This is a genomic window from Parabacteroides caeci (assembly GCF_023656795.1).
GTDB classification, from domain to species: domain Bacteria; phylum Bacteroidota; class Bacteroidia; order Bacteroidales; family Tannerellaceae; genus Parabacteroides; species Parabacteroides segnis.
In genome coordinates this window covers 1-115343 of record NZ_JAMOKT010000008.1, presented here as the reverse complement: position 1 = coordinate 115343, position 115343 = coordinate 1, and the positions used below count along the sequence as shown (strand labels likewise).

The 115343-nt window shown below is 44.2% G+C and carries 84 protein-coding genes and 4 riboswitches (1 of these 88 running past the window's edge); of the genes, 30 read left to right on the top strand and 54 right to left on the bottom strand.

What is annotated here, in order from left to right; all coding sequences use genetic code 11:
* A protein-coding gene (locus NBH15_RS06130) for an OadG family protein (RefSeq protein WP_010801500.1) crosses the window boundary here: on the bottom strand, positions 1–158 show its 5' portion. Its footprint begins 118 nt before the window's first position; only the first 158 of its 276 coding nucleotides appear in the window; the start codon lies at positions 156–158; its stop codon lies off the left edge, out of view.
* A 1349-nt stretch (positions 159–1507) separates the two neighbouring features.
* On the opposite strand from NBH15_RS06130, the gene NBH15_RS06125 reads away from it, so the two are divergent.
* The 6 genes from NBH15_RS06125 to NBH15_RS06100 all read left to right on the top strand — a co-directional run bounded on the left by NBH15_RS06125 (position 1508) and on the right by NBH15_RS06100 (position 6810).
* Positions 1508–2470, top strand: a complete 963-nt coding sequence (locus NBH15_RS06125) for a tetratricopeptide repeat protein (RefSeq protein WP_128134554.1) — start codon at positions 1508–1510, stop codon at positions 2468–2470.
* Between the two features lie 176 nt (positions 2471–2646).
* Positions 2647–2799, top strand: a complete 153-nt coding sequence (gene rpmH, locus NBH15_RS06120; protein ID WP_005633099.1) for a 50S ribosomal protein L34 — start codon at positions 2647–2649, stop codon at positions 2797–2799.
* 117 nt (positions 2800–2916) lie between these two features.
* On the top strand, positions 2917–3552 hold the full coding sequence (locus NBH15_RS06115) for a PASTA domain-containing protein (protein ID WP_128134555.1): 636 nt from the start codon (positions 2917–2919) through the stop codon (positions 3550–3552).
* A 2-nt stretch (positions 3553–3554) separates the two neighbouring features.
* Positions 3555–4628, top strand: a complete 1074-nt coding sequence (locus NBH15_RS06110; RefSeq protein WP_128134556.1) for an RluA family pseudouridine synthase — start codon at positions 3555–3557, stop codon at positions 4626–4628.
* Between the two features lie 2 nt (positions 4629–4630).
* The gene (locus NBH15_RS06105; RefSeq protein ID WP_128134557.1) at positions 4631–5638 is read left to right on the top strand and encodes a D-alanine--D-alanine ligase; all 1008 of its coding nucleotides are present in this window, start codon (positions 4631–4633) and stop codon (positions 5636–5638) included.
* Between the two features lie 11 nt (positions 5639–5649).
* The gene (locus NBH15_RS06100) at positions 5650–6810 is read left to right on the top strand and encodes a 1-acyl-sn-glycerol-3-phosphate acyltransferase (protein ID WP_128134558.1); all 1161 of its coding nucleotides are present in this window, start codon (positions 5650–5652) and stop codon (positions 6808–6810) included.
* A gap of 399 nt (positions 6811–7209) precedes the next feature.
* Here the strand turns inward: NBH15_RS06100 and tnpA are convergent, their stop codons facing one another.
* Together tnpA and NBH15_RS06095 are read right to left on the bottom strand one after the other, a co-directional pair.
* Positions 7210–7635 (bottom strand): IS200/IS605 family transposase, encoded by a 426-nt coding sequence (tnpA, locus tag NBH15_RS29345; protein WP_128134559.1) that lies wholly within the window; start codon positions 7633–7635, stop codon positions 7210–7212.
* Between the two features lie 306 nt (positions 7636–7941).
* Entirely contained in the window at positions 7942–11901 is a 3960-nt protein-coding gene (locus NBH15_RS06095; RefSeq protein ID WP_244050343.1) for a hybrid sensor histidine kinase/response regulator, read from the bottom strand.
* Between the two features lie 225 nt (positions 11902–12126).
* Here NBH15_RS06095 and NBH15_RS06090 point away from each other — a divergent pair, with 225 nt between their 5' ends.
* The 5 genes from NBH15_RS06090 to rocF all read left to right on the top strand — a co-directional run bounded on the left by NBH15_RS06090 (position 12127) and on the right by rocF (position 22211).
* Complete coding sequence (locus tag NBH15_RS06090; protein ID WP_128134560.1) at positions 12127–13362, top strand: MFS transporter; 1236 nt, start codon at positions 12127–12129, stop codon at positions 13360–13362.
* A gap of 351 nt (positions 13363–13713) precedes the next feature.
* Positions 13714–16686, top strand: a complete 2973-nt coding sequence (locus tag NBH15_RS29490; RefSeq protein WP_250822211.1) for a GLUG motif-containing protein — start codon at positions 13714–13716, stop codon at positions 16684–16686.
* Positions 16687–16710: 24 nt separating this feature from the next.
* Complete coding sequence (locus tag NBH15_RS06080) at positions 16711–19530, top strand: GLUG motif-containing protein (RefSeq protein WP_128134563.1); 2820 nt, start codon at positions 16711–16713, stop codon at positions 19528–19530.
* A gap of 184 nt (positions 19531–19714) precedes the next feature.
* Positions 19715–20923 carry an ornithine--oxo-acid transaminase gene (gene rocD / locus NBH15_RS06075; RefSeq protein ID WP_250822210.1) on the top strand — a complete coding sequence of 403 codons (1209 nt, stop codon included), beginning with the start codon at positions 19715–19717 and terminating at the stop codon, positions 20921–20923.
* 391 nt (positions 20924–21314) lie between these two features.
* Positions 21315–22211 (top strand): arginase, encoded by an 897-nt coding sequence (rocF, locus tag NBH15_RS06070; RefSeq protein WP_250822209.1) that lies wholly within the window; start codon positions 21315–21317, stop codon positions 22209–22211.
* 146 nt (positions 22212–22357) lie between these two features.
* On the opposite strand, the gene NBH15_RS06065 is transcribed toward rocF, so the two are convergent.
* The 4 genes from NBH15_RS06065 to dinD form a co-directional block, all read right to left on the bottom strand.
* Entirely contained in the window at positions 22358–23728 is a 1371-nt protein-coding gene (locus tag NBH15_RS06065) for a TolC family protein (RefSeq protein ID WP_250822208.1), read from the bottom strand.
* Between the two features lie 4 nt (positions 23729–23732).
* Complete coding sequence (locus NBH15_RS06060; protein ID WP_250822207.1) at positions 23733–26945, bottom strand: efflux RND transporter permease subunit; 3213 nt, start codon at positions 26943–26945, stop codon at positions 23733–23735.
* Between the two features lie 14 nt (positions 26946–26959).
* Complete coding sequence (locus NBH15_RS06055; protein WP_122328001.1) at positions 26960–28075, bottom strand: efflux RND transporter periplasmic adaptor subunit; 1116 nt, start codon at positions 28073–28075, stop codon at positions 26960–26962.
* Positions 28076–28344: 269 nt separating this feature from the next.
* A complete protein-coding gene (gene dinD, locus NBH15_RS06050) occupies positions 28345–29181 on the bottom strand; it encodes a DNA damage-inducible protein D (RefSeq protein ID WP_250822206.1) in 837 nt (278 codons plus the stop codon).
* A gap of 198 nt (positions 29182–29379) precedes the next feature.
* On the opposite strand from dinD, the gene NBH15_RS06045 reads away from it, so the two are divergent.
* Complete coding sequence (locus NBH15_RS06045) at positions 29380–30291, top strand: helix-turn-helix domain-containing protein (RefSeq protein ID WP_233567057.1); 912 nt, start codon at positions 29380–29382, stop codon at positions 30289–30291.
* Between the two features lie 8 nt (positions 30292–30299).
* On the opposite strand, the gene NBH15_RS06040 is transcribed toward NBH15_RS06045, so the two are convergent.
* The 11 genes from NBH15_RS06040 to NBH15_RS05990 form a co-directional block, all read right to left on the bottom strand.
* Entirely contained in the window at positions 30300–30629 is a 330-nt protein-coding gene (locus NBH15_RS06040) for a DUF2149 domain-containing protein (protein ID WP_186958405.1), read from the bottom strand.
* Positions 30613–31212, bottom strand: a complete 600-nt coding sequence (locus tag NBH15_RS06035) for a MotA/TolQ/ExbB proton channel family protein (protein WP_128133865.1) — start codon at positions 31210–31212, stop codon at positions 30613–30615. Before NBH15_RS06035 ends, NBH15_RS06040 begins: the two co-directional genes overlap by 17 nt.
* A gap of 28 nt (positions 31213–31240) precedes the next feature.
* The gene (locus tag NBH15_RS06030; RefSeq protein WP_128133866.1) at positions 31241–31795 is read right to left on the bottom strand and encodes a hypothetical protein; all 555 of its coding nucleotides are present in this window, start codon (positions 31793–31795) and stop codon (positions 31241–31243) included.
* Positions 31796–31798: 3 nt separating this feature from the next.
* The gene (locus tag NBH15_RS06025) at positions 31799–36055 is read right to left on the bottom strand and encodes a cobaltochelatase subunit CobN (RefSeq protein ID WP_250822205.1); all 4257 of its coding nucleotides are present in this window, start codon (positions 36053–36055) and stop codon (positions 31799–31801) included.
* 93 nt (positions 36056–36148) lie between these two features.
* Positions 36149–36799 carry an HmuY family protein gene (locus NBH15_RS06020; protein WP_158579649.1) on the bottom strand — a complete coding sequence of 217 codons (651 nt, stop codon included), beginning with the start codon at positions 36797–36799 and terminating at the stop codon, positions 36149–36151.
* Between the two features lie 36 nt (positions 36800–36835).
* A complete protein-coding gene (locus NBH15_RS06015) occupies positions 36836–39064 on the bottom strand; it encodes a TonB-dependent receptor (protein ID WP_250822204.1) in 2229 nt (742 codons plus the stop codon).
* Positions 39065–39139: 75 nt separating this feature from the next.
* A riboswitch (cobalamin riboswitch) is annotated at positions 39140–39344 on the bottom strand.
* Between the two features lie 646 nt (positions 39345–39990).
* The gene (gene nrdG, locus NBH15_RS06010; protein ID WP_128133869.1) at positions 39991–40491 is read right to left on the bottom strand and encodes an anaerobic ribonucleoside-triphosphate reductase activating protein; all 501 of its coding nucleotides are present in this window, start codon (positions 40489–40491) and stop codon (positions 39991–39993) included.
* A gap of 9 nt (positions 40492–40500) precedes the next feature.
* Positions 40501–42708 (bottom strand): anaerobic ribonucleoside triphosphate reductase, encoded by a 2208-nt coding sequence (locus NBH15_RS06005; protein ID WP_250822203.1) that lies wholly within the window; start codon positions 42706–42708, stop codon positions 40501–40503.
* A gap of 318 nt (positions 42709–43026) precedes the next feature.
* Positions 43027–43755 carry a DUF6064 family protein gene (locus tag NBH15_RS06000; RefSeq protein WP_250822202.1) on the bottom strand — a complete coding sequence of 243 codons (729 nt, stop codon included), beginning with the start codon at positions 43753–43755 and terminating at the stop codon, positions 43027–43029.
* 24 nt (positions 43756–43779) lie between these two features.
* Entirely contained in the window at positions 43780–44268 is a 489-nt protein-coding gene (locus tag NBH15_RS05995; RefSeq protein WP_007655663.1) for a threonine/serine exporter family protein, read from the bottom strand.
* A complete protein-coding gene (locus NBH15_RS05990; protein ID WP_244050337.1) occupies positions 44265–45032 on the bottom strand; it encodes a threonine/serine exporter family protein in 768 nt (255 codons plus the stop codon). The genes NBH15_RS05995 and NBH15_RS05990 overlap by 4 nt, the downstream gene beginning before the upstream one ends.
* Before the next feature lie 136 nt (positions 45033–45168).
* A riboswitch (cobalamin riboswitch) is annotated at positions 45169–45366 on the top strand.
* Between the two features lie 59 nt (positions 45367–45425).
* Here NBH15_RS05990 and NBH15_RS05985 point away from each other — a divergent pair.
* From NBH15_RS05985 to NBH15_RS05965, 5 genes are all read left to right on the top strand, one after another.
* Positions 45426–45641 (top strand): cysteine-rich CWC family protein, encoded by a 216-nt coding sequence (locus tag NBH15_RS05985; RefSeq protein ID WP_128133871.1) that lies wholly within the window; start codon positions 45426–45428, stop codon positions 45639–45641.
* 1 nt (position 45642) lies between these two features.
* On the top strand, positions 45643–47157 hold the full coding sequence (accC, locus tag NBH15_RS05980; protein ID WP_250822201.1) for an acetyl-CoA carboxylase biotin carboxylase subunit: 1515 nt from the start codon (positions 45643–45645) through the stop codon (positions 47155–47157).
* A gap of 37 nt (positions 47158–47194) precedes the next feature.
* Positions 47195–47716, top strand: coding sequence for an acyl-CoA carboxylase biotin carboxyl carrier protein subunit (locus NBH15_RS05975; protein WP_128133873.1), 522 nt, complete (start codon positions 47195–47197; stop codon positions 47714–47716).
* Position 47717: 1 nt separating this feature from the next.
* Positions 47718–49250 (top strand): acyl-CoA carboxylase subunit beta, encoded by a 1533-nt coding sequence (locus NBH15_RS05970; protein WP_186958398.1) that lies wholly within the window; start codon positions 47718–47720, stop codon positions 49248–49250.
* A gap of 155 nt (positions 49251–49405) precedes the next feature.
* Positions 49406–49602, top strand: a riboswitch (cobalamin riboswitch).
* A gap of 122 nt (positions 49603–49724) precedes the next feature.
* Positions 49725–51401, top strand: a complete 1677-nt coding sequence (locus NBH15_RS05965; protein ID WP_250822200.1) for a putative transporter — start codon at positions 49725–49727, stop codon at positions 51399–51401.
* 112 nt (positions 51402–51513) lie between these two features.
* On the opposite strand, the gene NBH15_RS05960 is transcribed toward NBH15_RS05965, so the two are convergent.
* The 9 genes from NBH15_RS05960 to atpD are packed head-to-tail and all read right to left on the bottom strand — an operon-like array spanning position 51514 to position 58596.
* A complete protein-coding gene (locus NBH15_RS05960) occupies positions 51514–52371 on the bottom strand; it encodes a F0F1 ATP synthase subunit gamma (RefSeq protein WP_250822199.1) in 858 nt (285 codons plus the stop codon).
* Positions 52372–52387: 16 nt separating this feature from the next.
* On the bottom strand, positions 52388–53977 hold the full coding sequence (gene atpA / locus NBH15_RS05955; protein ID WP_128133876.1) for a F0F1 ATP synthase subunit alpha: 1590 nt from the start codon (positions 53975–53977) through the stop codon (positions 52388–52390).
* A 13-nt stretch (positions 53978–53990) separates the two neighbouring features.
* Positions 53991–54533: a F0F1 ATP synthase subunit delta gene (locus NBH15_RS05950; RefSeq protein WP_250822198.1), complete on the bottom strand. Its 543-nt coding sequence runs from the start codon at positions 54531–54533 to the stop codon at positions 53991–53993.
* A 3-nt stretch (positions 54534–54536) separates the two neighbouring features.
* Entirely contained in the window at positions 54537–55037 is a 501-nt protein-coding gene (atpF, locus tag NBH15_RS05945; RefSeq protein ID WP_007655658.1) for a F0F1 ATP synthase subunit B, read from the bottom strand.
* Between the two features lie 13 nt (positions 55038–55050).
* Positions 55051–55305, bottom strand: coding sequence for an ATP synthase F0 subunit C (gene atpE / locus NBH15_RS05940; protein WP_007655657.1), 255 nt, complete (start codon positions 55303–55305; stop codon positions 55051–55053).
* Between the two features lie 50 nt (positions 55306–55355).
* Complete coding sequence (atpB, locus tag NBH15_RS05935; RefSeq protein WP_250822197.1) at positions 55356–56414, bottom strand: F0F1 ATP synthase subunit A; 1059 nt, start codon at positions 56412–56414, stop codon at positions 55356–55358.
* On the bottom strand, positions 56395–56823 hold the full coding sequence (locus tag NBH15_RS05930; RefSeq protein WP_128133879.1) for a hypothetical protein: 429 nt from the start codon (positions 56821–56823) through the stop codon (positions 56395–56397). The genes atpB and NBH15_RS05930 overlap by 20 nt, the downstream gene beginning before the upstream one ends.
* Before the next feature lie 12 nt (positions 56824–56835).
* Positions 56836–57072 carry a F0F1 ATP synthase subunit delta/epsilon gene (locus NBH15_RS05925; protein WP_250822196.1) on the bottom strand — a complete coding sequence of 79 codons (237 nt, stop codon included), beginning with the start codon at positions 57070–57072 and terminating at the stop codon, positions 56836–56838.
* A 6-nt stretch (positions 57073–57078) separates the two neighbouring features.
* Positions 57079–58596 (bottom strand): F0F1 ATP synthase subunit beta, encoded by a 1518-nt coding sequence (atpD, locus tag NBH15_RS05920; RefSeq protein ID WP_244050329.1) that lies wholly within the window; start codon positions 58594–58596, stop codon positions 57079–57081.
* Between the two features lie 318 nt (positions 58597–58914).
* Positions 58915–59120: riboswitch (cobalamin riboswitch) on the top strand.
* Positions 59121–59153: 33 nt separating this feature from the next.
* Between atpD and NBH15_RS05915 the strand changes: the two genes are divergently transcribed.
* Genes NBH15_RS05915 through NBH15_RS05905 form a run of 3 tightly spaced genes read left to right on the top strand, consistent with a single transcriptional unit; the run spans position 59154 to position 63398 of the window.
* Positions 59154–61154 carry a TonB-dependent receptor plug domain-containing protein gene (locus NBH15_RS05915; protein WP_250822195.1) on the top strand — a complete coding sequence of 667 codons (2001 nt, stop codon included), beginning with the start codon at positions 59154–59156 and terminating at the stop codon, positions 61152–61154.
* Positions 61155–61171: 17 nt separating this feature from the next.
* Positions 61172–62272, top strand: coding sequence for a YncE family protein (locus NBH15_RS05910; protein WP_244050327.1), 1101 nt, complete (start codon positions 61172–61174; stop codon positions 62270–62272).
* Position 62273: 1 nt separating this feature from the next.
* Positions 62274–63398, top strand: coding sequence for an ABC transporter substrate-binding protein (locus NBH15_RS05905; RefSeq protein ID WP_250822194.1), 1125 nt, complete (start codon positions 62274–62276; stop codon positions 63396–63398).
* A gap of 327 nt (positions 63399–63725) precedes the next feature.
* Here NBH15_RS05905 and NBH15_RS05900 read toward each other — a convergent pair whose 3' ends face one another.
* The 19 genes from NBH15_RS05900 to NBH15_RS05810 form a co-directional block, all read right to left on the bottom strand.
* Entirely contained in the window at positions 63726–65102 is a 1377-nt protein-coding gene (locus NBH15_RS05900) for an NAD(P)/FAD-dependent oxidoreductase (RefSeq protein WP_007655629.1), read from the bottom strand.
* Between the two features lie 203 nt (positions 65103–65305).
* Complete coding sequence (locus NBH15_RS05895; RefSeq protein ID WP_128133883.1) at positions 65306–67375, bottom strand: ligand-binding sensor domain-containing protein; 2070 nt, start codon at positions 67373–67375, stop codon at positions 65306–65308.
* An 86-nt stretch (positions 67376–67461) separates the two neighbouring features.
* Complete coding sequence (gene carB, locus NBH15_RS05890) at positions 67462–70680, bottom strand: carbamoyl-phosphate synthase (glutamine-hydrolyzing) large subunit (protein WP_250822193.1); 3219 nt, start codon at positions 70678–70680, stop codon at positions 67462–67464.
* Between the two features lie 288 nt (positions 70681–70968).
* Positions 70969–72798 (bottom strand): O-antigen ligase family protein, encoded by a 1830-nt coding sequence (locus NBH15_RS05885; protein ID WP_250822192.1) that lies wholly within the window; start codon positions 72796–72798, stop codon positions 70969–70971.
* A gap of 170 nt (positions 72799–72968) precedes the next feature.
* Positions 72969–76202, bottom strand: a complete 3234-nt coding sequence (locus NBH15_RS05880) for an efflux RND transporter permease subunit (protein WP_250822191.1) — start codon at positions 76200–76202, stop codon at positions 72969–72971.
* 12 nt (positions 76203–76214) lie between these two features.
* Complete coding sequence (locus NBH15_RS05875) at positions 76215–77693, bottom strand: TolC family protein (RefSeq protein ID WP_250822190.1); 1479 nt, start codon at positions 77691–77693, stop codon at positions 76215–76217.
* 21 nt (positions 77694–77714) lie between these two features.
* Positions 77715–80795: an efflux RND transporter permease subunit gene (locus tag NBH15_RS05870; RefSeq protein ID WP_250822189.1), complete on the bottom strand. Its 3081-nt coding sequence runs from the start codon at positions 80793–80795 to the stop codon at positions 77715–77717.
* 9 nt (positions 80796–80804) lie between these two features.
* Positions 80805–81890 carry an efflux RND transporter periplasmic adaptor subunit gene (locus NBH15_RS05865; RefSeq protein ID WP_044246119.1) on the bottom strand — a complete coding sequence of 362 codons (1086 nt, stop codon included), beginning with the start codon at positions 81888–81890 and terminating at the stop codon, positions 80805–80807.
* Positions 81891–81975: 85 nt separating this feature from the next.
* Positions 81976–83799 (bottom strand): O-antigen ligase family protein, encoded by a 1824-nt coding sequence (locus NBH15_RS05860; RefSeq protein ID WP_250822188.1) that lies wholly within the window; start codon positions 83797–83799, stop codon positions 81976–81978.
* Positions 83800–83810: 11 nt separating this feature from the next.
* The gene (lepB, locus tag NBH15_RS05855; RefSeq protein WP_250822187.1) at positions 83811–84680 is read right to left on the bottom strand and encodes a signal peptidase I; all 870 of its coding nucleotides are present in this window, start codon (positions 84678–84680) and stop codon (positions 83811–83813) included.
* 2 nt (positions 84681–84682) lie between these two features.
* Positions 84683–86689 carry a hypothetical protein gene (locus NBH15_RS05850; RefSeq protein ID WP_250822186.1) on the bottom strand — a complete coding sequence of 669 codons (2007 nt, stop codon included), beginning with the start codon at positions 86687–86689 and terminating at the stop codon, positions 84683–84685.
* Positions 86690–86814: 125 nt separating this feature from the next.
* Positions 86815–87888 (bottom strand): BF3164 family lipoprotein, encoded by a 1074-nt coding sequence (locus NBH15_RS05845; protein ID WP_244050320.1) that lies wholly within the window; start codon positions 87886–87888, stop codon positions 86815–86817.
* A 440-nt stretch (positions 87889–88328) separates the two neighbouring features.
* On the bottom strand, positions 88329–88574 hold the full coding sequence (locus NBH15_RS05840) for an NVEALA domain-containing protein (protein WP_128135824.1): 246 nt from the start codon (positions 88572–88574) through the stop codon (positions 88329–88331).
* A 367-nt stretch (positions 88575–88941) separates the two neighbouring features.
* A complete protein-coding gene (locus NBH15_RS05835; protein ID WP_250822185.1) occupies positions 88942–89700 on the bottom strand; it encodes a DNA-binding domain-containing protein in 759 nt (252 codons plus the stop codon).
* Positions 89701–89747: 47 nt separating this feature from the next.
* Complete coding sequence (locus NBH15_RS05830) at positions 89748–90878, bottom strand: DUF4934 domain-containing protein (RefSeq protein WP_250822184.1); 1131 nt, start codon at positions 90876–90878, stop codon at positions 89748–89750.
* A 68-nt stretch (positions 90879–90946) separates the two neighbouring features.
* Positions 90947–91207, bottom strand: coding sequence for an NVEALA domain-containing protein (locus NBH15_RS05825; protein WP_250822183.1), 261 nt, complete (start codon positions 91205–91207; stop codon positions 90947–90949).
* A gap of 184 nt (positions 91208–91391) precedes the next feature.
* Complete coding sequence (locus NBH15_RS05820) at positions 91392–92273, bottom strand: DUF1573 domain-containing protein (protein ID WP_250822182.1); 882 nt, start codon at positions 92271–92273, stop codon at positions 91392–91394.
* An 8-nt stretch (positions 92274–92281) separates the two neighbouring features.
* The gene (locus tag NBH15_RS05815) at positions 92282–93337 is read right to left on the bottom strand and encodes a BF3164 family lipoprotein (protein ID WP_250822181.1); all 1056 of its coding nucleotides are present in this window, start codon (positions 93335–93337) and stop codon (positions 92282–92284) included.
* A gap of 3 nt (positions 93338–93340) precedes the next feature.
* Positions 93341–93562, bottom strand: a complete 222-nt coding sequence (locus NBH15_RS05810) for an NVEALA domain-containing protein (RefSeq protein WP_250822180.1) — start codon at positions 93560–93562, stop codon at positions 93341–93343.
* 172 nt (positions 93563–93734) lie between these two features.
* Between NBH15_RS05810 and NBH15_RS05805 the strand changes: the two genes are divergently transcribed.
* Positions 93735–94880: a helix-turn-helix domain-containing protein gene (locus NBH15_RS05805; RefSeq protein ID WP_250822179.1), complete on the top strand. Its 1146-nt coding sequence runs from the start codon at positions 93735–93737 to the stop codon at positions 94878–94880.
* 1207 nt (positions 94881–96087) lie between these two features.
* Here NBH15_RS05805 and NBH15_RS05800 read toward each other — a convergent pair.
* On the bottom strand, positions 96088–97110 hold the full coding sequence (locus NBH15_RS05800; protein WP_233567576.1) for a BF3164 family lipoprotein: 1023 nt from the start codon (positions 97108–97110) through the stop codon (positions 96088–96090).
* 28 nt (positions 97111–97138) lie between these two features.
* Between NBH15_RS05800 and NBH15_RS05795 the strand changes: the two genes are divergently transcribed.
* The gene (locus NBH15_RS05795; RefSeq protein WP_250822178.1) at positions 97139–97522 is read left to right on the top strand and encodes a winged helix-turn-helix transcriptional regulator; all 384 of its coding nucleotides are present in this window, start codon (positions 97139–97141) and stop codon (positions 97520–97522) included.
* A 580-nt stretch (positions 97523–98102) separates the two neighbouring features.
* On the opposite strand, the gene NBH15_RS05790 is transcribed toward NBH15_RS05795, so the two are convergent.
* The 3 genes from NBH15_RS05790 to NBH15_RS05780 all read right to left on the bottom strand — a co-directional run bounded on the left by NBH15_RS05790 (position 98103) and on the right by NBH15_RS05780 (position 101225).
* On the bottom strand, positions 98103–99332 hold the full coding sequence (locus NBH15_RS05790; protein ID WP_128135631.1) for an ATP-binding protein: 1230 nt from the start codon (positions 99330–99332) through the stop codon (positions 98103–98105).
* A 126-nt stretch (positions 99333–99458) separates the two neighbouring features.
* On the bottom strand, positions 99459–100490 hold the full coding sequence (locus tag NBH15_RS05785; protein WP_250822177.1) for a 6-bladed beta-propeller: 1032 nt from the start codon (positions 100488–100490) through the stop codon (positions 99459–99461).
* A 90-nt stretch (positions 100491–100580) separates the two neighbouring features.
* Positions 100581–101225 carry a 6-bladed beta-propeller gene (locus NBH15_RS05780; protein ID WP_128135633.1) on the bottom strand — a complete coding sequence of 215 codons (645 nt, stop codon included), beginning with the start codon at positions 101223–101225 and terminating at the stop codon, positions 100581–100583.
* Positions 101226–101786: 561 nt separating this feature from the next.
* Between NBH15_RS05780 and NBH15_RS05775 the strand changes: the two genes are divergently transcribed.
* Positions 101787–102626 (top strand): Rpn family recombination-promoting nuclease/putative transposase, encoded by an 840-nt coding sequence (locus tag NBH15_RS05775; protein ID WP_250822176.1) that lies wholly within the window; start codon positions 101787–101789, stop codon positions 102624–102626.
* Between the two features lie 82 nt (positions 102627–102708).
* On the opposite strand, the gene NBH15_RS05770 is transcribed toward NBH15_RS05775, so the two are convergent.
* Positions 102709–103059 (bottom strand): DUF4377 domain-containing protein, encoded by a 351-nt coding sequence (locus NBH15_RS05770; RefSeq protein WP_250822175.1) that lies wholly within the window; start codon positions 103057–103059, stop codon positions 102709–102711.
* 153 nt (positions 103060–103212) lie between these two features.
* On the opposite strand from NBH15_RS05770, the gene NBH15_RS05765 reads away from it, so the two are divergent.
* Positions 103213–104115: an EamA family transporter gene (locus tag NBH15_RS05765; RefSeq protein ID WP_284706457.1), complete on the top strand. Its 903-nt coding sequence runs from the start codon at positions 103213–103215 to the stop codon at positions 104113–104115.
* Here the strand turns inward: NBH15_RS05765 and NBH15_RS05760 are convergent.
* Complete coding sequence (locus tag NBH15_RS05760) at positions 104109–105800, bottom strand: right-handed parallel beta-helix repeat-containing protein (RefSeq protein ID WP_250822174.1); 1692 nt, start codon at positions 105798–105800, stop codon at positions 104109–104111. The genes NBH15_RS05765 and NBH15_RS05760 overlap by 7 nt on opposite strands.
* 95 nt (positions 105801–105895) lie before the next feature.
* Positions 105896–106993, bottom strand: a complete 1098-nt coding sequence (locus NBH15_RS05755; protein ID WP_250822173.1) for a DUF4934 domain-containing protein — start codon at positions 106991–106993, stop codon at positions 105896–105898.
* Between the two features lie 107 nt (positions 106994–107100).
* Between NBH15_RS05755 and NBH15_RS05750 the strand changes: the two genes are divergently transcribed.
* Positions 107101–107979: an ion transporter gene (locus tag NBH15_RS05750; protein WP_128135088.1), complete on the top strand. Its 879-nt coding sequence runs from the start codon at positions 107101–107103 to the stop codon at positions 107977–107979.
* A gap of 38 nt (positions 107980–108017) precedes the next feature.
* Positions 108018–108260 carry a hypothetical protein gene (locus NBH15_RS05745; RefSeq protein WP_250822172.1) on the top strand — a complete coding sequence of 81 codons (243 nt, stop codon included), beginning with the start codon at positions 108018–108020 and terminating at the stop codon, positions 108258–108260.
* Here NBH15_RS05745 and NBH15_RS29210 read toward each other — a convergent pair.
* Complete coding sequence (locus NBH15_RS29210) at positions 108249–108377, bottom strand: hypothetical protein (RefSeq protein ID WP_255419985.1); 129 nt, start codon at positions 108375–108377, stop codon at positions 108249–108251. The genes NBH15_RS05745 and NBH15_RS29210 overlap by 12 nt on opposite strands.
* A 165-nt stretch (positions 108378–108542) precedes the next feature.
* Between NBH15_RS29210 and NBH15_RS05740 the strand changes: the two genes are divergently transcribed.
* The 4 genes from NBH15_RS05740 (at position 108543) to NBH15_RS05725 (ending at position 115217) form a co-directional block, all read left to right on the top strand.
* Positions 108543–109103, top strand: a complete 561-nt coding sequence (locus NBH15_RS05740; protein WP_244050317.1) for an RNA polymerase sigma-70 factor — start codon at positions 108543–108545, stop codon at positions 109101–109103.
* A gap of 66 nt (positions 109104–109169) precedes the next feature.
* Complete coding sequence (locus tag NBH15_RS05735) at positions 109170–110162, top strand: FecR family protein (protein ID WP_128135085.1); 993 nt, start codon at positions 109170–109172, stop codon at positions 110160–110162.
* A gap of 156 nt (positions 110163–110318) precedes the next feature.
* Positions 110319–113663: a TonB-dependent receptor gene (locus tag NBH15_RS05730; protein ID WP_250822171.1), complete on the top strand. Its 3345-nt coding sequence runs from the start codon at positions 110319–110321 to the stop codon at positions 113661–113663.
* Positions 113664–113675: 12 nt separating this feature from the next.
* Positions 113676–115217 carry a RagB/SusD family nutrient uptake outer membrane protein gene (locus NBH15_RS05725; RefSeq protein ID WP_122328087.1) on the top strand — a complete coding sequence of 514 codons (1542 nt, stop codon included), beginning with the start codon at positions 113676–113678 and terminating at the stop codon, positions 115215–115217.
* Positions 115218–115343 lie beyond the last annotated feature (126 nt).

Below are 115343 nucleotides of genomic sequence, written 5' to 3'. Positions count from 1 at the left end.
TGTGTTGTTACTTGTTTTTTTACGATGACTTCTTCCGGTGCGTACTTGTTAACCAATGTGATTAATCCTTTTCCTAAATAGATTACGATTAAAAGAATTGCAAATACCGTGGTCATTCCGACTACCATTAACAAAAGTCCAGTTTCTATGTTTTCCATATCTATATTTATGATAATAAGTGTTGTGGGAAGCGATCAAAACAATCTCCGCCAAGTTATAAATTGCATGCAAAAATAACAAAATCCCGCAATTTCCTTTGCTGGAAGACTATAAAAAAAGTAAAAGAATAGAATATTTATTCTTTTGAATGTTTTGTTCCGTAGTATTAATGCGGGTTTTTGTGATAAATGGTTATTTTCGAGTTTGTTGTTAAAATTGTTGAGAATGGTTCAGAATTTATCAAATTTGAATGTAGCGTCGTTGGTAGGGGCGGTTCGCGAACCGCTCTTACGGTGTCAATGTAAGCCTGTAAGGCTTTAACAAACCAGCCCAGGGTTCTAACCCTGGGTTTATGAAAACTCGCTCCTGCCTTTCCGCCCTGTAAGGGCGGGACAAGCTAAATATCAACTCTTTTCGTCTTGTCGCACCCCTACAGGGTGCCTCAGAAAGAGAAGGATTCAAGGGAACCCGGGGTTAGAACCCCGGGCTAGTTTGTTACAGGCCTACAGCCTGAAGACACCGTCGCTAACTGGCTCATCCTATAATTAGCAGATAGCTCAATTTTTTTCTAAAGTCGAATTATTCCGGGATATTACGGAATAATGCTGTGAGGAAAGAATCAGAGCGTATGAGGCAAAGAAAAGATAACATGTACACTTTTATGTGCAATTGTTTGAAATGATGGGTTTGACAAAATGAATCAATATGGAGTTATCCTTGAACAAAAAGATTCTATCAGTCGGATTTTTGTGGCGCGTATATTCTTTCAAACCGATGCTCTGGAATGTTTTCGGATACAATATTTAACAGTATGGTCTACGAATACATCTTTTATGATTCGTTTAAAAGAAATTACCTACTCGTTTAAAACGAATTTTTTCTCATTTTAAATGAGTAGGTAATTCGTTTAAACCGAGATTTGTGTTAATAAGTGTTGAGTTGGCTTCTTTTTGAAGTTTTTTTCTCCCCAAAAAGCATGTTGAAAAACATTTTTATTTTCTGTAACAAGGGAAATAATGGTTGTGGATGAAAAGATATATTGATAGTGCGTTTGAATAATCTGTGACTCGTTGCGTGGTTTAGTTCTTTATAGATTTCATAATGTTGTATTTGTGAGTCCAGGTATGGCTCGGTGTTATTGGCTGAATCGCTGACAAGTAAATGAACAACAACAGGTCTTGATTGATGGCTGTACAGCTTCTCTAAAAGTAGGTTGAAATGACATTCTGATATGTGTAGATTGTTGTTTTAAAATAAATCTGTTTTTATATGGTTTATGATATCTTGTTACATATGGCAAATTCAAAATAATCGGTATATTTGCCCCCTCGAACATAAACATATAACCATGGGGAATTTCTTTACATCTTTGTTTTCTTCTTCCAAAAGTGAGGATACGGCAGAAGGAAAAGCTAAAAACGATCAGAAAAACTTCGACATATTAAAATATGACGGTATCCGTGCGCAAAAAATCGGCCAGGTGGCCTATGCTATCAAATGCTTTACGGAAGCCTTGAATATACAGGAAGATTTTGAAACAATGAACCATCTGGTATCGGCCTATTCAATGGCAAACCAGACGGAAAAGGCTTTGGAAACATTGAACCGTATGGTGGAAATGGAGCCGGAGCATATCCAGACGTTGTTGACAAGGGTCAGCGTGCTCTTTATGCTGGATAAGGAAGCCGAGGTCATTGCCGACTGCCTGCGAGTGATCGAACTGGATGAGTCGAACCATCTAGCCTGGTTCCTGATGGCAAAAGCCAAAAGAACAACCGGCGACCAGTTGGGAGCCATTGCCGACCTGACGAAAGCCATTGCCCTGAAAGATGATTTCACGGATGCTTATCTGCTTCGTGCAGAGGTGCTGCTTGCCATGAAACAGGGACAGGAGGCTTTGCCCGATATCGAGAAAGCGATCTCATTGGCTCCGGAAGAAGAAACAACATATCTGGTAAGAGGTAAAATACACGAATCGCTGGGTGATTTGGATGCTGCCACCGATGATTACCAGCAGGCGCTCGACCTGAACCCGTTCAATGAAGATGCCTGTATACTGAAAGGTTCGCTGCTGATCACTAAAAACTTGTTAGACGAAGCTATTGTCTTTTTCGATGAGGCCATTGAAATAAAGCCTGACTTTGCCAAGGCTTATGCCGAACGCGGACGCGCCAAAAACCAGAAAGGCGATAAAGAAGGTGCTTTCGAAGACCTGAAAAAATCAATCGAACTGAATCCGGAAGGAGAGGAAGCCAAGAAGTTTGAAGGACAACATAATTTTGATAATATGTACAAAGGAGGGATTTTTTAATATCTACATATCAGTTTATTAATTGATTATTGAGCAGTGGATGATTTGTTTTTCTTTTGCAAAAATAGTCAAATCAATTTGAAAAAAACAGCTAACTCTTTGTTTATTAAAAAAAAGCCTCTATCTTTGCAGCCCGAATTGATATGTAAGATAATAATAAATAAATATATAGAAAGATGAAAAGAACATTCCAACCTTCCAACAGAAAAAGAAAGAACAAGCATGGCTTCCGTTCTAGAATGGCTACTGCTAATGGCCGCAGAGTATTAGCATCTCGTCGTGCTAAAGGAAGAGCTAAATTAACTGTATCTGACGAATATAACGGATAATCTCCGTTAGAAGAAATTATTATAAGAAAGTAGAGGTTTTTGCTAAAAAGCCTTTACTTTCTTTGTTTTAACGGCTTTGTTTTCTATTTTTGATCTCGCCTACAAAAACAAACAGAGATGAATAACTTTTTTGTTAAACTGATAAAGAATCCGTACGTCTTGAACCTGCTGCTGGCAGTGGTCGTGACCAGTGGTCTGATCTATGGCGCTTTGAAATGGCTGGATCATTATACACGGCATAATGAGGCCGTTGTAGTTCCGGATGTGAAGGGACTGAAGATAGAAGAAGCCGCTGAATTCTTCAAAAATAACAATCTGCGTTATAATGTGATCGACTCGGTATTTTCTAAAGACGTGGAACCGGGAGCAATCGTCGAACTGTCTCCATTGGCCGGCTCGAAGGTGAAAGAAGGACGTATCGTTTTTATCACCGTGAATGCTTTGACCTCGCAGATGGCAACAATCCCGGAAGTGGAAGACTTGTCATTCCGTCAGGCGTATGCGCTTTTAAAAGCCCGCGGGTTTGAAAATGTGGAGATCGAGTATGTTCCGGGTGACTTCAAGGATCTGGCAGTTTCTGTCGATCTGCGTGGACGGGCGTTGGCAAAAGGTGAGCATGTTCCGCTTACGGCACCGCTGGTGCTGAAGGTGAGCAGCGGTGAAGCCGAGATGCTTCCCGACTCTTTGTCGATCGACTCCCTGTCGACAATGCCCATCGAATCATTGGATAGTGAAGAAGAAAACTGGTTTTAGCTATGGATGAATTTTTCGACGAAATGGATGATGAACAGGTTGATGACCTGTTAGAACAGAACGAGGAGGGTACTCCCCAACTGTATGAACATTTCCGCTTCGTTGCCGATCGCGGGCAATCCTTGTTGCGGGTAGATAAATTCCTGGTAGACCGGATGATGGGTGCCACCCGTAACCGGATACAGTTGGCTGCCGATGCCGGTTGTATCCTGGCAAACGGCAAGCCGGTAAAAAGTAATTACCGGGTGAAACCGGAGGATGTCGTGACAATCGTTATGACACGTCCCCGTCGGGAACTGGAAATCATTCCCGAGAATATTCCTATTAAAATAGTATACGAAGACGACGATCTGATGGTGGTGGACAAACCGGCAGGCCTGGTTGTGCATCCGGGACACGGCAATTACACCGGTACGCTGGTGAATGCCTTGGCATGGTATCTGAAAGATGATCCGACCTACGACCCGAATGACCCGGCACTGGGACTCGTCCATCGTATCGATAAAGATACTTCCGGCTTGTTGCTTATAGCCAAGAAACCGGAGGCAAAGGCGCATCTCAGTATGCAGTTTTTCAATAAGACGACTAAACGCGAATACCGTGCCCTGGTATGGGGCATCGTGAAAGACGATGAAGGCCGTATCGAAGGTAATATCGGACGCGACCCGCGCGACCGGATGCAGATGACGGTATTTCCTGAAGGAGATCAGGGAAAGACAGCTGTTACCCATTACTCCGTGTTGGAACGCCTGGGATATGTGACATTGGTGAAATGCCGCCTGGAGACGGGACGTACGCATCAGATCCGTGTGCATATGAAATATATCGGGCATACGCTTTTCAACGATGAACGTTATGGTGGAAATGAAATACTGAAAGGAACGACTTTTACAAGATATAAACAGTTCGTACAGAACTGCTTTGCTATCTGTCCCCGGCAGGCACTCCATGCCAAGACGTTGGGGTTTGTGCATCCTACTACCGGCGAGGAAATGTTTTTTGATTCCGAAATTCCGGCCGATATGACACAATTGATAGAAAAGTGGCGGGTATATGCAAATACTAAAGAGATATAAAAATGAAAAAGAACATTGCTATTGTAGCCGGAGGAGACTCCTCTGAAATTGTTGTTTCATTAAAAAGTGCAGAAGGAATCTACTCTTTTATTGATAAAGACAAATATAATTTATATATTGCCATCGTTAAGAAGGGCGAATGGACGGTAAAACTTCCTGGAGGGGAACATACACCAATAGACAAAAATGATTTTAGTTTCCGTGAGAATGGCGAAGTAAAGCATTTCGACTTTGCTTACATCACTATTCATGGTACTCCGGGTGAAGACGGACGGTTGCAGGGATATTTCGATTTGATAGGCATGCCTTATTCTTCATGCAGTCAGTTGGTGAGCGCTCTGACCTTTAATAAGTTTGTTTGTAATAATTATTTGCGTAGCTTTGGCATCAGAGTCTCTGATTCCATCCGTTTGTTCAGAGGACAGACAGTTACGGACGAAGAGGCTGTGAGCCGTTTGGGATTGCCGATATTTGTGAAACCCAACGACGGGGGAAGCAGCTTCGGTGTTACAAAGGTGAAGGATGCTTCACAATTACAACCGGCTATAGCTAAGGCTTTTGCCGAAGGAAATGAGGTCATGCTGGAGAGTTTTATTTCCGGGACAGAAGTGACCTGCGGTTGTTATAAGGTAGGTTGTGGCTCGGGAACAGCGCGGAAAGAAGTAGTTTTTCCGCTTACCGAAGTAGTTACAAAGAATGAGTTCTTTGATTTTAACGCCAAGTACAACGGGGAGTCTGACGAGATCACTCCGGCCCGTATTTCTCCCGAACTGACGGAGAAGGTACAACGCGAAGCATCAAAGATTTACGATATACTGGGCGCCAAAGGGCTTATCCGGGTGGATTTTATTATTGAGGCAGACGGTGAACCGAAAATGCTCGAAGTAAATACAACACCGGGTATGACAGCTACCAGCTTTATTCCGCAGCAGGTTCGGGCTGCCGGATTGGATATCAAAGATGTCATGACTGACATTATTGAGAACGAACTGCAAAAGGTAGGTAAATAAAATTAAACGATATGGATACAGAAGTTTCCTATAATTTTGACGACATTCGTCCGCTGAACAACGACGAGGTGAAGGATGCAATCGAGGCATTGGTAACCAACGAAGATTTCGAGCGGGCCTTCCGGTACATCAAACCGGATGTAAACTGGAAAGAGTTTTCCGAAACAATGCGTTCTTTCAAGACGAAAGAAGATTTTAAATCGAAGCTGGCTTATGAGGCAGTGATGATGGTGGCTAACAAGACAACTTTCTCGCTGACGATCTCCGGACGAAGCCGTCTGCCGAAGGATAAAAAGCCTTGTACGTTTATTTCCAATCATCGGGATATTGTATTGGATGCTTCCTTCCTGAATGTCATGTTGTATGATGTAGGTTATGGTATGACACAGGTGGCCATCGGTGATAATCTGATGATCCGTCCCTGGATAGAAACTTTAGTTCGTCTGAACAACAGTTTTATCGTGAAACGTGGTGTTTCCGTACGTCAGATGCTGGATGTAAGCCGTACATTGTCTGCTTATATCCGTCATACGATCAACGAAACGAAAGAATCGATCTGGATTGCACAGCGTGAAGGCCGTGCCAAGGATTCGAACGACCGTACACAGGGTAGTGTGTTGAAAATGCTGAACATGAGCGGTGACAAGGATGTCGTATCGAATATCATGGACCTGAATATCTTTCCGGTAGCTATTTCTTATGAGTATGATCCGTGTGATTTCTTGAAAGCGAAAGAGTTCCAGATGAAACGCGATGATCCTAATTATGTGAAAAGTCAGCGTGACGACCTGTTGAGTATGGAAACAGGTATCCTGAACAATAAGGGCCGCGTTCATTTTACATTGACACAGCCTATCAATGATCAGCTAGCAGCTTTGGATAAGGATATGGAAAAGAATGAACTGATCGCTGCTATTGCAAACATCATAGACAAGGAAATCTATAAACATTACCGTTTCTATCCTTGTAATTACGTAGCATACGATATGTTGACAGGTACAAAGCGTTTCAGTAGTAACTACGGTTTAATAGACAAAAAACACTTTGAAGAATATTTGCAGGGACAGTTGGATAAAATTGTATTGGCAAACAAGGATGAAGCCTTCCTGCGTACAAAGATTCTGGAAATGTATACCAACCCGTTGAAGAATCACCTGGCAAATCAGGAATAAGATAGAAAGAAATCCATATAAAAATATGAATAGCAAAAGGTGTCCCGGAAAGGATGCCTTTTGTTGTTTATAAGCGAGTTTTGTTTAGGGAGTCATACCCTGTTTTTCTCTATAGGGTATGGTTGAATACCCTATATTCCGCCCCTCGCTACCCTATACCCTATTGCATGGTAGGCTATAGAGTAAATAGCTGTAAATCAGCCAATATAAAAAGAAAAGGACAGAAAAGGACAAAAAGGACACCCCCACATTTTCAGAAAGTGAAGTTTCAAAAAGCGTTGTCCATGCCGCAGGCTCTCTTTTGCCGTCTGCTTCAGCTGACGGTTTTTAAAACTAAAGGCAAAGCCTTTTCCTCTGTGGGTTTCAACCCCTTTTATTTCTTATTCAATATAAAAATAATTACAAGTTGTTTTTATGAAGCATACTCACGAAAGATTCATATTCTTCCTCAAAACTATACTTCTTGTGATGTTCTTCTTGTTTTCTGATATATTGTCGGACAGTGTTCAGTCTATCCGGACTTACCGAAACTGCAAAATAATCATCTTGCCATTGTAATGGTCCATATTTCATCTGAGAATACCAGTGAGATGATTCACCTTTTATCAACCTCTCTATCTCTCCGACAGATTGATTTGATTTCAGAAAAAGTAGAAGATGCATATGGTCGGTGAAACCTCCAATATGATCGATTAGAATGCCTTTTGATTTTGAATATTTGCGGATATGAGAGTATAATTCATACCGGTAATGTGAATTTTTTAATAAAGGAGCTCTATTTTTAGTGCTCCAAACGCAATGAATGATAAGTGATAAATAGGACATAGTTAAGTGTATTTTAGTGAATCGTAAATATAAGGAATAATCTTTAATTGAATAGGATAATAGATACTTTTTATCTTTTAAAGGGGTTAAAAACCCACAGAGGAAAAGGCTTTGCCTTTAGTTTTAAAAACCGTCAGCTGAAGCAGACGGCAAAAGAGAGCCTGCGGCATGGGCAACGCTTTGTGAAGGCTTGCTTTCTGAAAATGTGGCGGTGTCCTTTTTGTCCTTTTGTGTCCTATTTGCCTGGTATACGTTGATTGTCAATGATCTTATTTTCTTTTACCGTGCAACAGGGTGTATGTATTTTTACCTGTTTTCTTTTGCATATTTTGACGGACTAACTCCAAACTGTTTGATAAATGCAGACCAGAAATAAGATTGTGAACTGAACCCTACTGCATCCGATATCTCATATATCTTCATATTTCCCTGTAGCAATAGTTCGGCTGCTTTCTTTAAACGGCTGATTTTAATCAGTTCATTGGGGGTAAGATCTGATATGGCACGAATTTTACGGTACAGTGTCGGGCGGCTCAGGTGCATCAGGTCGGCGATCATGTTTACATCCAGGTCCGGATTACCAATATGTTCGTTGATGATCTCGTTCAACTTTTCAAGGAAACCTTCGTCTGCTTTAGTGTAAGCCATTGATTTCATGTTGGCGATCGGTGAGTTGAAATAGAACTTACGGATATTGTCCCGGTTTGATAACAGATTTGAAATTTGTGCCATCAGCAAGCTGGTGGAAAACGGTTTGTCTATATAAGCATCTGCTCCGAGTTCCAACCCTTCCAGGCGTGACTGCATGGTATTCTTTGCTGTCAATAAAATGATCGGGATATGGCTGAATTCAATATCCGCTTTTACGTGTTGGAGGAGGGCGAAGCCATCCATTACCGGCATCATGACATCGCTTATAATAAGTTGTACACTTTGTTTTTTCAACCAGTCCAATGCCTCGGAGCCATTACCGGCCACCAATACATTATAGTTCTCATTGACCTCGTCTGCGATGAAAGCACTCATTTCCTTATTGTCTTCAACGATCAGGACGGTCGGACGCCCCTCTTCGCAGGTATAAGTTATTTTAGGAAGGGAAGTCTGTGGCTGAGATTCCTCTTCTGTAGTCTTTACTGCTCCGGTTTGTTTTACCGGCAGGGTGATACGGAACATTGTCTGGTTGTTCTGGAAGTCCACCAATTCAAGTATTCCATGATGCATTTCGGCTAGCGAGCGAGCTAATGGTAATCCCAGACCGGTCCCTGGCTTGTCTTCATTTCCTTTGATACGGTAGAAAGGTTCGAATATTTTATCCCTCATATCGATAGGAACGGGAATCCCGTCGTTGATAAAGTCGATCATGAATGATTCGTAATCGGAAGATAGATGCAAGCGCACCACGATGCTCTTGGCTGCATACTTAACGGCATTCGAAAACAGGTTGCTCATTATCTTGGTGAGAGCTTCGCGGTCAACAAAAACATATAGTTCCTGTACAGACAGATCCAGATTTAACAGGAGATTATTCTCCGTGGCTATATCCTGAAAGCGTTTGGCGGTCTCGGAAAGGAGTGAAACGACTTCCGTGCGGACGAAGTTTAGACGATAACCTTCGATCTCTGTTTTCCGGAAATCCAGCAACTGGTTGACGAGTGATAACAGGCGGGATACATTTTTATCCATCAGTATCAGTGAGTTATTTTCTTTTTCTCCGATCTTGTCCGATTTCAGCAGACGCTCCAGCGGATTCTTGATCAGCGTGAGCGGCGTGCGGATCTCATGTGCGATGTTGATAAAGAAGTCGATCTTTGCCTGGTAAAGTTCTTTCTCTTTTTTGCTTTCAAATATCTGCATGTTGTATGCCATATTCCTTCTTTCTTTCTTTTGCCAGGAGAAGATCAGGTAAACAATCATTACCAGGAAGAAGAAAGCATAAATTACATAGGCTGTAGTGGATGTCCACCAGGGAGGGAGTACCGTGATATGCAGTCGGGTAATATCATCCCCCCAGCTGTTGGCAAGATTGGCTGCTTTTACTTCAAATGTATAGCTGCCCGGATGCAGGTCGGTGAAGTAAACGATGTTACGTTCTCCGAGTGAAATCCAATCCCTGTCGAGGTTAACCATCCGGTAAGCATATTGTACCGAACCGGGAGCAATGAAGTTGAGTGCAGAGAAATTGATATTGAAAGACGATTCTTTATGATTCAGTGTAATGCTTTTGACCTCCGATACGGCTGAACTGTTGATAACTTTCCTTCCGCCCGCTCCGTTCTGTATATCCAGGGAACTGATATGGACATCCATCTTTTCGCCTGCCGGACGTACATCTGCCGGTCTAAAGTGTATAAACCCTTTCACTGTACCAAAATAAAGGGTGCCGTCTTCATCTTTGAAAGCTGAATTATAATTGAACTGCCGGGTAACGAGGCCGTGTGCTTCCGTGTAGGTCGTGATTTCTTCGGTCTGTGTATTAAGGCGAACCAGCCCGTTTGCGGTACTGATCCAAATATAATTATTATCATCGGGGAGAATACGGAAAGCAACGTTACTCGGCATGCCGTTTTTCACCGTATAATGTAATGATTCGCCGGTTTGAAAGTCATACTTGATCACTCCTTCCACCGTGGCAAACCACATATTGCCGGATTTGTCTTCACAAGCATCGTTTACTGAATTGTGGCGCTGGGTGTTCAGTTTATCATATTGGAGATACATACCGCTATTGCTGATCGTATTGAAATAATAGCTGCGGTTGAACATGCCGAGCCATATCTTTCCGACCCGGTCCTCATACAGGCAGTTGACGGCGAATGGCGGGAATTGGGTAGCATAAACAAAGCGGTCGTTCAGGTAGTCATAGCGAAAAATGCCGTCTTCCGTTCCGACCAGTACTTCTCCCTCACGCAGGACCTTGATACATTTGACGGTACTGTTCTTTACCGTTTGTGCATCTTTCAGCAGGTCGTAGTGTTTGATTACTTTCCGGGTCCGTATATCCATCAGGTCGATGCCATGTATCACATGGCCTACCCACAGGTTATCCCCGGAGGCCGCCAACCCCCGGATATTGGTGTGTGAAAGACTTTTCATGCCGGGGACAGGCTGGTAGTTGGTGAAAGTCCCGGTTTTCTTTTCCAGGCAATTGATGCCGGCGTCTTCTGTCCCTACCCAGATATTCCCGTAGATGTCTGTACAAATGTCGCGTATTACTTCTCCTTTCAGCGAATGTGTTTCGTTCCAGGGATAATATACATTGAAAGGACGGAAGGGAGAGTAGTAGTTCACTCCGTTTTGGTGGAAGCATATCCAGACTCCGTCTTCGCGATCTTTAAACAAGGCTGAGACAAAATGGCTGGATAGTGCATAGGGGTCTAACGGGTCCTGCCTGATACGTTTGCAGGTTCCGAGGTCCAGGTCATAGATGAACAGGCCCGAGTCGGTTCCGATCCAGAGTTCTTTCTGGTTTTTTTCAAGGAAACAGTTGATCAGGATAGTCAATTGATTTTTTTCCTGGATATTCAGGTCCTGATAGGTTTTTGAAAGAACATTGAATATTTTCACGTCATCATGCTCAAATGCCACATAAATGTTGGCAGAAGAAGGGGAGGGGGATAACATGGATAACTTCCGGGAGGTAGTGGCTGGTGAATGGGCAAACAGGTTGTGCGATTCCAGACTGCCGTCTTCCGGATTCAACAGGGAGATAAAGCCTTCCGAATCACCCAGCCAGAGGGAATTGTCTGCCATGATACAAAAGGAAGTATAGGTTTGTCCGTTATTACCGGCAAAGATATGAAACTGTCCATCGGATACATTATATTGTATCAGTGTTCCGTCCATGAGCAACCACAGCTGATTGTTTTTATCAAACCGGAATAGGTCGATCCCTTTGTTTTTTGTGAAAGGAACATGCAGAAATGATTCTTTGGTCTCATTGTACTGGTATAGCCCGGAAAGGGTACCCACCCATAAATTACCGTCACGGTCGCAGTCCAGATGTGTGATCCAGTTGTTGCCGAGCGATTCCGGGACGTCCGGGTCATTCCGGAATACTTTAAATGTATAGCCGTCGAAACGGTTCAGACCGTCACGGGTCCCGATCCATATATAGCCGCTTTTATCCTGTACGCAACAGGTCACCATATTATCGCTTAACCCGTTTTCCACCTGGTAATGCCGGAAAAGGTAATTGCTTTCTTCTGCAAAAAGCCAGCAGGAACAAGACAGGAAAAGTATAGATAAGATCAACTTCAGATAGCTCATATATAAGTTTGTTGTTTGACACTGCAAGATATGCAAAATTGTATTACCAGTTTTCATTTATTGTATCACGGATTTCAAAAATCGTATCATACCGGGTAAGAATAGCACAGAATGAGATAAATAGAGGAATTAATGCAACCGGAACAAACAGACTTTTCTTTTGATAGGGAGTACTTTTGAGCAACGATTGGAAAACACAACAAGAAACCTTTTTATATTACTATCATGAGTACACTACATTTTAATACAGGAATAGGAACAAAGATTCAGCTTTGTCTGATGATGTTTTTGCAGTACATGCTGAGTGCTGTCTGGTGGGTGCCGCTGGCGGCTTATTTGTCTCACACGCTCAAGCTGGAAGTGTATCAGGTTTCTTTAGTATTAAGTGCAATGGCTATCGGTGCAATGGCCTCTTCGTTTATCGGAGCAATTGCCGACCGCTATTTTGCCGCAGAGAAGATTTTGGCAGTTTTGAATATTTTAACGGGAGTTTTCCTGCTGCTGGCTGCTCAGCAGCAGGATTTTCCTCCTCTCATGTTCTTTGTTGTAATGGCAATGCTTTGTCACATGCCGACACAGAGTCTGACAAGTACGATTGCGATGAGCCACGCTCCTTCCGAGCAGTTCCCGCGTATACGTATGTTCGGTTCGGTCGGATGGGTAGCTTCGGGGATTTTCAGCCTGGTAGCTATTCATCTGTTGGGGATGGAAGCGTTCGATGATACGAACCTGCCGATGTATTGCGGAGCGGGTGTCTGTTTCATTGCTGCTTTTGCCAACCTGACACTTCCGCATACTCCTCCGTCGGTGGCAAAGAGTACAAAGATATCGGTGAAGGATATTACAGGATTCTCCGCTTTTTCTTTGATGAAAGATAAGAATTACCGTGTGTTTATGATTCTTACATTCTTGTCGATCATTCCGTTTACGCTTTACCATGTATACGGTTCCATGATTCTGGCGGACGAACAGGTACGAAATATCACAGTGACGATGAACTTCGGGCAATTGGCAGAGATGTTTTTCCTGATAATTACCACGACTATTCTGGTAAAATCGGGTATTAAGAATACATTGATATTTGGTATGGCTGCTATGCTGGTTCGTTACGGGGCCTTTTTCTTTGGGGCGGAAACAGGGCAGCAATGGTTCTATTATATCGGTATCATTGTGCACGGTTTGATTTTCGGATTATTCTATGTCGGCGGACAGGTCTATACCGATAATGTGGCACCGAAGGAGATGAAGGCACAGGCGCAGGGATTACTTTTCTTCCTGGTATGGGGGATCGGCTTCCTGATAGGAACTTTGTGGAACGGATGGTTGATCGGTCAGTTCCGTGACGGCGACAAATGTGACTGGCCGGTTTTGTTCCTGATTTCTTCGGCTTGCACGGCGGTATTGCTGTTTTTATTCATGTTCTTGTTTAAGCCGGTAAGCCTTAAAACTGTCGATAAATAATACGCATTTAATTCTCAAGACTATATATATTTTTTACGCCAAACATGAAAAAAGGGATGACCTTTGTCATCCCTTTTTTGTGTAATATGCTACAATTCATGTAAGGAGTCTTTTTTTCATCCTTTGTTTATCCGCCTCTCCCTTTTGTCTTATGCAATTGTCTATTCTTTTGTCTATCGGTGTTTCGAGGATTATCCTACTTCTTTACATACTTTTACTCATCTGAAGATAAGGTTTGAACACTTCGTTCTGCGAGATATGGTGAACGGTGATTTCTTTGTATGCCTATCAATTTGTTCGTTAAAATGCGATTATGAAATATATCAGTTAAACTTAATAATGTGAATGCTTATGAACACTTTCAAACCAATTTTTGCAGCTTTGGTGTTATTCCTTTTTCAGGCTATCTTCCTGGCTTGCAGTGACGATAAAGAAGAAATAGCTGTTCCTCCGGAGAATAGTATTCCCGGGCAGGAGTTTGGAATACGCCAACTTTCTGTAAAATTGCCCCGTCTGGGACGGCTTGAAGTACTATTTTCTAAAATCAATTGCCGTATTCATATGAAAGGGGTAGACGACCGGATCACTTATCCTGTCAACACGTTCCTTTCTGCGACGGCAGACTCGTTAATCATTGATGCGGAAGACCCGATATTGAGTGAACTGCCCCATCAGATGTACCATTTGAATTATATTACTTTCCCAAAGAAAGACCTGGCTGTGAAAGCGGGTGAGGTAGATTCGGATGCAGCCGTACAGGATACGGTTTACCTGGGGGCCCGCCTGTCGGTTGAAAATCCGGACAACATCGCTTTCCGTTCGAGCTTCAACCTGGAGACCGACCGTATAGGGGCGGGAAGTGCGGCAGACCCTGTCGCCATTGCCTGCGGAAAGAATTTTTATGATATTATATGTAACGGATTGACTATCGGCAATGATTTGAGCGGGCAATATTTCGAACTGACAGCGAATATCAATTTTCAAATGCCCGAAATTACCACCGACAAAGGCTGGGAACCTGCCGGAAGACATAATATCAACGGAGGTCCCACTTCCTTTAACGGCATACTGGACGGTAATGGCAATGCAATAGACTTACTCTCCAGCAGTTCAACGGAAGATTATGCCGGACTATTTTATAAACTTGGCGCTCAGGCTTATTTGCATGATCTCAAATTTACCTCCGTCGCGCTGATAGGAAAAGATTATATCGGAGCGGTAGCCTGTTATTCGGAAGCGGGAGCCCGGTTAGAAAATATCAGTTTGGCAGGCTTTGTAAACGGAACTTCAAATATAGGCGGATTGATAGGAGCAGGCGATGCCTCGATTGCCAATTGTGTTTCCAGCCTTACCGTAAGTGTGAAATCCGATAAATCCGCTGAATACGTAGGTGGATTGATTGGCAAAACCACTTCTTCCGACATAAAGAACTGTGTCCTGACCGGAATGGTTACAGCCGCCAAAGGCAGTAAGGTGGGAGGTATTACCGGAGCCGGAGGCTCGTTTACCAACTGTTACGTAGGCGGTTCCATACAAGGGTATAATTATACGGGAGGAATCACAGGAGAGGCCAGTGGCTCCTTTACCGGTTGTCAGGTCGGAGCTACGCTTAGCTACAATTCGTATGCTTTTCCCTGGGAAATCTTTTTAGAACAACCGAGGGTAAGCCCGTTCTCTATCAGTATCACAGGTACTAATTATGTTGGTGGATTTGCCGGTACCGGTTCCCTTACCCTGTCGGGAGAGAATATGTTCCTGCGAGAGTCGGGTACAACTGCTACCCTGACGGGAAACGACTATGTAGGTGGATTGGTCGGGTTGAGTAAATCTCTGGAAGCCAGGGTGTCGGCTTCTTTCATCTCTTACGCTCATCTCAATGCTAATAACTATGTTGGCGGAGTAGCCGGTCAGCTGGAAAATATGAATGCGGATGCCATTTTCACCAACCGTGGACCTATCAATTCGAAAGGAGGCGAATGCGGCGGAATTGTGGGCAGGGGAGTCGCTCTCACCTGTAAAGGCACCTGGACTAACGAGGCTACTATCGTTGGCGCCACGAAAGTAGGAGGTGTTATCGGTTATGTGGATAAAATGGATAGCCAATGTGAAATCAACATGATCAATGACGGATCGATAAAAGCTACAGGTTTTTACCTCGGCGGTCTGGTCGGACGTAGTAGCAGTCCGCTTCGCTTTGGTACGGACAGTCGTGTCAGCCAGGAAGGAGGATCTATGAAAATAGAAGGTGATTCTTATATAGGCGGTATAGTAGGAAGGATTGAAGCGGATCTCGGTTCTACATCATACGTTATAAACAAACAACCTGCTGTTTATGCAAACATATATGCCAAACCAGGTTTAAGTGGTGAACGTGGCTTTGTCGGTGGTATATGTGGCTATATATATATGCGTAATACAGCCGGGGTAACCCAGGTTATCAACGGCACGAATATATGTAAAATAGTAATTACCTCCTCATGCCCTACCAGTACAGGCGGAGCGATCGGTTATCTACGTGCGGAAACCAATAAGGACGATGTCGGTCAAATCAAACTCAGCGGAATAACTCAGTTGACCGGTAGTATTTCCGCTACTGGTGGAGCTGTCGGCGGCATTGTCGGACGGGTGGAAAACAAGAATAACAAGAGTATCCTGATCGAGAACTGTAAAAATTTTGTCAGCCTCACCTCTACGGCAACCAGCAATGTGGACGGCTTCGGCGGTATCGTCGGACTGCGTAGCGAACCAGGGTATGAGATCCGGATCGCCAATTGTGCCAATTACGCCAATATATCCGGACGAAACGTCTCCGCGGCAGGCGGTATTTTGGGACAGCAGGAAGAAAACGTCTATATCGACCAATGTTTCAATGCCGGTAAGATCGATGCCAACAGTGCAGTAGGCGGTATCCTCGGGCGTGTATTCGAACATGCAGCCGTAGAGAACTGCTTTAACATGGGCGAAGTGCCTTGGGTATCGGGCAAGACCCTCCTGGCCGGTATTGTCGGACAGAAAGAGAACAAAAGCAAAAAAGACCTCCGGATCAAAAATTGCTATAACGTAGGATCTACTGGTTGGGGGATTATCGGCGGTGAAGACGATAAGAACGTGGAGTGCCAGAACTGCTATTACCTCGATACCGCCTCCGACGGCGATATGAAAAAGAGCGGATCAGAATCGAAAAATGCCACCCAGATGCGCCAAAAGGCTACCTATTCCGCTTTCCCGTCCGACATCTGGGCTTTCGGAACCGATGGGGAGTCTGCTCCAACTTTGAAGAATAATAAGATAGCTTCCGGTTATCCCAATCCATTATCCCGATAAATACATTTAATATACATAGACAATATGAAGATACATAAAATACATACTCTCCGTTTCAGCCGCCTTTTCCTGGCTTTGCTGGTAACATCCTTCCTGATGTTGGCCGGTTGTAAAGACGACGATAATAAGACACCCGTACCTGGAGGTGACGACGATTACGGGCAGGAGCAGCGCGTCGAACTGGCTGCCGACCTTAGCAGCGAAATACCCACAGGTGAAATAAGCTGCCGCTTTATCTATAACAGGAATACCCCGTTGGCAGTCAAAGCTACCCATTCGGTCGAGAACGGCAAATCGGTGTTCTACCTCGACTCACAACTTCGGATAGGCCGCTACATTTTGGCTTCTATTATCCACAAAACCAGTGAGGAAGTTTTCAGTGAAGCCAATGTCGGTTGTGCGCTCGATGTCTCCACCCGAACCAATGCCGTTTCACCTTCTACTTTCGACAAGCTGGCTGGCTATTTCGGTACCGGTACAGTCGACGATCCTTATCGTATCGCTTCATCGACAGGCTTTGACGTTATGCGTAAACTGCTTGAAGACGGCACAAATTCGTTTGAAGGCAAATACTTTTTGCAAACCGCCGATATCAATATGGTCGGCTCCTATAACAAAGGTTTCCGTCCTATTGCTCACCAGCAGGCCTTTCCTTTCAAAGGTTGTTACGACGGGGGAGGACACACGATATCCTATTGTGCCATCCGCACCCTCGACTCGAAAGACCAGCAGGTCGGAAGCGAGGTACGTGCTACGGGACTGTTCGGCTATGCCTGCGGTGCCACGTTTCGCAACGTCACGATGGTAGACCCTGTGTCGATAGGCGCCAACTCGACTGGAACTCTGATCGGTGCCGTGTTGGGCATTTCCGGGGAAATAGAAACTCCGACTTATCTGGATAATTGCCGCGTACGGAGAATATCCGCTACTGCGAGCGAAGTATACGGTATTAATTTTGTCGGTGGTCTGGTCGGTGGTGTCGATGCGCAAGCCGTCCTGGTCATGCACCGTTGTGTGAATGAAGGGTTGCCGGTGGGTAACCGTTCCGACGGATCGTTTATAGGTGGTCTGGTCGGTGGCGGAACCGTCAATGCCACTGCCATTATGGACAGTTGTGTCAACCTGACCTTGGTCAGTGCAGCCGGTAGCCGTTGTGCAGGTGGTCTGATCGGTGGTATTGAAACTGCAAATATCAGTAACTGTATGAATAAAGGTGATGTCAGCGCGACCCATCCGGCGGCTCTCGGAACCGGCGGCATTGCAGGCGGCCTGGGTACTTCTACGCTTGCTGTTGTGCAGAATGAAGGCCGCATAAGCGGTTATGAAGGTACGGGCGGTATTGTAGGCAGCACCGTAATCAGTAAAAGTGACGGGAGTTATAACGACCTTATCATTACTTCTGCCCACAATTACGGAGCTGTTTATGGAACTGACAACTCCGGTGGTATCGCCGGCGAAGCACAAATGATGATGACCGATTGCTATAACCGGGCTTCTGTAGAGGCAACAGGCACTTTTGCCGGTGGATTGGCTGGTTACACGCCTACTGTCGTAGTCAACAATAGTTATAACAATGGCAAGGTCGATGCTCAAAACTTTTCCGGAGGATTACTGGGACGTGCCTCCTATTATATATTGACCAACAGTTCTAACCTGGCTTCTGTTGCCGCTTCAAAAGGAATGGCGGCTGGTATCCTCGCCCTTGGCGGTACGACCGGTATGATCAACTTTTGCACCAATTATGGTCCGGTAAGCGGTACCGATCTCACAGCCGGGATCATTGCCCATGCCGGCGAAACCCGGTCGTTCACCAATCGCGACATCGCTTCTGTTGTTATCTCCTCCGGAAAGACGCAATACAAGCTGATAAAAGCCTTGAAAACTCCACCAAAAGAAATGTCCAGTATGAAAGCTCTTTTCAAAGGAGCCAAGAAGGTGGTGAAGATTGCTGCTTCGGCCAAAGATTTGATTGAGGCTATCGCTACCCCGCCGCTGATGCAGGATATAAGCATGTGGGACGAACTCTATAACCAGAAGCTCGATGTGCGCAACGAAGAAATGATTGCACGGATGAATAGTGAAGTTTTCAGTTCACTGCCTCTCTATTACGGTCCTTTGGCTGGTTCGGGGGTATTGCCCGGGTTGGTTTACGATAACTCGCAGGCTTTCACCCGGAGCCTGGAAGGAGACGGAGATGATCTCTATGCCGATGCTGTGCACGAACGCCTGGCAGATATTAGTGTACAAGTGGCTAAGATTGAGCAGAACCGCGAAATAGCACTCGCTGTTGCCGGTTGTATCCTGGCTGTTGCCGGGGCAGTCGTTTCTGGTGGGGCCGCTACCGCAGCTGTGGTTATTTGTTCTGCGGCCGTATCGACGGTTGGCAACCTGACCGAACGCATGGACAATTGTATCGAAATCTCTCAGTGCAGCAATTTCGGAGATATCAGTGCCGGGAAAAACGGTTACGGAATCATCGCTTTCCAGGGTGACCATCTGAAACTGCACAATTGTTTCTCGGCCGGTGCTGCCTCCGGTTACGGTGTAGGCGACACGGCGCTCGACGGCCTGGACGATGTGAAACCCCGCCGTATCATTTCGATCGGCATGATCAACCAGGACCCTTTCAAGAGTGGTGCAGCCGTTGCCAACCAGGGTCTTTTCTTCCTGGTTGACGGTTCCGGCAAATCGAAGTCCGGTGGTTGTACAGGAGAGGAACTGGCACTCAAATCGACCTACACCGATACGCAAAGTCCCTTCGACTTCGACGATAATAAGACCTGGAATTTCCAAACTCCTATCGTGCCGCTGCCGTACAATAATTTGTATTTCGGCTTCCGGTAAAAAAACGCTATAAAGTTAAAAAGGTATTGCTATGATCGTGGCAATACCTTTTTGATTCTATGGGGGTAGTGTGTTTCTTAACATATATCTTTCGGTGACATACTGTCACTCAAATTACTACCTTTGGCTCAATGGCTGTATGAAACGCTTACAGTCTGACAAAAACAATTAAAACAGAAATAGTATGAGACCGGAAGATTACATCATCCGTGAGGGAAAGTTTGGTGCACACAACTATCATCCCCTGCCTGTCGTTCTCGAGAAAGGAGAAGGCGTATTTGTGTGGGACGTGGAAGGCAAACGTTATTTTGATTTCCTGTCCGGTTATTCCGCCCTGAGCCAGGGGCATTGTCATCCTAAAATCATCAAAGCATTAACCGAACAGGCGCAGAAGCTGACACTCGTATCGCGTGCATTTCACGCTGATATATTGGGTGAATACATGGAGTTTGCCTGTAAGTTCTTCGGCTACAACAAACTGTTACCGATGAATACCGGAGCAGAAGCGGTCGAGACCGCCCTGAAGCTGGCACGCCGTTGGGGATACCGCATCAAGGGTATCGCTCCCGAAAAAGCAAAGATTATTGTTTGCAGCGAGAACTTCCACGGGCGAACGATTACAATCATCTCGATGAGTACCGACCTGAGTTCCTATGAAGACTTCGGACCATACACGCCGGGTTTTATTAAAGTACAATATAATAATGTAGAAGCATTGGCAGAAGCATTGCAAGATCCCGATGTAGTCGGTTTCCTGTTGGAGCCGATACAGGGAGAGGCAGGCGTAGTTGTTCCCGATGACGGTTATCTCCGCCGGTGCTACGACCTCTGTAAACAACATAACGCCCTGTTCATCGCAGATGAGATACAGACCGGTATCGGTCGTACCGGGAAACTGCTGGCTTGCGATTATGAAAACATCCATCCCGATATCCTGATCCTAGGTAAGGCATTGTCGGGCGGTGTAACCCCTGTTTCCGCCGTCCTTGCCAATGATGAGATCATGCTGACGATCGCGCCGGGCGAACATGGCTCTACGTATGGCGGAAACCCGCTGGCTGCCGCTGTCGGTATCGCCGCCCTCGAAGTGGTGAGGGATGAGAAGCTGTCGGAGAATGCTTATGCAATGGGGGAACTGTTCCGGAGCGAGATGGAAAGGATTGACAATCCGATGGTTAAAAAGGTGAGAGGAAAAGGTCTTTTGAATGCCGTAGTCACTGAACCGCACGGTGGAAAGGTAGCCTGGGATATCTGCCTCGCCCTGAAAGAGAACGGCCTGATCGCCAAACCGACACACGATCATATCATCCGCTTCACACCACCGCTGATCATTACCCGCGACCAGATGATGGAGGCGGTAGGGATCATACGGGAAACGTTTGCTCAGTTTTAGAAGAATAATGTGGCAATATGGCAATGTGCCAATTTAAAAATAATTGAGCTATCTGCTAATTATAGGATGAGCCAGTTAGTGACGGTGTCTTCAGGCTGTAGGCCTGTAACAAACCAGCCCAGGGTTCTAACCCTGGGTTCCTTTGAATCCTTCTCTTTCTGAGGCACCCTGTAGGGGTGCGACAAGATGGAAATGGTTGATATTTATCTTGTCCCGCCCTTACAGGGCGGAAAGACAAGAGCGGGTTTTCATAAACCCAGGGTTAGAACCCTGGGCTGGTTTGTTAAAGCCTTACAGGCTTACATTGACACCGTAAGGGCGGTTCGCGAACCGCCCTTACCAACGACGCTACATTCATTCACTTTTGATAATAATCGAAATAAATTATCATATGAAAATAAACGTAATAGGAGTCCCTCTGAACCTGGGTTGTGACCGGGAAGGCGTTGAACGGGCCCCGAACCATCTGCGTGAACGGGGACTGATGCAGGTTATCCGGAAGAATGGGCATCGTGCCTTTGATTTGGGCAACCTCTATGTCCCGCTTGTGTCGGAAGCGGATAAGTTTGCCCGGAGCAAGAGTATGAAATACCTCGATGCGATAGTGGAGGTGAACAATAACCTGGCGGAACTGGTCTATGATACGCTACGCGGAGGAGCTTTCCCGCTGGTTATCGGCGGCGATCATTCACTTGGACTGGGCAGTGCCTCCGGGGTTGGAAAAAGTTTTGAGGATTTCGGTATCATCTGGCTGGATGCACACGGCGATCTCAATACGAATGAAACTTCTCCCAGCGGAAATATCCACGGTATGCCGTTGAGTGCTTTGATGGGCATGGGTAGCGAGGAACTGGTCAATATATACGGACAAGGGAATAAGGTGAATCCGCAGAATGTCTTTCTGGTGGGTACCCGTAGCCTGGATGAAGGAGAGTTGGCACTGATAGACCGGGAACATTTAAGTGTCTACACGATGGAAACGATCCATCTGAAAGGCATCGGCTTTGTAGCGGAAGATATTAAACGGAAACTGAAGGAAAGGAAAATACGCAACGTCCATTTCAGTATCGATGTGGACAGTATCGACCCCCGCTTTGCTCCGGGAACGGGAACGCGGGTTAACGAAGGCCTGATCCCCGACGAGTTTAAAGATTTTGTGGAACATATGCTATCTACGAACCTGATAAAGTCGATGGACCTGGTCGAGCTGAATCCCGATCTGGATACAAATGACCTGACAACCAATCTCTGCCTGGATATTATCGATTATATAACCGCCCGGCTCTGACCGCACTGCCGGAAAGAGATAAAAAAGGTGCCGCGTCTTTTAGCAGATGCGGCACCTTTCTTGTTAACCTAGAACCTCCTTTCTATCTTGCCTGGAAGCCTCTTTCTATCTTGCCTCGAAAGGAGGTTCTAGGTAGGCTAGAATTTTTATTCTTCCTGCCCTCCTCCCAAAGCATGGTAGAGGTTGATGACACCTTGTATTTCGTCGAAGCGGTCAGCCGCCTGGGAAAGTTCGGCCTGCAACAATGATTGTTGGGCAGTCAGCACTTCCAGGTAGGTGATATTTCCGTGGTCCATCAGCAACTGCGTGCTTTTTACGGCCTTTTGCAGGGAAGCGATTTGCTGGCCGGCCAGTGTGATGCGTCCGCGTGCCGTCTGCCACTGGGTCAGGGCGTTGTTCACTTCGCTACCCGCATTCAGGATGCTTTGCTGGAAAGCCAGTGAGGCTTCTTCCTGCTGCGCTTTCGCAATCTTCAGCTGGGCGATGTTGGCGCCTTTGTTGAATAACGGCTGCGTCAGCGAACCGATAGCCTGCAACAGCAAACCGCCGGGATTCGCGATGATGCCTCCTCCGCTGTTGGTCCATCCGACTACACCGCTCAGGTTGATGTTCGGATAGAAAGCGCTCCGTGCCCCGTTCGTTGTATAAAATGCCTGTGCCAGCGAGTATTCAGCCTGCCGTACGTCCGGACGGTTGCCCAGGAGGGCGAGCGGAACGCCGGTCGACAATGTCTCGGGAAACTCCTGGCAGTCCAGGTTGCCCCGTTCCACTCGTTGCGGTACTTCTCCGAGCAGGTTGGAAAGGCTGTTCTCCATCTCATTAATCTGCTGGCGCAAGGTCAGGAGGGAGGCTTCTACGCTGAGGCAGTTTGCTTCCGACTGCGAGACGGCGGTTTCGTTTGTCAGTCCCGCCTTTTTCAATGCCTGCATGGCTTGTACATTCTCTTTCCAAAGAGAGGCCGTCCGTTCACTGATGACAAGTTGTTTGTCGAGCAATAATAAAGTGTAGTAGGAGTTGGCTATAGTGGCTATTAGTTGTGTCCGGACGGCCTGTTTGTATGATTTGGTTTGTTCGAGAGCTGCCTGCGCACTTCTTTTGGCGTTTGTCAGTCTCCCGAATATATCTATTTCCCAACTTGCTGAGGCCGCTAGCTGATAACTTTTGGCGGCTTTCGAACCGTCGAAACTGCTGATGGTACCCTGCGGAGTCAGGTTAAGAGCCGGCAGGTAAGCCAGGCGCGACGTCATCAGGGTGGCTTCGGCCTCCTGTACCCGCAGGTGGGCGGTACGGAAGTCGGTGTTGTTTTCCAACCCTTTTTCAATCAGTGCCTGCAACTGAGGGTCCGTGAAAAGTTCCCGCCAGTCGAGATTGCCGATGCTTGTCGTATCCGTAGCCGGCGCCTCCTCCCTGAACAGATTGTCAGGGACGGAGGTTTCCGGTTGGTAGGATTTGTAGATGCCGCACCCGCTCAGTAGCGAGAGGGTGGCGACAGATAATAGAATGATATTATTTTTCATCTGCTTATTTTTCTTTCTTTTTACTATCGAGATATTCTTTCCGCTCGGCAGTTACTTCTTCTACTTCTTCCTGAATCTGCCAGTCGTGTGTCGGCTCGAACTGTATCGGGCGAACTTTCTCCTGCAGATACTGGAATACAATGAACAGCGAAGGAACGACGAACAGCAGGGCGAGTGTTCCGATCAGCATACCGCCGACAGCACCTGTTCCCAACGAACTGTTACCGTTTGCACCTACACCGGTTGCTACAACCAGCGGGAGCAGACCGAATACCATCGTCAACGCCGTCATCAGAATCGGACGCAGACGAACTTTGGCGGCAGACAGGGCGGCCGAAGTCAGGCTCATACCGGCTGCACGGCGTTCGGTTGCATATTCGGTTAATAAGATCGCTGTCTTTGCTAGAAGTCCGATTAGCATAATCAAACCGGTTTGCAGGTAAATATTATTCTCCAACCCCATCATTCTTGCGAACAGGAAGCTACCCATCAGGCCGAATGGTACTGAAAGGATCACGGCAAACGGGATCAGGAAGCTCTCGTAAAGCGCACTCAGGATCAGGTAGATCATCAGGATACAGATGATAAAGATTACCGTTGTCGTATCGCTCTGTTGATTTTCCTCACGGGTGATACCGGCAAAGTCGTAACCATATCCTTTCGGAAGAGCGGTTGATGCCACTTCTTTTACTGCATTGATCGCATCACCGGAGCTATATCCTGCCGCAGGCATGGCATTCACATTGATAGAATTGTACATATTGAAACGGCTCAGCGACTCTGCACCGTATACCTTTGTCAGCGTTACGAACTGGCTCAACGGGGACATTTCACCGTTTGCCATACGGACAAACGTATTGTCCAGCGAAGAGTCGTCCAGACGGTAGATCGGCGAAGCCTGAATCATAACCTTATATACCTTCGAGAAACGGTTGAAGTTGGAAACGTACTGTCCGCCATAGTAACCCGAGAGGGTACTCAGAACAGCATCCGGTGTAATGCCGGCACGTTTACATTTCGCCGCGTCTACTGTCACCTCCCATTGCGGATAGTTGATAGCGAAGGTAGAATAAGCAGCCGCAATCTCCGGACGTTCGCGCAGGGCGGCCAGATATTGCTGGGTGGTATTGAAGAACTCGGTGAGATCGCCTCCCTTTTTGTCCTGCATGTACATTTCCAATGCGTTACCCATACCGTAACCCGGGATCATACCCGGAGCCATGGCGAAGATATTGGCATCTTTTATATCGGCAGTCCGTCCGTACACCTGTCCGATGACAGATTGCACATGGTCTTCTTTGGCGGTACGTTCGTCCCACGGTTTCAGTTTCAGAATAAACATACCGAACGAATTACCCTGTCCCGAGATCAGTCCGTAGCCGGAAACCTTATTATATTCTTTTATCTGCGGAATATCTTTGATACGTTGTTCGATATCCGTCATGATGATATCGGTTGTAGCCAGTGAGTTGCCGGCTGCGGTGGTTACATTGACAAACAGTACTCCCTGGTCTTCGTCAGGTACCAGACTGGTTTTAGTCGTCTTCATCAGTAAAACGAGTACGACAATCGAACAAGCCAGTAACGACCATGTAAGCCATTTCCGTTTGATAAAGAACAATACACCTTTTTTATATTTGGTGATGATTGCATCGAAAGCCGTGTTGAACGCTCTACGGAAACGGGCGGCAAAGTTTTCTTTCTGCGTACCGTCTTCATTGATATACGGTTTCAGGATCAGGGCGCACAAAGCAGGACTCAGCGTCAATGCGTTGATAGCCGAAATACCTACGGCAACCGCCATCGTCAGACCGAACTGGGTGTAAAACGTACCCGAAGTACCGCTCATGAACGATACCGGAATAAATACAGCCATAAATACCAGTGAAGAAGAAATAATGGCGGTGCTGATACCGTTCATGGCATCCATACTTGCCATGTACGATGATTTATACCCGACGTCGAATCGGGCCTGCACCGCCTCGACGACGACAATGGCGTCGTCCACCACCGTACCGATCACCAGCACGAGTGCAAACAGTGTAATCAGGTTGATACTGAATCCGGCAATCGACATGAAGGCAAACGTACCGACCAGCGACACGATGATACCTACCAGCGGGATCAACGTCGAACGGATATCCTGCAAAAATATGTATACAACAAGGATAACCAGGATAATCGCTTCGATCAGCGTCTTCACCACTTCATTGATAGAAGCGTAGAGGAAGTCGTTCGAACTCATCATCTGTACGATCTCTACCCCTTTGGGCAGGTCCTTACGCGCTTCGTTCAGAAAGGCGTCGATATTATTGTTTACCTCGGTTGCATTCGAACCGGCTGTCTGGAAGATCATACAGGAGATACCGGTATGTCCTGATGTCTCACCGATATATGCGTAGCTTTCGCGACCGAGTTCTATTTCGGCTATATCTTTCAGTTTCAACACTTCGCCGTCCTCCGATGAGCGGATCACGATATCTCCGAACTCTTCCGGTTGTATCAGACGTCCTTTGTACTTCATCGTGTACTGGTAAGCCTCTTTAGAGTTTTCACCGAACGAACCGGTAGCCGACTCGATATTCTGTTCGGCCAGGACGGCTGTAACATCGGCCGGGATCAGATTGTATTGTGCCATTACGTCCGGTTTCATCCAGACACGCATGCTATAGTCGCCTCCCATTACCATCAACTCTCCTACACCCGAAATACGGAGGATTTCCGGTTTAAGGTTGATGCTCAGGTAGTTTGAAAGGAAGTTCTCATCATATGAGTCATCTGGACTGTAGATGGAAAATATCTGTAACATACTGGTTTGCCGCTTCGTTGTCGTTACACCGACCTGGTTCACTTCTGCGGGAAGCTGACCGCTGGCTTTCGACACACGGTTCTGCACATTCACAGCGGCCATGTCCGGATCAGTACCTTGCTTAAAATAGACCATGATGGAGACGGTACCGGCATTAGTCGCAGTAGAGGTCATATAGGTCATATCTTCAACGCCGTTGATGGCTTCCTCCAACGGGGCGATAACACTTTTCTGAAGTGTTTCGGCGCTGGCTCCGAAATAAGTGGTGCTTACCATGACGGTAGGCGGTGCGATATCGGGATATTGTTCGACGGGCAGGCTCGTCAATCCGATGATACCCATGAATACTATCACGATAGAGATAACGGCTGATAGTACCGGGCGTTCTATAAAGGTTCTTAATTTCATATTCCTTCTTTCAATTATTGTTTAACCTGAATCGGGGTTCCTTCACGCAGCAAACCTACGCCTTCGGCAACAATCACGTCACCCGGCTTCAAACCATCGTTCACGATATATTCCTGTCCGCCGTTTACACGGGTGACATTTACCTGGGCAGAAGTTGCTTTGCCGTCTACCACCTTATAGACATATACTTTGTCCTGTATCTCGAAAGTCGCTGTCTGCGGAATTACAATACTGCCGGATTTCTCGGTAGACAAGATGATGTTACCGGAGTTGCCGCTGTAAAGTATGCCGTCTTCATTCGGGAACACAGCACGCAGGCTTACGGTTCCCGTGCTACGGTCAATCACACCGCTGATAGTCTCCACTTTTCCTTTTACGGGGTAAACGGATTTGTCGTTCAGTTGTAATTCCACTTCCGGCATCATTTCCAGCGCTTTCTGTTTGGAGCCGTACTGGCGGGTAAGTCCCAGCAGTTGGTTTTCCGTCAGGGAGAAGTAGACATACATGTCCGAATTGTCCGAAACCGTGGTCAACGGCTTAGGCAGACTGGCACTGACCAGTGCTCCTACTCTATAGGGAAGTGTTCCGACAACTCCATTCGACGGACTTTTCACCTCTGTATAGGACAGGTTATTGCGGGCATTCAGTTCCAGGGCTTTCATCTGTGCCAGTTGAGCCTTGGCACTTAGCCAGGAGTTTTCGGCAGTCTGTAGGTCGAAAGCGGAGACTACATTTTGTGCATGTAATTCTTTTTTGCTGTCTAACGTCAGTTTTGCAGTGCTTAACGCTGCTTCTGCTGCTTCCACATTGGCTTGGGCTGTCTGCAAAGCCGCCTGATAAGGCACCTGGTCGATTACAAACAATAACTGTCCTTTGCGTACAGCCTGTCCTTCTTCCACACATAATTGAGTGATAAAACCTGAAACCTGTGGATAGATGTCGATGTCCTGACGTCCGCGGATAGTGGCAGAATAGAGACTGCTCAGGGTTTTGTCGGTTGTAGACACTTTTAGTACTTTGTACTCATTGTTCACCATCATGGCCGGCTGTTCTTTACATGAGCTGGCAACAAGGCATAAGAACCCTACCCCGATGCCACCCAGGCATCTGGTAATTAAATTTTTCTTCATTTCTACGTACTTATTTTATTTATAATCCCGGCAGCCGGATTGTTCCAAAATAAAAAACATCAATAGGGTGATATTCAAGTGAGAATAGTTTGTTACTCTTTGATATTTACTGCCTTAACTAATAACCGGTGCAAATGTCCGACTTTTTCTCAAATGAAGTGTGGTTGAAAATTGAATATTGTTGTTCCAAAATTGAACAGGGGATATCACACGAAACCATTTTGCTGACGTCAGCAAAATGGTTTCGTTATAACATACTCTTTACTGTGTTATTTTTTTTTCTTCTTGGAGTCGTTTAGCTTCTTGGCGTCTCCTTTCAGGCGCTTTTCTACCTTTTTTATATCTTCTCCGGCTGGGAACTGTTCGGGAAAGATACCTCTGTTAATCAGCATATCTCTTACTGCCAGATTATTATCTACGTGTTCGTTTTCGATAGGGGTTTGTCCGTACAAATCTTTTTGCTGTACATTCACAGATGTCATTTCCGCGGCAAAGTCCTTTGCTTTTATGCTGATTGTTGGCAGGAAATCGGCAAGTGGGCGACTGTCCGGTACACCTAACTTGCGTTTTAACAGTTTAGTATCGATGCGGAACAGAGCTTTGTCTCCCTTTGAGCGTATTGTGGCAAAGCCTTTACTGTCGATACCTCTTTCGTATAAAACACCGGAAAGTAACTTCTCTGTTTCTGCTAATTTGGTGCGGGCGTTGATGCGTTCGAAGTCTAATAAGCGCTGTTCTACAAGCTCTGCATGGCGAGTTTGAACGGCAAAATAGTTTTGGGCAAAAGCGATTTCGGGTTTTCGGGGATCTCCGTTTTGGGCGATCAAATAGCAGGCATAGCGCGTAAGGAGGATGTTATCTATCTCTCTTTCAGCGCCTTTTCCTAGATTTATCATTTTCCCCACGTGGGGAAAATGATACTCTATAATTTCTCCTGCATTTTTACACGCTTCTTCTGCTTTGTCAATTACATTTATGAATTTCTCCCATTTAGTGTAACCTAGTAATTTTTGCAATTCTCGTGCACTCCAACATTCGACTCCGTTATAATCACAGACAATACTTTCGAATCGCGTGAATAACTCTTTGATTTCTTCTGTTTTCATAGTTACAGTTTTTATTATGATTTCTGCAAATATAAGAATTAGTATCTGATAAAAATAGGATTCGTGATATATTTTTATTTTATATTCCCCTGTTTTTCAATGCTAGAAGTAGGATTTATCATTTTGCTGACGTCAGCAAAATGGTCGGGATTGCTTTCAGATATATTTCTTATCTTTGCCGTTCATAGAAAATTATTCATGGAACAATCCGTTTTGCAGTTAACTATTGAGGACTTGCTTTCTTTTGGTATGAATTCCAAGTCCTATCAAGATAAATTGATTATTGTAGAATTTAGTGGCGGCGACCATAAGAATCCGGGATTCAAGGAAGGGGCTTCCATCCGGTTGGATGCATTTTCTATTTTTCTGGTCCGGCAGGGAGAGATTGATATTACGATAGATGATTTTACCTATCATTTGTCGGATAACCTGCTGTTGGATATTATGGATATGCATTCGGTAAAGGACTTCCGTATTTCTCCTGATTTCAGGGGATACCACCTGATTATCGAGCGAAACCTGTTTTCGGAGATTATGCTGAACAGCCGCCGTATGCCCGCTGCCTATATCGCTTCCCGGCATAGCCGCCCGATACAGAAACTGAATGAGGAAGAAGGCGTCTTGCTGGAAAAGTGCCTGCACCGTATCGAACGGAATATCGAACGTACGGAACATGCCTGGCAACGGGATATTATCATGAATGAACTTCGCGGTTTTCTGCTGGAAATGAATAATATCGTTTATCAGGCTAACCGCGGAAATGTCAGTCCGAATCCTCCCAGCCGCGATTTGCTGTTGTTCCTGTTCATCCAGTTGCTGAACAAACATTGCCGTACGGAACATTCCGTCTCTTTCTATGCCGGCGAATTATGTATTACTCCCGAATATCTTTCACGCATTATGAAAAGTTTTAGTGGAAAAACAGTCAACCAATGGATTAGCGAGGCGCTGATACGTGAATCCGAGATTTTGTTACGTAATCCGGACCTTACAATCCAACAGGTTGCAGATATGCTGAACTTTTCCGACCAGTCTTCGTTCGGAAAGTTCTTCAAAAAGCACCGGGATATTTCACCGTTGGCATTCAAACGGCAATATGCAAAAGACTAGAAAGAACATTATTCCGGGACATAAATAATCTCCCCGTTTTCCAGTTCGTAAGCGATGCCGACTTTGCGGCCTTTCTTCCCTTCCGATTCCTGGTTTTCGGAAGGGGTATACCGTTGGATGGATTCTCCCTTCTTAGTGATTATCTCCATGTTTTCTTTCCCCGGATTCTTAACTAATGAAAAGTCTTCTTTGGAGAAAAGTTCCGTCATATTGAAACGGGTGACAAGCGCTACCATCAGGGCTACGGCAAATACCATGGCTACATCGAAAAGATTGGCAACCACGCCCATCGGGTCGGAATCTCCGTCCGAATGAAGTAACCTATTTCGCTGTGCCATGATGCAGGTTTTTATAGATATATTCCAAATCGTTCATATCACGTGCATACCATCGCTGTTTTATTTGCAGGGTAACTACACCGATTGCGGCAATAACCATGCCGACTACGGTGGTGGCAAACGCGACCTGCATATTGTAAGCCATAGATGCAATATCGCCGGTAGAAAGTCCGACCAGCGCCGGTCCCATCGGAATCAGTGTCCCCATAAGTCCCAGCATAGGGCCTAATTTGATAAAGCTACGCGAGCGTCCCAGCTCTTTTTCCGCTTCTACTTCGTAATTGGCTAGCAGGCGTTCGCAGTAAGGGCTATTTTCCTTGTGGCTGTAGAGCTTTTGCAGGCAACGCAGCAACGGAATGTTTTTGTTTTCGGGCAATTGACGGCAAAGTTCTTCTGCATTGCCGGGTGTCATTTCTTCAAGCATATTGTTTATTTGCTGCTGCAAACGTGTTTTCTGCCAGAATTCTCCGAAAAAACCTCCGGCCATTAGGATGGCACGAATGAAAAATAGTAGTAACAGTACCACTACAGGCACCAGCAATCCATTCGATATCCAGAATAAAGCATTTGAGATAGATGTCATATCCGTGTGTTTTTTATTAATTTCCATTCTAGGTGGCGATAATTCCCAGCAGAATGATAAAAAGGTTCGTAATAAATAGCAATTCCAATCGCAGGCTGTTGTCGCCCAGAAATTTTTTCAGGAACCAACCGCAACCAATCACGCCTACCCCTGTGACTGTAGCAAAGCACCACGCCACAGTGCGGAAGTCTGTTCCCGGAAAAGCAAAGATTGTCTGGGTGAGTGTATAGGCCAGTACCACAGAGATAAGTATTCCCGGATAATAGGTAAGCAGACGGGTCAGGTTACGTTTGAAAAACGTATCATGCTGCCGTAAACCGGCGAAACAATCGAAACAGAAAGCAATCATAACCGTTGATTCCAGTGTTATCATAACAGCCGCATCCTGCATTCGTTCCGGAGAGGCCAGAAAGTCGGCTATCTGTGTTTTTGACTGTTCCGTAGCCCAGGGCCAGATTGCCAGGACAAAAAGGCTGCACCCCAGACCGGCAGCGAGTATCCCGTAGAACGATTCATAGAAACCTATTTTCAACAGGAAATTCAGGGTGATGAATCCGAGTAATATGCCTATAACATACTCCATCCGTTACTTTTTTCTCCGTTTCAGGATAAAAACCAACATGACGAATAAGGCCATAACCGTAACGCCGATTAATATACCATCCAATGTCTGGCTTTCCGTTTGAGGCTGTTGTGTCAGTTGGTCTTTTTTCAGAACGACTTGTTGTCCGGTTTCTACCAAAGCCTCTTTTATTGCAGTGATATTCCGCTGATATGTGCGGGCTTGTTCTGTGGAGGTATGGGAGGCGATAAACTCTTTCAGTTTGTCATTGTCGCAGACAAATCCTGTGCAGGCCGGTTTGAATTCGTTGACCAGGTTCGTATGCAGTTCGGCTATTTGCTGCAATTGTTCGTTTGTCGCTTTCCAGTATCCTTTGCGGGCGGTTTCGAGCATGACGGCAGTCATTTCTTCGAGGGCGGCTGGACTTTCTTTCCGGAAGAAGTTATGTATTCCCAGTTGCTGCTCGTCGAGGACATACATTTTATACAGGTCATCCCACAATTCATTGTCGATGGTGGAAGGTTTCATTACATTCCAGCCATAGGTGTTACGGAATGTCTTGGAGAAATTCTCAGCCGTTGTCGCTCCGCCTTTCATCTTTTCTTTGATGTATTCCGGGTTAAGCAGGGTTGTACGACTTTCTACTCCGATTGCTTCCCGCAGGTTTTGCAGGCGGATATTATGGCGGTTGCGGTAATCGGACAGATAAGCCTCCGGGTCTTTGCCGGTGACATTACGTACGGAGAGATTCAATCCTCCCATAAATTCATACATATGGTCCAGGCTTAAAGCCCCCCAGGTGTTGCTCTGACGTGGTTGCATCACAACATCGGTGTTTTGCAGGGCAACTTCGAACAGGTCTTTGACGACTTCTCCCCATTTATCAGGATCACCGTAAATGGCTCCCATATTGTTCAGATAAGTGTCTGCAATCTGCGACTCTTTTTCCCAAGCATCCCCTTTTTCTACGAGTCCGGTGATACCGGTTCCGTAGCCGCCGTTTACGGCACCGAATATGCGCATCGTCGACAGTTCGCGGGCCTCTTTGGGGGATATGCCTTTTTCAACCAGTCGTTTTTCCGATTCGACGGTGCCTTCAGCTACATAGTTGCCATATTGGTCCCCTTCCGATTTAGCGGCCATGGCTACCGCCTTACTCAACATTGCCAGACGGGAGGCGGCCAGGTCGCGGAGTTGTCCGGAAGTCTGGACGACAATGTCGATACGCGGACGTTTTAATTCCTCAGAAGGAATCAGGCGGATATCGGTAACACGCCCCATGCCGTCACGTACCGGCTCTACTCCCAGCATATAGAGGGCTTGTGCCAGGGTGGCGCCTTCGGTCTCGATAAATTCGCCGGCCCAGAAAGTATAGCTGACCTTTCGAGGCCAGTCTTCGTGTTTCTTGAAATAAGTGTGCAAAGTAGCTTCAGCCAATGCTTTTCCGTTGTCCCAGGCACGTGTGCCGGGTGTTGCTTCGGCATTGATGGAGTACATGTTCCGTCCGGTTGGCAGGGTGTTGGGCGAGAGAACCACATCACCACCGGGACTGGGGGCGATATAGCCTCCGTTCAGGGCATGCAAGAAACCTTGTAGTTCCGATTCCGGGGATGATTCGAGTAATTGTTTGTAACTGAGTACGTTTTTCAGTGTACGTTCGATTTCCAGAACGGCGAAAGAAAAGTCTTTCTCTTCCTGCGGTACTTCCGGCAGAACGGCTTTTTTTCCTTCTTTTTTTGCCTGTTTACGGGCTTCGATTCGTTTTTTTACCCAGTCCGGCATTTTACCTACTTTAGGAATGCCAGCCGGCATTTTCATGCCTCCGCTTTCGTCGCTTTTACCGGAATTGTCATTCTCGTCGCCGGCGGCCATTGCCATCATTTCACTCATGGATAACTGGCGGGGATTGACGGCCATATCAGTAGCACGTGCCTTCATCAGGTCGGCGCGGCTCAGTGAGGCAAAATCCTGCATCAGCCGTTCCGGATTTTGTACCGGCGAAGCGAGCAGCTGTTTCAGCTTACTTTTGACCGGGGTGAGGTAGCGACGGGAAATATAGGTGTTGTTTTCCAGTTGTTTGCGGGTGATCTTTCCGTTCAGAGCATCCAAGCGTGCCAGGCTGTATGCCAACGGGTCAGCCGACATGGCTATCACGGTCGATTCGATATCTTCCGGGGTGTAAGTCTGTCCGAGTGTATAAAGTCGCCCGGTCATCTTCTCATTGGCAATTTCTTCGGCGAAGTTTTCGATACGTTCTATCTCTTCTGCCGTGTAGGGCTTATTGGCGATGCTGTCGAGTTGTAAGTCCCTTTGTAATCCCAGTTTTAATACGGAGGCTTTTATTTTCAGACCAATCTCCTGCTGTTTGCTCTCCGGTGCCTGATACCAGGCATCGATGTCGCTGAACAAGCCGGAGAAACGTCCCCGTGTACGACTTCCCATGAACGGAGGCGTAAGATGCGATAGCATGACGGCATGCGTACGCCGTTTGGCGATGATCGCTTCACCTACATTGGCAATACTGTAATAGTAGAAATGAGGCAGGCTGCCTATCAGGCAATCCGGCCAGTCCCTATTGGATAATCCTGCCTGTTTGCCTGGGGTGAACTCCAAACTACCGTGTGTCCCGAAATGGATCAGGGCATCTGCTTTAAATTCATTTTGCACCCAAAGATAAGGAGCCAGATAAGCATGTGGCGGTGCTACGCTTGCTCCATGTACGATTTGGAACTCGTCATCCCCTTCGGCAGCATGTGGTTGAGGAAATAATACGACATTTCCGAATTGCAGGCGTGCGATAGCCAGCGAAGGTTCTCCGTCCCGTGTTGTACTCAGGTAATCGCCCGGCGCTTCGCCATATTTGTCGACAACCTCCTTATATTTTTCGGGGACGAGCGTCTGGCTAGCCCACTGTTCATATGTACTTTTACTAACCCATAACGGATTCCCGTTTTTCATGAAATCGTCCTGTGCCCCTTTGGCATAAGCTCCCAATACGGCTCCCTGTTTCTTTAGCAATTGGTTGAAACTGTCGAAGGTGTCGGGCAGTCCGTCTACCTGGTAACCTTCCTGTTTCAGCCGTTTCAGCAATTCGTAAAGAGAGGGAGCTACTTCCAGCCCGGCGGCTACGAGTGATGCTTGTCCGGCTGCTTTGAAATAACAGATTGCCAGGCGTTTCTCTTTATTGGGTTTATTGCGCAGTTGCAGGTAGTTTTTTACATTTTGTGTAAAGTTATCCAGGCGTTCACTCTCCGCATCAAACATAAAATAGCCGTTTGGATGCTGGTTCTGTGTAGAGATAACGAGCGGATCGATGCCTCCGTCTATTTCGGGAAGAACGATGCGTGCAGTCAGATAACCGCCGGTTACGCCTTTGTTCTTGTCATCGCTCAGCCATTCGTCGCGACTCAGCATGATGGAAAGCGGACAGAAGAGCGGGATATTGTTTTCTGTCAGCCACTCTACAGTCTTGTCACCGCCCAGCCGTCCCATCGGCAGGTAAACGACGGCATCCGGATGTACACTTTCCATCAGTTCCTGGCGTCGGGCAGCAGAGGCAATCGGATAGACATTGAAACCTGCATCCGTCAGTCGGGTGATCAGACTGTCGATATAACTCCGGTTGCCTTCCAGCGGTGAGGTCATACCTGAAACGAAGGCGATACGCGGGGCATTCTCTTTATATAGTTTCTTTTCGCGAAGGTGGTTGGTCAGTTCGTCGGCTGTCCGGAAGAACACACCCTCTTCCAGGTGGAAAAAAATGTCGGAAGGAATCAATAACGGTTCCCCGGCTTTTGTCTGGAAAAGTTTTCGGCTGTCGAACGTGCTGCGGATATAATATAGCATGTTCCGGTAGTTCTTGCGGCTTCGGTTGTTATAATAAATATCTAGTTGCTGTTCTTGTAAACTGTCTACATGGTGGTTGTTGATGGAGCCGGAGGAGAAGACAAAGGTGTATACGGCAGTTCCTTTCTTTCCGGCGATCTCGATATTTTCTGTCTGTTCTTCCGTCAGGCGCAACCCCGGTCCGAAAAGGAGGATGGCATCGTAGCTTTTGAGCGATGACGCATCTTCGGCCTTGACTTCTTTCACTTTTATCAAGCGGCTGTCGTTGGCCATCGCGATGTTGGATACTTGATAGGAGGGGAAGTTCACCAACGCAATCTTGGTGGGTGATAACAACAGGCTATAAAAAGCATATAAGCCGAGTACCAGCAAAAGTGCCAGCCCGGCTTTCCATCCTGCGGATTTGTGTTGACAGAGGAATTGAATAACAGACATACTTATATAAAAAATGGCAAAGGGAAGGGAGAGTGGAAAGAGTGTGATGTGTGTCTGATGTATCTCCCTTCCTTTGCGTTGATTAACTAATTACTATTTAAACGGATATATGTATTCAAAAGTGGGGTGACCTGAAACACCTTTATCGTCTTTGTATTGTTTAAATATTAATTTGGCATAATGTTTTCCATCTGCTGTTCTAATAATAAATACATTATTATTTGGAAACCAAGTGTTTATCATGTAATTATACCAGGTCCATGAATAATATTCTTCATACCCGGGTGCCTGAAAAGCCGTGTTGAGTGAGTGTTCCTCAAATTTGCTCATAATCAACATCATTTTTTCTTTTGAGTCAGCAATGAAACCGCTTGTCGGAACTGTAGTTACAGCATCGAATGTTGTTTGTTTTGTGTCCAATGCTCCTCCTTGTCCGTTGCCGGAAGTACCGCTGTTGGTGCGTACATAAAAACGTTGGAATGCGATATCCCAGGTTTGGTCTTTAGCAGCATTTGCTTTGTCTATTACTACACTGTCTCCTTTTTCAAAAGAAAAATAACACCAATCATCAGGATTGGTACTGGTTGCATGAACCGTGAAAGATTTAGCCTCTGCCGGAACTTCCGGTTCCTCTTTCTCATCGTCACTACAAGCAATGAATCCGGAAGAAAGCAAACACAATGTAACAAGTACCATGATCTGTTTTAGACCGGATACTGAAAATTTAAAATTACTCGTTTTCATAAAATGATTAAAATTTATAATGTTCATAATCGCATATTAGAATTTGAAAATAACGGAGCCGAAAACACGACGTCCCGAATCGTAAGTTGTAAAGTTGACAGGATCGGTGTAATTGAAAATATTTTGTACGCCAGCCGTTAACAGCAAGTTCATATATTTGTGTTTCCAGATACTGTATTGTACGGTCAGTTTCCACAAACTGTAGGCATCCTGCGGACTGTCAACCATTTGCTGGGTGGTTTCTCCGGTTTCGGGATCTGTTATAGTCTTTTCGCGGAAATTGATTTTCTTTGAAGTCCATCTTCCGGCAACAGAAACCGTCGTTTCCCGTTTGAACAAATCGAACATAAACATGGCATTACAGTTGAGTGCATGTTTAGTGTTTCCTGTCAATTGCAATCCGGTCGCTTTATCCTGAGCATCTGTAAAGTCATAAGTCCCTTGCAGATTTACCCATTGGAACGGTTTATAAGTGAGGGAGATTTCGGCACCCCGGATACGGGCGTTATCTACATTTCTGTATCGCAGTTGTGCTTCCTGGCCTCCACCGGGCAGATCGACAATAACGTTATACGACTGTATCTTGTCTTTAATATCATTTTGATAAATTTCTCCGCTTATATTCAATTTATTGAATGTGTATTCGGCAGAAAAAGAATAATAATTGGAATGTTCGGCTTTTAAATCCGGGTTTCCTATATTGTGGGATACCGATCCCATCTGAAAATCAGAAAATAATTCAGTTGCATCCGGAGCCTTGAATCCTTTGCTGTAACCGGCACGTAAACGGAGATTTCCGGGTGAGTACATGACGTTGACTTTCGGTGTATAGGCATCTCCGAAAACAGAATGATGCGTATAACGGAAACCACCGATAATATCGAGTTCCGGGATAACTTTCCAGTCCAGTTGTACAAATCCGTTGATATCGTTTACCTTGCGGGTTTTCAGATTTTCACCGTATTGTTTGACATTATAATCTTTATTCCAATTGAACTCAATGCCGCCTATTCCCTGCAGATTATCGAGTGGGGTATAAATATCCGTCAGACGCAGAGTCTGTACATTGGATGTGGCATTTTTACCAATTGAATCCAGCTTTTCAAAAACTGTACGACGGATGTAAAAGTCTCCATAGTAAACCCCTTTCAACAGATTTTTTTCTCCCAATTGCTGCTCTATACCGGCACGGAATGTTTTGTTGAAACTCTTGTAATGGGTTACTTCATCGCTTAATTTCGGATTTTTTTCTTCATTAAGGAAGAAATCGGCCGATACGTTTATCTTCGTGTGATTATATTCCCATCCCAGTTTTTCGGATATTGTCATATTGGCCGACGGGTTCTGGGTATAGTTTCCCGGTGAATCGGGAGTCAGGTCATACCCGTCTGTCGAGTTCCGGTTGAATAATGTCTGCGATGTAAAATTCTTGTATTTGGTACCAAAGGCTGCATCCATCAGAAGCTCATTGTAGCGTGAATAGCGTACTTTGGCCCATCCTTCGGCTGGACGTTCGGGTGTTTTCGTGATGATATTAATGATCATACCGATTGCACTGGAACCATACAATGCTGAGGCTGCGCCTTTTACAACTTCTATCTGTTTGATATTGGATGTACTCAGACGTTCGAAATCAATCGGACCACCGGGTGTATTGGACAGGCGCTCGCCATCTACCAGTATGAGTATATATTTGTTCTCAAGTCCCTGGATGCGAATATTGTCGCCGCGCGGGTCACTATTGAACTGTAATCCGGGAATTGTAAACTCCAACGCGTCCATGATGTTTTCAAAATCATTGCGTTGTAGTTGTGAGGCCGGGATCAGTTTGGTCAGTACGGGAGAGTTTTTGATGAGTTTTTCTGTGCGCGTCCCGGTAACGACCACCTCGTTTAGGTCGAATATCCCTGCATTCATCTGGATATCCATCTGTTTGGCGGGGCCGTTGGAATCGATTTTGATGCGTTGTTCCATGTATCCGGTGGAACGGACCAATAAATTATAACTTTTGCCTTCGATTAGTTCCAGCCGGAAACGACCGTCTGCGTCACAGGCGGTGCCAATCAATGTTCCGGGAACATTGATTGTAGCCATAGGTATACCTTCTCCTGTTTCGGAGTCAATGATTTTGCCGGTCAACACACAAATGCCGGTTTGTACCTGTTCTTTATCCGGTGTATCAGTAGCCAGTGTTTCTGCAAATGTTGTTGCAGGTGTAAGCACACACACCGAAAGTAAAGACATAGCAATACCTTTCAGTCTCATATAAGTAAGCAAATAAGTTGGAAGAATTTGTTTTGAAATTCCGCCTTGTTAATCCCTGCTTTTTATCCCGAAAGCACGAATACAATTGATCAGGCAGGTTTTCTGACTTTCCCGGCTTTGCAAAGCCTTCCCGACTTTCGTCAGTGGCATGGAGTTGCAAGCATTTCCGGCAGTCACCGGAACGGGATTACAGCAACGGGCATTGTTCCGGACTTTCACCGGATTCCCTCTCATCACTTGCAGAATGCATTGTGATTCACCTTAATCCGCTGCAAAAGTAGTAAAGTATTTTTGAATACAAATAATATTTATTCATTAAAAAATCTTTCTGTCAGAAAAGTCACAGGGAAATTAATTGATTATCAAAATGATATTTGTGTGTGGGGTGGATGGTTTGTATGGGCTGGTGGGAATGTTGGTTTGTTTTTATGAGCCTCTCGTGAGGTTTCTTTTGCTCGTTGTGTCTTGATTATTGTGATAACTTTAGCAGAATGTTGTATATTGTTTATGAACTATAGCTGATCTGTTATGTTTTCTGTTGTTATGTTGATATATTGCTATTCGCTGCAGATGCTGATTTTTGGTTGTTCTGGAAATGAAAACTGCCTAAAAACATGTAATTTTCTCTTTTAATAGTACTGATAGTTGTATTGCGGATGTCTTAATTAACAAATTTTTAGTCTAAAAAAGGCGCAATTTCTACTACAACAAAATTTTATCTCGTTTTAAACGAATTAAATTTTGTTTTAAACAAATTCGAACTTCGTTTAAAACGAGATAAAAAGTAGCTATTGGATAGTCTATATGTTAATAAATGTGTAGTGAGCCTTTCTGGAATGACTAAATGAAAAATAAGTCTGTTCTCATTTAAGGCTGTTATCTGTCATAATGTTTGTATATGTCTTATTCTTTTGTCGTTTTGCTTTTTATATAAACGGGTTATAATTATAGAAAACGACTTTATTTTCTTTCAGTGATTTTTTGACATCGATCAATCGCTGGTTACTGCTACCTCGGAACAGGAGGCTTTCGTCATGGAGGGCTTGTTTGAATTTACCGTCTACCAGAACGTCTACATATTGAAGCAGTGCGGCCTGTTTCGGGTTTTCCAGCAGTTTCTCAAATGTATATCCGGTGTAACACCAGATGTTTTTCTGGCTTTTTTCTTTGATGGCTCGTGCCAGCTTGGTGAATTCTTCCGGCTGAAACATCGGGTCGCCCCCGCTGAAAGTTACATCTGCAAAATCGTCTGCGAGGACCTTTTCCAGTATCTCTTCAGTAGGAACAGGTCGGCCCTTATTGATATCCCACGATTCAGGGTTATGGCAACCCGGACACTGGTTTGGGCAGCCGGCAGCGTAGATAGCGGTCCGGAATCCCGGACCGTCTACAGTCGTATCTTCTATAATATCAATAATCGATAACATCGTATTTTTCTAATTATGAATAATTCTGTCATTCAACTCCGCTAACTTGGCATTGTTCCAGCGATCGGTTGTACCTACCAGATAGCCGGTGATGCGTTGTAGCTTGTCCAGATGTTTGCTGCCGCATTTGGGGCATTCGTCCAGATGGTTGGCTGCGTTTTCGTAGCCACAATCCAGACAGCGGTTGCGGTTATGGTTTACCGAGCCGTAGCCGATATTGTATTTATCCATCATGTCGACCACCTTCATGATCACTTCCGGGTTGTGGGTGGCGTCGCCGTCTATTTCCACATAGAAGATATGGCCGCCGCCTGTCAGTGCGTGGTAAGGGGCTTCTACTTCTGCTTTATGGCGGGCGCTACATTTGTAATATACCGGGACATGGTTGGAATTCGTGTAATAATCTCGGTCGGTAATACCGGGTAACGGTCCGAATTTTTTGCGGTCTCTAGCGGTAAACTTACCGGAAAGTCCTTCTGCCGGAGTTGCCAGTACACTGTAATTATGCTGATAACGTTCCGAGAACTGGTTTACACGGTCGCGCATATAAGTCACGATCCGTAATCCCAGTTCCTGTGAGGCTGCATCTTCGCCGTGATGTTTGCCGGTCAGGGCAACCAGGCATTCTGCCAGTCCGATGAATCCGATTCCCAGTGTGCCCTGGTTGATGACCGGGGCAATTGTATCGGTCGGTTTCAGTTTCTCGCTGCCCAGCCATAAAGAGGACATCAGCAGTGGGAACTGTTTGGCATAAGCCGTTTTCTGAAATTCCATACGTTCATGAAGTTGAAGGGCCGTAGTTTCCAGCATTTCATCCAGTTTTGCGAAGAAACGGGCAATCCGCTCTTCCTTATTTTTAATATCCATGCATTCGATTGCCAGACGTACGATGTTGATCGTCGAGAACGACAGGTTGCCGCGTCCGATAGATGTTTTCGGTCCGAAACGGTTTTCGAATACGCGGGTACGGCATCCCATGGTTGCCACTTCGTATTTGTAACGTTCGGGATCGTCGGCTCTCCAGTCTTCATGCTGATTGAATGTGGCATCCAGGTTCAGGAAATTCGGGAAGAAGCGGCGGGCTGTCACTTTGCAGGCCAGTTCATACAGGTCATAGTTCCGGTCTTCCGGCAGATAACTTACGCCCCGTTTCTTTTTCCATATCTGAATCGGGAAAATGGCAGTTTCGCCGTTGCCGACACCCCGGTATGTGCTTTTCAGCAATTCACGGATAATGCAGCGGCCTTCGGCAGACGTATCCGTTCCGTAGTTGATGGAACTGAATACCACCTGGTTACCACCGCGTGAATGGATCGTGTTCATGTTGTGGATGAAAGCCTCCATGGACTGATGAACGCGGCTGACGGTTTTATTGATAGCATGCTGTACGAGTCGTTTGTCTCCGGTCAGGCCATCCAGCGGACGGGTTACATAATCGTCTATTTCTTTATTATAAAGGTGTGAATAGTCTACGCCATTCAGATCTTCCAGATTTTTGACTTCTTCGATATAGCTGTTACGCACATAAGGTGCCAGGTAAAAATCGAAAGCCGGGATCGCCTGTCCGCCATGCATCTCATTTTGTGCAGTTTCTAAAGAGATACATCCCAGGATACTTGCCGTTTCGATACGTTTGGCGGGGCGCGATTCACCGTGTCCGGCCGAGAATCCATATTTAAGGATGCGATCCAGCGGATGTTGTACGCAAGTCAGGCTCTTGGTCGGGTAATAATCTTTATCATGAATATGCAGGTAATTGTTGGCAACCGCCTCTTTTACCTCTTCGCTCAACAGGTAATCGTCAACGAACGGTTTGGTCGTCTCACTGGAAAATTTCATCATCATACCTGCGGGGGTATCTGCGTTCATATTTGCATTTTCGCGGGTAATGTCGTTCGACTTGATATTGATGATTTCCAGGAACATATCGCGGGTTTTTGCTTTACGGGCAACACTGCGCTGATTGCGGTAGGCAATGTATTTCTGAGCCACATCCTTGCGGCTACTGTTCATTAGTTCCAGTTCGACAGCGTCCTGAATCGCTTCGACTGTCATTTGCGGTTCTCCTTTGAATGAAATATGATCCGTGATCTGTCGGATCAACTGCAAATCTTCTCCATTTTCCGTATGCAGCATCGCTTTACGGATCGCCGTTACTATTTTTTCCTCATTAAATCCGACGATACGTCCATCCCTTTTGATAACTGTCTGAATCATGATAATTGTATTGGTGTATTACTTTTTATTCTTCTGCAAAGGTATGCTCAATTATTATATGGTTTTCTTTTTGGAAAACTTTTAACGGGTTAAATTATGTCAAACTCTTGTAAATCAGATACGATATTTGTAAAAATGGAAAACTTTGAAGGTTTTGATGATAAAAAGTTTTCCCAAAAAGGCTGTTTGGTGATAATGGGGTATAATGTGAAATGTATCAATTGTTTATGCAAAAAAACAGAAAAAAACAGGGGCGATTCCGGTCGATCGCCCTGTCTGTTGATGGTACGAAATATCTATAATTGCTTATTCGGATTGCTATTTGTCTTTCAGTAATTCGATAAACATGGTTGTCGTCAGTAATATCCCAATGGCAACGCAGACCAGGATAAGTAATAAGTTTACATATTTCGCATTCGGCTTCGAGCCGGTGTGCAGGTTGTTGGCGAAATATTCTTTGAAGAAAAGATATAACGCCGGGACGGAAGCACTGGCCAGCAGGAAATCTTCCGGGATATTGAAGTAATATGTTTTCGACAAGCCGATCAGCGACCAGTGTGTCAGAAACAGGATTATGAACATGTTGATATTCTTAGAGAAGAACAACAGGAGTCCGATGGTGAAAACAACGACCGAACAAGGCATGACCGGCGAAGTCATTTCCGGGAAAGTCAGTCCCCGTGCCATCGATATAAGCGGATAGATAAACGGCATGGCAAACAGGAAGTACGCTAACCAGTCATATTTGCGGGTACGTTCGAAAGTGGTGTATCCTGACAAGGCATCCCATCCCCATAGTATCGCCATGATCGCCCAGAATAAGGCCATCACTTCGTTGTAGCTGCGCTCGGCACAGTAGATGTAGTAGTAGATGACTGATATCCACAGATAGACGGCAATCAGATAGATTTTCATTCCGTTCTTTACCCACGGCTGAGGGTTGCGGGTCAGCAGGACGGTCAGTATTATCCCGATCAGGATAATTCCCAGTTGCCATTCCCAGGTTGCTGCATTGTAGAGTCCTATCGTTTTCCAGAAAATTTCCATAGAGTTATTCGTATGCTGATGATTTTATTTGCGTCGTGTTAATGAAAAAGCCTTACCCGGCAGGAGGAAGATCGGCAGTGTCGCACCGACCGTCAGCATGAAGATCGCGGTGAAGGTAACGAAACCGTTCGACATGAACATTTCAATATATTTCGCTTTCTGTACCGGTTCGTCCATCGTCTGGAGGAACATGATCAGCGAGAAAACCATGTTGTAGGCAAATTTGCCTGGGATCATCGGCAATAAAGCCGGGATATAAAGCACTGTCATCGGGCAGTAAATCCTGCCTCCCAGCCACAAACTTCCGAATCCGATCACCAATGCCCCGAACAGGGAGGCGGTAGCGATATCCACCCCGAAGAAAGTCATCAGGCAGAATCGGCAGGCATGGCCTACGGCAGCCAGCAAGGCAATGTAAGGAAATGCCCGCATGGGTGGGTCGGAAATCGCACCGAAACCAATACCTGCAATGGCTGCAAAAAGTCCGTCTAAAAGAATATCCAATACTATCATATCAAATTGTTTTTTACCATCATTAATGTGAAAGAAAGCCCGATCGCGATACAGATAATCAGCATCAGCGCATTGACCAGCCGGGCAAAACCGGTCAGTATATACCCTTCGACAATGTCGATAACCCCATTGATCAGCGGTACGCCCGGTATCAGGAACAGGACGCTCGTTGCCAGTGCAATGTCCGAGGTCGTGTCGAATATCAACGCTGTAGAGGCACAAAGCGATGCAATAAAGGCCGATACCACGAAGATTATGTAATGATTGAATTTCCGGATCTGCATCTGTTGTTTCAGGAAAAAACCGGTGATAGTCGCAGAAAAGACAATCCCCATCGAGGTTATGTCTCCCCCAAACAGGCGGCAGAAAGAGGCATTGGCAAAGCCCACCAGTATCAGAACGAAAAGCGGATCGATATGCGGGCTGGCGATAATCTTCTCATATTTATCTTTTAATTCTTCCAACGGCAAATGTTTGTCATACGTTTCCCAACTCAGAGCGCTCAGTTTGGCGTTCTTCTCGAAACTTATCGGAAGAGCGGGGATATCGATCACCTCGCTGTATGTTTCTTTCGTATCATTGTCGGAGATCGTCAGAATAATATTTTTCTGAAAAATGCTGATTTTAACATCAGCGCCATATGCTTCTCCTATTCGTTTGGAACTCCGGACTACCCGGGATGTGTGTACCCCGCATCCCATCATATGGGCGGAGTACTCTGCGATGAATTTGGCTACGGGTAGCAAAGATTCATTTCTACTCATGTCGTACTTTTTATATATGAACCGGATTTTATTCCGGAATGTTTCTTTTTGCTGGCGGAAAAACGGGCGATAAACCTAAACCGGGGCGCAAAAGTATAAAAAACTTATTTTATATCATTGTTTTGTCTTTTATTTTTGTAGTTTTGCACCGAAATGGTTCTGTATTTTTGATTCTGGAAATACAGATTAAAAGGGAATCGGGTGTAAATCCCGGACAGTCCCGCTGCTGTGAAGCTCTAATAACATCCTGAAAACAACTTATGCCACTGACATGTGTCGGGAAGGCTTCAGGATGGGAGTCAGTCAGAAGACCTGCCGTTCGTTAAAGGCTCATATCCTCGTGGGTTAGGATACGGGTTCGAAATGATTGTTTATTCTAAATTTATCAGATTTATGGAGAAAGATTGTCCGCGTTGTGGGGGCTCTTTTGTTTGTCGGGTAGATGATATATCCGCCTGTCATTGTGTGCCTGTGAAATTGGATGAACTCCAGCTTGCTTATGTGAAGGTCCATTATCCGGGATGTTTGTGCAACTCCTGTTTGAATGAGATCAAGAAATATTTCTATGCCTGTGAGGTGAATCCCCGTTATAAACATTTAAAGCATTGATATGATACGGAAGATATTAATTGCAAACCGTGGCGAGATCGCCGTACGTGTGATGCGTTCCTGCCGGGAGATGGGAATACAGTCTGTGGCTGTTTTTTCGGAAGCTGACCGGGCGGCACGACATGTACTTTATGCTGATGAGGCCTGCCTGATAGGGCCTGCTGCATCAAAAGATAGTTATCTGGATATTGAAAAGATTATCCAAGCGGCAAAAATTCATAAAGCCGATGCCATTCATCCCGGTTATGGTTTCCTTTCGGAAAATGCAGCTTTTGCCCGCAGATGTAAAGAGGAAAATATTATTTTTATTGGCCCGGCTGCTGAGACGATGGAGGCGATGGGCGATAAGATATCAGCCCGTAAGCGGATGATCGAGGCTGGTGTGCCGGTTGTTCCGGGAACGCAACAACCGTTGCAGGATGCTGCCGAAGCCGTTCGGATATGTAAGGAAATCGGTTTCCCCGTTATGCTGAAAGCCTCTATGGGAGGCGGAGGAAAAGGGATGCGACTGAGCTATAAAGAAGAAGATGTGGTGGAAGCTTATCATTCTGCCCGTTCGGAATCGTTATCGTCTTTTGGTGACGACACAGTTTATCTGGAGAAATTCGTAGAGGAACCTCATCATATCGAATTTCAGGTATTGGGTGACAATCACGGGAATGTAATCCATCTTTGCGAACGTGAATGTTCCGTTCAACGTCGTAATCAGAAAATCGTGGAGGAAAGTCCGTCTCCGTTCATTACTCCCGAGTTAAGAAAAAATATGGGTGAAAAGGCTGTTGCTGCGGCAAAAGCTGTCAACTATTCCGGTGCTGGTACCATTGAGTTTTTGGTGGACAAACATCGGAATTTTTATTTTCTGGAAATGAATACGCGTCTCCAAGTGGAGCATCCGATTACCGAGGAAGTTTTAGGCGTCGATCTGGTAAAAGAACAGATCCGGGTGGCTAACAACGAACCACTCCATATCCGCCAGGAGGAGATCGTCCAGCGCGGACATGCCATTGAATGCCGTATCTGTGCAGAAGATACAGAAGCCGGTTTTATGCCTTCTCCCGGTGTCATTAAACAATTGACAGAGCCGAACGGCATCGGTGTCCGTGTAGACAGTTATGTGTATGAAGGATATGAAATACCGGTTTATTACGACCCGATGATCGGAAAACTGATCGTTTGGGCGACAACGCGCCAATATGCGATCGAACGCATGCGGCGGGTATTGCATGAGCATAAGATTACCGGGTTGAAAACGAATATCGGTTACTTACGTCGGATTATGGATACATCCGACTTTGTGCAGGGAAAGTATGATACTTCTTTTATTGAAAAAAATGCCGGACAATTGCAACATCCCGTAGAAGAGGGTGGAACAGAGACTGAAAATATAGCTATGATCGCTGCCTATATAGATTATCTGGTCAATCTGGAGGAAAACAGATCCGGTCAGGCTTCCGACAATCGTCCGATCAGCCGCTGGCGTGAATTCGGATTACAAAAAGGAGTCCTGCGTATTTAATAATCGGCACATTAGCACTATTGAATAATTATTATTTATGGAAATACATATTGGAAAAAGAGTTGCGGATGTTTCGTTGGTCAGTAAAGATGGAAACAAAGTCCGGTTGACTATTGACGGTATCCCTTATGAAGTCGATGTCGTAATGGCCGAAAATGGCGCCTGTTCTATTTTGCACAACGGTGTTTCGTATAATGCAGAACTGATCCGCGGAGAAAGTGGTAAAAACTATACGGTGAATACCCATTTCCTCTCTTATGGTGTGGATATTGTTGATACGCAGGTGAAATATTTGCGTATGCGCAGGAATAGCGAAGAGCGGCAGGACAATAAGATTATTTCTCCGATGCCCGGCAAGGTGGTGAAGGTTGCTGTTCAGAAAGGCGACCGTCTCGAACCTGGCGATATTGTCGTAGTGATCGAAGCAATGAAGATGCAGAGTAATTATAAGGTAAGTTCGGCCTGCACGGTACGCGATGTGCAGGTAAAGGAAGGGGATTCGGTGACGAGCAACCAGGTCCTTCTGACTTTGGATATAATAACAGACAAAGAGGATTAAAATGGGAAAAGAACATTTATATAAAACGTTTGAAGAACTGGATAAGGCTGCTTCGTTGGGAGGCGGTATGGCACGTATAGAGAAACAGCATGAAGCCGGACGTATGACTGCCCGTGAACGTATTGACATGTTACTGGATAAGGGTACATTTGTCGAACTGGATAAGTTTGTCATTCACCGTTGTACCAATTTCGGTATGGAAAAGAACAAAATAGCGGGTGACGGGATCGTTTCGGGGTATGGCAAGATAGACGGACGCCAAGTGTTTGTCTATGCTTATGACTTTACCGCTTACGGAGGAACATTGAGCGGAACGAATGCCGCGAAGATCGTCAAGGTGCAACAACTGGCATTGAAAAACGGAGCGCCGGTAATTGCCCTGAATGATTCGGGTGGTGCCCGTATTCAGGAAGGGGTCAGCAGTCTGGCCGGATATGCTTCCATTTTCTATCAGAATACGATGGCCTCGGGAGTGGTTCCGCAGATTTCTGCGATCCTCGGACCTTGTGCCGGAGGAGCCTGCTATTCGCCTGCGTTGACCGATTTTATTTTTATGGTGAAAGAAAAAAGCCATATGTTTATCACCGGTCCGGACGTGGTCAAGGCGGTTACCCATGAAGAAGTAGGAAAAGAAGAATTGGGCGGTGCTTATACACATAGTACCAAGAGCGGTGTTACTCATTTTATGTGTGATACGGAAGAAGAAACATTAATGAGTATCCGCGAATTACTCGGTTTTCTTCCGGCCAATAATATGGAAGATGCCCCACTTGTTCCTTGTACGGATGATATCCGCCGCGAAGAAGAATCGTTGCAGGAGGTGATTCCGGATGATCCGAATATTCCTTATGATATAAAAGATATTATTGAACCGGTGGTGGATAATCACTATTTCTTTGAGGTAATGCCGCATTTTGCAAAAAACATCGTAGTCGGTTTTGCCCGTTTAGGCGGACGTACGGTCGGTATCGTTGCCAACCAGCCGGCATTCCTGGCAGGTGTGCTGGATATCGATGCTTCGGATAAGGCGGCTCGTTTCATCCGTTTTTGCGATTGTTTCAATATTCCGCTGGTTACTTTTGAAGATGTACCCGGTTTTCTTCCGGGATGTACCCAGGAGCACGACGGTATTATCCGCCACGGCGCGAAGATCGTCTATGCTTATGCGGAAGCGACCGTACCTAAAATCACGTTGATTACCCGGAAAGCCTATGGCGGTGCTTATATCGTTATGTCGAGCAAACCGACCGGTGCCGATGTTAATCTGGCTTACCCAATGGCGGAGATTGCCGTTATGGGAGCAGAAGGGGCTGTTAATATCTTATATAGAAAAGCAACCGGAGAAGAGAAAGAGCGGGCTATGAAAGAGTATGCGGAAAACTTCTCTAATCCCTACCGGGCCGCTGAGCAAGGATTTATCGACGAGATTATCATGCCGCGGCAGACTCGTTTCAAGCTGATACAGGCGTTGGAGATGGCAAAGAACAAAAGCCAGAGCAATCCGCCGAAAAAACATGGCAATATGCCATTGTAACGATTTGATTTTGTTGTTAGAATTATGAATGGTAAATCCCTGTCGACCGTGAGGCTGGCAGGGATTTCTGCTTATGTCATAGTTTTATAAATAAACAGGAACGTAAAAGTTTAAAAAAACTTGTATTTATCATATTGATTTTGTCTTTTATTTTGTAGCTTTGCCTCCGAATTGGTTTCGTGTTGTCTGTTCGGATGATACGGATTAAAAGGGAATCGGGTGTAAATCCCGGACAGTCCCGCTGCTGTGAAGCTCTAATAACATCCTGAAAACAACTTATGCCACTGACATGTGTCGGGAAGGCTTCAGGATGGGAGTCAGTCAGAAGACCTGCCGTTCGTTAAAGGCTGTTTTTCCTCGTGGGTTAGGGAAATGGTTCGAAAAGAATATTAATTCTAAATTGTATGAAAATCATGGAGAAGCTTTGTTCGCGTTGTGGCGTGGAGTTTTGCTGTGCCTCAAAAGTGATTGACTATGGAATGGATTCATGAATTATTATGGGGAGAAGGTATCGGACATTCCATCCTTTTACTGTCTCTGGTTATTGCCATAGGGATCCAACTTGGGAAAATCAAAGTATTTGGGATTTCTCTGGGGATAACCCTGGTATTGTTTGTCGGCATTCTACTGGGACATTTTGGGTTTACAATCAATCCGTCTGTCATTCATTTCTTTAAAGAGTTTGGATTGATCCTGTTTGTTTATTCAGTCGGCATGCAGGTCGGACCCGGTTTTTTCTCTTCTTTTAAGAAAGGGGGGATGACTTTGAATGGTCTGGCTTGCGGAATTGTCTTTCTCGGGGTTATGATGGCCTTGGTGATACATTTTGTGACAGGAATCCCTATTCCGACGATGGTCGGTATTTTATCGGGTGCAGTGACAAATACACCGGGACTGGGGGCTGCTCAACAGGCATTTAGTGATATGACGGGGGCTTCCGATGATACGATTGCATTGGGATATGCCGTTGCTTATCCGCTGGGAGTCGTCGGTATCATCCTTTCCATGTTGTTTGTCCGGTATATTTTTCATATAAGTTTTGACCAGGAGACGAAAAAGCTGGAAGAAGAGAATAATGTGCATAATAGTGAGGCTACACCTATATCGCTGATAGTGAAGAATCCGGCTCTTTTTGGCAGGAAGATAATGGAGCTTGCCGCCCTGTTGGAGCATAGGGAATTTGTCATATCCCGTATTTGGCGTAACAAGACCAATAAAGTGGACATTGTTACCGGCAGTACGATTTTGGAAGAAGATGATAAAATATTCGTGATCACGACAGAACATGATGCGGAAACTATAAAAACCTTTATCGGTCAAGAGATAGAGATGGACCGTAAACAATGGATTCCCGCCGAAAGTGCTTTTGTCAGCCGCCGCATTTTGGTGACAAAGCCGGAACTGACGGGCACTAAACTGGGGGATTTGCAGTTACGCCGTTTGCATGGTATCAATGTCACACGTGTGAATCGTGCCGGAGTGGAACTGGTAGCAACACAAGGTTTGCAATTGCAGGTTGGCGACCGTGTAACCGTAGTTGGTAGTGAACTGGCTGTCGATAAGGTGGGTATGATATTGGGTAATTCGATGAAACGTCTGAATGAACCGAACCTGATTCCAATATTTATCGGTATCGCTTTAGGTATTATTCTGGGAAGTATTCCAATTAGTTTCCCAGGGATTCCTCAACCTATCAAGCTGGGTTTGGCAGGTGGTCCGTTGGTTGTCGCTATCCTGATCAGCCGTTTCGGATACCGTTATAAACTGGTTACTTATACTACCCAGAGTGCCAATCTGATGCTCCGGGAGATTGGTATAACCATGTTCCTTGCCTGTGTCGGGCTGAGTGCCGGGGATGGTTTTGTGGATACTATCGTGAATAAAGGCGGATTTGCCTGGATTGGTTACGGTTTTATTATAACAATGCTGCCTTTATTAGTCATCGGATTGATTGGCAGGCATTTTTTTAAACTGAATTACTATACGTTGATGGGATTGCTGGCCGGCAGTACGACGGATCCTCCCGCTTTGGCTTATGCGAATGCAACGGCGGGAAATGATGCTCCGGCAGTAGGTTATGCTACAGTTTATCCGTTGACAATGTTTTTACGTGTACTAACTGCCCAATTAATGATATTATTCTTCTATTAAGTATTAGATTTGGTTGTTAGAAATTGTTCAATAATAATTTTAAAGCCAGGAGCCCCGCCGAAGTGATTCGCCGGGGCTTCGATTTTTTATTGATTACTGATGATGTAAAAGATTATTGACCGCTTCCTCCCATAATATCCAGCAATTCATTGGTGATGGCCTGCTGGCGGTTTTTGTTGTATTGCAACGTCAGTTCCTGGATCAGGTCGTTGGCATTGTCGTTGGCTGTCTGCATGGCAAGCATGCGGGCGGCATGCTCGGAAGTGACAGTGTCGAGCAAGGTCGTGTAGATGTTCAGATGGAGCACTTTGGGGAGCAGTAAGGCAAGCAACTGTTCGGCAGACGGCTCCAGAATATAGTTGCTCGAAGCACTTTCCGGGTCTGCTTCCGGTAAGGAAACCGGAAGGAAAACCTTTTCGGTCAGTATCTGCTCCGCCATATTCTTGAAATGATGGTAGAGTAGTTCCACCCGGTCGACCTGGGTAGAGATATACAACTCCATCAGGGCAGTTGCCAGTAGCGAAGCATCCTCGTAGGCCGGTTTGTCGCCGATCGTAAGGAAGCTATCATTGGTTTGATAACCCGCTTTATGCAGTTCGTCCGCCACCTTTTTACCGACCGGATAAATGCGCACGGTTATACCGTCCGCCTCATACCGGTGGAGACGGGCTGTTAACTCTTTCCATATGTTCGCATTGAAAGCGCCACACAACCCGCTGTTGGAGGAAAAAGCGACGATAGCCACCTGTTTCACCTCACGAACAGCTGCGTAGGGCGAACTCATATCGCTTTCAGCCGACAGCGTGCCCCTTAATATGGCGCTCAGCTTACTCTCGTATTCGAGCATATGTTCGACAATCGTCTGCGTATGATGCAGTTTGGCAGAAGACACCATCCTCATGGCGGAGGTGATCTTCTGCGTGTTTCTGATCGACGCAAGACGGATTTTTATCTCTTTCAGTGATGCCATAGTCTAATTTCTGTTATCAACCTGCTTTATATGCCCCGCTGACCTGGTGGGCTGTTTCTTCCAAGATACGGCTGACTTCATCATTTATCACACCCGATTTTAATATATCGAGTACGTCTTTCTGATGATTGGTGATCAGAGTCTGTAAGAACGCATTTTCAAAATCGTGTACCTTATCCAGCGGAACCTCTTTCAGTAAACCTTTGGTGCCGCAATACAGGATAGCGATTTGCTGTTCTACAGGCATCGGGTTATACTGGGGTTGTATCAATAGTTGTGTATTTTTCTGTCCTTTGTCGATCGTGAAGGCGGTTACCGCATCCATATCGCCGCCGAATTTCGTGAATGATTCCAGTTCGCGAAACTGTGCTTGGTCGATTTTCAGCGTACCGGCCACCTTCTTCATCGCTTTCAACTGTGCGTTACCACCCACCCGGGATACGGAAATACCCACGTTGATAGCCGGACGGTTTCCCTGGTTGAACAGGTCTGTTTCCAGAAATATCTGTCCGTCGGTGATGGAAATTACGTTGGTCGGGATATAAGCCGACACATCACCCGCCTGCGTCTCGATAATCGGCAGGGCAGTGAGCGAACCGCCACCTTTTACCTTATCTTTCATGCTGTCGGGCAGGTCGTTCATCTGGCTGGCTACTTCCTGTTGGTTGATGATTTTCGCTGCACGTTCCAATAGGCGTGAATGCAGGTAGAAAATATCACCCGGATACGCCTCGCGGCCCGAAGGACGGCGAAGGATCAGGGATACCTCGCGATAAGCGACTGCCTGTTTCGACAAGTCATCATAGACAACTAACGCATGACGTCCGCTGTCGCGGAAATATTCGCCGATGGCAGCTCCGGCAAAAGGAGCGAAATATTGCATGGCAGCCGGGTCGGAAGCAGTGGCACTGACTACGATCGTGTAATCCATCGCCCCTTTTTCCTGTAAGGTGTTTACCAGAGAAGCGACTGTAGATCCTTTCTGTCCGATCGCCACATAGATACAGTAAACTGGATTGCCGGCTTCATAATTACTGCGTTGATTGATGATCGTGTCGATGGCGATCGAGGTTTTACCAGTCTGACGGTCACCGATAATCAATTCACGTTGCCCTCGTCCGATAGGGATCATGGCATCCACCGCTTTGATACCTGTCTGTAACGGTTCGTTTACCGGCTGGCGGAAAATGACACCCGGAGCTTTTCGTTCCAGCGGCATCTGGCATTTCTTTCCGACAATCTCGCCTTTACCGTCGATCGGGTTGCCCAGCGGGTCGATTACACGACCGATCATATTCTCGCTTACGTTGATGGAAGCGATGCGACGTGTACGTTTCACTGTGTCGCCCTCTTTTACCTGGTCGGTCGGGCCGAGCAATACGGCACCTACGTTATCTTCTTCCAGGTTCATCACGATGGCTTCCATTCCGTTGTCGAATTGCAACAATTCGTTGGCTTCGGCATTGTCCAGCCCGTAGATACGTGCTACACCGTCACTGACCTGAAGCACAGTGCCCACCTCTTCCAGATGGATCGTGGTGTTGATACCTTCCAGTTGTTCGCGTAAAATGGCGGAAACTTCACTTACTTTTATCTGGTCTGTCATACGTTTTTCTTTTTTAATTTTTTTCGATTAGCTGATTTCTGATTTCCCGCAGTTGCCGGGCGTAGCTGGCATCTATCCGGGTATTACCGATACGGAGCACGAAGCCACCGATCAGTTCCGGCTTGATCACTCCCATGAATTCGATGGTGTTGCCGGTCTCTTCCTTCAGCCGTTTCTTTAAATGTTCCTGTGTCGCTTCATCTACCGGAGCCGGCGTCTTGAACAACACACGGATGATCTTTTTGTCTTTCCGGTACATATGGATATAAATATATGCCATTAGCGGTAACAAGCTCTCTCTCTTGTGCTGAAGTACCAGGCGGATAAAACGGGTGAACAACTCGCATACTTCCAGGCCGGCGGCGGTAGTCAGCAACTTTACTTTCTCCTCCAGGGGAAAGATTGGGTTGTCGAGCACCGCTTTCAGTCCCGGCTCTTGCTCGAAACTGATGGTCAGCATCTTCATGTCATCATATACCCGGTCCTCCTGCCGCTTGTCTTTTGCCAGCGAAAAGAGTGCCTTGACGTACCGGGAAGAGATTGTACCTACGTCCATATCTTATGATTTACTAAACGAAACATTGTCGAGCAGCCCGTTGATGATCTTTTCCTGTTCATCGGTACGGCTGATTTTCTCTTTCATCACTTTCTCTGCAATGGCGACTGACAGGTCGGCGATTTCGGTGCGGACTTCACGGATGGCTTTGTCCTTTTCTTCACCTATCCGGCGTGTCGCTTCCTCCAGTTGCAGATGTGCCTCAGCGGATGCCTTTTGCCGGGCTGCGCTGATAATCTGTTCTTTTTCGGCCAGGGCTTGTTTCAGAATCTCATTCTGCTGCTCTCTTGCCTGGGCAAGAATCTTTTCGCTTTCGGCCTGGATGCCGGCAAGTTGTTCGTTTGCCTGGCGGGCCGATTCGAGGGAATGATCGATGTATTCTTTCCGTTGTTCCACGGCTTTGATGATTACCGGGAAACCATATTTGGAAAGAATAACAAAGACGATTCCGAAAGAAAGGATCATCCAGAATAAAAGCCCTGCGTCTGGTGTGAGCAATGACATAGTTTACTTTTATTTATTGGAACAATCCTAAGAAACATACTACGATCGCAAACAGGGCAACACCTTCTACCAATGCACCCATGATAAGCATGGACGTACGGATGTCACCGGCTGCCGACGGTTGGCGGCTGATACCTTCGACGGCACCTTTACCGATCAATCCGATACCTATACCTGCACCGATAGCAGCTAATCCTGCTCCTACTGTTGCTCCAAGTTTAGCGATGCCTGCACCGGCTGCTGCTTGTAATAAAATTGCTGATAACATAACTCTCAATCTTTAAAATTAGTAATCTTATTATTAATAAATATGTTTGTTCATTCCCGTACTTTGGCCAATCCGATATAGTTGGCCGACAACAGGGTGAATATATAGGCCTGAAGGCATGCCACCAACAGTTCGAGACAGTTCATAAACACGGTGAACAATACGGATACGATTGTCATCGTACCGTTTATGGCTGTTCCCATCGAGGCGGTGATGAATATCAGGCAAGTCAACGCCAGAATGATTGTATGTCCGGCCATGATATTGGCAAACAGACGGATCATCAGGGCGAACGGCTTGGTGAGTATGCCGAAAAATTCCACGAAGGGCATGATCGGCAACGGTAACTTTAGGAAGATAGGGGCGTTGGGCCAGAATATCTCCTTCCAGTATTCTTTGGTGGCGAACAGATTCACCGCCAGGAACGTACATAAAGCGAGCACGGCGGTAATTGTGATATTGCCGGTGATATTGGCTCCTCCCGGGAAAATCGGAATAATACCGATCAGGTTGTTTATCAGGATGAAGAAGAAGACCGTCAGCAGATAAGAAGAGAAAGGCTTATATTCTTTGCCGATTCCTTCCTTCACTACGCCGTCATGTATGAACATGACCGCCATCTCCATCAACCCGGTAAATCCTCCGGGGGCTTCATACGGATGCTTTTTATACCAGCGGGCGGTACGCAGCACGATGAAAAGCAGTAAGCCACAACTGAGAAGCAGGCCACATACGTTTTTTGTAAGCGACAAGTCCCAGGGTTTTACTTCTTCGCCTCTGCTGTTTTTCTCTACCACCTTTCCGGCATGTTTCCCTTCCTTGGCGATGTAATAGTTATGATGCACATTACCATGATGCAGGTGTGAGGAGAGGAACAAGTCCCATCCGCGTTCTTCGCTTTTCAGCAAGACGGGCAGCGGAATGGAAATCTCTTTCCCGTTCCACTCCGTGATGTGCCAGGTGTAGGCATCCTTGATGTGTGAGAATACGATATCCTGCACATCTACCTCACCTTGTTTCGCATTTGTGGAGGCGCTTACCGGAAAGCTGATGCAAACCAGTAACAAGAAAGTAAACCAAAGCAGGCCGTTATTTTTTATTCTGTTCATCTTTTTCTTTTTTCTCACTAATCATTCTCTTTTTCTCAAACAGATACAATGTATATGTTTCCAGTACAAGATAAATGAAATAGAACAACATCATCGTGAAGCCGAAGGCTTTCAGGTTCTGTCCGACCAAAGCGGCATAAAGCCACAGGAAAACCAGTGCGAGCGTGAATTTGCAAAGGCGGACTACCATATAAGTAACAACCGTGACGTCTCCGTGTTTCCGTTTGACATGATCCAGAAAATAGATCATTAACATACTGCTTAACCAGTAAAACATCGGTATCGACGGATACCACTCATAATAATGCGAAGGCCAGATGGTGTATAACAAGCCTCCCAGGGAGACGCCGATAACTACATTAATAAAGGTAGTCAAGCCCATTAGCTTCATTCTTAATCTACCGCTCATGATCGTATTTTTTTATTCGATGCATACAGACAGGATATCGCCTTTTATCTCGACGAATCCGCTCTGTATTTTTATTTCTTGTTCTTTCTTTTCATTTGTCTGGTACCGGATAACGCCTTCTTCCAAGGCAGCGATCATCGGAGCGTGATGGGGCAGGACGTCGAACGAACCTGCCGTACCCGAAAAGGATACATAATCTGTCTCTCCTTTGAATAAAACGCCACCAGGGGATATGATTTCCAGTTCCATACGTTTTTAATTTGCTTGTTCTGCCAGTTTCTTTCCTTTTTCAATCACATCTTCAATCGTTCCTACATTCAGGAAGGCCTGTTCAGGGATATCGTCGGTTTCACCGTCCATGATCATATTAAATCCGCGGATGGTGTCTTCGATAGAGACCATTACGCCCGGTACGCCGGTGAATTGTTCCGCCACGGCAAAAGGTTGCGACAGGAAACGTTGTACACGGCGGGCGCGGTTAACCGTCTGGCGGTCCTCGTCCGAAAGTTCTTCCATACCCAGGATAGAGATAATATCCTGCAACTCCTTGTTACGCTGGAGTATCTGTTTCACACGCTGTGCCGTTTCGTAATGTTCCTTGCCTACGACCAGCGGGTCGAGGATACGGGAGGTCGATTCCAGCGGGTCGACTGCCGGATAGATACCCAGTTCGGTAATCTTACGGCTCAGCACGGTGGTAGCATCCAGGTGCGTAAAGGTCGTTGCCGGTGCCGGGTCGGTCAAGTCGTCTGCCGGTACGTAAACAGCCTGTACGGAGGTAATGGAACCTTTTTTCGTAGAGGTGATACGTTCCTGCATGGCTCCCATTTCGGTAGCTAGTGTCGGCTGATAACCTACTGCCGACGGCATACGTCCCAACAGGGCGGATACTTCGGAACCGGCCTGCGTGAAACGGAAGATATTATCTATAAAGAACAGTATATCGCGAGTCTCGCCTTCCGGAGCCAGGTCGCGGAACGATTCGGCGATGGTCAGTCCTGAGAGGGCGACCGACGAACGTGCTCCCGGCGGTTCGTTCATCTGTCCGAACACCAGTGTCGCCTGCGATTTAGCCAGTTCTTCGTGGTCTATCTTCGACAGGTCCCAGTGACCGGCTTCCATACTTTCCTTAAATTCATTACCGTAACGGATTACATTCGACTGTATCATTTCGCGCAGCAGGTCGTTACCTTCACGGGTACGTTCACCCACGCCGGCGAAAACAGAAAAACCGTTATTCTTTTTGGCAATGTTATTGATCAGTTCCATGATAAGAACCGTCTTTCCGACTCCGGCGCCACCGAACAATCCGATTTTACCTCCTTTGGAATAGGGTTCCAGCAGGTCGATCACCTTGATACCGGTGTAGAGCACCTCTTTGCTAGTTGTCAGATCTTCAAACTTCGGCGGCTCACGATGGATAGGGAGAGCTCCTTTTTTATCCAGCATTTTCATCCCGTCGATCGGATCGCCTGTCACGTTCATCAAACGCCCCTTTACCTGATCGCCGACCGGCATGGTAATGGGCGAACCGCATGATACGGCTTCCATTCCTCGTTGCAGTCCGTCTGTCGTATCCATAGCGACTGTACGGACTGTGTTTTCCCCAATGTGCTGCTGAACTTCCACGATCAGTATTTTCCCATTAGGACGGGTTATCTCCATGGCGTCATGAATGCGGGGTAGCACTATTTTCTCTTCTTTTTCATTATCGAAGTGAATATCCACGACTGGACCGATAACCTGCGAAACATAACCTTTTGTTTCTCCCATACAATTCTTTTTAAACCTCGTCAATATATTTTTTCAACCGTGCAATATTACGAAAACAACCTGTCGGAAACCCGAACATATTACTTTTTTGGCTTTTTTGCATTTAGTTAAACTTTAAACTAATTTTGTAGTCATTCTGAAATGAACCAATTGTTTTGTGATATGGAACAATTTGAGGAAAAATTATGCTGTTTTTGAAGAATAAGGGTTGGTATTTTGTGTGCGGAGTGGTTTGGGGGATGGTGGTATGATCTGTTAAATTATATTGCCAAAAGTAGTATTTTAAATTATCAGGCATAGTAATTGATATTATTTGTACTTTTGTCACCGGATTATGGTGTAACGGTCTGGCTTTCGCCGGCCGTTAGTAATAGGGAATCCGGTGCAAATCCGGAACTGTACCCGTAGCTGTAAGTTCTGTAACCCCGGCAAATCTTGTTGCCACTGAGGATTTTAGGATCCTTGGGAAGGCGGCCGATCATGGGAGAACAAGTCAGAAAACCTGCCATTATTCTATTATATAATGCCTCGGGTAAGGTGTTGATGGAACTTGATATATGCGTACATTATTTATTATAGTATTTATATGCCTGGCAGGCATATTTCTGTGCGTGCCTGTTCTGCACGCACAGCAGATCGATACGACTGTTTATCACCAGCTGAAAGGTGTTGAGGTCGTGGAAAAGGCGCGTCCTTCCACAACCCGCGAGGCTACACCTTTACAAGTGATGGACCGTTCGGGTATCGAACGGCTCGGCATACAGGATTTGTCGGAGGCAGTCAAACGTTTCTCCGGTGCTACCGTGAAAGATTACGGTGGGATAGGGGGGCTGAAGACGGTTTCAGTCCGTAGCCTGGGAGCACAACATACGGCTGTCAGTTATGACGGCGTAACGATCACGGATGCCCAGAGCGGGCAGGTGGATATCAGCCGCTTCTCGTTGGATAATGTGGAGATGATCTCGCTGTCGATCGGGCAATCGGATGATATTTTCCAGACGGCACGGATGTATGCGTCGGCAGGGGCGTTGAGTGTGAAGACACGTAAACCTGTATTCGATGGAAAACCGATGAATCTTCAGGCGAAAGTCAAAGGAGGTTCTTTTGGTTTGTTCAACCCGATGCTTCGTTATGAACAGAAGATAAGTAACCGCTTTTCCGCTTCTTTGCATGCCGACTGGCTAAGTGCAAAAGGGGAATACCCTTTTACTTTGGTAAACGGAGATGTTGTAACGGAAGAAAAAAGGAAGAACAGCGATATTCAGGCACTTCGCCTGGAAGGTAATCTGTATGGCGACTTGGGTAAGGCGGGAGCATTGACCGGTAAGGTCTATTATTACGATTCCGAACGCGGACTCCCCGGTTCGGTGATATTATATAGCAGCAGTAACCGGGAACGCTTGTGGAACAATAATTTCTTTACCCAGTTGCAGTATTCCAACAAATTAACGGACAATTTATCTTTGCAGGCACATGCTAAGTATAATTACTCTTTCAGCAAATACCGTGATGTAAGTAATAAATACTCAGGAGGTAAGCAAGAGGATTTGAATACCCAGGAAGAGTATTACGGTTCGGTAGGCGTACTTTATTCACCCTGGAAGAATTTCTCAACCTCTCTTACGACTGATTTAGCCCATAATATGCTGGATAATAACTTTATGAATGCCCCGCAACCCAAGCGTTTGACTTCACTGTCGGTATTATCCGCCCAATATAAGAACTCGATGTTTACAGCAACAGCCAGTTTGCTGGGTACTTATATGACCGACAAGGTAAAGGCTGGCGATAAACCGGCTGACCGTAAACGTTTGTCTCCTGCGGTTAGCGTATCGTTGAGGCCTTTTCCCGATAATGCCTTTCGTGTACGTGCTTCTTACAAGGATATTTTCCGTGTCCCGACTTTCACCGATCTGTATTATCTCCGTATGGGGAATACGAACCTGCAACCGGAAAAGGCTACACAATATAATCTGGGGCTGACCTGGAGCGGGGAAGCTGGGAATCTCTTTCGCTATCTGAGTCTTTCGGCCGATGGTTATTATAATAAGGTGAAGGACAAGATTGTTGCTATCCCGACGATGTATATATGGAAGATGATGAATATGGGAGAAGTAGATATCAAAGGTCTGGATGTGAATTTCTCATCGGAAACACCTCTACCGGCAAAGATGACCTTACTCCTTTCTGCCACCTATAGTTTTCAGAAAGCAATCGATATAACTGATCCCGACGCAAAAAATTACAAAGATCAGATACCTTATACTCCGAAACATTCGGGAAATGCGTCGTTGACCTTGGAGAATCCGTGGGTTAACGTCTCTTATAACTTGACTGCGGCGGGTGACAGGTATGCTTTGCCTCAAAACATAGAAAGTAACCTGATTGCCGGATATGTAGAACAGGGAATATCCATTAACCGTGAGTTTGCGGTAAAAAAATGTAAGTTGCGTTTGCAGGGAGAAGTGATTAACCTGGGTGACAAAACATATGATATTATTCAATACTATCCAATGCCGGGACGTTCCTGGCGTTTGAGTGTGAGTATAGTTTATTAATGATAAATAAATAAGTGATGAAAAAGAAAAATTTGCTGTATGTATCTGCACTTTGTGCTTGTATGTCTTTCTCCTTTATGGGTTGTAGTGATGATGATGATAAACAGGAAATCCCATCTCTTCCGGAACAGATCTCTTTGAATGGAGTCTATGTGTTGAATAGTGGAAATAAAGGGAATAACAACTCTTCGTTGTCATTTTATGATTTCGAGACCAAAAAAGTAGAAGCGGATATCTTTAAGAAAGTCAACGGACGCGGATTGGGAGATACAGCCAATGATATCCTGGTTTATGGCTCAAAGGCTTATATAGCTGTCACTAATTCTAATACAATAGAGGTGACAGATTTACAAGGTAAGTCTTTGAAACAAATCGTTTCTGATGGCGATCCGTTACAGCCACGTTTCTTTTCTTGTTATAATGGAAAAGTGTATGTATCATTGTATGATGGTTATGTAGCTCGTTTGGATACAACTTCGCTTTCTGTTGAAAGTAAGGTGAAAGTAGGACGTAATCCCGAACAGATGGCTATAGCTAATAACAAATTGTATGTAGCAAACTCTGGTGGTGCGGATTTTAACACCGCTGTGGGATATGATAAAACTGTCTCTGTCGTTGACCTTCCTACTTTTAAAGAAAAGACTAAAATAGAAGTTGTTACTAATCCGGTGAATTTGCTGGCTGACAGTCAGGGTGACGTTTATCTGATTTCTATGGGTAACTATGGCGATATTCCTAATACATTTCAGAAAATTGATTCTAAAACAGATGAAGTGACAACAATAACGGAAACGAATGCGACAGAATTTGCAGCTGTAGGTGATAAACTTTATATCATTTATTCACAGTATGATGCAAACTGGAATCAGACTATTTCTTATATCTGTTATGATGCAATAAACGAAAAGGTAATCAGCACTGACTTTATCACGGATGGAACGGATATTAAAAAGCCTTATAAAATAGGTGCTGATACCCCGTCAAGCTATGTTTTTGTGACTGAATCTAATTATACTAATAATGGAGATGTGTACACATTTAATCCGGCTGGTAAGTTACAGTTTAAATTTGAAGCAGGTCTGAATCCTATTAAGGTGATTTCGGCTGGTAATAAATAAGATGAAGTTTTCTATATCCACCCTCTTTCTACTTTGCTTCACACTCAGTTGCAGTGTGAAGCAGAGTTCTTCTGAAGATCAGTCGTTTTCTTCTGATACTATCCGCTATGCCCGTGGTTTCACCATTCAGCACTTCAACAATTATACATCGGTAGAAGTCCGCGACCCTTGGGATAGTACTAGTACCCGTATCCTGCAACGTTATCTGTTGGTGGAGCGCGGTGCGTCGATGCCCGGTGATTTGCCTAAAGGGACGGTTGTGCGGACACCGGTGAAGAATATCGTGGTTTATACCTCTGTTCATGCGGCTATTATCGATCAGTTGGGGGAAGCGGATAAGGTGATCGGCGTGTGTGAACCCCGGTATATGGATACGCCTTCCATTCAGGAAGGTTTGCGTGCCGGAAAGATTGCCGATTTGGGAGAGGCGACGGCGCCGAATATCGAAAAGATTATAGATATAGGGGCAGAGATCATTATAGCTTCTCCTTTTCAGAATGCAGGATACGGACCTGCCGAGAAACTGGGTATTCCTATCATTGAGGCTGCCGATTACATGGAGTCGTTGCCGTTGGGGCGGACTGAATGGATATGTTTCTATGGCTTGTTATTCGGTAAGGAAGCGATGGCGGATTCAATCTTCCGGAAAACGGAAGACCGATATCTGGAACTGAAAGAGCTGGCAAAGACAGTCACTAACCGTCCGACCGTCATCTCCGAAAAGAAATTCGGTTCTTCCTGGTATATGCCGGCAGGCGATAGCTATGTCGCCCATCTCTACAACGATGCCGGAGCCGATTATATCTTCAAAGACCTTCCCGGAGCGGGCAGTACCCCTTTGGCTTTTGAAACCGTACTCGACAAGGCGATCCATGCCAATATGTGGCTGATCAAATATAATCAGACAAACGACATGACCTATAAAGACCTTCGTACCGAGTATACGCCCTATGAAAACTTTGATGCCTTTAAGAACCGCCGGATTTATACCTGTAATACGGGAATAGTACCCTATTACGAGGAATTTCCGATACATCCCGATTACCTCCTGAAAGACCTTGTATGGGTATTCCATCCGGAGTTATTGCCGGGTTATACGCCCCGATATTATCGGAAGATGGAGTAATCCTACTAATTATTAAGACTAAACTATGGACTAACTAATTCAAAGGTTACGACTTAGTGTTTTCAGGGTGTACACCGTAGTTGATTATGGTGTACAGGATAACTAGCCAAGGTGTACAGGGTAATCCACTAGCCTGTACACCCTGATAGTAGTGGGTAAGGACTTTCGTTCTAGTGAGTAAGGAGTTTCGACTTAATAAGTGGTAGCCTTCCTTTTAGTTGGAGGGTGGGTAGGGGATAATAAAACAAAATCCCCGGCTCAGAGATTGAGGCCGGGGATTTTCTGTAGTTTGGCATTTGAATTATAGGGAGTTGTTATTTTGGTCCGTTATGCGTAACCGTTCAGCATTCCGTAGAAATACATCGGTTTCAACATGTAAACTTTCAGTAACCAGGCCGCCCATTGTTCCTTGGATGTGTCTAGCATGCTGAACGGGAACGAGTGAACCGGCTTTTTATCATAGTCGAACTCGCACAACAGTACGTGTCCATAGTCTGTTACGATCGGGCAGGCAGCATATCCGTTGTATTTCTCAACAGGTTCTTTGCCTTCCATCAACGAGATCAGGTTTTTGGCAGCGATCGGCACTTGCATGCGTACTGCCGCAGATGTTTTACTGGTCGGTATCCCGGCAACATCTCCCAGGGAGACGATGTTCGGATAAGTTTTGTGAACCAGTGTCGCTTTATCAACCATCACCCAGGCATCGGCAGCCAGTTTGCCTTCCGTCCATCCCAGACCGGCCTCGCGAACGAAATCGGGAGCCGACATAGGCGGAGTGAAATGAAGGAAATCATAATCTTCCACGAATGGAGTATATACTTTCTCTTCTCCGACTGTTTCAACCTTTTCAAAATGTACCTGTTTGGCTGCCGTATCGACACCTTTCACGCGAACGTTGAGATTGATGGGAATATTACGTTCCTTGTAAATCTCCAGCAGACGGGGAGTATAAAACGGAATATCGTACAGCTCTTTCGCAGCCGTGAAGTAATCCAGTTTCAAATTGTCCCGTGTGCCTTGTTTGCGGCTGTAATCTTCTGTCAGCAAACAAATCTTTTTCGGTGCTCCGCCACATTTATGCTTTGTGTATGTATCTGTGTAGATACCACGGCCGCCTGTCTTTGCGAATTCCTGAAGCGCTTTCCAGGTTTTTTGTGCACCTTCGTAATCATATATACAGTGAGCATTTCCTGCTCCTAATGTATCGTGTGTAATCCCTTCCACCTTTTCCCAGTTAATCTGTATGCCTGGTGTCAGGACCAAAAAGTCATAAGCGACTTTTCCATTGTTGTTCGTTGTTACCAGGTTCATGACCGGGTCAACGGCGGCAACAGAATCTTTAATCCATTTTACGCCGTCGGGAATGCAATCTTCCTGCTTCTTCCATACTTCGTCCGGTTTATAAACACCGGAGGCGATCAATGTAAAGCCGGGTTGGTAGAACTGTCGGTCGCTGGGGTCTATCAATGTAATGTCCGGGCTATCCAACCAGTGCATCAAACGTGCAGCCATACTAATTCCGGCAGCCCCTCCACCGATTATCAGGATTTTCCCTTTTGCATTGCTAGAGAATGCATGAGCTTTTTGTGTACCCACAGCAGTTATAACTCCTGCTGCTGTTAATATTTTGAGGAAATGGCGGCGACTGATACCCTGCCTTTCCAACTCTTCCAGTTGTTCTTCCAAATCGTGCTTCATCATGTCTATAGAAATTAAGATTCAATTGCACTGGCAAAGGAAACACATTTAGAAACATAACGATTAAAAAGTACTACTACACTACTTGCGCAAATGTTTTGTATGAGAGGAAATACTACATCAAGCCTTTCTCATGTCTACTACAGTAGCGGGTAATTAATTGTATAATAGCAGTTTGGTGGAATACTGATTCTAGAAAATACTTTTTAGAAATTCATGAGGAAATCAATGAGATTCGTATCGCTGTCGAGTGACAGGCGCTTTCTTAACCGGTACCGTCGTAATTCTATCGCACGGACTGATACGTTTAACAATGATGCGATTTCTTTGGTGGAAAGATTCATGCGGAGCAGGCAACAGATACGTAAGTCGCCGGTGGTAATGTCGGAGTATTGTTGGCGTAACCGGTCAATGAAATTCTGATGGGCGCTGTTGAAATGCGTCTCAAACAACAACCAGTCCGCCTGGTCGTTCAACGATTCTTCCATCAGGTTTTTCATCCGGGTATACAGTTTGTTCGGATACCGGTCGCCCAATGTCTCTTTCTGTTGCTCCAGTTCGTCAAGCAGTTTCTGTACCGCCTGGTTTCTTTTTACCAGGGCGGAGGTTTGCAGGGTCAGTTCGTTATTCTTGTTTTGCAGCTCGGCTTCCAGCATCCGGCTTTTCATCTGCTGGATTTTCTGTTCTTCCGCCTGCCTTTTTGCATCCAGCTTGCTTTTTTCTTCCCGTTGCAGGTTTTTCAGATGGTAGCTGAGTGTGTATTTACCTATTACGGCGATGGCGATGATATAGATCAGCCATGCCCATATCGTGTTGTACCAGGCCGGGCGGACGGTGATCGGAATGGCGATTTCAAGGTACGGCCCTTTTACTACATATTTGCGGATCTTGAGTACATATTTGCCTTCCGGAAGTTGCAGGAAAGAGATCTCTCCGCCTTTTTGCCAGGGCGACCAGTTTGAAGAAACACCTTCTATCATATAACTGATCTGATGGTTCGGGGTAAAGATCGTACTTCCTACATAAACGGAAAGTTCCTGGAAATTATGGGGGAGGGTGATCTTTTCCGAATTGACCGGCAGGTTGTGTACGCCATGTTTGTCGATATACTTTATTTCGGATATTTGCAGGGGCGTGGCAGGGCCGAGGCTTCCCTCTATCAGGTCGCGTATATTGACCAGCAAGGCTCCCTGCATGGCTGAGATCAGGTGAAGCGTGTCATTCAAAGGATATATTCTCCGGTCTCTGCTCACCATATTCATATTGTAGTTATTGAGCAGAATACGGCATTTCAGTGTCCCTTTCCCGTTATCGTTATGGAACAGGCCGGCTTCGTTTTTGACACAAAGCCAATAGGTGTTATCGCCGATAGGATAAATCTGTTCGGCATGGGCAAACTCACCCAATGATTCGGTGTCGTAGAATACATTGCTGACACGGAGCGAGTCGTACACACTGTTCTGTGGCAGGAGGTGGAATGTCTCTTTCTTTATATCGACCGGCTCAAAATGATCACCGGCGTCTAATGTCCTTTTGAAATATCCGATATTTGTCTGGATATATAATGTGTCGTTGAAGAGCGTAGCATTTTTCAGTTTTCCTATCTGGCTTCGTTTCCCCAGCAAAATGATCGAGGGGTCGAAAGTGATCTGTGAGATGCCATTGTCGAAAGCCAGCCATATCTGTTGCGCATCCTGGATGCAGATGGCGCGCACGATATTGTCGGGTAATGACTGGTCGTGGGTTGACAGGTGGCGCAGGATAGTCCCTTCCGGGCTTGTTATATATAATCCGTTGTTGGTGGTGCCGATGAAATACAGGTCGTTTATAGTTGTAAAGACGGAGGGTTGTGCATGCAGTATCTCGTCGGGCAGGATAAACGGGATAGAAGCGGGCGGTTCTTTAAACTTGACTTCTGCCGGTATCGTGGAGAGCTTATGGTAACGCATAACACCTAAATGGTCGAGGGTCCATCCTCCGAAAGAACCTTCGCTGATGGTATAGATCGTGTCGTTGAGGAATGTAACGCCGTTTATAACCGATTTGTCGGGTGTCTCATAATGCTTCCAGGTGTTTCCGTCAAATGTGAGCAGTCCGGAATTATTGGCTACATAGAGCACGCCGTCGGAGGCTACCGACAGTCCCCAGTTCTGACAACTGGCTTTATAATCATCTACCGAGAAGTTTTTTACGAATAAATTAGGGACGACTACCGATGCATGCGCGACCAGGAATGTCAGCATGAATGTCAGGAACAATAACGGCAGTCTGTACATGGGCATGATTTAAAATTAAACAGGTAGAGACAAGGTAATACCCTGTCTCTACGTATTATGGTTACAAATATAATAAAAATATTTGCTTATTTGTAATCTTGCCAGTCTTTGATCTGGATATCTTTTACATCCATCGTGCAGAATGCTTCGATAAATGCACTAGCCAGACGAGCGTTGGTGATCAATGGAATGTTATGATCGATCGCAGCACGACGGATCTTGTAACCGTTGGTCAGCTCGCGTTTGCTATGGTCTTTCGGGATGTTTACAACCAGTTCGAATACGTGGTTGCTGAACATATCCATGATATTCAGGTCGCCCTGTTCATCCGGCCAGCATACGGCAGTCGCTTCGATTCCATTCTCGTTCAGGAACTTGGCGGTTCCGGCAGTACCATAGATCTTATATCCCTTTGTGCTCAGCAGGCGGCAGGGTTCCAGCAAATCTACTTTGCTCTTGGCTGCTCCCGAAGAAACCAGGATATTCTTTTTAGGAATGTTGTTGCCAACAGCGATCATGGCAGACAGCAATGCTTCGTTGAAGTCGTCGCCGATACAACCTACTTCACCGGTCGAGCTCATATCCACACCCAGTACAGGGTCGGCTTTATGCAAACGGGCGAATGAGAACTGAGATGCTTTTACACCGATCCAGTCAATATCGAAAGCGCTCTTGTCCGGTTTGGTATAAGGAGCATCCAGCATGATGCGTGTAGCCGTTTCGATAAAGTTGCGTTTCAGCACTTTGGATACGAACGGGAAGCTACGTGATGCACGCAGGTTACATTCGATTACCTTCACGTCGTTGTTCTTAGCCAGGAACTGGATATTGAACGGACCGCTGATGTTCAGCTCTTTGGCGATCATTTTGCTCACCTTCTTGATGCGGCGTGCTGTTTCGAAATAGATTTTCTGAGCCGGGAATACCAGTGTAGCGTCACCTGAGTGAACACCGGCAAACTCGATATGTTCGGAGATTGCATATTCAACCACTTCGCCGTTCATGGCTACAGCGTCGAATTCAACTTCTTTCGCTCCTTGCAGGAATTCGGATACGACAACCGGATATTCTTTGGATACCTTAGCGGCCAGATCCAGGAATTCGATCATTTGTTCCTTGTTGTGGCAAACATTCATCGCAGCCCCTGAAAGTACATATGACGGACGGATCAGGATCGGGAATCCTACCTTTTCGATAAATCCGTCGATCTCTTCCATACTGGTCAACTCTGCCCAACGCGGCTGGTCGATACCCAGTGTATCCAGCATCGCGGAGAATTTGTGACGGTTCTCAGCGCGGTCGATCGACAGCGGAGAAGTACCCAGCACCGGAACATTCTGGCGATACAGTTTCATTGCCAGGTTGTTCGGAATCTGACCTCCCACGGATACGATTACACCCTTCGGCATTTCCAGGTCCATTACATCGAGTACACGTTCGAAAGAAAGTTCGTCGAAGTACAGACGGTCGCACATATCGTAGTCGGTAGAAACCGTTTCCGGGTTATAGTTGATCATGATCGACTTGTAACCCAACTTGCGGGCTGTCTGGGCTGCATTGACCGAACACCAGTCGAACTCTACGGAAGAACCGATACGGTAAGCACCTGAACCCAGGATAACCACGCTCTTGTCGTTCTTGTAGTAAGGAATATCATGTTCGCTGCCATCGTATGTCATGTACAGGTAGTTCGTCAGTTCCGGATGTTCGGAAGCGATCGTGTTGATACGTTTTACGCTTGGCAGGACGCCCATTTTCTTACGCAGGTTACGTACACGGATGTTTTCTTTTTCCATGTTTCCTTCCGGATTCTCAACGTAACGGGCGATCTGGAAGTCAGAGAAACCTAAGCGTTTAGCTTCCTTCATCACTTCTTCGGGCAGATCTTCGATCTTATTGTATTGAGACAATACTTTCGCATAGTCTACGATATTTTTCAAACCGTTCAGGAACCACGGAGTGATCTTTGACAGTTCGTGGATACGCTCTACGGTATACCCTTCTTCCAGCGCTTTTGCTACGGCGAAGATACGCAGGTCGGTCGGGTTAGCCAAGGCGTCGTCCAGGTTGTCGAATTCCAGGTCGTTGTTTCCTACGAAACCGTGCATGCCCTGTCCGATCATACGCAGACCTTTCTGCATGATCTCTTCGAAGCTCTTACCGATCGACATGATTTCACCGACAGATTTCATGCTTGAACCGATCAGGCGGCTTACGCCAACGAACTTAGTCAAGTCCCAACGCGGGATCTTAACGATCATATAATCAACTTCCGGAGCTTTGTATGCAGAGTTCGGAGTACCCATTTCGCCGATTTCATCCAAACCATAACCCAATGCCAGTTTAGCGGCAACGAAAGCCAGAGGATAACCGCTTGCTTTGGATGCCAGTGCGGAAGAACGGCTCAGACGAGCGTTCACTTCGATCACACGATAGTCGAAAGTATCCGAGTTGAATGCGTACTGGATGTTACATTCACCTACGATACCCAGGTGGCGGATCGTCTTGATAGACAGTTCTTTCAGCAGATCCAGCTCCTTGTCGGTCAGTGAGCAGGTTGGAGCAACCACAATACTTTCACCGGTATGTACACCCAGCGGGTCGACGTTTTCCATGCTTACAACCGTGAAGCAATGGTCGTTTTTATCGCGGATTACTTCGAATTCAATTTCTTTCCAGCCTTTCAGCGATTCTTCCACCAGGATCTGTGAAGAATAAGCGAAAGCGCTTTCTGCCAGTGTACGCAGTTCTGCTTCATCCTTGCAGATACCGCTACCCATACCCCCCAGTGCATAGGCAGAACGGATCATTACCGGGAAACCGATCTTGTAAGCAGCTTTCACTGCATCTTCCATCGTTTCAACGGCCTCGCTGATCGGAGTTTTTACGTCGATTTCATTCAGTTTCTTTACAAACAGGTCGCGGTCTTCTGTGTACATGATAGCTTCAACAGAAGTTCCCAGTACCTTTACGCCATATTTGGCAAGTGTGCCGCTGGTGTATAACTGAGTACCGCAGTTCAGGGCAGTCTGGCCACCAAAAGCCAGCAGGATTCCGTCCGGTTGTTCTTTTTTGATTACTTCTTCAACAAAATACGGAGTGATAGGCAGGAAGTACACTTTGTCTGCTACCCCTTCCGATGTTTGGATAGTTGCAATGTTCGGATTCAGCAAAACGGTACTGATACCTTCTTCTTTCAGTGCCTTCAATGCTTGTGAACCGGAATAGTCAAACTCTCCGGCCTGTCCGATCTTCAGGGCACCCGAGCCCAGAACAATCACCTTTTTGATTCCAATCTTCGACATAGTAATTGGGTTGTTTTGTTTATTAATATTTTATAGAATGTTATATCTCATCAAATCGCCACTTGCGGGACACAAAAAAAATGCGTTAGTAAAAATAACCAACGCATCTTATATAAAGAAATTATTATCCCGTAAATTAAAGAAATGAGCTTCGATATCCGGCGTTGAACCGGAAATAAACATCGGATTACATTTATGTATCTTATTCGTCATGAAACTCTTCCTTCCAAAATTTCGGCAAAGATAGGGGATATAATTTAATTGTGCAATAAAAATAGAGGGATTGTTCTATTTACTGTTTGCCATTTGTTGTAAAAGCAGTTGATAGACTTCCTCTTTCATCTGCCTGACGGGCCTGAAGCAGGTGTCCGGCTGTTTGGTCAACACGGAATGGGCGGCCAGCCTGAGCTTGTCCGGGTGGTAGTAGTTTGTTTCCGCATATAATTTTGTCAGCAGGTAATAGGTGTCTATCTGTTCCGGGAGAATGTAGAGGCATTGCAACAGATATTTCTCTGCCTGCCTGTAAAGTCCGAGTTGCTGATGGCTTTCCGCAAGGATATAATAGAACTCCGGATTGGCAGTCAGCCGGATGGCCCGGTAGCTCCAGATGATGGCATTCGAATACTGTCCGGATTGTTGCAAGCACCGGGCGCCTTCCAGCAGGAACTCGGTCCGGTGGGAGAGGCGCGGGTACAGGCTCATATATCCTTGTGCGGCAACCTTCTGTTCCTCCTTTTCTACCAGGATCCGCAAAGTCTTCCATTCTTTGTACGGCTCGTAATAACTCCGCTGTCCGAAAAACAGGATACAGGCGACCAATGCAGCGAATGTTCCGATGTAAGGGAAACTTTTCACGGACGGTTTCTGCTGTTTTTCCGTCCGAGTGACACACATTGCCGAGAAGAAGATTAGCAGAACCCAGAATGACGGTAGTTGCAACGGATAGGAATACATGGAGAAGAAAAGTAACGAAAGGATACCTCCCGTTGCCCCGACCTGTTTGTTTTTCAGCCCGTAATAGAGGCAGAAAGCGATCCATAACGCAAAAAGAAGCAGTCCGGCAATACCGAATTCGAGCCCTATCTGCAAATAATCGTTGAAGGCGAAAGGGGGACAGGTCGCAGCCATCCGTTCCGTATCGGAGGCTTTCGTCGACGCGAGATAGTCGGCTTGTGTCTGGGCGAATGACACGGGGAAACCTCCCAGACCAGTGCCGGTGACAGGCTTGTTCAGTATGGCTTTGGTCGTTACGTTCCACATCAGCATCCGGTTGGCGGATTTCTCGGTACTGAAAACACTGCCCAATGTCGGCAATCCGGAAATAACGATGAATAAGACAATACAGCTGACAATCACTGCTTTATTATGCTTTATAGCCCTTTTTTTCAATAACTGCCACCCTGATTTCCGGAGATAGAAGACCCAGCAGCATGAGATTCCGGCTGCCAGCCACGCCGAATGGCTTTTCCCGCCGGGAAGCCCTATCAGGATGAGTGTGATCGTGAATGCCGACAGGTAGAATAGCATCGTCCTTGTTTCCCACCAGGCGAGTTTGTCGCAATCGCGGAACCGTAAAGCCAGGTTCAGGCATACGGGAAGTACGATTGCCAGATATCCGGAGAAAGGACCGGAGCTGAAAATAAGTCCGTCACCTTTGAGCAGCGGATGGTTTGTCGATGGTCCCCCGTACAGTTGCCCCATTCCCCAGGCCGCTTCAAAGATACCTGTACATATAATAATGGACAGAAAGAAAAGCCTGAGTTCCGGGTGGGCTTGCAACGTGGCTCGCAGCATAAACCATAAGGTCGTAATTTGTCCGGCGAAAAGAAGTCTTTCAGGTTCCGGGTCCAACTCATAGTTGTAAGTCAGTAGGGCCAGACCGGCAAAAAGTAATAAAAGTCCGTCGGGTAATGAGAAGGTAAAATTGCTTTTTTTCACTGTGGCTTCCATAAACAATACACTGAATGCTAGTAATAAAATAGAGAAATGAAACCAGAATACTTTACCTGTGATGGTTCCTTCAGCAATTTCGGGGTTTGCAGCAAATACAATGCACAAAAGTAACGCTCCGCTCGTAGAGAGGGATAATAGGTGTAGATACTTAAATAAAACTTTCATCTTTAAATTATTTTTAGGGTGATATCGGACTTTCAACTTCTGCAACTTTTCTGCTCCTGGATAAAACATTTAAGACGTAAGAAGGGTTTGGATAATTAACAAATCGTCCAAGAATATCACAAAATTAAGAAAGAAAAACAGTTATTGGCGGTTAAGTATTAACAAGATGATTATTTCTTCAAAGTAAAAATAGGCAGGTATATGAAGATACCGAGGATCGACATGGTCAATCCGCCGATGGTCCCGGCTGCCAGCGGAAACCAGAACGCTTCTTTATCGGGACCTAACATGAACGGAATAAATCCGAGTATGGTAGAGATCACGGTCAGGAAGATCGGTGTGATCTTGGCATTCCATGCTTTCAGGTAAAGGCGCCAGGCAGGCATTTTGGGCCTGGCTTCGCGTAGTTGGTTATATTCGTTTAATATATAGATACTTGCATTTACCGTGATACCGCATAACAGGACAAACGACGCAAATCCTCCCTGGTCGAAATTCAGCTTGAACCAGTAGAATGTCAGGAACACCCCGATATAGGAGATAGGGATGACAAAGATAACAGCCAGCGGTTGTTTCAGCGAATTGAACAGAATACTGGTCGTAAAGAAAATAATGGCAATGATCAGCAGCAATAACAGATACTGTTTATTGTCTTTGGTGTTCCAACTCCAGTAATTACTATCCGATTTGGCAGTGTATCCCATCGGTAACGACGCGTTGAATTCTTTCAATACACGTTCCTGTATCTTGGTCCCCTGATTGGATGCGCCGATATATTCATATTGAAGGCACAGGCGGTATTGCTGGTTTACCTTGGCTACTTTCTGCGGCATCTGTCCTTTTTCGACGGTGGCCAGTTCCGACAGTTTATAAGGTTTGCCCTTAATGCTCTGGGGGACGTATTGCATGCTCCAGACATCATAATCTTTTGACTGGCGCGAACTTAGTTTCAGCTTTTCCGTTTCATTGTCGACAACGATCGTACCGCTGTAGATATCTTTCCCGAACACCGGGTTGATGGAGGCGAACAGTTCGATCGGCAGGATATTTTCCTGTGCCATCCGTGCCTTGTCCAGATTGAAATAGAATTCCTGATAATCATCTTTCCACCAGGAGAATTCGGAGTTGATCAGTACTTCCTTGATACGGCGGTAGGTAAGCAGTCTTGCTTTTAGCTGTTCCGCCCATTCATATAATTCGTCATAGTTATAGCCGAACATTTCAATACGGAACGAACCTGCTCCTTCCCGTACGTCGTTGCTGAAGCCCTGGTCCTGGAGTCCGTATACACCCCAGCTGCCGCCGCCCAGTTCCAGCGCCTTGCTGATAATCTTGCTTTTCAGCGTATAAGGGAACCCGCTTCGCTCTGCCGCTTTGGTGAAATAAATGCGTATGCCCGCCTGCCGCGCACTGTAAATGTTCGTCTGGAACTGGCGTATGTCCTTGAATGTGCTGAGGTAAGCTTCCATGCGTCCCATCAACTGATTCATCTGTTCCAGTGTAGTCCCGTTGGGGAGTGAGGCGGTGACCGAGAGGACCGTTTCGTCGTTGCGGGTAAAATAACTGCCTTCATACACTTTTTGCACGAACAGGCGCAAGGTTCCTCCCAGTGCTTTATCCACTATCGGCTTGACTTTCTCCTTATAGGTCTCGCTTGAGACAATCTTGTTATATTTTTCAATGAGCAGCGAGTCTGTAGCCGTATATACCTTGTCCTTATCATCCATTTCTATTTTTTCGGGGAGCAGGAAGACCGGCAATCCGAAAGCCAGTACTAACAGGAAACATGCTGTCTTTTTCCATCGGTAAAGGAAACTGATCTGTGCATGGTAATATCTGTTGAAATAGACCGGGAACCGTTTTAAAAATCTGTTCCCCCACCTTCTGATCCGCGGAAACCAGGTGGCTTTTGGCTTCAGGGAGAGCTTCGCTTTCCGGGCAGCGCTTTTCTTTTGTCCCAGTCCCAGTTTCTCTATCAGGGCAGGAACGAAGAACAAGGCGGTCGCCAGCGACACAGCCAGGTTGATGATTACGACAGCTGCAAAATCCTGTAGGTTCAACCGTATTTTTTCATCGAGGAAGAAAATGATTACCAGCGCCCCGATAGTAGTCAGCGTTGCCGTCAGGATGGAAAGGAAGGCTTTGCGGTTATGGCGGTTGCGTATATGATCGGTCATTACGATCGTATTGTCGATCACCAGGCTTAACGATATGGTAACTCCCGCCAGCGAGTAAAGCTGCATTTCCAGTTTTGCCAGATAGAAAAAGATAACGGCAATACACAGGTTTACGCTCAGGCTGACCACGATCAGGAACAGATAGCGCACATTCCGGGTGATCAGCAGGACGAACAATAAAAGAATCAGGATCGTAAGTCCCGTACGTACATATATCTTATCCAGTTCATTCTGGATAAACTCGGTCGCGTCATAACTGGTATGTACCTCATATCCCTGCGGTAATAACCGGCGGATATGCTCCATCTCCTCTTTTACCTGTTTGGCGAGTTCCAGTTGGTTGGCTGTCTCTTCCGCACGGATGGAAAGATAGATTGAGTTCAGTCCGTTGATACGGTAATAGCTTTGGGGAGCCTCTTCCTGGCGGGTGACTTTCAGTAACTGGTCCAGGCGTATCAGCTTCCCTTCTTTACTGGTGACGGTTATGTGGGAAGCCTCGAAACCATCCCGTACATCTTCCGGTATCAGGGCGAGACGAATCCATTCCTCCTGTTCGTTCGTATTGACATTTCCGGTTCCCAGGAATTCTTTGTTATAGTATTGGGCGATCGCATTCTGTATGTCATTGGTGGTAATACCGAGCGACACGAGTTGCCGGCTGTCATACTCCAGCCGCCATTCCATCGGCGTGGCCCCGCGTACATCGATCCGGTAAATACCCGGGATACCTGCGAGGCGTGGTTTGATCTGGTCCTCCGCAAACCGTTGGATAAAGATCGGAGTAGCTGCCGCATTCAGCGTATAGGTCATGAACGGGCCGGATTCCTTGTCGTCCGGGCGGCTCATCTCCAGTATCGGATAGCTTAATCCGTCGGGCAGGCTGGGCCATGTCTGGCGTACGATCGTGGATGCCTCGAAACGGGCGGCATCGATATTGGTATGTTTGTCAAGTTCCAGTGTCACATATCCCCAGCCGTTTCCGGAGGTGGAGTTGATCTCCTTGATCCCCTTGATACGTGCCAGCATCGATTCCAGCCGCGAAGTGACCTCCATCTCGATTACACGTGCCGAGTTGCCGGGCATATTATAGCTGACGGTCAGCCGGGGCAATGTGCGCGAGGGAGACAGCTTGATCGGCAGGAGAGGGATGAAAGCCAGTCCTGTCAGCGCCACACAAAGGAAGGTGACGATGATCGTAAAGGATGATATCTTGGGAGATGTGCTCATTGAATCTGTTACTTATAGTCCGTGCGTAAAATCAAATTCCCGTGCCAGTGATATGCCGGTTTCGAAATCATGCAGCGTCAGTTTCCGTATTTTGAAATAACTCAGCCAGTAATTTTGCAGGGCGGAGATATAGTTGCGCTGTGCCTCCTGCTGGCGGTTCAGCGATAAGGTCAGGCTGTTGATGTCCGCCTTCCCGATCATAAACCGTTGTTTTGTCTCACTGTAAGCCATAACAGCCAGGTCGAGCGCCTCTTCTGCGCTTGAGATCAGGTTTTGCTGGATATTGAAGTCACCGACAGTCATGATCACATCTTCCTCTACCGTCAGTTCCTCCTGGCGGGCGGAAATCTGTGTCACATTCAGATTATTCTTGGCAATGTTATGTTTTCCTTTCCGTACACCCCAATCGACGAGAGGGATAGATACGGAGACGGATACCATATCTTGTTGCAGCGGGTCACGGTATGCGTCACTCAGTTTGGTCGCAACCTGGTTGAATCCTATGCTGGCGTTGATGGAGGCATTGAACATGGCCTCTTTTTTTGTCTTATCCACTTGCTGTTCGGCTTCTAGTACCTGTTGTTTGGTGTCAAGGAACTTCGGGTTGTTTTCGCGGGCAAGTGTCAAAGCTTCGTCAACAGAAATCTGCATATCTTTCGGACGCCCCGGCAGGTTTAGTCGTATTTCCGTGTTTTTGTCGAAGTTGAGGAAAGAAGCGAGACTGAACATCGCTCTTTTCAGAGATATTTCCGCGTTTTGTAATGTATTGCGTGCGTTGACGGCATCCAGTTTCAATGTCAGCAGCTCTGCTTTGTTGATCGATGCAATCTTATGTCGCTCCTGTCCTGTCTGGTATAAGGTATCGGTTGACGCTACATTTTCTTTAGCCAGATCATATTCCGCCTGTGCCATGGCCAGAGCAAAGAAGTAGGAGGTAGCCTGCTCACTGATATTTTCAATATTGTACAGTAATTCTTTTTTCGCTTTCTCATATTTGAGCGGCTCGATTTTTCGCTCCCACCGGAAGGGGTTATATCCTAACAGACTTTGGTTATAACCGATTCGGATCGGCACGGTCGTAAACTGGTTATAAGCATTATCCCCGAAATTACGCATATACCCTAAATCCGAATCCAGATAGAAAGTACCTCCCAACAAGTCGAAATTCTGTTTGATGGCGAGGCCGCCCTCTGCATAATAAGATTGCTGTTTTCTGTAAACATCGATATCATTCTCGGAATCATATCGTCGCGTGATATCGCGGTAATACTGTGCCGGAGTCAGGTTCAGTGTCAGGCTTGGTAAACGTCCCGCCTTGAATGTCCTGTATTGCCAGTATCCGGCCAAAAACATATTCTTTGTCCTGAATGCCTCCAGCGAACTATCCGCCGCCAATGCAATCGTCCGCTCCAGCGACAGCGTGAGCGGCTGGGCATTCAGATAGACTGAGGTAAATAACAGGAACGATAATAATATTTTACATATCTTCATAACGGCATTATATATAATTCGTTAAACTTCAGTTTGTTTTTCAGGGATCACTGCATTCGGGTCGTGTTTGCGGTAGATGAACCAGTAGACCAGCGGGATGATGAACAGGCTGACGGCTGTACCGATGAACATGGCTGAGATCATGGCGATGGAAAGGGGTTTTTGTAACTCGCTACCCATGTCGAATGAGAACAGCAACGGGACCATACCGAAGATGGTGGTCAGCGAAGTCATGATGATCGGGCGCAGACGGCGGCGGCCGGCTTCGTGGATCGCTTCCATCAACGGAACACCTTCCTTACGTAATTCATTGATCGCATCCAGTTTCAGGATGGAGTCGTTTATAATGATACCGCAGGTCACCACGATACCGATGGCACTCATCAGGTTCATCGTATGCCCGCAAATCCAGAGTACCAGCAGTGATGCAGCCACGTCGATCGGAATCTCGATCAGTACGATCAGCGGTTGCAGGAAGCTCTCGAACTGGGCTGCCAGGATGAAATACATCAGCAGGATAGAGATCAGCAGGATCACCACCAACTCATTCAACATCTGTTTGTTGGAGAAGAAACTACCTGAGAAATCGATCTCCCAGTTCTGTTCGCCCATCTTCTTCACCTCTTCCATCAACGGTTCCGCCTTCTTGACATCATAGAAGCTGAACGGGATATATTCGCCGTTCTTACCGGCCGTAACCGTTTTCAGGTCTTCTCCTTGCGTCACCTTAACCAGTGACTGCAACGGGATGTACTGGCTTTTTCCCTCTTTGTCGGCCTGCGTCCGGACCAGTGTCTGCTGTAAGACTTCGTTCACCGTCTTACCGTCGCCGGCCAGGGCAATCGGCAGATATTGCTGGTAGGAACGGAGAGTCGCCACCTCATTTTCTTTGAAAGCCGTTTTTAGCAGGCGGTATACCTCATTGTAATTTACATTATAAAGCAGTAACTTCTGCCTGTCGACCGATATATTCAGCTGGTTATCGAAGGCGACTCCCACCGGTGTGATACCGGTAGATGCCCTCATCTGCGACTCCAGTTTGTGCAATGCCTGAGCCTCCGGAGCTTCCGCTTTGTTGCGGGCATAAAATTCTGCGACCACGTCAGCTTCTCCCGTCACGAATAACTTTTCGAACACGGTAATCGGCGGAGAGAAGGAGAATACAGCCTGCGGATAATTAGTATCCAACCATTGCGTGATCTTTGCCTGCAAGGGAGAGATGGCAGATGATTTTTCTGTCTTGAAATATAATTCGGCTTCCGAAGAAGACAGCTCCCGGTCGCGGTTCAACAGGAATTGTTGTTGACCGACATAGGAGGTATATTCCTGTAGATCGCCTGCGATCTGGGCAAACAGTTTGTCCACCCGTTCCCGGTTTTCGTCGATATGGATGTTTTCGTTCCACTCGATATGGGCGATCAGTTCGTTCTGGTCGATCTCAGGCATCCTGCTTTTAGGTACTTCATAAAACAGCAGGGCGCATAACGGCAATGTAACGAAGATAAATATGATATTCGACTTTTTATGACGGAACACGAAATCGACTCCAGCATCGTAGAAGCGGTCCAGCGTATGTTCTTTGATCAGATTGTTGATCCGGAGATTGAATCCCGTATGTTTGATATCGGGAATACTGTAAACCAGCTTGTAGAGTACCGGAAGCAGCATGATACCCGTAAAATAGGAGACCATCAGCCCGACCGTCACCGCGAAAGCCTGGTCGTAGAATATAGCCCCTGCAATACCGCTCATGAATACCAGCGGCACAAATACGGCGATTGTCGTCAGTGTGGAACTCAGCATCGGGGTGATCACTTCGCTGGTCCCCTTGTTGCAAGCCTCTTCCAGCGTATACCCTTTCGACCGGTACTGCATGATATTCTCCGTCACAATGATCGAACTGTCGATCATCATACCCAGTGCCAGAATCAGTCCGGAAAGGGAAATGATGTTCAGCGACATCTTGAACATATAGAAGAAAAGGAAGCTGATGATCAGACTGACCACCATACTCAGGCCGATCACTGCCGGGCTCTTGATATCCCCCAAAAACAGGATAGCCACTATACATATAAATATAAAGCCGAGCGACAGGTTCTGTTTCAGGTTTGAAATCGTATAATCCAGCAACTCCGTCTGGTTCCGGCTGACACTGAACTCTATATCCGGATAAACCGTTGCGAAATACGCAGTAACTTCCTGCAACGCCTCCTTCATGTTATCCATATTCTCGTCCGCCTGCTTGATCACAGCCAGTGTAACCGCCCGTTTCCCGTTTGAAAGTGAGGCGCCTGTCTCCTTTTCCGGTACCACCGCCACCTTCGCCAGGTCTTTCAGCTGGAAGATACGTTCATTTTTATGGAGATAGATATTTTGTACGTCTTCCGGTGTGCGCAGTAAAGTTGAGAATTTGATGTTGTATTCATAATATCCGTCCCGTACGGTCATGCTTCCCGGCTCGATGTTGTTCGAATTCAGGGCCGATTCCAGGTCATCCAGCGTGATACCGGCCATTTCCAGTGTTTTCATGTCCGGCACGATCTGCAACTGCCGTTTCATCATCCCCGTGATATCCACCATCGCCACTTCCGGCAACTGCTCGATACGCCGTTTGATAACCGATTCGGCAAACTGGCAAAGGTCCAGGAAAGCAGCTTCGCTGTCACCTGTTTTCAGTGTCAGGTTCAGGCAAAAGACCGGTATGTCCGTTGCGCTCGCCTTGATCACCCGCGGACGTTCTATTTCGCGCGGCAGGTAGTTCATGGCAGCGTCTATCTTTTCGTTCACCTCGATGAATGCCAGGTCCGTGTTTGTCCCGAAGTCGAAACTCAGTCGGATGATGCCGGCACCGTCGCGTGTCTCACTGTGTATATCGCGTAGGGCAGCCACCTGCATTAGCTGTTGCCGGATCGGTTTGACTACCGTATTCTCCAGTTCGCGGGCCGACGTATTCTGTCCGGACACCTGTATGGTGATCTCCGGTATCGCAATATCGGGCAACAACGATACCGGGATGGTAAAGTAAGTCACCAACCCCACGATAAAACAGGCTGTAAAGGCCATCAGTACCGCGATAGGACGTTGTAGTAGGAATTTGACCATAACAAAGTTTTAATTTTCAATTATCGTTACCGGTGCCTCGTGTGCCAGATTGATATTACCGCTGGTAATGACGAAATCATCCTCTTTCAGGCCGTCCCCTTCCGAACTTGTAATCGTGTAGCTGTCTGCATTTTCCAGACCGGTATGTACATATACCCAGCTCGCTTTGGTTCGGGTGCTGTCGAGTTTGAACACCACTTGCTTTCCGGACCGGAGAACGACGGCACTTTTCGGTACGACCAGCTGTTTGCCCAGCGAACGGTGGATGCTGACACGGACGTTCATTCCCTCGAATAACTTTCCTCTGTCCGTTACCGCTGCTTTCACCTGCACCATGCCGTTTTCGTCGACCAGCGGGTTTATTTCGGTGATGCGTCCTTCGGCTTTCGTGTCGTTCAGGGCAAAAGGAGTGACCTCCACCCGGTCGCCGTTCTTGATCAGAGGCAGTTCGCTCTCCAGAACGGTGAACGCTGCTTCCAGGCTACCCGGATCGATGACCGTGCAGAATATATCGGAGGTAGAAGCCGTATTATATTGTTTGGCAAACAGATTGGCAACGATACCGTCGAAAGGAGCCGTCAGTACGGCATTCCGTTCTTCATATTCTGCCAACTGGTATTGGATAAGCGCCTGGTCGTAACCGCTCTTTACCCGGACAAGCTGCATGGTGGCGGGAGGAACTTTGGCCGAGTCTGCCAGCGCATATCCCTGGCCGATCAGCACGTCTTGCAGTTCCAGTTTCGCCCGTTCCAGGGCATCTTTGGAAGTGGCCGTTTTGTTTTTTAGCCGGAAGGTCGACAATTCAGCCAGCTTTTGTCCTTTGCTTACCCGGTCGCCGTTCTTTACATGAATCGTAGCGATCGGTTCGGCCGACTGAAACCGCAGGTCGACATGGCGGCGTGCCGACAATTTGCCGTTACTCACCAGTTCATGGTTGAAGTCGGTAGCCTTCAGTGTCATCACGGTCACCTCGTTGGTTTCGTCCGGTAAAACCGTTTCAACAGTTTCTTCTCCTTCACTGCTGTCTTTTTTGTCACCGGAACAGGCTATCATCCCGGAGAGGAGCAGTATTGCCAGCAAATTGTAGTATTTCATATTCATATAAGCTATGATTCAAATTTTAATTTCCAAATATACAAAAATATTATTACGATGTTATCGTAAATGGCATATAAATAAATTAATTACGATCTGATCGTATGTTGTTGAGCATGTTTTTAACTTCTGTTCTCATTTCCCGGATAGCCGTACTCTCTACTTTCGGTTCTTTTTTCAGTACGGCGTCAGCCGCTTTGATAAACTTATCTTCCTGAAAGAAAGTAGGTTCCGAGTAAAGTTTGGTAAGCAGGTAATACGGATAGATCCGTTCCGGTAACATATCGATCGCATGCAGCAATAAATTTTCCGCTTTTTGATAGTTTCCCATCGACTGCTCATTTTTTGCCGCTATGTAACGTATCATCGGATCACCGCTTAACTTCATAGCCCGATATAATAGCTTATTCGCTTCTGCATATCGTTCAGCCCTATTTAAACATTGTGCAGCCTCGAACAGGAACTCCGGTTTATGTCCCATCAACGGCACCAGTTCCTCATATCCTTCACCTGCCGCCTCATAAGCCTTACTATTATACAACATCTTCAACGTATTCCATTTTTTATATCCTTCATAATACCCTTTCTGTTGCCGGAAAATCCACCCGCAACATATAGCCAGCACCCCTATCATAGCGACAGAAAGTATCTTCCTCCCCTCTCGAGAGGGGGTAGGGGGTGTGTCAGCGTCAACCGGAGTATTACTATTAGCCACCCCCATCAACACCACCAACACCACCCAGAACTCCGGCAACTGCAACGGATACGCCGCCAGGCTGAACACCATCAGTGCCAATATCCCTCCGGCCGCTCCCACCTGTCTGTTTTTCACCCCCCGGAACAAGGAATAGCTTAACAACAATACAAAAACCATTAAACCCACCAGCCCCTGTTCCAAACCTATTTGTAAGAATTCATTAAATCCGTATTCCGGACATCCGGCAACCATCATCTCTGTCTCCGAAGCCTTTCCCGAAGTGAAATACTCCGCCTGTGCTTCTGCATAACCAGCCGGAAACCCACCCGTCCCGGTTCCTGTCCAGGGCTGTTCCCTGATAGCTTGTCCCGTCACTTTCCATAAAAGTAGCCGGCCATTGGCAGAATCTTTCTTTAGCAGATAAATACCCGCCAATGAACCGGCTATGGAGATCAGGATCAAAATAGAAGATACGATAGTTAAGGTCCGGTTTCCATTCATGTATCTTTTAGTCTTTTCCCATCCGATCCGTTGCACCCAATACACCCATCCGCATGAAACGGCAGCCGCTATCCATGCCGTCCGGCTCATCCCGGCAGGAAGCACGACGATGATCGCCAGCAAACCGAACCATCCCAGGTAATGCAGATAAATTTTTGTTTGCCGTAGGATCATCCACAGGCAAACCGGTAATACGATTGCGAGATACCCCGAATAAGGCCCTGGATTATAAAAATCCCCGGTCAGCTTGAACAAGGAATGGTTAGATCCTTCGAATCCATGTAACTGTCGCATCCCCGACACGGCTTCAATCCCTCCGGTCGCAACAACCACCGCCAGGAAAAATAACTGTAACTGCGGCCATCCGGTCAATATGAACCGCAGCAGAAACCACAATACGACTAATTGCCCGCCAAACAACATTTTCTCCGGTTCGGGATCCAGCTGCCGGTTATAAGTAAGTGCAACGATAGCCGCCAAAACCAGCACCAATCCGTCTGCGACCGAAAAGACAAACGGCTTTGCCGGTTTCATCAGAACAGCCGCCACCAGACTGCATGCTGCCAGCAGCAACATCGCCAGATGAAACCAAAGAACTTTCCCTGTAACCAGCCCGTTAGCCAACCCTGTGTTGGTGGCAAAAACGGTGCACAGCAGAAAAACTCCGCTGATGGCGAGTAATGAGTAACTTATATATTGTCTGTATTTCATGATTAATTTCTTTAATGAATTATTTTCATGAATCGTTCCCACCTGAATTTCTCCGTATACGGATCGACCGATTTCCAGATAATCCATGCTTTCCCCACGATATATTCTTCCGGCAACATTCCCCAATAACGCGAATCTTGCGAATTCATACCGTTATCGCCTGCCATAAAATAGTAGTTTTTCAGGAAACGATAGCCGTCGATCGGTTTTCCATTAAGAAAAGATGTGGAATCCTTGTATTCAAGAGTTCCCTGTTGTTCCCATTCAATCAGCTTTTTATATAAAACAAAGTTAGTCCGATTCATCCGGATCGAATCCCCTTTGGCGGGAATATGAAGCGGTCCGAACTCCTTGATGCTCCAGCCGATAGTACCATCATAAGGGAAACTATGGAATATGCCCTCTTGAAACTTTTCTGTAACGGCAATCTTTTTTTGCGAATCCGTATTACCAAGAGGTGTATTTATTCCGTTTACATGGAAAAAACCGTTTTGAATGGAGAGGGTATCGCCAGGTAATCCTACGCATCGTTTGATATAATATTTGAGGATATGCATTTCGATTTTATCCCAACTGTTTGGATGCGGAAAATTGAAAACGAGAATATCATTGCGTTTTATCTTTTTGAAACCGGGAATGCGATAAATCTCCGTTTGTTCATTTCGCATGGAAGCAAACAGATTGAATATACGCGGTCCGATCGTCGGCTTCCAGACCAGGATATTATCTCCGGTAGTTAATTCCGGTTCCATCGAATCACTAGGGATTTTGAAGGAGGCAAACAATAATACCTGAGTGGCGAACCATGCCGTAGCCAGCATACATAACCAAAAGGTTACGTCTACAGTATATTGCGCTATTTTTTTCCAATGCTTTTTCATGCTTAATACCAACGAATAATACCATTTTTATAGGCAAAGATACGATCATTTGTCCCTTTTACCTTAACTCTGTAAATTGTTCCTTGAGGTATATTTTCAAAAGTCATAAAATTATAATCACCTTTTAAACTACCACCTTTAACCCATTGATTATTCCAATACCATAATTCTATATCTATATCTTTAGGTAAATAATTTTTTGTATAGGGGATATATGAAATTCTACTGATTGACTTGGGTGCACCCAAATCAAACCAAAGTGTATTTTTCCCATCTTCCGGGTTGTTGAACCTGCCTCTGAAACCTGTGGCAGAACGACTGTCGGTAACCATGTTCAGTTCCTCTCCATTGCCAAGCGGTGTGATATCGGCTGAAACTTTTACACCTTGAATCGGTTTATCCTCTTTATTCTGTTCATAGAAAGATATTTCACAGAGTGCCAGTGAGTCTTTGGGAGATATTAATTGTATATATCTGTATTTTTGAGAAACTGGAAGATTGATCTCATTTTCCCATGTATCCATGCTGTCTGTCATCATATATAAAGTATCAGCGGCTAAGGCATTCAAATCATTGCATCCTGTGAGATAAGCCCCGACCAGTGTTTCTTTCGCTTCGGCAATCTCTTCAGGATACAGATAAGCGGTATAGTTTCGTACGGTAACCGGCATTTTCTCCTCTTTGCATTCCAGTTTTTCGCAATTACCGTCTTTAGTCAGGATAAAAGCAGATGCGGCAGGTGTTAAAACTCCATTTTGGTAGAACATAGGCAAGTAAACGATATCCCTGCCCATCCCTTTGAAAGTCACCTTTTTGTTCCATTCTATTTTACCCCATTGTACGGGTTGCCATTCTTTTGCCCCGAAAACGCATAGATAGCAATAACGTGTGTTTTCGGGAATATGCTCCGTAATAGTTATTTTTACATCCGTTGTTTGGAAATATTGTGAAGAAACGTCCTCCATAAAAGGATTTTTGAATAGAGAAGGAATATCTTCTCTAGCAACCGCCTCATTCCCCAATGGACCGGAAAAATGATGTTCGAATGTACGGCGATAGACTTTCGGCAATCTGAACTTGCCCCACAACAAGTCGAAGCATTCATTATTATAAATCCTTTTGTATTTCCACCGGTCATCGTCCCAAAACGGTTCGAAGGGATATGACTCTCCGCCAACGATCAGGCTGTTCCAGCTATGCCCCCCGGCTCGGTTTCCCCATTCCGGCACGAAGTCGATAGCAACTCCCATACCGAGGGCCGACATCATCAGGCAGTTATACCAGGCTTTGTCGTCGCATGAACCGCGTTTGACCTGTTCGAAAGAGGCGGCATTGTAAATCGGCATGGAAGCTGCCGCCCAGTTATTGTGCATCAGGTCGCTGTACATCCGGTGCAAGGAGTCCGTCACCTTCCTGAAGTCCATCGTATTGTCCTTGAAGATAGAGGCATGTCTTTGGTAAAAGGTATCCCGTGCCTGGTCAAAATAAGTCCCTTCAGCAAAACGGTAGGGTAGGACGTACCTGCAAAAATCTTCGAATGAATCGTTTTGTGTATAGGCATTTTCTTTCCAAGCCTTGAAAGAACGGTCTATTTCACGGATGAGTTGCTCTGCTCGGACGGTTCGGACATCTTGCCGGGAAGGAGTTAACCGGGACTGGATTTTGGGACTTTCGTTCTTCCAAAGGGAATCGATTTCCTTGTACCATTCGGAGGAACGTTGCCATAGATGTTTTTCGGATATTGCGGCATGCTTGCCATAGACCGGTCGCATGTTTTCGACACAGGATGAATCAACGCCTATATGCCCCGGCATATTCATAATCAAGAGCCGGGCGGCGGCCAGTTTTTCCGGGGCATCGGCATAGTGCGTCAGCACTTTCTCCAACTTGCCCCGGTTGTCACCTGCCAATTGCAAGGCTTGCTCCAGACGTCGGTTGTCCGGAGAGGTACAGGCTATCAGGAAAGTGGCTAATAGCAGGGAGATTCTTGATATGAATGTTTTTTGCATGTGATAAATAACTGTTTATTTAGAAAATATTTTCTCGCACAATCCAATGTTTTCTTCGTACATATTTCTGTAGAGTTGTTCGTTGTCAACTATCTCAGCGAAGTTGGCTCCTTTTCTTTACAACTTTACATGTTGTATGTAATTATGTATGCATCGTGATGTAATGCATAAATTTTGTTCTCTTTCTCATCAATTGCAAATGAAGATATTTGTGCATCTAATTCATATTTATTTAGTGGATTACCATTCCAATCAAATGTATATATTGTATTTGAGAAAGAGTAATGATTAGGATTTCTGCGTTCTTTTCCTGAATACAAAAGATAAATACAGTTATTAGTTGTTTTTATTCCGATATATCCTCTTCGTGTTTCTGGAAGTTTTATCATAGTGCCCTGATTTAAAGAACTTTCAATGTCGAATTTGAAGTTGAAATCTTTATTGGGACCTTTTGTCATTGCTAATAGATTGCCATTACTGTCGTATATTTCTAATAAGTCTAAATATCTACCAGCTATGGCTATCTTTGATTTGTCAGGTTTTACATTTATAAAAGAGGAAAATATATCACCAAGTATGTTATCTGGAAATTTATCATAGATGTTTAAGTTATTATTATATATTTTCTTTTTTAAGTTTAATTCTTTATCGAATATGAAAAATCTTTCATTGTATTTAAATAAACTATTGCATATAAATGTACTATCTGAAATCCATTGAGGTTGATTAATGCCAATAAGTTTTGATTTTATTTTGTTGAAATTTATTGTGCTTTTAAGCTCTTGTTTATTGTTAAATAAGGAATCTATATTGTATTCTGAAAATTTTCTGCTGCTTATATCAAACGCCCAAAATGTTCTAGGAATATTGGATTGAGTAATATTGCTACATGTTATTAATTCATTAGGTCCACTTCCTCTAGGAATAAAATTACCTAAATATTTTTTTGATTTTGTGGAAAATATATGAAAAATAGAATCTTTCTTCATATCTACGGCTATAAGAAATGTGTCAATAGAAATTACTCTTACCGGATAACCAATAAAGTTATCATTGAATATTTCATGATTAACTTTTTTTATTTCTTTAAAATTCTTATCGTTAAAATATTTTGCATGACTTATTTCTATTAATTCGTTACTTTTATCTGAACAACTGATAAGTAATAATAAAAAAATAATGTAATTGATGTTTTTCATAATTTTTATGTTTTTAAGTTGGGGTGTCAAAATTCTTTATCCTCACTTGCTTGACATAGTGTCACAAAACACAGATCTTATATATTGTTGCTTCTAGTGTGATCTCGTGTCAAGTAACGAGAATAAGGTCGTTTTTACACCCCAATTTTGTTATTTGTATTCTGAACTTTGTTGTTGTTTTAGATATATGGATGATCTATGGAATATATCTCATAGTCTACAAGTATCTCTCTAGAAGAAATATAATTGAAATCTTCGGGAGTAGAACAACATTTAGTGCCAGAACTTTCGTTGTTTGCCAACGCATTTATATTCATATAGGGTAAGTTCTGTATTTTTTCTCATGCAGTACTTGATGAGAATTCAAAATCTGATAGAACTTACTATAAGAATGATTGTTAAATCTAAAATTTAACATGGTGAAATGCGAATACGTTAATTTATGGGCATACCTTATCTTTGGGATATTCATCTTGGTCACCTAAGATGTCTCCACTTGATAGAACGCATTGGTCCCCTGGATCAGGACAACATTTTGTTGTAGAACCTTCATTTCTTGCCAACGCTTCCACATTGGCTAGTGCTAGCTCTGAGAGCTCAACACTTTGTTTGTTCTGCTGGTAATTCCAGCCGGCTGCAACGGCCATAGCAGCGATAAGAACTGCCCCAAAGATCTTTTTCCTCATGATCTTAATTGGTATTTAATTTGTAATTCAGTTAATTTTCTATCTTTGCCTACTCTCTTGGGCTTAGATATTCGAATGATATAAGTTTTATTTGATACTAATATCATTCTGTTTCTTGATTTTAAGTGATTTTGATATACCTCCTTTCTTTTTAGGAGAGCAGTCGGGGAAGTTTGCCGTAACGGTTGTCAGGCTATTAGGCAGACTTCCTTTTTGTTCCTTGACAGAACTTGCTCTCAGGTTACATAAAAATAAACTATTTTGTTTGCGTTATCTAAACACCCCTGTTTATGCTCCCTAAACACGGTTGTTTGTGATGTCCAAACAGGAGTGTTTAGGGAATGCAAACAAAAGCAGTTGTTCTGTATTATTCAATTTCAGGTCTGTCACCACCCTCTTCTCCTTTGACGGCACCCACATATACGATGCGGTTAATACTGCGTGGTGTTTTTAGGAAACGTTGCGTATTTCCTGAATATTGCGTTGTCACCGTCATTTCATATTCTCCGTCAGTCAACCCTGTGGGAGCGATGAATATCAGTTCCGAAGGATTGTTTGTACCGAACATGTCGGAAGTAACTTTTGTCACCGTGTCGTCTGCCAGGTTGCGGAAGGTGATACCGACCTTTTCGTCTGTTCCCTCGATGCGGATACGCGAACCGGTGATGCGGAAGTTACGTCCCGGCGTGATATGTCCGTCTTTTATGTTGTTGCTGCAATCCTGAACGCCGGTGATATAAATAGTGTCAGCTTTTTCACCCAGGATTTCAACTTTGGTATTTCGTATTTCTTCGCGTAGGACGCGGTTTTGAGTGAATGCGACGTAGATGTCGTTTTTTGCCGGATTCCATTGTCCGTCTTCGACCGGTCCGATGAAGCGGGGAACGGCGTAGAACAATCCGGTGTTAACATTGTGGCCGTTCATCAAAGCCCGTGCCACGATTCGTTCGTAGAGGGTGACTACGTGAACGAGTGTTTCCCGGCGCAGGCCGGTGTCTTCTTCGCGCATCTCTTCGTAGAGTTGTTCGTTGTCAACCGTACCGGCGGAGTTAAGTACTAAGATGCGGTCGTTCGGATCTTCTGTCAGTGTGTTGGGGGCTAACCAGCCTTGGAGTTTGTTGCTCATGGTGTTTTGATATAGATTAATAGGATAGTGTGAATTTGATAGTTCGTTTAAAAAGAACCAAATAGTAAAACAGGATTGTCGTTTTCATTGTTGCATTCTTTTTTTAATTGTTTAATAATGTCAGATTCAATTTGAGGATTTTCTTTAAAATATTCCATTAACCAAGGAATGTCTATTGTAAATATAACTTCTTTGTCTGTTCTCCCTGTAGATGCATATATATTAGGGAGATCATCAAATAAATTTTTATGTAAAAATGCTTTATTATCTTTTTTATAGTAAGTGACAAAATAATTATCTTTCCCCTTTAATGTGAAAAATAAATTTTCATCGAAATAACTTAAATCACAAGGACCTGTTATTAATTTATGATCTCTTGCATTTTTTAAATATTTACCTAGGGTTTGTGCTTCATCCAAATATTGGGGTGCGTTTGCATTTTCACCTTTAAAGTTTAAAATAAGATATGGAGTTAGTCGCTTTTCATCATTATTGATATGATATATTGTATCAGTAAAAATGCAAGAAACTAAAATTGCTTCTGAATTGATTTTTGTGAAAAAATTGGGTAAGGAGAAGAAACTTCCTTTTGTTATTTTTGGGAATAAACTATTATATTTACCTCCCTCTTGTAAATATCGCATATAAAACTCTGATTTTGCTTGGCTATTAGGATCAAATAGTAAAAAATCATTTCCAATTGTCTCTATTGAAAAGAATGGTTCTTTTATAACTGTTTTGTTTAAAAAACGACCATTTTCTGTATTGTATTCTTTTATATTTCTATAAGCATCTAAAATGATAAGGCTTTTTTTCTCTTCATTTATTGTGATATCTGTAGGATACATGATATCTTCTGGACCTTCACCTTTGTTCATCTTGTATAGATAATTGCCATTATTGTCAAAGGTATATACATTCCCATTTCCAGGTGTTGATAAAATGTATAATTTGTTATTATAACATATTACTTTACTAACATCTTCTAAGAGACACTCTTCTTTTGTTTCAAGTTTAATGTAGCGTAACTTAGATAATGCAGGCTTTTCAGTTTCCAAGATACAATTATCTGTACTTATTGAAAGAGCTTGATGAGTTGTACTAGAAATATTACTTTTGTTATTACAAGAAGTAAGAATAAGAATGAATATAGTTAATGATAAAAAGGAGTATTTCATATTATAATTGTTTATTAGAAATTGTTGTAAATTACAGGAGAATAATATTATTCTCCTGTAAAACTTTTTTAACATGAATGTCCACTTGCTGTACAATTGCAATAATTAGGATCTTCTGTACACCAGAAACATCCTTCAAAAGTTGCACCACATTTTCTACAAACATATTCTTGGTTCATTGAACCATTTCCATTTTCTCCTCTTGCCAACGCTTCTACATTAGCTAGTGCCAAGTCTGATAGTTCCATTTCGTTTTGAGTCTGGTTGAAGTTCCAGACGCCCGTTGCAGCTGCAACAACTATAAGGATGATACCAATGATTCTTTTCATGGTGTTTATCTTTTTAAAGTTTATAAAATCAATTTCTTTCCTTTTTATTATCTTTGTTCCCTCCTTGAGGGTCTAAAGATCGATTACTAAGTAGCCATATACACCTCCTTTCATATTTGTAAGGGGAGACAGGGAGTTTGTTTGTACATTCTTGCAGGGATGCAGCAAACTCCCATTTGTTCGGTTACCGAACAATACCCTTTATTTTAAGTTTGACATGTTGATTATTCAAGCTGTTATACTTGATCGTTACGACTTCATCGAAGAACCCTGTATCCTTCGGTGTCATCTTGATTCCCACCCGGAGGGTTTCTCCGGGGTTCGCAGGTCGTTTGTCATACGTGGCTGCCGTGCAGCCACAAGTGGTGCTTACGTCCACAATCACGAGGGGACAGTCCCCTGTGTTTTTAACCTCTATGGTTGTTTGTTTTATTTCCGATTTGTCGAATGTACCAAAGTCTATTTCTGTTTGAGTGACTTCTGCGGTAGTTTTTGGTATGTTTTTGTTTGGGGTGTCTTTTCCGGTAATCTGTTTCAGATAAAGGTCTTTGACTGCCGTATTGTGTACGGGGTTACCCAAAACTGCGACTTTGTTGTTCTTATCCAGTAAGAATGTCTGGAAAGTCATATCAGCCGGGAACTTGTTCAATTTGTTTAACCGGTCGTCCAAATCAATACAAATGGGACGATCGAAACCATCACGTTTCAGCAAGTAACGTATTTCTTTGGCATCTTTTGGATGAAAGAAGAAGAGGAAAGGTACTTTATTTTGTGTTACCGAATTAGTATATTCGATCAACTCTTTCCACTTATGTAATTGTAGTTTACAACTGGTACAACCAATAGAGTCTACATATATTAATACCTTATACTCGGATTGTGGTATCTGATAATCCGTAGTATCTGTCAAATAGCGGGTAAATATTGAGTTTTCCGGGAATACAATTTGTTTCCCTTGCCATTCGCTGACCAACTGCGCAATCTGTTTCCCCTTTTCTTTCTGCTCGTTTTTGCAGGAAAAGAAGATAGGTAATAATACTAATATGATTAGATTTAAAGTTTTCATCTTGTCCTTTAAATTTTAAATTCTATAATCGGATCATCGCTTTTCACTTCGGTAGCGACGATTGTATTTGTTTCTTCGTTTACATCAATGCCATATATCGCGTGGTCAAGCGTGTATTTCTGTACCGGATTCCCTTGCAGGTCGAATACATAGATAAATCTTCCTCCGTCTTCCAGACGTTCTCCCCGCTGATAGGCGGCTAATTTGTCTTTGAATTTAATTCCTTGAAATACCGCATAAATGTATTTGTTTGTTACTTTTATATCATTGAAACCCATGATTCCGTTAGGAATGCCTGAACCGTCTTTTCCTGTTTTAAACTCCGGTTCTCCTGCCGGACCGTACAAAACTTTATGAGTATCGTCCTTTAGGTTATAGATTTCGATAGCTTCTCCCAACTGTGTAGCCATCGCTAATATGCCAGTGTCGGGATTATAATCTATGAAACTTCGCCATGCTTGCGCTAATGCCGGTCGGACAGTCTTTTCGTTGGCTGTTTCGCTGGGAATTTCGCCACTGCTTTTTATCGGTTTACCGTTGTTGTCGACTTCCCAGATGCGGTGCTCTCCCATATAGTCTGGGATCAAAAAGCCCGATTCCATCGTGCGAAAGTCCAGTGAACGGACCAGTTTCTTGTCTAATTTAATCTCCTCTACCCGTTCCGCGGAACCGGTAGAAGGAGATATTTTCCAACGTGTAATTTGCATCTTGTTGGGATCGAGTGCCCACAAAGAATCTAAGGAGTTGAATTGAAAGTTTGCAACTGATAACATCTCCTCCGGTGCTTCTCCACGTCTGCCGAATGAGACAACGTGTTTCCACCCCGGATAAGTAAAGGCATGTAAATAATGGTCCATATTATGTAGATCCATTACAACGGCAATACTATCTCTGACCGTTACCCGGAATGGGTAACGGAAGAGGATAGTATCCAGGTTAATTACCTGTGCACTGAGCGCCTTGGTTTTGGCAAAGTCAGAGTATCTGGGGAAGTGCGAATCCGGAGAACTCGTGCAGGCGACCAGGCAGCTAATACCTATTAATGTATAAAGGAGATGCTTCATTGTTTATTCAAGACTTAATCCTGAAATTCTCATTTCGACCCAATCTCCGTCACAGTCTACAGAGCCATCGCCATAGCAATTGACTCCATCTCCATGTTCACCGTAGGCCAATGCTTCCACATTCTCTAATAATAGAGACGGTAAATCGTTTTTGGGGGTAGACCCAAAATAACAACCAGCGATCAGGCAAGTTACAAATCCTACTAATTTTAGTTTTTTCTTCATATCTGTATTATGTTTGTTGGTGCAAAAATAGAGAGTCTTTTTCGGATGAACTCCTATAATTCTCTTATAAATTTCTTATAAATCTCCTATATGAGACCTGTAAAGGCGTTTTTTTCTTCGTTTTGCCTCTTTTTGAGTGTTTCTTTACTATTTTTGTATTTTAAAATAAGAAATGGAAATGAAGAATGGTTCATCATATGGGTTAATTGGGATTTTAGTGGTTTTGCTAATCTTTATAAGTGGAGGATATTGGTATTCTTGTAGTTTGCGAACCCAAGTGACTGAAATCTGGAAGCAAACTTTATGGGAAGATCGTACGAACAGGATGAGAGAAGCCAAAGTAAAGAAGAAACAGATATTTGTTCCATCAGTTTCACCCAATATTGAAATAGTAACTGAAGATCAGACTGTGCATTTAAAAAGAGATAGCATTAAACCTTATACTGCTGATGAAGGAAATTTTCTGGCTGATCAGCAGTATTTGTCACTCAAGAACCCTGTAAAACTGGAAAACTTGGATAGTCTTTTCCGGTTAAAGTTGAAAGAGAATGGATTGGATTATAAAACGGCAGTATCACTTTATAATAATAGTACAGATAAAAAGACATTTTACGGCCAAGAGGATGTGAAAGTCTTACATGATTACTTGAAGTTGACATACAAAGTAGATATTCAGGATATTATTCTTTTGGAAGGATATGTTAAGGGTGGTTGGATAGAAAGCATAGTGTGGGGGATATCTTATTATGTTGTGTTATCCATAGTCCTTATGATTTTGGGAATATTGATAGTAAAAAGAAAACAGAACAATAAGTCTTCAAAATCTCCAGATCAATTTGTTTCTGAAAATGAACAGCCCCAGAAAACAGAGCAGGCTTTACCTGATGAACCTGTTGAGCAAAAGGTAGAGCAGCTAACAGAACCTGAGACAGAGCCTGTGGCAGAATCGTTGGAGGAATCATTGGAGTTGCCTTTGCAACCAACTGATAATGTTGTTCGGTATGACGAAAGACTATGTTCTTTGTTTTACAGCGATCAGACGATACAACTTACTCCTAAGGTATTTGAGTTGTTTTATTTCCTGTCGCAGGGAAAAGACTATTTTCAATCGTATGAATTTCTCTATAAGGCTCTTGGAGATAAATATGTAGGAGTAGATAAAAAAACAGTGGAACAGTTAGTGCTCCGCTTGCGGAGAGATTTGAACCTGACTATACCCGTTTTGAGTATTGAAACTATACGGGCTAAAGGGTACCAAATCAAGGGAAAAGACGAGATGGAAATATGCATAGAACGGATAGAGAATAAAGAAGTGTAGTATTTGGCACTTCTTTATATGATATTATTGAGATCTAAATAACCAAATTGAATATCATCATTAAAAGCGAAAATAAGTCGATTATTGTCGTCGTCATGTTTCAGCAAATACTGGTGTTTGCTCTATCTTATCTTCTAAATCTGTTTCATTGAGATCGCGGTGTGTCAATTGTCAAAAAGGAGCTTGTTGTGCTGTTTTTGCATTAAAAGGATTTATAATAAGCGGATAAACTTACGGGTGTATTTTTAACAGTGGCCGTTTTAGCAAGTTTTCTTACACATTATTTAACATAATGCTTTTCTATACTCGTTTTTTCGGTCAAATCGAATTTCGTTTAAACAAAAATTCATCTCGTTTTAAACGAATATTTTTTCAGTTTAACTGAGATTGGAGTTCGGTTTAGTAAAGAAAAATGTTAAAAAACTTTAATTTTAAATGGTTTGCGTGTTTTTGGGCTCCGAATAGTATGTTTTCTGGCATGTTTTTTCTACAGAAAGCGTCTGATAATGAGATGAAATGATCTTTCATAAATTGCTTATAAATCAGTATTAGAGAATAAAAGGTTGTAATAACTCCTATATTACTTTCGGAATTAATCATTTGTTCTCCTTTTATTGGCAATAGGATATAAACGAACCTTCGGAGAATGGCTTGGAAAGTCCCTTGCACGTCCTCAGGTTCATATATTCAAACTATGAAGTACTTAAAATGTCATTTTGATAAAAAGGAGAACAGGGATAACGAAGTGATTACCTTGAAGCTGTTTGTAATTAATCTGGGTGAATGAGATCTACAATTAAATTATCGGAATCGTTTTTATCATGAATGTTGTCAACAAAAAGTATGATACCGTTATTGATTATATTCCATCCCGTGTAAGGGTTAAATCTGTTCGAGGCTAATTTACTTTCATATACTTTTTTGAAAGACTTGTCAAATAGCATCAGATACAAATCACGTTCATATGCTATTGTTTCTAAATTTTTATGGGTGTCGAAGGTTGTACCGGCAAAATGTAAACGTGCATACATTTGATATTCCGGAATATACATTACATCGAAGAAATGCGGATTTTCAATGCCATGTATCTGTCATTTTGAATAATCTGTCGTTGAAGGACATTTGTTGGCTTTGTTGGAGGTGTATTGGCTGCTTGCATCGATAGTTATTCGTTCTCCTGTAAGTGTATTGAGGGTATAAAGATCTTTTAATTAGTAGGGTATGAGACAATATCGAATAAATCTTCACCTTCAGAATTCATGTGATTTCGTATAAGATATATCTTGTTTGAATGTTCGTCTACATAAAACTGTCCGGATATATCATCTGTAAAATCGTAAGAATTGATAAACTTACCGTTCCAGTCGATTTGAATTATCTTCTGTTTGCCATCGGGGTATTCCGGTTTGTATTCAACCCTTAGCAGGTAACAATACTTTGTTGTTGAATATGCACGGATGATGCCTGCATATCCTTCCCGTAGATCCAGCATTTTGGCCTCTGCATTTATGCTGGGAACACAATTTTCTGAGAAACAGAAGGTCTTTATACGACTCCCTTCCAGATCATACACATGAAACAGGTCAAAGAAGTACATTCCGGCGATAACTCTGTTTTGTTTTTCATTCAGGGCCAGAACAGGGGCGTATGTGTAGTTATAGTCTGATAACGGAGCATTTAATTCCGGAAAGTAATCAGCCTCAGCGGTTGTTCCTTTATTTCTGTTGTAGACGAAAAACATTTTCTTTTCTTTGGGATTTACTTTCCTTCCTACTATAAAGTTCTCCGATAGGTTCAGTTCGCTACTGCCGAAGAGTGATTCGGGATATTGGGTATAGTCCTGCAATTTTAGACTGTCGATATCTGTGTTTATTTTAATAATCCGCTGTAAGTTTACATCTTCGATCAATACGTTAGGATTGTCTGTAGATAAAATGAAGCTGGGAGAGACAAGATCATCCGGGCCGTTTCCAACAGGTCCCAAAGAGGCAATGACTTCTTTGGTATTTGTATTAATGACTGTCAGGCACGTGTCTGACTTAACCAGTATGACAAACATCAGAGAGTCGATGAGCCTGATACTGATCGGATATTTATCATCAAAAGTATAAATAACTTCAGCCGAGTCTAAAGGTGTAGACGCTGATAAGTCGATATAGGAAAATTGTTTTTGAGACTGATTGCAAGATAGCAATATAAAAACAATGAAGAAGTAGATTATATTTTTCATGGAGACTGTTTGAATTTGTACAAAGATATTGAATTTATTATTAAAGTTTGGGAATACTGTTGTCCGTAATTCATTTATTGCTAATTTTTGTGCAAAAACAATGCCTTATCGTGGTTTAGGTTCAGGGATTATACGTGCATTAAAAGAGGAACCAAATTTAATGTTTATCAATGATTTTGATGGTGTACAATTCATATCTGTTATTGAACGGCCATATAATGAGGGAATAAATGAAATAGAAACTCTTATTCTTACTTTCTTAGAAAAGAATCCTGGAATTAAAGTGAAAGATATATCCAAATATATCAATAAAGGTATTGCAACGACGGAACGTTATATCAAATCTTTGAAAGAAAAGGGATTGGTGGTGTATGTGGGAGCCCGTAAAACAGGGGGGTACTATAAAAAATAAGATGTTTAATATTAATAATGGATTGCATTCCATCTTATGTAAGGAATGAAAAACCGGAAGCAGCTTATCATTCACTGAAAAGTTACGATAGTTTTACCAAAAACTGCCTAAACAACCATTCGTTTAATATATATCAAACGAAAGGAACTCAATTGTCAAACGAAAAGAGCATATATGTGTTTTATTCGTTCAATATATATCAAACGCAAATTTGAATGGAAACTTTTTTAGAAAAGAGTCCTGAGTTCATAATAAAAGATATATATGTATCAGTAAAAGTTATTCCGCGATAATAGCTTTTATAACCCGCTTTTCCATAATCAAGCACTGTATATAGTGCAAATATTGCTAAAGTTTGCTTTATATACAAAGCAAACTAGTTGTTTTTGTTAGATTTTATTCTACTTTTATTAACTCTATCTTCTGAAAACAAAGGGTATTATCATCATAATTAGGATTTTTGAAATGACTGCAACTTATGTATAATCCATCTTCTCTAATAAAATATATAGTATATCATCATACAGAAAAGAATAGATAAAACTTTCTCCATATAAGATATTTTGTACAGCTCTATGCCTCAGATTTCCATTTTTAGAAAATCGCGTACATGTAACTGTTTGATACCTTTGTCGTTTGTACCGGCATTGAATTCATCCATGCTGATAACATATTTAGGGTAATGGTCTGGAATATTCATTAAATTACCGAATTCTCTTTCCCTCGTTTTTTCGTCAAGAATTAGATAAGCAACTTGTATGTATATGCGGCTTCCGTTTTTTATTCCAACAAAATCAATTTCATAATTGCCTTGCTGACCTACTTTTACGTCATAACCGGAGCATAGTAGATGTAAATACACTGCATTTTCCAATAGTTTCTGAATGTCTTTATTCAAATCGCAACCTCTGATTACATTCCGCAGTCCTAAGTCTTCAAAATAATATTTGTCTCCGATCTCAAAAATTTTTAGTCCATTGATATCCAGCCGGGATACTTTGTGTATAAAAAAAGCGTTGAGTAATGGATTCAGATAGTTCAGAACCGTTTGGGTTGACACGGTCGTTCGTTGGGATTTGAGGTATTTGGATATATTGGAAGCTGAAAATAGATTCCCTATATTATCGGCCAAGTATTCAACGAGGTCGTTCAAAAATGAAACGTTCCGAATGTTTTCACGGGCGACGACATCTTTCAGCAAGATGGTCGAATATACATTCCGTAAATATTCAAAAGCGTATGCTTCCTCTGTTCCTATTACTCTCAGATAGGGCATACCTCCGATTGTCAGGAATTTATAAAGACTTTGATTGTTGTCATCCAAATTGAAAAAACGAAGAAATTCTTCATATCCGAGGCTGTGGATAGGGAATTCAATGTATCTTCCGGCTAAATGTGTAGCTAGTTCTCCGGACAACATGGAGGCATTGCTTCCCGTACAGGTGATATCGCAAACACCTTCTGCCAGAAGACTTCTTAAAGCATATTCAAAGCGTTGTATTTCCTGTACTTCATCAATAAATAGAAAATTTTTTTTACCTTCCTGCAAGTTTGAATGTGCGTACTGGTATAAGTCATCATCTGTTTGAATGAACTCATGAGGCTTCAGTTCCCGGTTTATATAAATGATATGCGAATCCGGAAAAGTATTTTCTATATAATCCATTAGCTGATACATAATATAGCTTTTCCCTACCCGGCGTTGTCCTACCAGGATTTTTATAATATCTTTCCCTAAAAAGGGCTTTATACGTTCTGTATAAACAGGGCGTTTTATATATTCCCGTTTGAAGTGAGTTTTATCAATCATAATGGATGCTTTTTGCAAATATACTAATTTTGTCAATTATAATTGATAAAATGGCTTTGAATTTGTGTTTTGTCAATTATAATTGATGAATTTGGAGAGGGCAGGTAACTGGTATAGGGATTTTGATTATTCAATAATCCCATCCAAATCCAGATAACCGAATTGTATCTCATCATCCATGCACAGAATGATCCGGTTATTTTCCCGGTCATAGCAGAAACTGGATATTTTATATTCAGTTTCCAGTGTTTGGATATAGTTGCCGTTGAGGTCGAAGACGAGTAGCTTGGTTGGGTAATAGGCATCCGTACGGTGGTCTCCTCCCGAATAACCTGCGATGATTTTGTTTCCACAGAAGACGGGTTGGCTGTAATGTGCTGTTTGCGTTGTTTCTTTTTCCCATTTAGGGCCGTATATATTGTATTTTAAATTTCCGTTCAAGTCACAAATAGTCATTAGGTCGTAACGGGAATAACATTCGACATATAATCCATATTCAGGGGAGACATCTGCTGTGATACGCTTCTTATTTATATCAGGGTGTTCGTATTTCATTGGCTGGATTTCTCCTGTCTGCATGTTCCATTTGGCAACAAGTGATTTGAAATCATTAGTGCCTATAGGCTCTATGATACGTCCGATACATAATGTGTCGTTTATATATCGGTACGTATCAGGAAATAACCCGATTTTTATATCGGCTTTTATATTCGGGATATAGAATGGATTTGCCAGAACGCTGTCCAGGTTATAACTGAATATCTTTTGTTTGCCATGATCCGAGACATAAAATGTACGCTGGGCTTCGTCGATACCTACATGTCCCGGCATGGTAATTTCACCAGGACCTTGTCCTTTATAAGCTGTGCTGGTGATATAATGGAAGTCATTCTTGTCAAATAGATGAATAAAGCGGTCGTATGAACTGTGATCGACTATAATTAGATATTTGTCGATAAGATAAGGTCGGGTAACCCGTCCAATCAGTACATCTTCGATCATTATCTCTTTTACCTTATCTTTTACAGTGATTGCATTATCCCGTCTCTTCTGGTATATTTCCGTATCTGCATTTGAGGTGCAACTCAAACATAGTACGATCAATAATGAGAGGGAGACCTTATAGGGAGAATTAAATAAACAAGCGGCTGTGTTCATAACTGTTCTATTATTTTTTTAGTTTATAGAGTACTAAAATAGGATTATTAAATTCGTCCATGTTTTTGTAATGTCCTATATTTAATTTGTTTATGTATTCAGGAGAGATTCGGGCGAGTTCGATTTGTAGCCAACTAGCTTCGATAGGCATGATGAGTTGTTCACCCCAGGAGGCATAGGCACCCCAAATTTACCGGATGTTCCTCCCCAGAAATAATACCCTCCTAACGGGGAGTGGCAAAAATCTTCTGCATTACAATAGACTGTGTCATTCAGTAGGTCAAAATTTTTTGTTTCTAAATATTCACCGGTAAGAGAGTAGGTCAATATTTTTTTGAAATCCAGCAGTTCTATGTTGTCTTTATTTATTATATAATCGTTTATTTCGAGGTATTCTCCGGGACCTTCTCCCTGACTTCCAATTTGGTATTTGAATTTACCGTTTTTTTCAAAGACTAATAACTGTTTTCTGTTATTGTTGATATAAATGAGCGAGTCTGCTATCTTAATAGTAAAAATATAGGAGATCAAACATTCTTCTCTGGTCTCCAGAGGGATAAATGTTATGTCGGAAAAAACAGAATCAAGATGAGAAATATTGCTTAAGTCTTCCGGAATGTTAATAATATACGTTTTATCGGACAGTGCATCTGCCTGATTAGCATTTTCTCCACAAGATAGGACAGTGCATAGGATTCCTAACAGAAAAATACTTTTGAGATATTGCTTTTTCATACAAGTCCCGATTTAGAATGTTTGATGTCGTAAATATAGATATAATTACGAAATATTCGTAGTTTTGACGGGGAATTCTGATTTTTTAAGAACTGTTTTGAATTTATGATATGGTTCAGAATTTATCAGATATGAATGTTGTGCGTTGGTAGGGGCGGTTTGTGAACCGCCTTTACGATGTTAATGTAAGCCTATAAGGCTTTAACAAACCAGCCCAGGGTTAGAACCCTGGGTTTATGAAAACCCGCTCCTGCTTTTCCGCCCTGTAGGGGCGGGACAAGATAAATATCAGCCCTTTCAATCTTGTCGCACCCCTACAGGGTGCCTCAGAAAGAGAAGGATTCAAGGGAACCCAGGGTTCGAACCTTGGGCTAATTTGTTACAGGCCTACAGCCTGAAGACACTGTCACTAATTGGTTCATCCTATAATTAGCAGATAGCTCAATTATTTCTATCATTTGAATCAAATAATCTTCTTCTGCGGTTGGATTAAATAAAATATTTCCTACATTTGCCCTGTTACCTATTATCGGGTAATAAAACAACTAAAACTATTGACTTATGGAAAAGTATGTGAACATCATGCTCGACAAGGGCTTCAAGACCGTTTTCGGTGAAAAGCAAGTAGCAATCGATTTTATTAATGCCACGCTCGAGGGCGAACGTCAGGTGAAAGACCTGACCTATCTCGATAAAGAAATCCAACCGGAAGTAATAGAACAGCGTACGGTGATCTTCGATCTCCTTTGTGAAGATGTGGATGGGAGCAAATTTGTACTTGAAATGCAGAATTGTCCCCAACATTATTTCTTTAACCGCGGATTTTATTACATTTGTCGAATGATCTCCCGTCAGGGAGAGAGCGGAGCTGACTGGAAGTATAGCTTGCTTCCGGTATATGGCATCTACCTGTTGAACTTTAGTCTGCCTGAATTTCAGAGTTGGCGCACCGATGTGGTGCTGGCCAATGAGGCGACAGGTAAAACTTTTGGTGAGGTCAAACTGAAACAGATTTATCTGTCGTTCGATCTGTTCAATCTAAGAGAAGAGGAATGCAAAACGCCTCTTGAAAATATGGTTTATATATTGAAGAATATGAATTTATTTGATATGTCTCCGTTTAAGGAGAAAAACGATGCTTTCAAACGCCTGCTCGACGTAGCAAACCTGAATGCAATGACTTCTCACGAACGGGCAGTTTACGATGAGAACCTGAAGATTTATCGCGACTGGCGCAATACACTGGAATATGCGGTGGAAGAGGCTGAAATGAAAGGTTTGAAAAAAGGAAAAGCAGAAGAACAACGCCAGATTGCTGCAAATTTTAAAAAGCAGGGGGTTAATGTCGAAACAATCGCTCAATGTACCGGTCTGTCTGTCGAAGAAATAGATGAATTGTAGTTTATTTATGAGATATTGAATCAACAAAGTGTTCCGAATCCTCGGAACATTTTGTTGATTTCTTGTTTTAGTTATTATACAGTTAATTCCATACCCGTTGTTCCGGTAATCCGGTCGAGTTCTTTTTGGTTTTGGATATTATTTTGGTTAGGATGTATTTTATGCTGGATCCGTCGATGGGGGGATTGTCTATATTTTCAGTTTTGACTTCGATAACGTATTCGTAACCTTCTTCGTATTCGAAACCTTCGATCGGAGAGTACATAAATTCCCAGTTTTTGCTATCTCCGGTTTTTACCAGGTAACAGTTTATGGGACCTTCCCCTATTCCGATACGGGTTTCTGAGGCGATTGTCAGCAGTTCTGTCTGATCGTCTGTACAGGCTGTTAATGCTAAAAAGAGTGTGAGCGCTAAAAATAGAATTTTGTTCATACGTTGAATTTGTTTGTTGATCGTTAAAGATGCTTCATTACTATTATAATGAAACCGGATAGCAAAAAGTTGCATGAGGATAAAAAAGATTTTTTTCAGTTATTAATCCCTGCAAATTATCTATTTTTGCACCCCGGTAATAGTATTGGAAAAATGAAGGCAAAAGGAACCGTTTTCGGGATTGTTTCAGCTGTGAGCTATGGTATCAATCCGTTGTGCGCATTACTTCTTTATGAAGTGGGGGTGAATGTCGATTCAGTGTTGTTCTATCGCTATGTGCTTGCGGCGGTGATCCTGGGGCTGATGATGATGGCGAAAGGAATCTCTTTCCGGGTGAATAAGACGGAACTGGCTTCGCTGGCCGTTCTAGGTGTTTTGTTTGCCATCTCTTCTCTTTCCCTGTTTTCCAGTTTTCATTATATGGATGCAGGTATTGCCTCCACAATCCTGTTTGTCTATCCGGTGATGGTGGCGGTGATCATGGCGGTGTTTTTCAAGGAGAAGGTTTCTTTATTGGTTGTTTTTTCCATTTTGCTGGCTTTTACCGGTATCGCGTTGCTCTGTCAGGGAGACGGAGGGCATGCGTTGAGTATGATCGGCATCCTGCTGGTTATGCTTTCCTCGTTGACCTATGCCGTTTATATAGTGACGGTTAACCGGTCCGTACTGAAAACGATGTCGCCGATAAAGCTGACTTTCTATGTCTTGCTGTTCTGTGCATTGACGATTATTGTACATTCAGACTTCGGCTCGGGACTGCAAATGCTGACGACTCCCTATATGTGGGGAATCGCAATCGCTCTGGCTATCATTCCGACGGTAATCTCCCTGGTGACGATGGCTCTGTCCGTTCATTATATAGGTTCTACCCCGACAGCTATATTAGGCGCTTTGGAGCCGGTGACAGCTGTTACGATCGGGGTTACCGTATTCGGGGAGCACTTGACTCCCCGGTTGATTGTCGGTATGTTTCTGGTGATTGTTGCGGTCACCCTGATTGTTGTCGGTAAATCGGTTCAGCAGTTGGTACTTCGCCGGGTCTTTCACCGTTATTGAACGATATTTCCTTCCATGAAAACATTTTCGCAATCCTGTGTCTTTATCAGATTCGATATTTCGGCAGGAGTAGGGGACAGGAACAGGTTGTCCGTGATTTTTAATCCGTCGACTGATTTGGCGAAGATAGCGTTTGTGCCTGTCAATTGGAAACGGTTGTTCGTTATGGCGATGTTACGGTGAACATAGCCTTCGTTGCGGTCGTTTTCCGGAGAAATGAGGATGACCGGTCCGCCGCATTCCATGAAATTGTTGTTGCGGATGGTTACATCGCGTACCATACCTGATTCGAACCAACTGCGGGCATCGTCGGCTATCAGGATACCACTCATTTGCATACGAAAGAAGGTGTTGTTCTCTATCAATACCTTGCGACGGGTCGAAACAAGGATTCCGCGTGTCGGTATGCGGGCAAAATAGTTATTGCGAATGAGGACTTCCGGTGTATAGGTTACGTTTTCAACGACCAGTTCTTTTTTATCCCGGATCGTTTGGGGGATATTTCTGTCGAGGGTTATAAGTATTTCCCGTTCATTTTTCATTTCCGCCTTTTTTACCTTTGCCGGTGCAAGGCTCATCAGCGAATGGGCATCGATAAATTCGATCTGGTTGCCGGGAAGGAACGATTGGAAGCCATATGTCTGCGGGTGCATGTATTTTACTGATACCTGGTTGGGGGCCGGGTAGCCGGTGACAGCCAGATGGGTTCCGTGTATATTGATTGGATCGTCGTGTGCTCCGAGGAAACGGGAGTTTTCGATCGTGATCTTACCTTTGCAGCCTGACATCTGTACGAAATCGGCAAAACCGGCACAGGTACGTCCGCTTCCGGCTTCCGGTTCGAATGTCAGATTCCGGTAAGTGATATTTTCTGTCATTTGCCCGACAATGCCGAAGTTACCCAGGAATGCCAGATGTACCCCTTCCAAAGTGACGTTTTTACTATATTGGATAAGTCCGCAAGCCTGGTCACGGATACCGTCACGCATCTGGAATACCGTACCTTGTTTGGCCTGTGGCGGGGTGTCATATACGAAACGGAGCAGGTTGGTGTCCAGCTCTATTGCCTTGCGAAGGCCGGAAAGCGGCGACCAGCTGCGCCAGGTTATATCTTTTTCTTTGTCATAGCTTTGAGCGATACCTCCGGATAGTTCCCAGTTGTCACCGACAAAAGCAAAATGCCCGTCTTTGATGGTGTAGCGTGATTGCGGGTGGATGCGTACGGTCATAAAATTTTCGCCCACTTCCGTAACGGTCAGTTCCGGGACGGTGGGGTCGGAAGCTGTAACGGTAAAGTCCCGTAGAGTGATATTTTCGCACTGGTCGATTACGAAGCTGCTCATTTCGCCATGGGTGACGAAACGGGCTCCCTGGCCGTCTATTGTCACGTTTTTCAGGTCTTTCAACCACAAACCGATATGTTTTGTCTGATCGGGGTTTTCTTTTTCGGAGGCCGTATTGGAGATATGGTAAAGGATCTGTGACGAACTTTCGCGATGGAGGTTATAATCTGCATTTTGCAGTTTGATGACAACCGCTTTCCCGTTATAACTCCGGGCCTGTTCGATTGCAGCCTGGATTTTCTTTGTCATATCTCCGTTTTCCGGGGCAATCCGGATTACATGTTGTGCATTTGCTATGAATCCCGAAAAGAGACATAGTGCAATAAGGATCGTTTTTTTCATGGTGTAATTAAGAATTTAGAAATAATAAATTGGCGCAAAAGTAAGAAATAATGCGTCAATATTGTCGGATTACTACTGGTTTTACGGATAGAAGATTATTTGAAATAGTATTTTACCAGACAGAGATTATCGTCTTCCTGTAAATTTTTTACTTTACTGAACTCTTCCGGCGAAAGAATATTATGCAATGTCCCGATCTCCTCCGGTGAAACGATGCTGATCATATATTCATCGGTGAAAAGACTTGTTTTCTTGACCTTTGCGCCTCCTTCCAGCGTGTCGAAAACAAAGGATTTTCCATCTTTTTTGCGGTAGAAAACATTGCGCCATTTATCTATGTTCCAGGTGTTCAGGACTGTGTAATAATAGTCTTTGTTTTGAAACTGCCGGAAGAAAAAGTAGGGAACTTCGTGTGAATCTACCAATTGAGGAAATACATTGGGATCTTCTTTTATCCTTTCCTTAAAGGGCTCAAGATTGATATTGCCGGAACCGAAGTCCCATTTATATGCTAATTCTACGGCCTCTTTCGTGAACCGGTATACCTCATTGGAATATTGAGTGGAAAAGTAATTTTCATTGTTATATTTGTAAAAAACATCGATGCACATGTTGGTCATAAAATTGTCATCTGTCGTTTTCCAGAAACCGCCGGCTATTTCCTCTGTGTTTGTATCATAGAATGTGATTAAGTTTTCTGTCGGATCGCCCGCTGTTGTCAGAGTCCAGTAAGCAATCAGCCCTTTGTCGATTTCTATCATATCCGTCTGTCCTCCGCCTCCTGGCAGCAGGTGCCTTTTTATGAATTGCCCGTCTGTTGTATAAGTGTGTATGGCTCCCATCGGACTTAACATATGAATAAGGTTCTCTTCCGAATTGACAATGACTTCATAGATCATATTATATTCACCCGGACCGTTACCGGTCTTGTCTATTTTAGATAGAAATTTGCCTTGTTTATCAAAACAGAAAAGTATGCCCATCTCCCTGTCATCATCGAGAATATAATATTTGTTACCAGCTTCGATCACTCGTCCGATCGTTTTGAGCAGGCATTGTTCGTTTGTTTCCAAAGGGATCACTTCTATCTTTTTGAACAGGGTGGAGGCTACCAGATCTTTGGGAGAGAGTTCTACCTGCAAAATTTTCTGTTCCGTTTTGCTGTTTTGTTTGTTACAAGAGAGTAGTAACATACAGAGAAGTGATATGAAAAAGTATTTATTCATGGCAGTACTTGATTTTATTCATTGGGCTAATGTAAGTAATATTTTTTATTTTTGTATTCAAACACGGGGTTATTATGGAAGAGAAGAAAACAGGTCTTTGGAAGGTTTTTAAAAATAAGATAAATACCTTTCTTCACAATAAAGAGTTGAAGGAGAAATTGTATGTGATCATTTTTGAATCGGATACGCCGAAAGGGAAATTATTCGATGTCTTTCTGATCGGTTTCATCATTATGAGTGTTCTGGTGGTCATCCTGGAGAGTGTGGTCACTTTTTCCGACCATTTCAGGTTGGCGCTTCAGATACTGGAGTATGTGTTCACTGCTTTTTTTACTTTCGAATATCTGGTGCGTATTTATTGTTCGCCGAAGCCGAAGAAATATATTTTCAGCTTTTTCGGTATTGTCGATTTGCTGGCAACCTTGCCGTTGTATCTGGGATTCCTTTTTACCAGTGCACGTTATTTACTTATTATCCGGACATTCCGCCTGATCCGTGTCTTTCGTGTGTTTAAGCTGTTTAACTTTCTGGAGGAGGGGAATTTACTGTTGGTGTCCCTGCGGTTGAGCAGCCGGAAGATTTTTGTTTTCTTCTTTTTTGTACTGATCCTGGTGACTTCGATCGGTACGATCATGTTTATGGTGGAAGGTACGCAACCCGATACTCAATTCAATAATATTCCCAACTGTATTTACTGGGCGATTGTAACCATGACGACCGTGGGATATGGAGATATAACCCCAGTGACTCCTGTCGGCCGTTTTATCTCGGCTTGTGTGATGCTGATCGGTTATACGATCATTGCTGTACCTACGGGTATCGTTTCTGCCACGATGATCAAGGAACACCGGAGGCGGAGCGAATTGAGATGCCCCCATTGTTTCCGCACTGGACACGAGGAAGAAGCTAAATACTGTAAATACTGTGGTGGAAAGTTAGATGAGTTTTCATGATTTTTCCTATATTTGCGCTTTAAGAAGGGGGAAGGAATATGAAAAAAGTATCTATGAAAACACTACTGGCTACTATTGTGGTCGCATTATTTATTACACTGTTTTTTGTTGGCGGAGCGTATTGCCTATATACTCAGGTGGCAGATCCGGCTTTGTTTATCGTCGCTTTAGGGATTGCCTGGGCGGTTTCGTTATGGCTGTTATTGTCTACTGTTTTCAGTAAAAGACGGAAAGTATCCGTTTCTTTTCATTTTCATGACAGGAGTCTGTTAGTCTTTTGATCCGCTGTTAATATCTTTCCAGGTATCTTTTACAACATACCATATTACACATACGATCATAACCAGCATGATCGCACTGCCGCCTACACTGATAATTGTTTTTATATATTGATCCATTTTTTCCGGTGTTAGATTTATAAATGCTGTTATTTGATTGGCTAAAGATAGGAATAAGAATATCAATAATTTGAGTTTTGTCGAAAGAATGATGCTGTGTCCGGTAAATTTACGTTTTATATCGTATGATATTATCTGTTCTTAAATAATATCTATATTTGCGATATGATAGAGGTCGATCGGGAATCTGAATATCTGGAAAAATTGGGGCAGGGGGATCATAAGTCCTTCGATGCCTTGTTTATGTTGTACCATCCGCGGGTAAAGAACTTTCTCAAAGGTTTCATTAAGGATGAGGAAGAGGCGTGCGATATGGCGCAGGATATTTTCTTCAAGGTTTGGACAAATCGGGAAAGCATTTCTAAGGTCAGTTCCCTGAAAGCCTATTTATTTCGTATGGCTCGTAATATGGTCTACGATTATTATGAACACAGTCTTGTAAAAGAATCTTACGAACAGAAACTACAATCTTCATCCTCTGCTTATACCGACCTGATAGAAGAGGATATCTATGCAAAAGAATTATCGATACTGATCGATATTGCTATCGAACAAATGCCGGAGCAACGCCGGCGTATTTTTAAGATGAGCCGGAAAGAAGGGTTATCGAATGAAGAAATTTCACAGAAGTTGCAAATTAATAAACGGACTGTTGAAAACCATGTAAGTCAGGCGTTGGCTGATCTTCGCGAAGTCGTGCGCGGCACTTTTTTATTACTTTTTTGAAAAAAATCCCTTTTTGACCGTGTGTGCTTGCTCTTTGTCTCGTCTTCAATATAAACAGGGGATAAAATGGCGAATAAAACGATACATACATTAATCACTAAATTCTTCGGAAATGATCTTCCGGATGCAATCCAGATGTCTTTCCGGAAGTGGTTTGTCAGTGGAACCCATCAGCAGGAAAAGGAAGAGGCTATGCGGGAACTTTGGGAACAGGTTCCGGCAGAAGCAGACGGTCGGACTGTACAGGAACTGGACAGGTTACACCATCGTATGGAAGCAGTTGCCCGTCCGGTAGCCAGGCGATCTATGTATCAGCAGGCTCTTCGAGTTGCCGCCATATTACTGTTACCTCTGATCGGTGCTGCCAGTGCCTGGTTTGTGATGCAGGGCGAGCCGAAGGTTATAGAGCCGGAATGGACGGAATGTTTTGTGCCGAACGGCGAGAGAAAGCAAATTACTTTATCGGATGGTTCTGTGGTATGGCTGAATTCTGGATCGCTACTGGTATATGCCGCAAAGTTTGAAGGTAACAAACGTGCTATTTACCTGAATGGGGAAGCGAGTTTTAATGTCGCTAAAGATCCGGAAAAACCTTTCATTGTAAAGACAAGCCATATGGATGTGGAGGCGCTGGGGACGGTATTTAATGTAGAGGCTTATTCGGATTCGGAGTTGACCGTAGCAACGTTGGAGGAAGGGAAGGTCCGTGTAAGTACCGACCTGACAGCGGATAAGCCGATCATTCTCCACCCGGATGAGCAGGTCGTATATAACAGTTTATTGCGGACCGTTTCCAAAGAAGTTGTCGATGCCGGCAAAGTCATGCAGTGGAAACACGGATATCTCACCTTCCAGGGGGCTTCGTTCGATTATATCGTGAAGACGATAGAAAGGCGTTTCGATGTGACGATCAATTATGAGACCGGCAAGTTTGCAGGACGTAGTTTCACAATGAAATTCCGGCCGGATGAAGGCTTGAACCAGGTACTGGATATTCTGAAAGAAATGGTGAACGGATTAAATTACAGGATTAAAGATAATGTGATATACATAAACTAAAAAACGGAGGATACATTATGAAAAAAAGAACCCGGGAAGACGACGCCAATCAGAACTCCCCGGATTTGAAATCGTGGTGAACACCAATTAATAAATCGCCTGAAACAGGTGGTAAATAATATAGTATTCAACTTTAAAATCTAATTTTACAAAGGTATGGAAATAAACCTGAAAACACAATGGAATAAACTGAATAGTTTGTTCCGGGTAGCAATAATACTTTTTCTTTTCCTTTTTTCGCAATTTACGGTTATATGGTCTCAGACCATAACGTTTTCCGAAAATAGTCTGACAATCAAAAAAGCGTTTGCCGAGATCGAGAAACAGACAGACATGTCGGTTGACTATGATGAATCGGTTTTGAATATTCATAAGAAGATAGAGCTTGGAACTGGTAATAAAAATCTGGATGAAACATTAAATCAGATTTTACAGGGAACAAATTGCTCCTATGTAATTAAAAATAATCATATTGTTATTTCTGCCGAGAATAAAAAGCAGGAAAAGGAGAGTCTGGTGGTAACCGGGACAATCACAGATGAACATGGCGAACCGATTATCGGTGCGAATGTGATGGAAAGAGGAACAACAAATGGTTGTATCTCCGACATCGACGGCAATTATTCATTAAGCGTAAAAGGAAATTCGGTCCTTTTATTTTCCTATATCGGATATATATCCAAAGAAATAGCCGTGAATAACCAAAAGATGATAAATGTGAGATTGATGGAAGACACACAAAAACTGGAGGAAGTGGTTGTCGTAGGTTATGGTGTTCAGAAAAAGGTAAATCTTACCGGTGCTGTTTCTGTTGTGAAAGGGGAAGAGATGACTAAACGTCCTGTTACCAATGCAACTTCCATGTTACAGGGGCAAGTTCCGGGTTTGCGTGTCGTAAACGGTTCCGGACAGTCGGGTAATAATAAAGTGAGTTTGCGGGTTCGCGGACAAGGCACGTATTCCGATGCTGGCTCCGATCCTCTGGTGCTGATCAACGGTGTTCCGGGAGATCTGTCAAATCTCGATCCGAATGCGATAGAAAGCATATCGGTATTGAAAGATGCCGCTTCTGCTGCTGTATATGGTGCGCGTGCGGCTAATGGTGTAGTATTGGTGACAACGAAAACGGGTATAAATAAAAAGACATCGATCAGTTATTCCGGAAACTTTGCTATTTATTCTCCGACACGTATGCTGAATGTCGTTACCAATTCCGTGGATTATATGAATTTATGGAATGAGGCTAAAGCGAATTCCGGTATTTCTTCGGGTTTGTATCCTCAGGACATTATTGACCAGTATAAAAATGCTAAACCGGGTGATCCGGAATATCCTAATTATGATTGGTTGGGAGAACATATCCACAGCACGTTCTCACATAATCACAATGTTGCTGTTTCCGGCGGATCGGATAAGATGTCATACAATGTATCTATGTATTATGCCGATGAAAACGGAACAATGGACGGACACGGATATAAGAAGTATAATTTTACGGCAGATCTGCAGAGCCAGATAACCAAATGGATGAAATTCGGTTCGTATGTGGGATTTATGAGAGGGGACAGAAAACGTCCTTATGAGGGAGGCACAGATGGCAGCTTTACTTCTATTTTTGCACAGGCACCTACTTATGCACCTCAACGTTCCGACGGTTCTTGGGTGTACAAGGCTTATCCGTGGGAAAGTAATAACAAGAATGTGATTGCTTTGGTCGGTAATGATGCATTACGTAAAAATACGAGTTATGATGTGAATGCACAGGCCTGGTTGACAATAGATATTGTTAAAGGGTTGTCCTGGCATACAAAGGGAGCGGTTCGCATGATCGCAGAAAGAGAGAAAGAATGGCGTCCGTTGGTAAAACTTTATAATTATCATTCCGGTGAATATATGAATGAACTGGATGTGGGTGCAAAAGGTCTGAATTCGAATGATTATCATACATTCTATACTTATCTGTATTCTTATTTGAAGTATGATGTGTCAACAAAGGACCAGAATCATAATTTCGGTTTGCAATTGGGTTATTCCCAAGAAACAAATGATTATGATTGGCTGAAGGGATATAGAAAAGATTTTCCGTTCCCGTTGACAGAGATTGATGCCGGTTCGAAAGAATTACAGGAGGCAGAAGGAAATCTAGAGCAATGGTCGTTAATGGGTATTTTCGGACGTTTCAATTATAACTATAAAGAGCGTTATTTGTTTGAGGCTAACTTTCGTTATGATGGTTCTTCCCGCATTAATCCTGACGACAGATGGGGTATATTCCCTTCTTTCTCTGCCGGTTGGAGAATGACAGAAGAACAGTTTATGCAGGATTTGCATTGGTCATGGTTGAATAGTTTGAAGATCAGGGCTTCCTGGGGACAGTTGGGTAATCAGAATATTGGTATATACCCTTATCAGGCAGTCATGGAAAATGAGGGAAACTATACATTTGATAATTCTTCTTTGTCGACCGGTTATGCACAAACCAAGTATGCAAACCGGAATATAACATGGGAGACAACTACCGTTACTGATATAGGTTTGGAGGCAACAGTATTCAATGGTCTTAATGTTACGCTTGACTGGTATAAAAAGAAAACAAAAAATATTCTCCGGGATGCCCAGGTTACAGGGGCTTTAGGATTGGATGCACCTGTTATAAATAACGGTGAGATGGAGAATAAAGGCTTTGAAATTAATGCGCAGTATGTAAATAATATTAAAGGCGGTCTTTTCAAGGGGTTAAATTATAATGTAGGTTTCTATTTTGATCGTAACAGAAACAAGGTGACAAAGTTTGGTACTGATGAAATATCCGGACATTATCTGCGTCAGGAAGGTTTGCCTTACAATTCTTATTATATGCTGGATTGTATTGGTATTTTTAGGGATGAGGATGATGTGAAAAATTCACCCAAACAGTTTAATGATAATACATTGCCGGGCGACCTGAAATATCGTGATGCCAATAATGACGGTGTGATAGATAATGATGACCGTGTAGTGATTGACGGACGATTCCCTAAATTTGAGTATGCATTTAATTTGTCTGCCAGTTGGAAGGGATTTGACGTTTCTCTTCTGCTGCAAGGTGTTGAAGGAAAGAAACATTATGTTACGGATTGGGGATTACAGCCATTCCGTCAGGGTAGTGCTCCGACAATTGATTATGTAAAATATCGCTGGACAGAGGATAATCCGGATAACGCAAAGTATCCGAGAATGTATTTTGATGATTTCGGCGGTAGCAAGAATACAAGAAAGAATTCTTACTTTTTGAAAGATGCTTCTTATTTGCGTCTCAAGAATCTGACAATAGGCTATACTATTCCTGTAGAGTTGACAAGGAAAATGTTGGTTGAAAGGATACGTATATTCTTCTCCGGTGATAATCTGGCGACAATTACCAATTATCCGGAATTGGATCCGGAAAGAGAAGAAGACGGTCGTTTTGTCGCTTATCCGCAAAATAAGATTTGTTCATTTGGTATTAACGTCCAATTTTAATTCGATATGGTTATGAAGAAAGCTAAATATTATTTGCTGCTGGCATTGGTTGTTATCATGAGCGGATGTGATGATTTTCTGGAAAAGAATCCGCCGTCCAAACCTTCGGAGAATACATTCTGGAAACAAAAAAGCGATTTGGATATGGCTCTGACCGCCTGTTACGGGACAATGACGAAATTTAGCCATGGTTATTTTTCATTCGGTACTCCTCAATGGGATAGTTTTGTTGATAATTGTCATAGTGTGGGAGAAGGAATCACTTTTGATGTATTCCAAGGGAATATAGACCCGTCAACTGTAGGTATAATTCAAGATGTATATAAAGGTTCGTATGTCGGGATTACCCGTATGAATTTATTTCTTTATCAATTGGACCGGTACGAAAATACCGACTTATCGGAAACAGAGAGAGATTTTTATAAAGGACAGGTACTTTTCCTCAGAGCATTTTATTATTCATTCTTGTATAGATGTTATGGAGATGTTCCTTTGATCCTTGAACCCCTCGATCTTGAAACACAATATCAGCCGAAAGTTGAAGCTGCAAAAATCTTAGAACAGATTTATTCGGATCTGGATGATGCCATTGGGCTGCTGCCGGACAATACCTATTTGGAATTACCCGGAAGAGTGACAAAAGGTGCGGCTCTTGCTTTAAAGGTCAGAATTATGTTATATGACGCATATAATGACAACGGAAAAGCTGATATTGAAAAAATGGGGAATATACTGACTGTAGCTGAGCAAATAAAAGGCTATTCGTTAAGTAATGATTTTGAAAGTATTTTTCAGGGTGCAGGGCAGGAAACGAATACGGAGATCATTTTCTCGACGAAATATCTGGCTCCCAATAATTGGCATACGAGTGATCTATGGTTTGGCGCATGGTTACGTTGTGCTCCTTTGACGAACCTGGTGAGTGAATTTGAGTTTAAGGACGGTACTTCTTTTTCTACGGAAAATCCGTTATATAATCCGGAAAACCCGATCGAAAACCGAGATCCCCGTTTGGATATGTCTACTTTTTATCAGCAATTGGTTATGGGAGATGTCGAACAGCCTGTTACGGGCGTTTTGCCGACCGGTTACGGACTGAAGAAATTTGTAACCCGCGACAAGACGCAGTATCCGATCGGGTATAATACGCGTAGTGATCAGGACTGGGTACATTTCAGATATGCCGAAATATTGCTGGCTATAGCGGAAGCAGAGAATGAAGTGAATGGCCCGACTCAGAAAGCATATGATGCGATTAACAGTATCCGTGCCCGTAAAGGTGTTGATATGCCGCCGTTACCGACAGGTTTGAATCAGACACAGATGCGCGAAAAGATACGTCATGAAAGGCGGATAGAATTAGCATTCGAAGGGCATCGCTATTTTGATCTGAAACGATGGCGTATTATTGGAGAAATTATGAATAACTTTGACGAGCCGACATTGCCATTGTATAAATCTGTATTTGAAGATCGTTTTTATTTGTGGCCGATACCGCAAAGTGAGATTGACAAGAACAATGGCGTTTTGGTTCAGAACCCGAATTACAAATAAAACAGTTCCTATGTTTAAAATCGGAAAAGACGGATAGCACGAGATAGCACTACAAAAGCTATACCATTTTAGTTAACTTTGTATTGTATCAAATTCATTATTAACTAATAACGATATAGCTTATGA

What these genes read in the sequence shown, in the direction of transcription:
- NBH15_RS06125 (WP_128134554.1), top strand. Translation starts at nt 1,508, where the DNA reads ATGGGGAATTTCTTTACATCTTTGTTTTCTTCTTCCAAAAGTGAGGAT.
- rpmH (WP_005633099.1), top strand. Translation starts at nt 2,647, where the DNA reads ATGAAAAGAACATTCCAACCTTCCAACAGAAAAAGAAAGAACAAGCAT.
- NBH15_RS06115 (WP_128134555.1), top strand. Translation starts at nt 2,917, where the DNA reads ATGAATAACTTTTTTGTTAAACTGATAAAGAATCCGTACGTCTTGAAC.
- NBH15_RS06110 (WP_128134556.1), top strand. Translation starts at nt 3,555, where the DNA reads ATGGATGAATTTTTCGACGAAATGGATGATGAACAGGTTGATGACCTG.
- NBH15_RS06105 (WP_128134557.1), top strand. Translation starts at nt 4,631, where the DNA reads ATGAAAAAGAACATTGCTATTGTAGCCGGAGGAGACTCCTCTGAAATT.
- NBH15_RS06100 (WP_128134558.1), top strand. Translation starts at nt 5,650, where the DNA reads ATGGATACAGAAGTTTCCTATAATTTTGACGACATTCGTCCGCTGAAC.
- tnpA (WP_128134559.1), bottom strand. Translation starts at nt 7,635, where the DNA reads ATGTCCTATTTATCACTTATCATTCATTGCGTTTGGAGCACTAAAAAT.
- NBH15_RS06095 (WP_244050343.1), bottom strand. Translation starts at nt 11,901, where the DNA reads ATGAGCTATCTGAAGTTGATCTTATCTATACTTTTCCTGTCTTGTTCC.
- NBH15_RS06090 (WP_128134560.1), top strand. Translation starts at nt 12,127, where the DNA reads ATGAGTACACTACATTTTAATACAGGAATAGGAACAAAGATTCAGCTT.
- NBH15_RS29490 (WP_250822211.1), top strand. Translation starts at nt 13,714, where the DNA reads ATGAACACTTTCAAACCAATTTTTGCAGCTTTGGTGTTATTCCTTTTT.
- NBH15_RS06080 (WP_128134563.1), top strand. Translation starts at nt 16,711, where the DNA reads ATGAAGATACATAAAATACATACTCTCCGTTTCAGCCGCCTTTTCCTG.
- rocD (WP_250822210.1), top strand. Translation starts at nt 19,715, where the DNA reads ATGAGACCGGAAGATTACATCATCCGTGAGGGAAAGTTTGGTGCACAC.
- rocF (WP_250822209.1), top strand. Translation starts at nt 21,315, where the DNA reads ATGAAAATAAACGTAATAGGAGTCCCTCTGAACCTGGGTTGTGACCGG.
- NBH15_RS06065 (WP_250822208.1), bottom strand. Translation starts at nt 23,728, where the DNA reads ATGAAAAATAATATCATTCTATTATCTGTCGCCACCCTCTCGCTACTG.
- NBH15_RS06060 (WP_250822207.1), bottom strand. Translation starts at nt 26,945, where the DNA reads ATGAAATTAAGAACCTTTATAGAACGCCCGGTACTATCAGCCGTTATC.
- NBH15_RS06055 (WP_122328001.1), bottom strand. Translation starts at nt 28,075, where the DNA reads ATGAAGAAAAATTTAATTACCAGATGCCTGGGTGGCATCGGGGTAGGG.
- dinD (WP_250822206.1), bottom strand. Translation starts at nt 29,181, where the DNA reads ATGAAAACAGAAGAAATCAAAGAGTTATTCACGCGATTCGAAAGTATT.
- NBH15_RS06045 (WP_233567057.1), top strand. Translation starts at nt 29,380, where the DNA reads ATGGAACAATCCGTTTTGCAGTTAACTATTGAGGACTTGCTTTCTTTT.
- NBH15_RS06040 (WP_186958405.1), bottom strand. Translation starts at nt 30,629, where the DNA reads ATGGCACAGCGAAATAGGTTACTTCATTCGGACGGAGATTCCGACCCG.
- NBH15_RS06035 (WP_128133865.1), bottom strand. Translation starts at nt 31,212, where the DNA reads ATGACATCTATCTCAAATGCTTTATTCTGGATATCGAATGGATTGCTG.
- NBH15_RS06030 (WP_128133866.1), bottom strand. Translation starts at nt 31,795, where the DNA reads ATGGAGTATGTTATAGGCATATTACTCGGATTCATCACCCTGAATTTC.
- NBH15_RS06025 (WP_250822205.1), bottom strand. Translation starts at nt 36,055, where the DNA reads ATGTCTGTTATTCAATTCCTCTGTCAACACAAATCCGCAGGATGGAAA.
- NBH15_RS06020 (WP_158579649.1), bottom strand. Translation starts at nt 36,799, where the DNA reads ATGAAAACGAGTAATTTTAAATTTTCAGTATCCGGTCTAAAACAGATC.
- NBH15_RS06015 (WP_250822204.1), bottom strand. Translation starts at nt 39,064, where the DNA reads ATGAGACTGAAAGGTATTGCTATGTCTTTACTTTCGGTGTGTGTGCTT.
- nrdG (WP_128133869.1), bottom strand. Translation starts at nt 40,491, where the DNA reads ATGTTATCGATTATTGATATTATAGAAGATACGACTGTAGACGGTCCG.
- NBH15_RS06005 (WP_250822203.1), bottom strand. Translation starts at nt 42,708, where the DNA reads ATGATTCAGACAGTTATCAAAAGGGATGGACGTATCGTCGGATTTAAT.
- NBH15_RS06000 (WP_250822202.1), bottom strand. Translation starts at nt 43,755, where the DNA reads ATGGAAATTTTCTGGAAAACGATAGGACTCTACAATGCAGCAACCTGG.
- NBH15_RS05995 (WP_007655663.1), bottom strand. Translation starts at nt 44,268, where the DNA reads ATGATAGTATTGGATATTCTTTTAGACGGACTTTTTGCAGCCATTGCA.
- NBH15_RS05990 (WP_244050337.1), bottom strand. Translation starts at nt 45,032, where the DNA reads ATGAGTAGAAATGAATCTTTGCTACCCGTAGCCAAATTCATCGCAGAG.
- NBH15_RS05985 (WP_128133871.1), top strand. Translation starts at nt 45,426, where the DNA reads ATGGAGAAAGATTGTCCGCGTTGTGGGGGCTCTTTTGTTTGTCGGGTA.
- accC (WP_250822201.1), top strand. Translation starts at nt 45,643, where the DNA reads ATGATACGGAAGATATTAATTGCAAACCGTGGCGAGATCGCCGTACGT.
- NBH15_RS05975 (WP_128133873.1), top strand. Translation starts at nt 47,195, where the DNA reads ATGGAAATACATATTGGAAAAAGAGTTGCGGATGTTTCGTTGGTCAGT.
- NBH15_RS05970 (WP_186958398.1), top strand. Translation starts at nt 47,718, where the DNA reads ATGGGAAAAGAACATTTATATAAAACGTTTGAAGAACTGGATAAGGCT.
- NBH15_RS05965 (WP_250822200.1), top strand. Translation starts at nt 49,725, where the DNA reads ATGGAATGGATTCATGAATTATTATGGGGAGAAGGTATCGGACATTCC.
- NBH15_RS05960 (WP_250822199.1), bottom strand. Translation starts at nt 52,371, where the DNA reads ATGGCATCACTGAAAGAGATAAAAATCCGTCTTGCGTCGATCAGAAAC.
- atpA (WP_128133876.1), bottom strand. Translation starts at nt 53,977, where the DNA reads ATGACAGACCAGATAAAAGTAAGTGAAGTTTCCGCCATTTTACGCGAA.
- NBH15_RS05950 (WP_250822198.1), bottom strand. Translation starts at nt 54,533, where the DNA reads ATGGACGTAGGTACAATCTCTTCCCGGTACGTCAAGGCACTCTTTTCG.
- atpF (WP_007655658.1), bottom strand. Translation starts at nt 55,037, where the DNA reads ATGTCATTGCTCACACCAGACGCAGGGCTTTTATTCTGGATGATCCTT.
- atpE (WP_007655657.1), bottom strand. Translation starts at nt 55,305, where the DNA reads ATGTTATCAGCAATTTTATTACAAGCAGCAGCCGGTGCAGGCATCGCT.
- atpB (WP_250822197.1), bottom strand. Translation starts at nt 56,414, where the DNA reads ATGAACAGAATAAAAAATAACGGCCTGCTTTGGTTTACTTTCTTGTTA.
- NBH15_RS05930 (WP_128133879.1), bottom strand. Translation starts at nt 56,823, where the DNA reads ATGAGCGGTAGATTAAGAATGAAGCTAATGGGCTTGACTACCTTTATT.
- NBH15_RS05925 (WP_250822196.1), bottom strand. Translation starts at nt 57,072, where the DNA reads ATGGAACTGGAAATCATATCCCCTGGTGGCGTTTTATTCAAAGGAGAG.
- atpD (WP_244050329.1), bottom strand. Translation starts at nt 58,596, where the DNA reads ATGGGAGAAACAAAAGGTTATGTTTCGCAGGTTATCGGTCCAGTCGTG.
- NBH15_RS05915 (WP_250822195.1), top strand. Translation starts at nt 59,154, where the DNA reads ATGCGTACATTATTTATTATAGTATTTATATGCCTGGCAGGCATATTT.
- NBH15_RS05910 (WP_244050327.1), top strand. Translation starts at nt 61,172, where the DNA reads ATGAAAAAGAAAAATTTGCTGTATGTATCTGCACTTTGTGCTTGTATG.
- NBH15_RS05905 (WP_250822194.1), top strand. Translation starts at nt 62,274, where the DNA reads ATGAAGTTTTCTATATCCACCCTCTTTCTACTTTGCTTCACACTCAGT.
- NBH15_RS05900 (WP_007655629.1), bottom strand. Translation starts at nt 65,102, where the DNA reads ATGATGAAGCACGATTTGGAAGAACAACTGGAAGAGTTGGAAAGGCAG.
- NBH15_RS05895 (WP_128133883.1), bottom strand. Translation starts at nt 67,375, where the DNA reads ATGTACAGACTGCCGTTATTGTTCCTGACATTCATGCTGACATTCCTG.
- carB (WP_250822193.1), bottom strand. Translation starts at nt 70,680, where the DNA reads ATGTCGAAGATTGGAATCAAAAAGGTGATTGTTCTGGGCTCGGGTGCC.
- NBH15_RS05885 (WP_250822192.1), bottom strand. Translation starts at nt 72,798, where the DNA reads ATGAAAGTTTTATTTAAGTATCTACACCTATTATCCCTCTCTACGAGC.
- NBH15_RS05880 (WP_250822191.1), bottom strand. Translation starts at nt 76,202, where the DNA reads ATGAGCACATCTCCCAAGATATCATCCTTTACGATCATCGTCACCTTC.
- NBH15_RS05875 (WP_250822190.1), bottom strand. Translation starts at nt 77,693, where the DNA reads ATGAAGATATGTAAAATATTATTATCGTTCCTGTTATTTACCTCAGTC.
- NBH15_RS05870 (WP_250822189.1), bottom strand. Translation starts at nt 80,795, where the DNA reads ATGGTCAAATTCCTACTACAACGTCCTATCGCGGTACTGATGGCCTTT.
- NBH15_RS05865 (WP_044246119.1), bottom strand. Translation starts at nt 81,890, where the DNA reads ATGAAATACTACAATTTGCTGGCAATACTGCTCCTCTCCGGGATGATA.
- NBH15_RS05860 (WP_250822188.1), bottom strand. Translation starts at nt 83,799, where the DNA reads ATGAAATACAGACAATATATAAGTTACTCATTACTCGCCATCAGCGGA.
- lepB (WP_250822187.1), bottom strand. Translation starts at nt 84,680, where the DNA reads ATGAAAAAGCATTGGAAAAAAATAGCGCAATATACTGTAGACGTAACC.
- NBH15_RS05850 (WP_250822186.1), bottom strand. Translation starts at nt 86,689, where the DNA reads ATGCAAAAAACATTCATATCAAGAATCTCCCTGCTATTAGCCACTTTC.
- NBH15_RS05845 (WP_244050320.1), bottom strand. Translation starts at nt 87,888, where the DNA reads ATGAAAAACATCAATTACATTATTTTTTTATTATTACTTATCAGTTGT.
- NBH15_RS05840 (WP_128135824.1), bottom strand. Translation starts at nt 88,574, where the DNA reads ATGAGGAAAAAGATCTTTGGGGCAGTTCTTATCGCTGCTATGGCCGTT.
- NBH15_RS05835 (WP_250822185.1), bottom strand. Translation starts at nt 89,700, where the DNA reads ATGAGCAACAAACTCCAAGGCTGGTTAGCCCCCAACACACTGACAGAA.
- NBH15_RS05830 (WP_250822184.1), bottom strand. Translation starts at nt 90,878, where the DNA reads ATGAAATACTCCTTTTTATCATTAACTATATTCATTCTTATTCTTACT.
- NBH15_RS05825 (WP_250822183.1), bottom strand. Translation starts at nt 91,207, where the DNA reads ATGAAAAGAATCATTGGTATCATCCTTATAGTTGTTGCAGCTGCAACG.
- NBH15_RS05820 (WP_250822182.1), bottom strand. Translation starts at nt 92,273, where the DNA reads ATGAAAACTTTAAATCTAATCATATTAGTATTATTACCTATCTTCTTT.
- NBH15_RS05815 (WP_250822181.1), bottom strand. Translation starts at nt 93,337, where the DNA reads ATGAAGCATCTCCTTTATACATTAATAGGTATTAGCTGCCTGGTCGCC.
- NBH15_RS05810 (WP_250822180.1), bottom strand. Translation starts at nt 93,562, where the DNA reads ATGAAGAAAAAACTAAAATTAGTAGGATTTGTAACTTGCCTGATCGCT.
- NBH15_RS05805 (WP_250822179.1), top strand. Translation starts at nt 93,735, where the DNA reads ATGGAAATGAAGAATGGTTCATCATATGGGTTAATTGGGATTTTAGTG.
- NBH15_RS05800 (WP_233567576.1), bottom strand. Translation starts at nt 97,110, where the DNA reads ATGAAAAATATAATCTACTTCTTCATTGTTTTTATATTGCTATCTTGC.
- NBH15_RS05790 (WP_128135631.1), bottom strand. Translation starts at nt 99,332, where the DNA reads ATGATTGATAAAACTCACTTCAAACGGGAATATATAAAACGCCCTGTT.
- NBH15_RS05785 (WP_250822177.1), bottom strand. Translation starts at nt 100,490, where the DNA reads ATGAACACAGCCGCTTGTTTATTTAATTCTCCCTATAAGGTCTCCCTC.
- NBH15_RS05780 (WP_128135633.1), bottom strand. Translation starts at nt 101,225, where the DNA reads ATGAAAAAGCAATATCTCAAAAGTATTTTTCTGTTAGGAATCCTATGC.
- NBH15_RS05775 (WP_250822176.1), top strand. Translation starts at nt 101,787, where the DNA reads ATGGAAAAGTATGTGAACATCATGCTCGACAAGGGCTTCAAGACCGTT.
- NBH15_RS05770 (WP_250822175.1), bottom strand. Translation starts at nt 103,059, where the DNA reads ATGAACAAAATTCTATTTTTAGCGCTCACACTCTTTTTAGCATTAACA.
- NBH15_RS05765 (WP_284706457.1), top strand. Translation starts at nt 103,213, where the DNA reads ATGAAGGCAAAAGGAACCGTTTTCGGGATTGTTTCAGCTGTGAGCTAT.
- NBH15_RS05760 (WP_250822174.1), bottom strand. Translation starts at nt 105,800, where the DNA reads ATGAAAAAAACGATCCTTATTGCACTATGTCTCTTTTCGGGATTCATA.
- NBH15_RS05755 (WP_250822173.1), bottom strand. Translation starts at nt 106,993, where the DNA reads ATGTTACTACTCTCTTGTAACAAACAAAACAGCAAAACGGAACAGAAA.
- NBH15_RS05750 (WP_128135088.1), top strand. Translation starts at nt 107,101, where the DNA reads ATGGAAGAGAAGAAAACAGGTCTTTGGAAGGTTTTTAAAAATAAGATA.
- NBH15_RS05745 (WP_250822172.1), top strand. Translation starts at nt 108,018, where the DNA reads ATGAAAAAAGTATCTATGAAAACACTACTGGCTACTATTGTGGTCGCA.
- NBH15_RS29210 (WP_255419985.1), bottom strand. Translation starts at nt 108,377, where the DNA reads ATGGATCAATATATAAAAACAATTATCAGTGTAGGCGGCAGTGCGATC.
- NBH15_RS05740 (WP_244050317.1), top strand. Translation starts at nt 108,543, where the DNA reads ATGATAGAGGTCGATCGGGAATCTGAATATCTGGAAAAATTGGGGCAG.
- NBH15_RS05735 (WP_128135085.1), top strand. Translation starts at nt 109,170, where the DNA reads ATGGCGAATAAAACGATACATACATTAATCACTAAATTCTTCGGAAAT.
- NBH15_RS05730 (WP_250822171.1), top strand. Translation starts at nt 110,319, where the DNA reads ATGGAAATAAACCTGAAAACACAATGGAATAAACTGAATAGTTTGTTC.
- NBH15_RS05725 (WP_122328087.1), top strand. Translation starts at nt 113,676, where the DNA reads ATGAAGAAAGCTAAATATTATTTGCTGCTGGCATTGGTTGTTATCATG.